Origin of the sequence: Bradyrhizobium sp. SZCCHNRI3043, assembly GCF_032377735.1 — a bacterium.
GTDB lineage: Bacteria > Pseudomonadota > Alphaproteobacteria > Rhizobiales > Xanthobacteraceae > Bradyrhizobium.
In genome coordinates, this window is sequence record NZ_JAUHID010000023.1 from 1 (window position 1) to 85,624 (window position 85,624).

An 85,624-nucleotide genomic window follows, 5' to 3' on the forward strand; every position below is an offset into this window, starting at 1 on the left:
GTTGACCGTTTCTTTCGAATGCCCATCGCAACCTCCTCATCGAGTGTTGCGACGACCAATTGAATCCACCGGATGTCTCGGCTGAACCTGTGGTACCTGCCGCCTGCATTTTTTTCCGCAGGCGGGCCATGGGTGCGGCCAGCGCCCGGCATTCCCCGTGCCCTCTGCATGTTTGCGAGGGACGAACTGATCACAGGCCTCGGGCACCAGGTGCCGCGAGAATGCGCCGCTATGTCGATCGCTGTTTGAGATGTAAATCGGAATGCGAGCAACGCGGCCGTAGGGTGGGCAAAGCAGCCGCCCGCAGGGCGGTCGCGTGCCCACCGCGCATCTGCATCGGTGGTGGGAATGGTGGGCACGGCGCGCGATGGCTCGGCGAAACAAGCAATCAGATGGGCGCGCCTTTGCCCACCCTACAGAGAGCCGGCCGTTAATCTCACCGCTGTCATCCCGGACAAGCCGGCCGACGCGAAGCGGCGGCGGGCGCAGATCCGGGATCCATACGCTGTGCAGCTGGTGGGGTGCGCGGAACGGGCCGCCTGCCCGTTTCGGAGATCACGCGGTATGGGTCCCGGCGTTCGCCGGGACGACAGTGTTGGTTGGGACTGTCGGCGGGGCAGATCGCCCGCCGGGGCTGTGAGCCGCGCCGCTGCAAGCGGCGTGACGTCAACGATGCCTTATGCCTCAGCCCTGAAGTGCGCCGCGGACGACGTCGATGATGCGGGCCTGGGTCGGCTCGTCGAGATAGGCGTGCATCGGCAGGCTGATGACGTCGCTGGAGAGCTGCTCGCTGACCGGCAGGCCGCCATCGGCGCTCGGGAAGATGCGGTAGGCGGTCTGCTGGTGCATCGACTTCGGATAGTAGATCGCGGTCGGGATGCCCTGCGCCTTCAGCGCCGCAGCGAAGGTGTCGCGATCGACGCCCTTGGGCAGGCGGATGGTGTATTGCGCCCAGACCGAGGTGCAGCCCTCGACGAGACGCGGCACCTTCACGACATCGGCCAGCGCGGCCGTGTAGCGCTCGGCCACCTTATTGCGCGCGACGATCTCGTCCTCGAAGATCCTGAGCTTCTCGATCAGGACCGCGGCCTGGATGGTGTCGAGCCGCGCGGTGAGGCCGAGGCGGACGTTGTCGTATTTGTCGCTGCCGCCGCCATGGGCGCGCACGCTGCGCAGGCGCTCCAGGAGGCCGGCATCGTCGGTGAGGATGGCACCGCCGTCGCCGAAGCAGCCGAGCGGCTTGGCCGGATAGAAGCTGGTGGCGGTCGCCAGCCCGAAGGTGCCGATGCGGCGGCCCTTGTAGCTGGCGCCAAAGCCCTGCGCGGCGTCGTCGAGCACGAACAGGCCTTCGTCCCCAGCGATCGCGGCGACCGCATCGTGGTCCGCGCTCTGTCCGAACAGATCGACCGGGATCACGGCCTTCGGCTTGAGACCGAGCCGTTTGGCGGTTGCGATGCCGCGGTGGAGCGAGGCCGGATCGATGTTGAAGGTGTCCTCCAGCACGTCGACGAACACCGGCGTGGCGCCGGTCAGCGCCACGGCTTCGCCGGTCGCGCAGAAGGTGAAAGACGGGCACAGCACGGCATCGCCCGGGCCGATGCCCTGGGCCATCAGCACCATCAGCAGCGCGTCGGTGCCGCTGGAGCAGCTCACCGCGTATTTGGCGCCGCAGAATTCAGCCAGCTCCTTCTCGAGCTGGATGATTTCGGGGCCGCCGAGAAACTGGCAATGCGCGAGCACGCGGGCGACGGCGTCGTCGAGCGACTTGCCGAGCCGCTGGCGCTGCGCGGCGGTGTCGATGAACGGAATGGGCTGATGACGCAGGTGCTGATTCATGAGCTCTGACAAAGGTTCGGATCGAGACGATGGGGTGAAGCGGAGGCGTGGCCGGCTAGCCGGCCACGGCGCGACGCTTGGTAGCAGCCGCCTCGGCGGGACGATGGCTCGAGGTCTCCAGGCACTGCGTGGCGATCGCCAGACTCGCGACGCCCTCGTCGCCGGTGACAGCCGGCGAGGTGCCGGAGCGGACCGCATGCAGGAAGGCGATCAGCTCGGCGCGCAGCGGCTCGTCATGGCCGACCGGGAGATGGCGCATCGAGTAGCTACCATCCGGCTTGAAGCCGAAGCACTCGGTGACCTGGCGCGTCAGCAGATCGCCCATGATGTACTTGCCCCGCGTCGCCACGGTGACGTTGCGCGCCTTGAACGGCGTCAGCCAGTTGGTGTTAATGTGGGCGAGCACGCCGGAGGCGGTGCGGAACTGCAGGAGCGCGATGTCCTCGCGCTCCGCCACCGCACTCGACAATTGCGGCTGCACCTCGATGATGTCGGACTCGGTGAACCAGCGGATGAGGTCGATGTCGTGCACGGCGAGATCGATGACGACGCCGACATTGGACATGCGCGGCGGGAACGGGCCGACGCGGGTGATCGCGATCGACAGGAGGTCCTCGCCGGCGATCGCCTTCTTGATCGCGGCCACCGCCGGATTGAAGCGCTCGACATGACCGATCATCAGGGTGACGCCGGCGCGATGCGCGGCCGAGACGATCTCCCTGCCCTCCTCCACCGTGGAGGCGATCGGCTTCTCGACCAGCAGATGCACCTTGCGGGCGATGCAGGCGAGCGCGAGCTCATGATGCAGGTGGGTCGGGGCGGCGACGGTCACCGCATCGACGCCCTCGGCGACGAGCTCATCGAGCGTCTCGAAGGTCGGGCAGTTCGCAAGCTCGGTGACGCGGTTGCGATGGGCGGGCAGCGGATCGACCACGCCGACCAAGTGCACATCAGGCAGTCCGGCGAGCACGCGGGCATGGTTGCTGCCCATCACGCCGGCTCCGATGACGCCGACTCGCAGCGCCTGCCTCAGCTCGGCCTTGTGGCCCGCCCCCTTGGAACTCATGTCATCGACCCCATCAATGTCCCCGGATTGCGACGTCACGGATTGGCCGTAACGGTTAACGAACTGCAAATCACCGGTCGAAGCTCTCCTAGCATGCCGGTTGAAGCGAGGCGAATGCGGAAACCTTTTTCAGGACACGATTTGATTCAGAAAGTTACATCGGGCGCGGACGAAAACCGCTGTCTTTTGAACGGCGTGTGCGATGCCCTTCACGTGTGGCAAGTGCCCTGTTCACGCGTCACGACAGGCCGCGGACAGAACGGTTGCGGCGCCTTCACGCCTGCGTGTTGGCCGCAGCCGGAGGTAACGCGGTGGATCCCGCCAGCGAAGGAGATCACGTCACATCGCCGGAGAACACCCATGACCCTCAGCCTCGCCTCGCTCCGCTACGCCTCATCCTTCGCCGTGCTGCTCGCCTCGCTTACCCCGTGGTCGCCGTCGGCTGCCGCCGTGGATCGGCCTGTCGTCATCGAGCTCTTCACCTCGCAGGGCTGCTCCTCCTGCCCGCCTGCAAATGCCTATCTGAACGAGCTGGTGCGGCAGCGCCGCGACGTGCTGCCGCTCGCCTTTCACGTCACCTATTGGGACCGGCTGGGCTGGAAGGACCCGTTCTCATTGCCGGCCGCCACCGATCGCCAGGCCCGCTACGGCAGCCGCTTCGGCGACGGCTCCTACACGCCGGAGATCGTCGTCGACGGGGTGACGGGTCATGTCGGCTCCAACAGGGCCGAGGTGGGAGCCGCGATCGATCGCGCCAGGGGCGCCAGCGCGACGGCGGCGCCGGTCAAGCTCGCACGCGATGGCGACAAGCTCGCGGTCGAGGTCGGCGGCGGTGAAGGACGTGGACGCGTCGTGCTGGTCGGCTTCGATCATCGGCATGAGACGGCGATCCGCCGCGGCGAGAATGACGGCCGCACGCTGGAGGAGCTGAACGTGGTGCGCTCGGTGCGCACGCTCGGCGATTGGAGCGGCACGGCGCTGCGCCTCACCGAGCCGATGCCGGAGGGCGAGGATGCGGCCGTGCTGCTCGAAAGCCCGGAGGGGCGCATCGTCGGTGCCGCGCGGCTATAGCTTCGACCGCCTGTCAGGCGGACGCGCAGGTGCGACGCCAGAACAGGCGGTAGCCCTCCTCCACCTTGCGCGTGTAGGTCTCGACATTGCCGGCGGCGGAGCGGGCAACCATCGCCGGCAGCTCCGCGCGCAGCTTCGCGAGAGCCGCAGGCTGCGCGGCCTGCTTCAGGGCGAGACCGATGTAGCCGTCGTCGTCCTCGGCCACGAAGTCGCCGAGCCCGACCGCCGTGTTGATGGCGGCTGCCGCGCGCGCTGCCGCGCCGTGGCCGAGCTTCGCGATCACGGGGACGCCGGCCTGCAGCGACTCCCAGGTGCTGACGCCGCCATTCTGCGGAAACGGATCGAGCGACATGTCGATGCCTGCGAACTGCGCGATGTGCTGATCGCGCGTCGACAGGCCGAGGCACGTGATGCGCTCCTGCGCGATGCCATGCGCGACGAAGCGGGCGACGAGGCCGTTGCGCAGCAAGGGTTCATCGAGCGCGCCGTTCTTGATGACGATCCGCGACTCCGGCAGCGCGCCCATCAGCCGCGACCAGAGCGCGAGCGCGGGCTCGGAGATCTTGTCGATCCGGTTGAAGACGCCGAAGGTGACGTGGCCGTTGCGCAGCATCGGCAGCGGCGTCGGCTGCCATCCCTGCAAGGGATCGGTGGTGATCACGGCCGGCAGGTCGTAGACCTGCTCGGCGAACAGATGACGTGCAGCTTCGGGCACGGTCACCGGATCGGCGAAGAAGTAGTCGATCGTGGGGAGGCCGGTGCCGGTGCCGCTGCCCCAGGCCGTGACCTGGACCGGCGCCGGCTTGCGCGCGAACACCGGCAGCCGGTTGCCGGCGGAATGGCCGGAGAGATCGACGAGGATATCGACCTGATCGGCCTCGATGCGATCGCTCAGCTCCTTATCGGACATCTGCCAGGCGTCGACCCAGAGGTCGGCGGCCGCGCGGCACTGGTCCGTCATCGTATCGCGCAACGGCGAGCAGGAGTAGCAGATCACCTTGAACGCGGCGTGGTCGTGATGACGCAGCACCGGCAGGAACACCAGCGCCGCCGAATGGCTGCGGAAATCGGACGAGACATAGCCGATCGTCAGGCGCCGCTCCGGATCACGATCCCGCACCGGCGGCGGACGGCGCGCGACCTGGCTGCCGATCCTGGTCCACCATTCGCGTCTCGCCGCCTGGTGTTGCGCGAAATCGGTGTCGGGCATGAAGTCGAGCAGGAAGATCCTGGCGGTGATCGCATCGCCATAGTCGGGCTTGAGCGCGAGCGCGCGCTCGAAGTGCTGCAGGGCCGTCGTGAGATCGCCCTGCTTGCAGAAGCATTCGCCGAGCCAGGTCCAGGCGACCTCGGACGCGGGATTGATCTCCAGCACCTTGCGGCAAGCGTCCATCGCCGGCGCGATGTTGTCCCTGATCACACTGAGCTGCGCGAAGCCGAGCAGCGCCACCTCCTGTCGCGGATCGAGCGCCAGCGCGGCCTCGAAATCGGGCATCGCCTTGTCGAAACGTCCGGCCTGCTGATGCAGCCGGCCGCGCTGTGCCAGCACTTGCGCGGCGTTCGGCTTGATGGCGAGGGCAGCGTCGAAGGCCGCCAGCGCCTCATCGGAATGGCGCAGGGCGATGCTCGCGAGCCCCTTGCCGAACATCGCCTCCATGTGGCGCGGGTTGAGCGACAACGCACGATCGAAGCTCTGGTTGGCCTCCGTGTTGCGACCGAGCGGAAGCAGCGCCATGCCGCGATTGCAATAGGCGTCGGCATAGTCCGGCTTGAGCGCGATCGCCCGGTCATGCGCGGCGATCGCCTCCTCCGGCCGCCCCAGGCGCATCAGCGTGTTGCCGAGACCCGTGAGCGCCACGAGCAGATTCGGCTTCAGCGCAATCGCCCGCTCCTGGCATTTGCGCGCGTCCTCGAAGCGTTTGCGGTTGAACAGCGCGAGGCCGAGATTGGAGAGCGCCTCGGCATGCCGCGGCTCGATCTCGACCGCCTTGGTCAGGGCCTGCTCGGCGAGATCGGGCTGGCCGCCGTCGAGCGCCGCAACGCCGAGCAGGTGCAACGCATCGAAATGATCGGGCAGCAGCGCCAGGATCTGTCCGCAGATCGCCTGCGCCTCGGCGTGACGGCCGGCACGATACGCCGCCACGGCGCGCGGCATGAGCTCGTCAGCCTGCTTGCGATGCTTCTTCTGCAGTCTCGCATTCTGGAAGGCGCGAGAGCCGACATTGCTTGCCAAGAGACTTGCCTCCACGGGTGTCGTGCAGATCGCGGGAACGCAGTGACATCACATGCGGCACCACCGGATGCCGCGACACAAAGACTAGCCGGCGCCGGCGCAATGGCGACGCCAGAACAGGCGGTATCCCTCCTCGACCTTGCGCGTGTAGGTCTCGACATTGCCCGCGGCCGAGCTTGCGACCATCGCCGGAAGCGCCGCCCGCAGCTTCGCCAGCTCAGCCGGCTCCGAGGCCCACTTCGCGGCGAGCGCGACATACCCGTCGTCGTCTTCGGCGACGAACTCGCCGAGCCCGACCGCCGTGACGATCGCCGCGGCGGCGCGCGACGCCGCGCTGCGTCCGAGCCTGGCGATGACCGGCACGCCGGCCTGCAGCGACTCCCAGGTGCTGACGCCGCCATTCTGCGGGAACGGATCGAGCGAGATGTCGACCTCGGCAAACTGCGCGATCTGCCGCTCGCGCGTCGACCAGCCGAGACAGACCACGCGCTCCGGCGCGACGCCTTGCGCGGCGAAGCGCGCCAGGAGCCGGTCGCGCAACAAGGGATCATCGAGCGAGCTGCTCTTGATCACGATGCGCGAGTCCGGCAGCTGCTGCATGATCCGTGTCCAGACGATCAGCGCAGGATCGGAGATCTTGTCCAACCGATTGAACACGCCGAAGCTCACAAAGCCATTGCGGAGCATCGGCAGCGGCGTCGGCGCGATGTCCGGCAGCGCTTCGGTGGTGATCACCGCCGGCAGGTCATGGATCTGCTCGGCGAACAGATGACGCACCGTCTCGGGCACTGTGACCGGATCGGCCAAGAAATAGTCGATCGTCGGCAGCCCCGTGCCGGTGCCGCTGCCCCAGGCCGTGACCTGGACCGGGGCGGGCTTGCGGGCAAACAGCGGCAGGCGATTGCCGGCGGAGTGGCCGGAGAGATCGACCAGGATATCGACGCCATCGGCCTCGATGCGGTCGGCGAGCTCGTCATCCGACATCTGCGCGGCGTCGACCCAGAGATCGGCGCAGGCACGGAATTGCGCCGTGACGGCATCCTGCACCGGCGAGCAGGCGTAGCAGGCGACTGCGAAATTCTGCGGGTCGCGATGCCTGAGCACCGGCAGGAATGTCAGCGCGGCCGAATGATTGCGGAAGTCGGAGGAGACGTAGCCGATCGTCAGACGCCGCTCCGGGTCGAGATCGCGCTTCGGCGCCGGTCGGCGCCGGATGTGGGCGCCGATCCGCTGCCACCATTCGCGCCGTGCCGCCTGCTGGAGCGCAAAGTCGGCCTCCGGCATGAACTCGAGCGTGAAGATCTTCGCGGTCATGGCCTCGGCAAAATCGGGCCTGATCTCAAGGGCGCGGTCGAAATGCTCGACGGCCGCAACGACCTCGCCCTGCTTGGCGTAGCAGACGCCGAGCCACAGCCAAGCCTCCTCGGAGCGCGGATTCCGCTCCAGCACCTTGCGGCAGGCATCGACGGATTGGGCGACGTCCTTGAAATGGCCGAGCTGGGCCTTGCCGAGCAGCGCCATCTCCAGCATCGGATCATGCGCCAGCGCCGCCTCGTAGTCCGCCTTCGCCTGGTCGAAACGGCCGGCCATCTGATGCAGCCGGCCGCGCTGCGCCAGCACCTGCGGCGCACCGGGCTTGACGGCAAGCGCGGCATCGAAGGCCGCGAGCGCCTCGGTGTGATGACGCAGGTTGATGCTCGCCAGCCCCTTGCCGAACATCGCCTCCATGTGGCGCGGATTGAGCGACAGTGCGCGATCGAAGCTCTGATTGGCCTCGGCGTTGCGACCGAGCGGAAGCAGCGCCATGCCGCGGTTGCAATAGGCGTCGGCATAGTCGGGCTTCAGCGCGATGGCCCGGTCATGCGCGGCGATCGCCTCGTCCGGCAGGCCGAGGCGCATCAGCGTGTTGCCGAGACCTGTCTGAGCAACCACGAGGGTCGGCTTGAGCGCAATCGCCCGCTCCTGGTATTTGCGCGCCTCCTCGAAGCGCTTGCGGTTGAACAGCGCGAGGCCGAGATTGGAGAGCGCCTCGGCGTGTCGCGGCTCGATCTCGACGGCCTTGGTGAGCGCCTGCGAAGCGAGATCAATTTGGCCACCGTCCAGCGCCGTCACGCCGAGCAGGTGCAGGGCATCGAAATGATCGGGCAGCAGCGCCAGGATCTGGCTGCAGATCGCCTGGGCTTCGGAACGGCGACCGCCGCGATAGGCGGCGACGGCCGCGGGCATCAGCGCATCGGCCTGCTTGCGATGCTTCTTCTGCAGCCTCGCATTCTGAAACGCGCGGGAACCGACATCGCTTGCCAAAGACGGCCTCCGAATAACGCGTGGAACTACATATCGGGCTTGTTCACGCGCGACCTTGCTTCAGGCCGCGACGGATGGGCCTCAGCCGCCAGTGGCGCAATAGCGGCGCCAGAACTGGCGATACCCCTCCTCGACCTTGCGCGTGTAGGTCTCGACGTTGCCGGCGGCCGAGTTGGCCACCCGCGTCGGCAGCTCCGCACGGAGCTGAGCGAGCTCGGCCGGCCGCGCCGCGTGTTTCAGGGCGATCGCAATGTACCCCTCGTCGTCCTCGGCCACCCAGTCGTCGAGCCCGATCGCCTTGACGATCGCGCCGCCGGCCCGCGACGCCGCGCTGCTGCCGAGCTTGGCGACCACGGGCACGCCGGCCTGCAGCGATTCCCAAGTGCTGACGCCACCATTCTGCGGGAACGGATCGAGCGAGATGTCGATGTTGGCGAACGCTGCGATGTGCTCGTGGCGCATCGAGGCGCCGAGACAGGTGAGGCGGCTCTCGTTGACGCCGTGCGCGGCGAAGCGGGCGATCAGCGTGTCGCGCAGGAATGCGTCCTCCAGCGCGCCGTTCTTGATGACGATGCGGGCGTCCGGCAACGCTTGGAGCAGCGCCGACCAGACCCTCAGCACCTCGTCGGAGATCTTGTCGACGCGGTTGAAGACACCAAACGTGACGTGGCCGTTGCGCAGCATCGGCAGCGGCGTCGCCTGCGCTCCCGGCAGCGGATCCGTCGTGATCAGCGCCGGGAGATCGTAGACCTGTTCGGCGAACAGCGGCCGCACCGCCGATGGCACCGTGACCGGATCGGCAAAGAAGTAGTCCATCGTAGGCAATCCGGTGCCGGTCGCGTTGCCCCACGCGGTGACCTGGATCGGCGCCGGCTTGCGGGCAAACACGGTGAGACGATTGCCGGCCGAGTGGCCGGAGAGATCGACCAGAATGTCGACCTGGTCGGCCTGGATGCGATCGGCCAACTCATCGTCGGACAATTGAGATCCGTCGACCCAGCCGTCGGCCGCGACCTTGCACTGTTCCGTCACGGAATCGACCAGCGGCGAGCACGAGTAGCAGATGACCTTGAATGCCGCGTGGTCGTGATGGCGCAGCACCGGAAGGAAGGTCAGCGCGGCCGAATGGCTGCGGAAGTCGGACGACACGTAACCGACCGTGATGCGGCGATCCGGATCGCGGTCGATGGCGGCAAGCTGGCGCTGCGGGATATGCGCGCCGATCCGCTCCCACCATTCGCGGCGGACAGCCTGATGCACGGCCACGTCGGCGCCGGGATAGAAATCGAGCGCGAAGATCTTCTTCATGATCGCATCCTCGAAATCCGGCTTGATCTCGAGGGCGCGGTCGAAGTGCTGGATGGCGCCGGCGGTATCGCCCTGCTTTGCGAGGCACGTGCCGAGCCAGATCAGCGCCACCTCCGACGCCGGATTCTGCTCCAGCACCCGCTTGCAGGCCACCATGGCCGGCGCGACCCGCTCGGTGAGCACGCAGACATGGGCCTTGCCGAGCAGCGCCGCCTCCAGCCCGAGGTCGGTCGCCAGCGCAGCATCGAAATCGGCCTCGGCCTCGGCGAACCGTCCCATCTGCACGTAGAGACGGCCACGCTGCGCGATGACCGCCGCCGTCCCCGGCTTCATGGCGAGCGCCGCGTTGAAGGCAGCGAGCGCCTGCTCGAGATGCCGCAGATTGACGCTGACCAGTCCCTTGCCGAACGTCGCCTGCATGTGCCGCGGCGCCAGCGCCAAGGCGCGGTCGAAACTCTGTTTGGCCTCTTCGTTGCGCAGCAGGAGCAGTTGCGCCATGCCGCGATTGCAATAAGCGTCGGCAAAGTCCGGCTTGAGGGCGATGGCGCGGTCATGCATCTCGATCGCCTGCGCGAACAGCTGCATGTTCATCAGGGTGTTGCCGAGGCTCGTCAGAGCCGTGGCGAAATTGGGCTTGAGCGCAACGGCGCGCTCCTGTACCGCGCGCGCCTCTTCGTAGCGCTTCATGCTGAACAGCACGAGGCCGAGATTGGCCAGGGCCTCGGCATTGCGCGGCTCCACCGCGACGGCGCGGGTCAGGGCCTGCTCGGCGAGGTCGAGCCGGCCGCTATCGAGCGCGGAGGCGCCGAGAAGGTGCAAGGCGTCGAAATGATCGGGCACGAGGGCCAGAGCCTGTCCGCAGATGGCCTGGGCATCGGCATGCCGGCCCGCCCGGTAGGCCTCGACGGCCTTCGGCAGCAGGCTATCGGCCTGCTTGCGATTCTTCTTCTGCAGGCGCGCATTCTGGAACGCGCGCGATCCGATCGTGCTTTGCAACGAAGCTCTCCGGCGGACGACGTCCGGGGCTGTCTAGCACGGCTCGCGTGATTCGAGGCGAGACCCGCCCTACTCGCGGCGGTAATCGTCCTCGATGCGGATGATGTCATCCTCGCCGAGATAGGACCCGGTCTGGACCTCGATCAGCTCCAGCAGGATCTTGCCCGGGTTCTCCAGCCGGTGCACCGCGCCCATCGGAATGTAGATCGATTCGTTCTCATGCACGGTCTTGACGGTCTCGTTCACGGTGACCCGCGCCGCGCCGCGCACCACGATCCAGTGCTCGGACCGGTGATAGTGCTTCTGCAGCGACAGGCGCTGGCCAGGCTTGACGATGATGCGCTTGACCTGATGACGCTCGCCATTGTCGACCGACTGATAGCTGCCCCAGGGCCGGTGCACCTTGATGTGCGCCTCGGTCACTTCGGGCGCCACGGTCTTGAGCTTGGCGACCAGCCGCTTCAAGCCGTTGGCATCGCGCTGGCGCGACACCAGCACGGCATCCTGCGCCGCCACCACGACCAGATCGTCGACGCCTTCGAGCGCGACCAGCGCCTTGTCGGTGACCACGTTGCAGTTGCGGGAATCCTCGAACACGGCGGTGCCGCGCGCGGCATTGCCCTGCCCGTCCTTGTCGGACAGTTCCCAGACCGCATGCCAGGAGCCGACGTCAGACCAGCCGCACGACACCGCCACCACGGCGGCACGTTCGGTCTTTTCCATCACGGCATAGTCGATCGAGATCGGCTTGGCCGCCGCGAAGGCATCGGAATCCAGGATGATGAAACCGAGGTCGCGGCCGGCCTTGGAGACAGCGTCGATCACCGTCTGCACGCTGCCCGCATCGAACTTGCGGTATTCATCGAGCAGGACCGACGCGCGGAACATGAAGTTGCCGCTGTTCCAGAGATAGCCCTCGCGGATGTAGCGCTCGGCGGTCGGCTGATCCGGCTTCTCGACGAATTTTGCGACGGCCCGCACTTCCCCGGATACCGATGCACCCGGGCTGATATAGCCATATTCGGTGGCCGCGCGCTCTGGATTGACGCCGAAGGTGACGATGCGGCCGGCCTCGGCGGCAGCGAGCCCCTGCCGGCACGCCGCGAGGAAGGCCGCGGTGTCGCGAACGACGTGATCGGCCGCGAGTGCCAGCACGACAGCGTCCTGATGGCGCGACTGGGCGAAGGCGGCTCCGGCTGCGATGGCCGGGCCTGAATCACGCCGCATCGGCTCCAGCAGGACGTCGGCCTCGATGCCGATCTCGGCCAGTTGCTCCAGCACCATGAAGCGATAGGCAAGGTTGGTGATGATGATCGGCCGTTCGAACAAATCGGCATCGGATACGCGCAGCAGCGTGTCCTGGAACGTGGAACGGGCGCCGAACAGCGGCAGGAACTGCTTTGGGCGAACCTCCCGTGATGCCGGCCACAGCCGGGTCCCAGCGCCGCCGCACATGATGAGAGGAATGATGCGTCCGGTCATGAATCAACCCGTTAAATTCGGTGATAGTCGCGGTACCATTTCGCAAAACGTCCGATGCCGTCGGCGATCGAGGTCGCCGGCCGGAAGCCGATGTCGCGTTCGAGGTCGCTGACATCAGCATAGGTCGCTTCGACGTCGCCGGGCTGCATCGGCAGCATCTCCCTGATGGCCGGCCGCCCGAACTCCTTCTCTAGTAGTACTATCACGTCCATCAGCTGTTCGGGATGATTGTTGCCGATATTGTAAATCCGCCATGGCGCCCGGCTGCTCGACGGATCGGGCCTGTTTCCATCCCAATCCGGGTTTCCCTGGGGCGGGCGGCCGATCAGGCGGACGATGGCCTGCACGATGTCGTCGACATAGGTAAAATCACGCCGCATCCGGCCTTGATTGAACAGCTTGACCGGCTGCCCGGCGAGGATGGCCTTGGCAAAGAGGAACATCGCCATGTCGGGACGGCCCCAGGGGCCGTAGACGGTGAAGAAGCGCAGCCCGGTGGCCGGCAGGCGGTAGAGATGACTGTAGGAATGCGCCATCAGCTCGTTCGCCTTCTTGCTTGCCGCATAGAGGCTGATCGGATGATCGACATTGTCCTTGACCGAGAACGGCAGCTTGGTGTTGGCGCCATAGACCGATGAGGACGATGCGAACAGCAGATGCTCGCAGTCATGATGGCGGCAACCCTCGAGGACGTTGATGAAGCCCTCGAGATTGGCATCGACATAGGCGTGCGGATTTTCCAGCGAGTAGCGCACGCCGGCCTGGGCCGCGAGATGCACCACGGCGGGAAAGCGATGCTGGGCAAACAGCGCCTTGATGCCGGCACGGTCGACGAGGTCGAGCTTGTGAAAGGTGAAGCCGGGCGCCGCCTTCAGAAGGTCGAGCCGCGCCTCCTTCAGCTTCGGATCGTAATAGGCGTTGATGTTGTCGATGCCGACCACCTGCCGTCCCTCGGCGAGCAGCCGCTGCGTCAGGTGAAATCCGATGAAGCCGGCGGCGCCGGTCACGAGGATGGGATGATCTGCCATGGTCGCTCCGTCAGGGTCGCCACAGTTCGATGGCGGCGGGTTTGCTCGCGCGGTCGAGCTTCATCTTGACGTCGAGCACGAGGCCGCTCTCCTCGCGCAGCAGGCCCTGCACAAGAGCCCAGCCTCCGGCGAGATACTGATCGTGCGACACGGCCAACACCACCGCGTCGGCTGGGCGCAGCGCCTCGATCGCCGTCAGGCCGATGCCATACTCCTCGTGCACCGCCGCTGCATCGGCGAGGGGATCGGCGATCTGCACCTCGACGCCGAACGACTGCAGTTCGCTGATGATGTCGATCACCCGCGAATTGCGGATGTCCGGCACATTCTCCTTGAACGTCATGCCGAGAATGGTGACGACGCCCCCCCGGCCCTTCCGCCGCAGCAATCCGCGAATGCATTCGCGCGCAATGCGCCGGCCCATCTCGTCGTTGATGCGGCGGCCCGCCAGGATGACCTCAGGATGGTAGCCCGCCTTCTCGGCGCGATAGGTGAGGTAATAGGGATCGACGCCGATGCAGTGACCGCCGACGAGGCCGGGCGTGAAGGGCAGGAAGTTCCACTTGGTGGCGGCGGCTGCGAGCACGTCGCCGGTATCGATCTCAAGCGCCTGGAAGATCAGCGACAGCTCGTTCATGAAGGCGATATTGAGATCGCGCTGGGTGTTCTCGATCACCTTCGCCGCCTCGGCGACCTTGATCGAGGGCGCACGATGAATGCCGGCCGTGACGACCGAGCCATAGACGGCCGCCACGATCTCGAGCGTCTGCGGGTTCTGTGCCGAGACGACCTTGGTGATGGTCTCGAAGCGATGCGTCTTGTCACCGGGATTGATGCGCTCCGGCGAATAGCCGACGTTGAAATCGGCCCCCGCCTTCAGGCCCGAGCAGCTCTCCAGCAACGGGACGCAGTCTTCCTCGACGGCGCCCGGGTAGACGGTCGACTCATAGACGACGATGTCGCCGTGCTTCAGAACGGCGCCAACGGCGCGCGTCGCGGCCAGCATGGCGCCCAGATCGGGCCGACGTGCGCTGTCGATCGGGGTCGGAACCGTGACGATGAAGAAATCGGCAGTCTCGATATCGGCCGGCTCGCTGGTGAAGCGCAGGCCCGGCCGCCGCAGATCGCCCGCATCGACCTCGCAGGTCCGATCCCTGGCGTCCTTCAGCTCTGCGACGCGGGCCGCATCGATATCGAACCCGATCGCCGGGCAGCCTGTCCGCGCGAACGCAGCCGCGACCGGCAGGCCGACATAGCCAAGGCCTATCACCGCAATCTTCCGGCCATGAGACATAAATTGATATTCCGGTCGTTTCGGAGGCCATTGACGCCACCCCTGCGACTGTTTAGCCACCGGGGCATCAGGACCGCAAGGGGCGGCTACGGCTCCCCTTACCCGGGGTCCGGCCCTGCCAGGACGGGCGTTGCGCGTATCGCACTCGGCTTGGACCGTTTCAACCAAGAGCGAAGCCAGCCTGGCATGCGTGCGTTTTTGATTCTTCTCCTCCGGATCGTGGTGTCGCTGGCTCTGCTGTATCTCGCTCTGCGCGGGATCAACTTTGCGGCGATCCGCGAGCGGCTCAGTCAGATCAACATCGGCTGGATCGGGCTGGCGGTGGCCATCACGCTGGTGCAGATCTTCATCGGCGCCCTGCGGTGGCGCGAGATCTCCGCGCTGTGCGGCGCGCCGCTGACGGACATGCAGGCGTTCCGCTACAACATGATCGGCGCCTTCTTCAATCAGACCCTGCCGTCTTCGATCGGCGGCGACGCCGTGCGGCTGTGGCTGATCGGGCGCACCGGCGCCGGCTGGCGCGCAGCCAGCTACTCGATCCTGACCGACCGCGCCGTCGGCTTCATCGCGCTGGCGCTGATCATCGTCGCGAGCCTGCCGTGGAGCTATGGCATGATCGCCGACCAGCACGGGCGCCTGGCCCTGGTGCTGGTCGACGCCGCCGCACTGGCGGCCGGCGTCGGCTTCCTCACCATCGGCCATCTGCCGGCGGCGTGGATGAAGGCGTGGTGGCCGACGCGCCACGTCTATGCCTGCTCGGTGATCGCGAACAGGGTAATCTTCGGCCGGAGCACGGCTGCGAAGATCGCCGTGTTGTCGCTGTCGATTCACGTGCTCGCCGTCGTCATCGCCTGGTGCGCGGTGCGCTCCATCGCGGCGCCAGCCGCATTCGAACAACTGTTCCTGCTGACCCCGCCGATCATGCTGATCACGATGCTGCCGATCTCGATCGCTGGTTGGGGCGTCCGCGAGGCGACGATGATGGTCGCATTCGGCTATGCCGGGCTTGCGCCGGCCGACGGCACCGTGGTCTCGATCCTGTTCGGCGCGGTCTACTTCATCGTCGGCGGCATGGGCGGCCTCGTGTGGATTCTCAGCGCAGAAAAGGGCGCAGGCCGCCTCGCCGTTCCCGCGACGGTCGAAGACTGACCTGGATCATGATGCGATTCCACGGAATCGCATCATGATCTCATCTCTTTGTTTGAGCATGATCTTTTCGGAAAACCGGTTTCCACTTTTCCGGATCATGCTCTAGGCGGCGCGCGCCCATTCGTCGTGCCAAGCCTGCGCCATCAGCACGTTCCAAAGCCAGTAGGAATGATTGTGGCGGCGGCTGAGATGCTCGTCGAACATGCGCGTCACTCGCACCGGATCGAACAGACCCTGCCGCCTCAGCCGCTCCGGCGACAGCAGGTCCGAGGCCCATGATTTCAACGGCCCACGCAGCCACGCGTCGAGGGGAATGCTGAAGCCCGTCTTCGGCCGATCGATCATCTCAGCCGGCACGTGGCGATACAGCACCTGTCGTACCAACCATTTGCCGCGACCGTCCCGCACCTTCATGCCGGAAGGAACCTTGGCTGAAAACTCGACGACGTCCTTGTCGAGGAACGGCACGCGCGTCTCCAACGCCACCGCCATCGCCGCGCGATCCACCTTCTGCAGGATGTCGTCGCTGAGATAGCTGAGGGAGTCTGCCAGGGTCATGCGGTCGAGCGGGTCGAGCTGTGCCGCAAGCTGCCGCATCTCGTTCCCTGCCCAACTTTCCTGCTCCATGCCGCCCACCACCGTCCCGGCCGGATCCTGATCGATCGAGCACAGCGCCCGGTAGAGACCATCAAAGCCGTCGGCGGCAATGACGCGGCCGAGCTTGGCCGCCTGATCGCCGGCATGCCGAACCTTCAATCGGGCCGGCAACACCGGCTGCAGCGCCCTGAGAACCGTATCGGCCGGCTCTGGGGCGATCGCACCGAGAACGGCACCAATCGCACGCCGCAGCGGCATCGGCACGCGACCAAGGCGCGCCTGCAGCGCGCCGCCCCAGACATGCCTGTTGTAGCCGCCGAACAGCTCGTCGCCCGCGTCACCTGACAATGCGACAGTCACATGCCGGCGCGCGAGCTGCGCGACCAGATGCGTCGGGATCTGCGAGGAGTCGGCGAACGGCTCGTCATAGATCCGCGGCAGCTTGGGCACCACGTCCATCGCGGTCCGCGCATCGACATAGAGCTCGGTGTGATCGGTGCCGAGATGCTGCGCGACGTTGCGCGCGTCCTCGGCCTCGTTGTAGCCGCCTTCGGCGAAGCCGATGCTGAAGGTGCGCACAGGCTGGCCCGCCTGCGCCTGCATCAGGGCGACAATCGTCGACGAATCGACGCCGCCGGACAGGAACGCGCCGAGCGGCACGTCCGACAAGCACTGTCGCTTCACGGCCACCGACAGCAGCTGCTCCAGCCGTTCGACCGCCTCGCCCTCGTCGGCAATGCGATCGTCCTGAGCGGCGGCGACACGATCGCGCAGCGACCAATAGGGTTGCGGCAGCGGCCAGCCGCCAGGAGCCGCATCCGCGGGGAAGCTCACGAACGACGCCGGGGGCAGCTTGCGTATGCCGGTCCAGATCGTGGCGGGCGCCGGCACGTAGGAATAGCGCATGAACGCCGTGAGCGCCGCTCGGTCGAGCGACGGCGCCCAGGAGGGATGCGCCGCCAGCGCCTTGAGCTCGGAGCCGAACACCAGATCAGAGTTGCTCCAGCCGTAGAACAGCGGCTTTTCGCCGAAGCGGTCGCGTGCCAGGATCAATTGCCGAGTCTCGGCGTCCCACAGCCCGAAGACGAACATGCCGATCAGGCGCTGAAGCGTCGGTCGAACGCCCCATCGGCTGATCGCGGCGAGCAGCGTTTCGGTATCGGAATGACCGCGCCAATTCCGCGCGTCGCCACCGGCCTCCAGCTCGGCACGGACATCGAGATGGTTGTAGATCTCGCCGTTGAAGGTGACGGTGTAGCGCCCGCAGGCACTGTGCATCGGCTGCGCCCCGGCCTCGGAGAGATCGAGGATCGCCAGACGGCGATGTCCGAAGGCGAGGCCCCTCGCAGCGCTGATCCAACTGCCGGACGCATCTGGCCCCCGATGCGCCAGCGCCGTCGTCATGCGATCAATGATTCCGGTCAGTTGGGCCTCGTCGGCTCCGCCGGGGCGAAGCAGGCCGGCTATGCCGCACATGGTGCCATCTCCGCCACCCCGTCCCCCATCTGCATGGCTCAGTGGCCCTCGACGGCGTCGCGCAGCAACTCCGTCTCATGATTGGCCAGGAAACCGAGGCTCGGACGGCTGGTGCCGTAGTAATAGGGCAGCCCCAGCGTACGCCTCCAGCGCGACAACAGTCCTGCGCCATCGTGATCGCCTTCGAATTCAGCCAACCGACCGTCGGCGATGGCCAGGACCTCATCGGCCGTGTGGCGGATGTCGTCCGCCGAGTTGGTCTCCGGATGCGCACCGCTCCGGCCCAGCACGGCCGCATCGAACACGCGCCAGCGCCAGGGCGACGTCGTCAGTTGATGCTGCGTCAGCACGGTGCCGTCTGCTAGCCTGACGGGCTTGAGGGCAAAACGGACGTTGCTGTTCCACAGCTGGGCGTCGGTCGTGATCGCATTCACGATCGCACAAGGAATTCCGAAACTGACAGCGACATTCGTCAACCCGGACGTCGTCCCAATGAATGCGTGGGCATGGCGAATCAGGTGGATGTCCATCAGCTCCGATCTGAATTCGCTCAGCGCGTAATCGATCGTGCGAGCCATCGGCGGAAGCCTCGGCGAGTTCGGACCACCGAGCTTGATGACCCATCCGCCATGGGTGGTGATCAGACGAATGGCGTCCAAAGACGTCTCGATCGGCGCATTGCGATGGGTCTGCCCTGTGCCCATGAACTCGAAATAGTGCGCAGCGTCCCGCGTGTGCAGGCACACATACCAGTCGTCGGGCTTCATGCCGTGGCTGGAACGGAACGCGTCGAAGCCAGCCGCTGCGGCGGCCGCACTCCGATCGTAGGCGTCACGCAGCGGATGCCCTCTTCCCTCGCGCTCCCATTGTTCGATGGCGATCGCACCGGCGTCCTGCCAAGGTACGACCCGCCCGTCCGGCAGCCTGAACGCGTTGAAATTCAACCCGTACCAGCGCTGCAAGGACAGCAGTTCTTCACCCAGTCGCTCCGATACGGTTTCACCGATCACCACGACCTTGCCGAAACTTTCAAACAGCTTGAAGAAGACCGCATTGGCGATGCTGTCGGGGCGGACGACGATCACGGCTTCGCCTGACCACCAGCCCAGCTCTCGCATGCGAAACAGGATGTCGAGCATGCCCAGATGGCCGATCTGCGTCGCCCATTCCTCAGGAACGAGCCGCAGCGCATCCAGGGTCACGCCGAGCCGGTCGAGCAGCCGCCTCAACTCATCAGAAAGCGGTGGCGGCGATGCCCGGAGTTCCTGCTGCACGTTCAAAGCCCGCTCGTACAAGCGAATTGCAATCTCGCCGCGACCGACATGCATCACGCGCTGGCCCGTGAAGTTGCACAGGTCGAACAGCCGGCCGCGAGCCCCGCAGAGGAAATCGAGGCTGTTCGGGAAGTAACGCGGTGAATTCCGAGCCGCGATGTTCTGGTGGGGACGGAAAAAATGCAGGCTGCTCCGACACGCCCAGAACATCGCATCGAGCGCCGCCGCTTCATCCCCTTCGATGAGGTCGACCATGGCCTTGTAGAAGGCGAGATCGACCATCGCCTCGAGCTGTTCGGGCTTCGCTCCTGCCGCGGCGTCGCGCGCCTCCGAAAACTCGCCCAGCTCGAACAAGGATCGAACCAGCGCGTATCTGGTCTCCGCGTCATCGGACGCCAAGGCATCGCGGCCGACCATGCCGGCGGCCTCGCGATAGGCACCGATGCTGCTCAGGGCTCGAAGCGAGGCAGCGGGGAAATGGCGGCTGAGAGCCGTCGAAAAACGAAACTCCGGCCGAGTTGCAAGATATGACGTCACATAGGGAAAATACGCCTGAGCCAGGCGCCGCCTGAGCGGAAGTCTCGCGGCGAAGGCGATCACCAGACCAAGGAACACCACGCGTCGCGGCAGCAGATTGAGGGTCGCCCCGACTATGACAAAGACCTGGTAGACAAACCGTCGGCGCCCGCCGCGCATCGGCCTTCGCTTTTGCAGTTTCATACGACCAAGTTCCACACAACCTTGAAATCCCCGATTCCGCGCGTTCGGATCAAGGCAGAGCTTGGACGACCGGCCGTTCAAGTCGCCTGCGCTGCGCGCCCGGGATCACTTCTCGGGATGAGGACAGCACGCTCGCCGGGTCGGATGCGAGATTCCCCCAAGGAGACATCGCCCCGCAAATGCCAACCAGGGATTGAACCGTTTGGATCGCACCTATAACAGAGGTGTCGGGAATTTTCCAAGCCGAACATGGGGATGAACGCGAGCAAACCTAAGAGGGAGGAGAATTCAGAAATTCCGGCATCCAACCGCACCTGGTCACATCGCCCCTGATGGCAGGGAGACGTCGACGTCTCGGACGAACCGGCATGGCGCCGGCGTCGCCTTTTGCTGAAATCCCGCACAATCATTTGCCGTCGGGAAATGCCCGTTTGAAGGCCGCCGTCTTGACGATCTCGCGAGCAAGATGGCTCGTAAAGACCTGAGCGCCCTGCCGATCCAAATGGCCGCCGCCGTCAATCGTCGTCAGGCCATCGAATGGCGGCGCGATCAGCTCGATGTTCAATTCTTTCGCCAGTTCCGCGGCCTGCTGGACGCAAGACTGGCTATGCGGGACCAATGTGAGCACGACCTGTCCGCCCACCTCATTGAGAAATCTCTTCGCATAGTCGACAATCGCGGGGGTCGTATGGCAGTCAGGATTGCGGGCCGACAGCATCGGCTTGTTGCCCAAGGCGACGTAGCCCGGATTGGCATCCAGCGCCATGTCACCATCAGTGATGTTGCGATAGAGGCCGGTGGGCGAGAAATAGCCATTCTGATACGCCGCAACCAAGTCCTCGATACGCCAGTGCAAATTGCGGCCGATCACCGTCAGGTACCCCCGCATTCGATTGCGCTGGACGGCGGCAATGGGCTGTTTCTGCGGACCAAGAGTGACGTTGAGATCGTTGCTGAAAAAGTGCACGAACTGATCGTCGGCATTGATGATCCACAGACGCGGACGGATTTTCCAACGTTGGATCACGAGCCGCGAGAACTCACCGCCGCGAATGCCCACGAAGGCCATGTTGTAGATCCCCAATCGACCGAGCACCGGCGATTGCGCGAGCGTCTGCCGGTCCACGGCATAGCTGACGAAGGACGGACCAAGAAAGACAATGTCAGCCCGCTTGGCGGCTTCGACCGATCCTCCGAGGTTGCTGTAGAAGATATCCTGGTCCTGGATCTGCGGAATGCTGCGGCCTCCGAAATCACGATACCAGTTGGTGTCGCCTTGGCGCGGAATCTGCAGCACTCCATCGCGCAACGTCCACACGTCGGACGAGAACAGCGACAAACCGAGCGAAAACGCGAACGCGGCCGCCAGGCCCACAATTCCGACTGCGATGAGATAGCGCCCGAATCCACCCGGTTCAGCTGACTTTTCCGGTGCAGACCGGCCGACTGTCGACATGACGCAATTCCCGCTCGATAGGTTGTCTCGGTGGGTGTCGTGGCAGCTGCTTTCGGCTTCGACAACGAGAGTCTAGACACGACGTCAGCCGGTGGAACAGAGGGTTTCCCGCTCCTCCCCAGTTTGCTTTGCGCGCGAGAGCGCAGACCTATCGGGATGTCATCTGCATGGCCCATAGAGGGTTTCCTCGCCGCTGCGATCATCGGCGAGAGTGATTGCGCGAAACCCCATCATGGCGTCGTCGGATTGGCGTCGTTGGTCAGATTTTCGAGCTGCCATAGCAGAAGAATCATTGATCGAAAAGGGCCCGCCCTTTTCGAGAGGCCGGCCGCACGTCGCTGCCGTCAGGAGGCGGCATCCCCCGAAATTCGCAGCGGGAGAGGTGCACCCAACTTGGCAGCGCCCTCAATCATTGATAAAGCAACGCAATATGCAGCAACATCAAGAAACTTGTTATGCTTTTCACGCAGTTTGAGTTTCTGTTCCTGTTCCTGCCGGTGACCCTGGTCGGCTATTTTCTGCTGGCTCGCTTTTTCGCCGCCCCCGTCGTGCGCCTCAGCTGGCTCACCGCGGCGTCGCTCACCTTCTACAGCTATTGGGACATTCACTTCGTCCCGATCATCCTGGTCTCCATCGTCTTCAATTATACGATGGGTCTGCTGATTGCCGGACAGACCGGAAAGCTCCGCACTGGCCTGTTTTCAGCTGCCATCACGCTCAACCTGGCTGCGCTCGCGTTCTACAAATACACGAATTTCGGCATCCAGATCCTCAATGCGATCACCGCGTCGAAACACCCCTCGCTCGCGATCGTTCTCCCGCTCGGCATTTCGTTTTTTACCTTCACCCAGATCGCCTACCTCGCCGACGTCTACGGGGGGTATTCCGATGAGCGAAGCTTCGTGAAATACGGCCTGTTCGTCACGTATTTCCCGCATCTGGTCGCCGGCCCGATCCTCCATCACCGCGAGATGATGCCGCAATTCGGCTCGGAGGAGAGCCGAAGGATTTCGCTCGAAAAAGTCGCGGTCGGCCTCACGATTCTGACCATTGGGCTATTCAAGAAGTCGTTCATCGCGGATGGGTTCGGCCTGATCGCGAATCCCGTGTTCCAGGCCGCCAATTCGAGCCACCTTCACCTGATCGACGCCTGGGGCGGCGCGCTCGCCTACTCGCTGCAGATCTACTTCGATTTCTCAGGCTACTCGGACATGGCGATCGGCATCTCGATCATGTTCGGGATCCGGCTGCCCTTCAACTTCGATTCCCCCTACAAGTCGCTGAGCATCGTCGAATTCTGGCGCCGTTGGCATATCTCGCTGTCGCGCTTCCTGCGCGACTATCTCTACATCCCGCTTGGCGGCAACCGCTACGGCGAGCACCGGAGAAACGCCAACCTCTTCGCCACCATGCTGCTCGGCGGTCTCTGGCACGGCGCCGGCTTCACCTTTATCATCTGGGGCGCCCTGCACGGGCTGTTTCTGATCGTCAATCATCGCTGGAGCAAATTCGTCGCGCAGCGACCGGCCCTCACCCGCCTGTCGGCGACCGCCTGGTATGCGGTGGCGGCTCTATTGTTGACACAGTTCGTCGTGGTTCTGGCATGGGTTTTCTTCCGGGCCGACAATCCGAATGCCGCGGTCAGGCTGATCAAGGGGATGCTCGCCCTGTCCAACCCGGAGAAGATCACGGCAACGAACCTCGTCGATCCGCGCGTCATGATCGCGATCCTGGCAGGCTATGTCGCCTGTTTCACCCTGCCCAACGTGAACACAATGTTCGAGCGTTGGAAGGTCGGGCTGGAAACCTACCACAACCCTCGTCCCTGGAGCATTCTGAACCTGAAGTGGCGACCGTCCTTGCCGTGGGCAATCGGAACTTCCATCGCGCTCGTGGCGGCAGTTCTGATGAACATCATTGCCGGAGACACCTCGCAGTTCCTCTACTTCCAATTCTGAACGAGCCGGGCGTGGCAAGCGACGGGCCTCGAGCCCTCGCCACCGACATTCTGGCTTAGTGAACGCAGAAGGGCCGTCGATCGCGCCGATCCTGCTGAGGAATCCGAATATGTTCTCGTCGAAGCTGTCCAGGCAGGCGGCGTGGCGCTGGCGCATCATCCGCTTGCGGCAACCACGCCAAGCTATTAGCCTGATTCTAGCGCAATCAACTCCCAGCACGACGCGGATTGCGAGCCAAACTCGCTAACTCCCGAAGCACAATCATCAAGGCGGGCTCGAACTTTGGCGCGGTATCTTGCGATCGTAGTGGCGCTGTTTGCTGTCGTTTTCCTGCCGCTGCTGGCTGTTTTCGAATGGGCCGGCTGGCGATTGGGCGCGACCGTTCCGCTCTCCATGATTGCAGCCCAGCAATCGCGCACAGAACGGCTGGTCTGGCTCGGCACCTTCAAGGACTATGCACCCTACAAGCTCGAACGAATCAAACAGGTCCGTCCTGAGGTTCTGCTGGTAGGAAGTTCGCGGTGCGGTCAGGCGCGCGAGCAGATGTTCCGCCCCTATGTGACCTACAATGCGTGCCTGACGGCTTGGCCTCTCACGCACGTTGTGGACTTTGTCGATCGCGCAACCACGGTGGCGAAGCCGCGCGTAGTCGTCGTAGCGCTGGACTACTTCCTGTTTGGCGATTTCCTCGCTGACGTCTGGCGGAAAGAACGCACGATGGACTTCGCCCAGGGCATCGATTCGCATCGGCGGAAGCTGCACGACGTCGCAGACTTCGTCACGCGGGCCCACGGCGACCTCGATGCAATCCGTTCGGCCATGATGACGCCGCAGCTCGAGCCTGTTGACAACAACAGGCTGATAGGAACAGAGGCGATCCGTGGCAAGTTCGGGTTCCGCAAGGATGGTTCCGTCATGGTCGCGCCACCCTACCGGAATGCAGCAGCCGAAACCTTGGCGCGCGGCGCTCAATACGTCACCTCCTCGTTTCCGGGCGCGCCCCATCTCAGCGAACGCGAATTTGGCGAGATCGAGCGGCTGTCTCGGCTGTCCCGCGAGCGCGGGTTCTCGGTGATTGCAGTCCAGTATCCGCTCCTGGAGAGCGCTGCCGCCTTTCTCGACACCGATGAGGCCTATTGGCCCTATTCCGGACTCTGGCGCGAGATCAGGAGTCCACAGACCGTCGAAAGATTTGCGCAGCTAGGCATTCAGTTCTTCGACATGAGCCGCACCGAGATATCGCGCGATGCCGGCAACTTCTTCGATCCCGCGCATCCTTCGGAACGGGGCATGCTCAAGACCTACCTCGCACTGCTGGACCGCCCCGAGTTCAGCAAGCTGTTTCCGCTGATCGACCGCAGCGCGTTGACGGCCGATCTTGAAAAAGGACAAGGTGAACAGTTCGACCTCTATCACTGAGACGTCCTGCGAGAGACTGGCGTCCCCGAGGCTTTTCCGCGTGGCCCGCCGACCAGCGCAACGCAGTCCGTCTCTCGCCGGAGCATTCTTGGATCCATCCTTCGCCTGATTCGTCTGCACAGCGCCGAGCATTGCCGTGAAGGACGATGAGCTCTCCGGAAGCCGCATTCCGACGCGACCACACAACCGCAAGCTAACAGGACTGTTTGTGCTGCTGCGCACACCTGATAAAGAGACCATTGGAAATGATCGGCCGCCGGCCCCTCCATCGCTCCGATCTCGGGGTCGCGCTTGTTTTTTTCGCAACGAAATCAATGTCGGGCATGAAAGATGCAGATCGGAACGGGATTCGCGGTGCAGATGTGCCGGGCGACAGCGACGCTTTGCATCGGAGTTCTTCGGCCGGCGAATGACACGCTGGCCGGATGTCCTACCTCAGCCCGATCGAGCCGGAGGTGAATTCCTTGGATCAGGTGATCGATATGAGTGAGATGGATCTGGCCTGCCAGACTGTTCGCGCCTCTTGTGACTCCGGGGAGACGATTGCGTTCGTGTCCGGCAACTTCAACGTCGTGCACCCCGGACATCTACGGCTCTTGAAGTTCGCCGCCGAGCAGGCCGACGTGCTGGTCGTGGGCGTCAATCCCGATTCGACGCCCGGCGTGACCCTGGCGCAGGACATGCGCCTCGAAAATGTGCGTTCCATCGCCTTTGTGCACCATGCCGTGCGCTTGGATACGTCGGCGTCCGACTTCATCGCGCATCTGAAGCCGACCGTCGTCGTCAAGGGCAAGGAGTTCGAGGATCGCGCCAATCCCGAGCAGGAGGCCGTGGACGTCTATGGCGGGCGGCTGATCTTCTCGTCCGGTGAGTTGCGCTTTGCGTCGCTGTCGCTGCTGGAACGCGACGCCAACATCGACATCTCCACGGTTCGCAAACCGCAGGAATTTCCCAAGCGCCACGGCTTCGAGATCACGAATCTGAAGGATCTGCTCCGCAAGCTCTCCGGCATGCGGGTCGCCGTCATCGGCGACCTGATCGTCGACGAATATGTCACCTGCGATGCGGTCGGCATGTCCCAGGAGGATCCGACCATCGTGGTGACGCCGCTGATGACCCGCACCTTCGTCGGCGGTGCCGGCGCGGTTGCGGCGCATGCCCATGGCCTCGGCGCGGACGTGAAGTTCTTCACGCTCGTCGGCGACGACGAGGCGGCGCGATTCGCGCGCAACACGCTGGAACAGCATGGCGTCAACTTCAACGCCTTCACCGACCAGAGCCGGCCGACCACGCGCAAACAGCGTTTTCGCGCGCTCAACAAGACGTTGCTGCGGGTCAACCATCTGCGCCAGCACGCCTCGGACGCCGACCTGCAGCGGCAAATGCTGACATCGGTCGAGCGTGCCTTGAAGACCTGCGATCTGCTGCTGTTCTCCTGCTTCAACTATGGCTGCCTGCCGCAGGATCTGGTCGACGCGATCGCGGATCGCGCCCGCGCACAGGGCGTGATGATGGCGGCCGACAGCCAGGTGTCCTCGCAGACCGGCGACGTCTCCCGCTTCAAGGGCATGACCCTGCTGACGCCGACCGAGCGCGAGGCGCGCGTCGCGCTGAACGACTTCATCTCGGGCCTCGCCGTGATCAGCGAGCGGCTGGTCGAGCGGGCCCGCACCAAGAATCTGGTGATCACGCTCGGCGCCGAAGGCGCGCTGATCAACACCTTGGCGGATGGCACCTTCACCTCGGACCGGCTGCCGGCGTTCAATCCGTCACCGAAGGACGTGTCCGGCGCCGGCGATAGCTTCTTCATGGCCTGCTCGATGGGCCTGCGCGCGGGCGCCGATATCTGGCGGGCCTCCTATCTCGGATCGCTGGCGGCCGCCCTCCAGGTCTCCCGCGTCGGCAACCTGCCGTTGACGACGGCGGAGCTGGTGCGGGAAATCGACGAGACCGGGTTCAGCCAGGAGTAGGATATCGTCATGCGTGCCCTCCTGCTCGCGGCGGGGATCGGAAGCCGGCTGCGCCCGCTGACCAATACGACGCCGAAATGCCTGGTGCGTGTGCACGACCGGCCATTGCTGGACTACTGGCTCGATCTCGTGTTCGAAGGCGGCATCGAGCGCGCGCTGCTCAACACACACTGGCTCGCCGAACAGGTGCGCGTGCACGTGGCGCAATCGCGCTGGCGGGACCGCATCGATCTCGTTCACGAAGATGAACTGCTCGGGACGGGCGGCACCGTGCTTGCCAACCGCGCCTGGTTCGGCGACCAGCCCTTCCTCGTGGCTCACGCCGACAATCTGACGGATTTCGACGTCGCGGGGCTGCTCTCCGCCCATCGCAACCGCCCTGATGGCTGCATCATGACGATGCTCGCGTTCCGCACCGATGATCCGAGCTCGTGTGGGATTCTCGAGCTGGACGATCAGCACAGGGTGATCGCCTTCCACGAGAAGGTCAAGAATCCGCCTGGGAACCTCGCCAATGGCGCGGTCTACGTGTTCGATCCTGCCGTCATCACCGACATCGCCGCGTTGGGAAAGCCGATCGTCGATCTCTCCACCGAAATCATCCCCAACTATCTCGGACGCATTTTGTGCGTGGAAACCAGCGGTTATCATCGGGATATCGGTACCCCGGAAAGCTTGCGCCGGGCCCATTTGGAGTTTAATCACGAACCGCGCCGTGGCGGGGACGTCTGACGGGCGGCTTGCGCCGCCGGGCTGGTCGCCTTCCCTAGCCAATTTGTATAAAGGTGCGCGCGACGCGCCAGCCGGCGACACGACAGGCGAGCCACGGGGATTGCTCAGATGAAGATATTCGTGACCGGAGCGTGCGGCTACAAGGGCAGCGTGCTCGTGCCGAAGCTCTTGAAGGCCGGCCACAAGGTGGTCGCGTTCGACATCATGTGGTTCGGCAATTTCCTCGAGCCGCATCCGGATCTCACTGTCGTCCAGGGCGACGTCCGCAATCCCGACGCGATCGACCTGACCGGGGTCGACGCCATCATCCATCTCTCCAGCGTTGCCAACGACCCCTGCGGCGATCTCGACCCCAAGCTGACCTGGGAGATCTCCTGCCTCGCCACGATGCAGCTCGCCGACCGCGCCTATCGCCACGGCATCAAGCGCTTCATCTACGCGTCCTCCGGCAGCGTCTACGGCGTGAAGGAAGAGGAGCAGGTCACCGAGGACCTCGAGCTGCTGCCGATCTCCGAGTACAACAAGACCAAGATGTGCGGCGAGCGCATCGTGCTGTCCTACAAGGACGACATGGTGGTGCAGATCGTCCGTCCCGCGACCGTGTGCGGCTACTCTCCGCGCCAGCGGCTCGACGTCTCCGTCAACATGCTGACGATGCAGGCGCTGATGAACGGCCGCATCACCGTGTTCGGCGGCGACCAGACCCGGCCGAACATCCACATCGACGACATCACCGACCTTTATCTCTTCCTGCTCGATCATCCTGAGCACACCGGGATCTATAATGCGGGCTTCGAGAACATCTCGATCCTCGACATCGCCAATCTGGTCACCAAGCACGTGCCGGCTGAGGTCATCGTGACGCCCTCGAACGACCCGCGCAGCTATCGCGTCAACTCCGATCGCCTGCTCGCGACCGGCTTCCGCCCGAAGAAGACGGTGGAGGACGCGATCAAGGAAATCATCGGCATGTACTCGCAGGGCCAGCTCAAGAACGACGATCGCTGGTACAATCTGAAATGGATGGAGAAGGAGGTCGTGAAATGAACGTCCTGGCCTTCAAGACCCCCGGCAGCCTGTTCGCCGACTACACCAGCCGCTTCAGCACCGTGCTGAAGGATTTCGACTGGAGCCCGGTCGAGAAGCTCGCCTATGATCTGCGCGACTGCTGGCAGACCGGCCGGCAGGTGTTCTTCTGCGGCAATGGCGGCAGCGGCGGCAACGCCAACCACCTCGCCAACGATTTCCTCTACGCGCTCTCGAAGACGCCGGGCTCGGGTCTGCGCGTGCACTCGCTGTCGTCGAACCCATCCGTGATCACCTGCCTCGCCAATGACGAAGGCTATGACCAGGTGTTCTCGCTGCAGCTCGCGGTGCTCGCGCGCAAGGGCGACGTGCTGATCACCTTCTCCGGCTCCGGCAACTCGCCGAACATCCTGAGGGCGCTGGAAGAAGGCAAGAAGATCGGCATGACCAGCTATGCCGTGCTGGGCTTTTCCGGCGGCAAGGCCAAGGCGCTCGCCGACGTGCCGATCCATTTCGCGGTCGACGACATGCAGATCGCCGAGGACGCGCAGATGGTGATCGGCCACATGATCATGCAGTGGCTGTACGCCCAGCGCGGCGACATCATCACGACGCGCGAGGTCTGACGGACAGGGACGATGGCTGCGAACGAAAAGTACCTGATCCTCGGCTCGAACTCCTTCTCGGGCGCAACCTTCGTCGACTTCCTGGCCGCGGCCGGTCACGACGTGATCGCGACCAGCCGCTCGGACGAGCCGCATGACGCCTTCCTGCCGTACAAATGGCAGAAGCGTCCCGGCAAGGTCCGCTTCCAGCGCGTCGATCTCAATCACGATCTTGATGCGCTCAAGGCGCTGCTGGCCTCGGAGCGGCCGACTCACGTCGTGAACTTCGCGGCCCAGAGCATGGTCGGCGAGAGCTGGCTGCATCCAGACCACTGGATGATGACCAACGTCGTCTCCGCGGTCCGGCTGCACGACATCCTGCGCAACTATGACGGCCTCGACCGCTACGTCCACGTCACGACGCCCGAGGTCTACGGCTCGACCGAGGGCTGGGTGCGCGAGGACGCAGCCTTCAACCCGTCGACGCCCTACGCCGTGTCGCGCGCGGCCGGCGACATGAGCCTGCGCACCTATTTCGCCAACTACCAGTTCCCCGTGGTCTTCACACGTGCGGCCAATGTGTACGGCCCGGGCCAGCAGCTCTACCGCATCGTGCCGCGCACCATCGTGGCGGCGATGACGGGGCAGAAGCTGCGGCTTGACGGCGGCGGCAAGTCGATCCGCGTCTTCATCCACATGACCGACGTGTCGGATGCGACGGTGAAGATCGGTCGCAGCGGCAAGCTCGGCGAGACCTATCACATCTCGGGCTACGAGCTGGTCTCGATCCGCACGCTGGTCGAGATGATCCTGGCCCGCCTCGGCAAGACCTTCGAGGACTGCGTCGAGATCGGCCCGGAGCGTCCCGGCAAGGACACTGCCTATACGCTCGACAGCTTCAAGCTGCGCACTGAGCTCGGCTGGCGCGACACCTACTCGCTGGAACAGGGCATCGACGACGTCATCGCCTGGGCGCGACGCTTCGAGGATGTCATGGCCAAGCTGCCGACCAAGTACGAACATAAACCCTGATCGATCCCTGCGCTTCCCGGAGAAGCGCGACTGGAGAGCACGATGAACGTTGCAGTCCGGAGCCCGGCGGCCAAGCCTGACGCCGCCGCCCTGAAGGCGCAGGCCGCAAGGCTGCGCGGCAAGATCATCGAGATGTCGCACAAGGCGCAGGCCGCGCATCTGGCCTCGTCGCTGTCCTGCGCCGATGCGATGACCGCAGCCTATTGGCATGTGCTGAACATCGACCCGAAGAATCCCACCGACCCGCTGCGCGACCGCTTCATCCTCTCCAAGGGTCATGCCGCCGCGGCGCTGTTCGCGACGCTGGCGATGAAGGGCTACTTCCCGATCGAGGAGCTCGACACCTACTGCCAGGACGGCGGCCGGCTCGCCGAGCATCCGCCGGCGAACCTTTTGCCCGGCGTCGAGGCGGCCACCGGCTCGCTCGGCCACGGCCTGCCGCTCGGCTGCGGCATGGCGCTCGCAGGGCGCATCAAGGGCGAGAACTACCGCGTGTTCGCCCTGCTCTCCGACGGCGAGAACAACGAGGGCTCGGTGTGGGAGGCGGCGATGTTCGCCGCCGCCCAGAAGCTCGAGAATGTCTGCGTCGTCGTCGACTACAACAAGTGGCAGGCGACCGCGCGCTCCAACGAAACCCTGATGCTGGCGCCGCTGCGCGACAAATGGGCCGCGTTCGGCTGGGACGCCCACGAGATCGACGGCCATGACATCGGCGCGCTGGCGGAAGCCATGCAGAACATCCCGAACGGCTCGGGCAAGCCGGTGGCGCTGATCGCCCACACCGTGAAGGGCAAGGGCGTGTCGTTCATGGAGGACGACAACAACTGGCACTATCGCGCCCCGACCGCTGAGGAAGTCGTCAAGTCGTTCAAGGAGCTCGGCCTGTCATGAGAAACGCGTTCGCTGACGAACTGACCAAGCTCGGCAACGAGGACAGCCGCGTCGTCATGCTCTCGGGCGACATCGGCAACCGCCTGTTCGACAAGTTCAAGGACAAGCACCCCAGCCGCTTCTTCAACTGCGGCGTCGCCGAGGCCAACATGATGGGCGTCGCCGCCGGCATGGCCATGAACGGCCTGCGCCCGGTCGCCTACACGATCACGCCGTTCGTGACGACGCGCTGCCTGGAGCAGATCCGCACCGACGTCTGCTATCACGAGGTCCCCGTGACCATCGTCGCGGTCGGCGCCGGCCTCGCCTATTCCGGCCTCGGCCCGACCCACCACGCCTGCGAGGACATCTCGTTCCTGCGCTCGATCCCGAACATGGTCGTGATCTGCCCGGGCGATGCCTTCGAGGTGCGCGGCGCCTTGCGCGCGGCCATGCAGCAGGACCGCCCAGTCTACATCCGCATGGGCAAGAAGGGTGAGCCGGTCGTTCACAAGGGCCCCATCACGGACTTCAAGATCGGCAAGGCGATCACGATCGAGGAAGGCTCCGACGTCTGCCTGCTCTCGACCGGCAACATGCTGCCGGAAGTCATTGAAGCCGCACATAGATTGAAGGAGAAGGGCATCTCCGCCGAGGTCGTCAGCTTCCACACCGTGAAGCCGCTGGATGAGGACAAGCTCAAGCAGGCCTTCAGCCGCTTCAAGCTGGTCGCGACCATCGAGGAGCATTCGCTGATCGGCGGCTTCGGCTCCGCCGTCTCCGAATGGCTCGCCGACACCGAGACGAAGCACCAGAAGTTCCTGCGCTTCGGCACGCCGGACGCCTTCTTCAAGAAATCAGGCGAACAGGAATACGCCCGCGAGGTGCTGGGACTGACCGGCCACCAGATCGCGGACAAGATCATCCACGCGTTGAGCTGAGACATCACATGAAGACCCAAGCTGCCCTCCTGGTCCAGACCGGCCAGCCGCTCGTCCTGGCCGAGATCGAGACGCCGGCCCTGAAGCCGGGGCAGGTCCTGGTCGAGATCGCCTATTCCGGCGCCTGCGGCACGCAGGTGATGGAGTGGCGCGGCGACAAGGGCGAGGACAAATGGGTGCCGCACTGCCTGGGCCATGAGGGCACCGGCACGGTGATCGAGGCCGGCAGCGCCGTCACCAAGGTCAAGGTCGGCGACAAGGTCGTGCTGTCCTGGATCAAGGGCACGGGCATCGAGGCCGGCGGCGCCGTCTACGACTGGGACGGCAAGAAGGTCAACGCCGGCGGCGTTACCACCTTCCAGCGCCATGCGGTCGTCAGCGAGAACCGCCTGACCCTGCTGCCGCCCGACCTGCCGATGGATGTCGCGGTGCTGCTCGGCTGCGCCGCGCCGACCGGCATGGGCGCGGTCTACAACGTGCTCAAGGTGCAGCCGGGCGACGCCGTCGCCGTGTTCGGCACCGGCGGCATCGGCCTCAACGCGCTGATGGCAGCGGCGCTCGCGGGCGCCATGCCGGTGATCGGCATCGATCCCAACCCGACCCGCCGCGCGCTGGCGCAGATCTACGGCGCGACCCACGTGATCGATGCCAGTGGCGACGTGCTGGCCGAGATCAAGAAGATCGTGCCGCAGGGCGTTGATCTCGCGGTCGAATCCTCCGGCATTCCGGCCGTGATGGAGCAGGCGATCAATTCGACGCGCCAGCAGGGCGGCCGTGCCGTCGTCATCGGCAATGCCAAGCATGGCGCGGCGCTGACGCTAAATCCGGGCGTCTTCAACCAGGGCAAGAGCCTGCTCGGCACCTGGGGCGGCGACAGCGTCCCGGATCGCGATTACGGGCGCTACGGCCGGCTGCTGAGCTCCGGCCGCTTCCCGGTGCGGGATCTCCTGTCGAAGCCCTACAGCCTCGCCCAGGCCGACCAGGCGCTGCAGGATCTCGCCGCCGGCAAGGTCGGCCGTCCGCTGATCGACATGTCGCTGCGTTAAGTCCAGGCCATGCGGATCGGGATCGACTTCGACAACACGATCGCCTGCTATGACGGCGTGTTTCATGCGACCGCGCTGGAGCGCGGCCTGATCCCGGCCGATCTCGGCCGCGACAAGAACAGCGTCCGCGACCATCTCAACGGCAGCGGGCGCAAGGACGACTTCACCGAGCTGCAGGGCTATGTCTACGGCGCCCGCATGGACCTGGTGTCGCCCTACCCCGGCTTCGCGGAGTTCGTCGATGCGGCCCGTGCCGCCGGCCATGACCTGTTCATCGTCAGCCATAAGACCCGGCACCCCATTCTCGGACCGAAGCACGACATGCATGCCGCAGCGCGCGGCTTCCTGACCGACCGCGGCCTGATGGGATCAGCGCCCGGCCAGATCGCGCCGGAGCGGGTGTTCTTCGAGCTGACCAAGGACGACAAGGTTGCCCGCGCCCACGCGCTGGCCTGCGAGCTGTTCGTCGACGACCTGCCGGAGATCCTGGCCATGGCCGGATTTCCGCAAGGCATGCGCAAGGTGCTGTTCGATCCGGAGGACCAGTTCGCGACCAAGGCCACGGGCTATGAGCGCCGCGCCTCCTGGGCCGAGATCGCGGCGGATGTCGTCCGTGACCGCGGCTGAGGCCAACGCCGACGCCGCCCTGCTGGCGCTCGCCCAGCGCCTCGCCGCGCAGGCCGGCAAGGCCAGCCCTACGGGACTGACGCGGCTGGCCGGCGGCCGCAACAACCAGGTCTTTCGCGTCGACACCGAGGCCGGTCCCCTCGTGCTCAAGCGTTACTTCACCGATGCCCGTGATACCCGCGACCGGCTCGGCGCTGAATGGAGCTTCATCAGCCATGCCTGGTCGCGCGGCGTTCGCGTCGTGCCGGAACCGCTGGCCTGCGACCGCGCCGAGCAGGCTGGCCTCTACAGCTTCGTCGAAGGACGCAAGCTGACGGCTGCCGAGCTGGCACCTGTTCATGTCGAGGCCGCGATCGATTTCGTGCTCGCGGTGAACGCCCCACCCCGCCCTGCGCTGGCGCCGGGCTCGGAAGCCTGCTTCTCGCTGGCCGAGCACATCGCGACCGTCGAGCGCCGTGTGGCGCGGCTGGCGACGCTCGATTCCGACGTACCGCATGTGGCCGAGGCCCGGCAATTCGTGGCGGCGCGGCTGCAGCCGGCCTGGGCCGACGTGAAGGCGACCATTCTGAGCGGCGCCGCGGCCGAAGGGCTCGGCCTGGAGGCCGCCATCCCCGCCGATCAGGTCTGCCTATCGCCGTCCGACTTCGGCTTCCACAACGCGCTGATCGACGACGCGGGCAAGCTGACCTTCCTCGATTTCGAATATGCCGGCCGCGACGATCCGGCCAAGCTGGCGTCGGACTTCTTCTGCCAGCCGGAGGTGCCGGTGCCGCTGGCCGTGCATGAGCATTTCACCGAGCGCCTGACGGAGGGCCTCGGGCTCGACGCGGCCAGCGTGGCGCGCTGCCGGCTGCTGCTCGATGCCTACCAGGTCAAGTGGACCTGCATCATCCTGAACGACTTCCTGCCGCTCGGCGCCATCAGGCGCGCCTTCGCCGACACCGGCGCCTGGGCGCAGCGCTGCGCCGCGCAGCTCGCCAAGGCCGAGGCGCAGCTCGGCCTGATCGGCGCCACATCCGACTAACCGACAATCCCACGCCCGGAGATCTTCATGGCCTATCGCGAGTTCGTCAGTCTCGTCCACAAATCGACCAAGCGCGACTATCTCGCGCGTGTCACCCAGCGCGACAAGGCCGATGTCGCGGAGATGGCGATCAAGTACGATTACGACTATTGGGACGGCAGCCGCGAGACCGGCTATGGCGGCTACAAATATGACGGCCGCTGGCGCAAGGTCGCCGACGCGATGATCGAGACGTACGGCATCAAGCCGGGCATGCGCGTGCTCGACGTCGGCTCCGGCAAGGGCTTCATTCTGCACGATTTCCGCGAGGCCATCCCGGATCTCGAGGTCGCCGGCATCGACATCTCGTCCTACGGCGTCGAGCACACGATGGAGAGCGTGAAGCCGTTCTGCCAGGTCGGCAGCGCAGCCAAGCTGCCCTATCCGGACAAGCATTTCGATCTGGTCATCTCGATCAACACGCTGCACAACCTCTACAACTACGATCTCGACGCCGCGCTGCGCGAGATGGAGCGCGTCAGCCGCGGCGCCAAATATCTCTGCGTCGAGGGCTACCGCAACGAGCGCGAGAAGGTGAATCTGATGTACTGGCAGCTCACCTGCCGCATCTTCCACACCCCCGAGGAATGGGCCTTCGAATTCAAGCGCTCCGGCTACACCGGCGACCACGAATTCATCTTCTTCGAATGAGTGCGAGCTGAGAGCGTCGACAGGCGCTCTCGCGACGCATTGGCGTCCGAGTGTTGCTGTAGATCGTCGCCCTCTCGATTGAGAGGGCGCGAGGAAGGCCGGGAGCCTGCCGCCCCCATGGCCCGCCTGCAGAAAGAAATGCAGGCGGCAGATACCACAGGTTCGGCTGGGACATCCCGGCCTTCCCCGCGCGATCGGTTTTAACGGTGTCCTTCGTGCTCTCCCTGGGGATCGGCGTTCTTGCCCCCATTTTGCGACAACGCGCCTTTGGCGCGTTGCGCAGACCTCAGCGTCGAGAGGCCAGGACCACACGACTTCGCCGTCCGTAACGCTTGCGCTCGTCGGGCGCAGCCGTCACGTCCATCGCAGCCCACCTCCACGTATCGTGACGACGCGTACGTCCCTCTGCATGAGGCGGGATGGCGAGAGAAAACCACGTTTTCTGGAAAAACGAAAGAAGAATATTTTTCGTCGCTTGACTGGACAAGGGTGATGCACCTGAAGATGCGAGCCAATTCGTCGTCGACGCGCACGTCGGAACCGGCTCGAACGCCGACGGCCCGGATTGCGGCTCTGTCGGCCTCCCCGGCTGAAGACCCACGCAAAACGAGTGCGGATCCCGCATGCCGCTTTTGCGATCTTTGCAAAATGTATCTATAGATTGGCAGCGAAACATCGCGAGCGGCAGGGAACGGGGCTGTCATGACGAAGTCGTTGAAGGTGGCGATCGCCGAAGGCCTGCCCCCCCAGACCCTGTTCAAGCTGCGCTCGATCAAGCGCGCGCTGATGGGGCAACCGCCTCCGGAACGGCCGCAGGCCGCTTTGGAGCCAAAGCCCGAACCCGAGCCTCAACCGGTCCCCGCGCCGGCCGCCGGAGCGGGGTCGGAGCCGCGGACGCGGCAGACCGAAGCCCTGGAACGGCTCGACGCCCACAAGATTAGCGCGCCGTACCTGTTCTTCGATATCGACGACGTCCTGATCCTGCCCGCCAAGGAGATCGCGCGCACGCTGACCTTGAGCGTGATGTATATCAACAGCGCCGATGTCAAAGGCGATATCGCCGAATTCGGCACCATGGGCGGCTTCACCGCGCGCACCCTGGCGAACGCGATGGTGTTCGACCCGCGCTATCAGCCGAACCAGCCGCTGCGCAAGCTGCGCCTGTTCGACAGCTTCGAGGGCCTGCCGGAAATCACGGCGCAGGTCGACCTCGAGTCGCAGCACGTGAAATCGGGCACCTGGTCGAAGGGCGGCTGCAGGATTCTCAGCGCCGCGGATCTGCGGACCATGGTCGAGGCCATCATTCCGCCCAGCCGGGTCGAGATCTATGAAGGCTGGTTCGCCGACACGGTGAAGCTGCTCCCGGACGACACGCGCTTTGCACTGATCCATTTCGACGGCGACCTCTACTCATCCACCATGGATGCTCTGGTGCCGTGCTTCGAACGCGGCTTCATCTCGAAGGGCGCCGTGCTCTGCTTCGACGACTGGAACTGCAACGAGGCCGACCCCGAGGCCGGCGAGCGCAAGGCCTGGGCCGACCTCGTCAGCCGCTTCAACATCGTCGCCAGCCATTCCGGCGACTACTCGATCCAGGGCACCAAGTTCATCATTCATTCCTATCTCGGAATGAAGCCGAGGGCTTGAGCAGCATGCGCTTCGCTTTCGTTGCGTCGCGGCCCCATGCGGTCAGAGGGTGAGTGCATGAGTTGTCCCTACACCACGCTGCCCGCGAGCAGCTTCTGGCGTCAGGCCGTTGCCGAGCGCAGCCCATCCGATCTCGATCCTCATCTGACCGCGCGGCTCCGCTTCGGTCCTGATCAGCGCGTCGCCTCGGCCGGCAGTTGCTTCGCGCAGCACATCTCGCGCGCCCTGAAGGAGCGCGGCTACAATTACTTTGTCACCGAGCCGGCGCCGCCGCATCTGACGCCCGAGCAGGAGGAACGCTTCGGCTATGGCGTGTTCTCCGCGCGCTACGGCAACGTCTACAGCACCCTGCAACTGCTGCAACTGCTGCAGCGGGCGTTCGGAGCTTTCCGGCCAGCCGATCAGTTCTGGACCGACAGCGACGGCTGGGTGTTCGATCTGCTGCGCCCCCGCATCACGCCGCGCGGCTACATCTCGATGGTCGAGGCCGAGGCCGATCTGAAGCAGCATTTGCAGGCGGTGCGGCGGCTCTTCGAAACCACCGACATCTTCATCTTCACGCTCGGTCTGACCGAGAGCTGGGTGTCCAAGCTCGACGGCACGGTGTATCCGACCTGTCCGGGGTGCGGCAGCGCTGGCGACTTCGACGATGCCAAATACGCGTTCCACAATCTCTCGGTCATGGAGACCACCGGCTATCTTGCCGAGGCGATCAACCTGATGTCGGCAGCCAATCCGCGCCTGCAGATCATCCTGACGGTCTCGCCGGTCCCGCTCGCGGCCACCATGGAGCCGCGCCACGTGCTGCAGGCCACGACCTATTCCAAGAGCGTGCTGCGCGTCGCCGCCGAGGAGATGGTCCGGCGCTTCGACAACGTGCATTACTTCGCGTCCTACGAGATCATCACCAATGCGAAGAACGCGGGGGCGTATTTCGCCGACGATGCGCGCTCGGTCACGTCCGAGGGCGTCGCGCGCGCGATGAAGCTGTTCTTCGCGCAGTTCACCGGCGAGGACGCTGGCGCAGAGGTGCGATCCGCACGTGATGACGAACGAATGCAACCGGCGGCTCCTCCGGCCGCGCCGCAGATCATCTGCGACGAGGACGAGTTCTACCGCGCACTGGCCGCGAGCCGTAACAACTGAGGACGAGCGGCGGCCGCGGCCGAGCCTGTGATGTGAGGGGGGACGTATCAGCGTGGACACCGAGCTCGAAGCGGTTCTGCCGGTCTATATCGTCGGCGACAGCCATTCCCTGCCGTATCGGAACATGGTGTTCCGGGAGCGGTGGACCGGCGCCTGGGTGATGGCCCGTACCAAGTACATCCCCGGCGCCACGGCGCGGGAGTTCTATGATCCAGCCACCGGCGAGTTTCATCCTGACTTCATCGCCTTCCTCGAATATGAAGGCCTGGTGCGCAACGGACGCGCGACGCATCTGTCGATGGACGAGGTCGATTTCGCCATTGCCAAGGCGGTCGGCCAGGCCGTGCGGCCGCCGCTGATCATGATCACCGTCGGCGAGATCGACGTTCGCGGTCCGCTCCTGCAACTCCTCAAGGACACCCACGACTTCGTTCCGCCGTTCGCCACCACGTTGCCTCTGCTCGACAAGCCGCTGGTGCCGTGGGATCTCATCGACGAGGCGATCGAGGCGCGGCTCAGGCCGTTCGTCGCCGGGCTCGATCAGCTGGTCAAGGCCGGCTTCAAGCGCGTCTACGTGCAGAGCGTCGTTCCCCCGACCCGGCAGGAAGCGCGCATCCGAGAGCTGCAGAACTACGACTGCCCTGTCTCCGTCCGGACCAAGCTGGTTCAGGCGTTCAACTGGAAGCTGGCGCAGAAGGTGCGTTCGGTGAACCTCTTCACGGTCGACCGCTGGCCCGACCTGACCGAGGGCGATCTGTTGCGTCCGGAGTTCGATTTCGACGGGGTGCATCTGCCGCCCAAGGGCGCCCGTCTCCTGCTCGAGTCGCTGATCGATCATGCGATCGACAGCCGCGGCCTCGTCGCCAATCATCCGCGATACGAACTCTATTATCGAATGGCGTGCGGCCTGGATCCGTTCCAGCCCACCAAGCCGAACGCAGCATGAGGACATCATGGCCTTGGGACCGATGATCAGCACTGCCAAGCAGCGGCTCAAGGGGGGCGTCAACCAGGCGCTCAGCGCTCTCGGCTACCGCCTGGTGCGGGCCGACACGTTCGACCGCCTGAACGGACATCCCAGTCCAGACGCAGCCCCCGCGGACAAGAACGGCACGGCGCAGCCGCGCCAGCTGACGCTGCTGCCGGCCGCGAACAGCGCGCCGCCGATGTGCACGGCCCATGCGCGGAAGTTCGATCCGCAGAAGACGCCGAGCCAGCTCGCCGACAAGATCGTCGCCTTCCAGCAGAACGGCGTCACGGTGATCAGCACGAATCCGGAAAAGGCGGCCATGTTCCGGGAAACCGAGAGCTTCGACCGCGACGTCAGCAACCGCCACTCGGCATGGGACTGGGCCGGCAACAGCGTCGCTCCCTACACGCAGGATCTGCAGACCGGGATGCCCTCGGCGGCGCTCGTCGACTATCTGCACGCGCTGTTCAGCGGCGGCGATTTCGATTCCTTCTTCCGCGGCGTGCTCGGCTGCCCCGCCAAGGTCGCCAATGTCCGGCTGGTACGCTCGAAGCCGCATTTGACCGAGGGCATCGGTCCCCAGCAATGGCACAGCGACGGCTGCCCGGCCGGCGTCATCCGCGGCGTGCTCTATCTCTGCGATGTCGACGAGCAGACCGGTCCGTTCCAGTATCGCGACGCGAATTACCGGGAGCACACGGTTCTGGGCAAGACTGGTGATCTGCTGGTGTTCGATGCGACCCGCCTCATGCATCGCGGCAGCCCGCCATCGCACAAGACACGCTCCGCGATCGATCTGGTGTTCATGCCGCGCATGCCCGACGAGGAGATGACAATCATGGTCGTCGGCATGAACCACTGGCCCGCCGACCCGTTCTTCGTCAAGCTGCCGAAGGAGCGGCCCGCCGACGCTCACGACGCATTGGCCGACGGACGCCGGGCTGCCAGCCTCTATTGACGCATGGCCGCCCGCTTGCACCATGGATGGAGGACGGCTAAGCCAGAAGGCAGCAGGTGGGCTTGCGCGCGACGCAGAAGGCGCGCACTCACCGCCGATATCGCCGTCACCGAGCGCGCGATCCCGTCTCGACGTGACGCCGCCTGTCGGGCGTTGCCAGGCGAACACCTCTCTTCGGCGCAGCGTCGCATCTGCGCCATCCCTCAAGGCCGTTTTGCGGTCATCGAACAGCGCCGCGTTGGAGAATTTGAATGCTGCAACCGTTGAAGAATGCGCTCGCCACCTCGCTGCCGCCGGACGCGCTGTATTGGATGCGCTCGGTCAAACGGGCGATCATGTTCGAGCCGCCGCTGCCCTGGCCCTACGGGAACGGCAGCAGCGCCACCGTACAGGACAGGCCTCCGGCCGTGGCAATCGCAGCCCCGTCCGCCGACACGGTCGATGACGGACGCATCATCCAGGACATCGCGCTGGAGAAATACAGCGCGCGGCAGCTTCCCTCGCCCGGCGCATATTACAGCTATGCCGACGTGCTGATCCTGCCGGCACAGGAGATCGCCAAGACGCTCACCCTGTGCGTCCAATACATCAACAGCGCCCATGTGAACGGCGACATCGCCGAGTTCGGCACGATGGGCGGCTTCAGCGCCCGCGCGATCGCCACGTCGATGGTGTTCGACCTGCAGCGCCAGCCGCTCGGCAAGAGCGCGTCCGGGGAAAACCCGTTCCGTATTCTGCGCCTGTTCGACAGCTTCGAGGGCCTTCCCGAGATCACCTCGCCGGTCGACCAGGTCGCGCCGCACGTCATTTCCGGCGCTTGGGCCAAGGGCGGCTGCAAGGTGCTGGCCGCGCCGCAGTTGCGCGCCCTGATCGGCAAGATCATTCCGCCGCATCGGTTTCAACTGTACGAGGGCTGGTTCGCCGACACCGTGAAGACGCTGCCGCCCGAGACGCGGTTTGCGATGATCCATTTCGACGGTGACCTCTACCAGTCGACCATGGATGCGCTCGTCCCTCTGTTCGAGCGCGGCATGATCTCGACCGGCGCCGTCATCTGCTTCGACGACTGGAACGCCAATCGTGCCATTCCGACCACGGGCGAACGGCAGGCCTGGAAGGAGCTGGTCGAGATGTTCGCGATCGAGGCCTCCAACGGCGGCGACTATTCGGTCGGCGGCACCCGCTTCATCATCCACGCCTATCGCGGCATCCCGGCTGATCCGGAGTAATGCGGCTCACGGCGACGGCCGCTGGGCCGGGCCAAGCAGGCTGTTGATGGTGTGGCGCGCCAGGAAGACGGCACCGGGCACCGTGAGGTGCCCGGGATCGAATGCCGTCAATTGCGAGCCGTCCGGACCGATCCGGCTGAGACAGCCTTCGTCGTTGCAGAACACGTCGCGCACGGAGATGTAATCGATGCCGAGCTCACGGGTCAGCTCGCGAAACAGCGCGTCGCGGCCGCGCGTCCATTCGTCGTTGGAGCGGAACAGGGTCCGCTCCGGCAACACCGTTCCGGTCTGCCGGTAGTAGTCGAGCACGTTGTGCGACAGGCCGACGCCCTGCCAGCTCGGCGGCGGTCCCATCAGCACGATCTTCGCAATGCCGTTGGCCCTGAGCAGCGCGACCGTGCGCGGCAGGTCCTCGCGCAGCACGGACTCGGCGTGGCCCCAGGTCGCGTCGAGGATGACGACGTCCGGCCGGAGACGGCCGATCCGCAACACGACGTCGTCGTTGATGCTCTTGCAGAACGGCCGGGCCTCCAAGGTGTAGCCGATCAGCGGTGGGCAGGCGGAGGCCGTATATTGCGCGACGTCATAGCCGCGCTCCGTCGACAGATGCAGCAGCCCCGGATAGAGCGCCGCGCCGTAGGAATCGCCCCAGATCAGCAGCAGCGGCCGGCGTCCCTGCCCGGCGCAGTCGGCGCCGAATGCGGAGGCAGGCTGCAGGAGCAGCAGGCAGCGGCCACGGCGCCAATGCGAATTGGTCTCGCTGCCCGACAGCATGAAGCCCCTGATCTCCGGCGCGAACCGGACCGGCAGGCCGCGCGTGCTCGTCGCCGCGACGCCGATCGGGATCATCGCCGCCATCACGGCCAGCAAAGACCACGCCCGCCACGCGACGGGCGCGGCTCCGAACCTGATCGGCAGCTCGATGAAGCGATAGGTGAGGAAGGCCAGCACGGCGCTCAGCCCGAGCACCGCGAGCAGGATCCACGCCGGAGCCGCCCCGCCGAACTGCAGCTTGGTGAAGGCGATCAGCGGAAAGTGCCAGAGATAGAGCGGGTAGCTGATCAGGCCGACGAACACCAGCGCGGGCCACGCCAACACCCGCTGAACCAGCGTGCCGCCGGCCGCAATCAGGGCCATGGTCGCCAGCACGGGGACGATGGTGCGAATGCCGGGCCATGGCGAGGCTGCGCTGAACGCGAGGAAGGCGACGGCGATGCCCGCCACACCAACAGCCGCTAGCATGCTGCTGGTGGTCGGACCGATCGGGCGATCGGCACGCTGCCGCAGCCACACCGCCAGGAGCGAGCCTGCCAGCAGCTCCCAGCCCCGCGTGGTCGGCGAATAGAATGCCCACGCCGCCTCCCTTGCAGGGGTCGACAGGCAGACCACCAGCGACCCGAGCCCGAGCGCGGCCACCATGGCCGCCTTCCGTGACGGCCATCGGGCGATCAGCACGAACATCGCGGGCCAGACGATGTAGTACTGCTCCTCGATGCCGAGCGACCACAGATGCAGCAGCGGAAGGCGCTCCGCACCGGGATCGAAATAGCCCACGATCTGCTCGTGCAGCATGAAGTTCTCGATGAAGGCGGCGGCGCCCTTGATGTTGGATCCGAGCGCTTCCATCTCGGCGACCGGGAATACGAACCAGGCGATCACGAACGTCGCCAGCACCACGGTGATGAGAGCCGGGAAGATCCGGAGGATGCGGCGGGCGTAGAAGGTCGCAAAACTGAAGCTCTTGTCCGCGCACTGCCGATCGATGATGCCCGTGATCAGATAGCCGGAGATCACGAAGAATACGTCGACGCCGGCAAAACCGCCGGGCAGCAGCCGCGGGAAGGTATGAAAGACGAGCACGGCGACGACGGCGACCGCGCGCAGGCCGTCGATGTCGGGACGATAGAGCAGCGCGTGCGCCCGGCTGATCGGCCGCTCATGGCGATCCGCTGCGGCCGCATGATCAAGGCTTTCGGTGATCGCCATTCTCACGCATTCCCTGAAACGCTCGCGTCTTTTCCAGAGCGCCGACGAGGTCGCGGGTGAAATCAGCCGCGCCCCTGGCGTCGAGATGGCCGCCGCCATCCCAGCTCGAATAGTCGGTCCGCGCCGGCAGCGCCGTCTCGACGCCGATCGCAGCCGCGATCTCACGAACCTGGGTCAGGCAGCCGTGAAAATTGGGAACGAGGGTCAGGACCACGGGCGCGCCCAGCGATTGCACGAGGTCGCGCGCATTGGCGATCACGTCGGGCGTGGTGTGACAATCGGGATCGCGCGTCATCTTCACGCCCGGATTGCCGTCGGCGAGAAAGCGCGGAAACGTGCTCATGTCGGCCGCGCCGGTGCGATCATCGCGATCGAAGCGCGGCAGCGGTCCGGACCGCGGACCGGCGAGCGCCTGACGCCATGGCCGCGTCACGTCCTCGAACCGCCAGCGCAGATTGCGCCGGATGATCTCGTAGGTCGCGCCGTAGCGACTGAGCTTCGTGCTCGGGATCGGACGGACGTCGGCGCCGAACGCGCGTGTGAGGTTGCGGTGGAAGAAGTTGCCGCCGCCTCCGCCATCGTCGGCGTTCACGATCCACAGCCGCGGGCGGATGTGATGCTTCAGCGCGATCTGCCGCGCGAATTCGCCGCTGGCAACGCCGACGAACGCCATGTTGTAGAACTTGAGGCCATAGGGGTGCTCGAGGCGCTCGCGCATGACGGTCTCGTCGACCGCAAACGACACCAGGGACGAGCCGAGGATGATGACGTCGGCCTGGCGGGCGTACTCGATCGAGCGGCCGATGCCATGGTAGAACAGATCCTGGTCCTGGATCTCGGTGACGCTGTCGCCGCCGAAATTGCGGTACCATGACCGATCCCCGGCCCTGCTGATCGCGCTGAAATGGTCGCCGCCCTGCGCAGCCAGCCACAGGCTGACACCACCCAGCATCGCCGCCGTCATCCCGAGCAGGCTGGCGAGATAGCGCCCTGCCCGGCCGAGGCCGTCGCCGGCCTCATGCCCGGCCCAACCGGTCTGCTCTGTCCGACGATCCATGGCGGCCCCGGGGCGGACGACGCGGCTATTTGTCGAAGCCAGGCAACGCCTCCAGCGCCTGTCTGGCAATGAAGACGGAGCCGGGATAGGTCAAATGGCCGCTGTCATACGCGGTCAGGTCGGATCCGTCCGCGCCGATCCGGGCGAGACATCCGTCGTCGTTGCACATCATGCGGCGCGCCGAGATGTATTGAATGCCCACGCGCTGCGCGTGCGCCTCCAGGAACTCGTCGAGCGCCCGCGTCCAGTTGTCGTTGGAGCGGAACTTGGTGCGCTCCGGCAGCAGCGAATGCGTCCGGAAATAATAGTCGAGCATGTTCGCGGGCAGGCTTTCGCCGAGCCAGGTCGCCGGCGGCCCGAGCAGGACGATCTTCGGAACATTGAGCTCCTTCAAGGCGGCAACCGTTCTATCCAGCCCATTGCGCAGGTCGTCCGGACCATAGCTCCAGGTCGAATAGAACAGGACCAGATCCGGCTTCAGCTCGGCGACCTTCTGGATGACGAAGTCGTTCGCGCCCTTGCAGAACCGCCGTTCCGGATGGACGAAACCGAGCAGCGGCGGACAGGCGGAGGCGGTGAATTCCGCGACCTCGAATCCCCGCTCGGCACCGAAATGAGCAAGTCCCGGATAGAGCGATGCCGCATAGGAGTCGCCCCAGACCAAAATGAGCGGATGGCGGCCGGTGCCCGCGCATTCCGGAGAGAATTCGGACGCGCTCTGATCCGGCTTCAGCAGGCATTTGTCGGCCCGCCAGAAGCGGGCAGTCTCGCTGCCGTCCAGCATGAAGCCGCGAAGCTCGGCGGGAATGCGCGCCGGCAGGCCATTGGTACGGTCGGCGACCACACCGACGATGCCCAGCGCGACCATGCCGCCGAGCAGTCCACCGACCTTGAGCGGCACCAGGCGTCGGCCGAAGCGGATCGGCCGCTCGATGAGGCGGTAGGTGGCCCAGGCCAGCACCATGCTGGCCACGATGATCGCGACCATGACCCACACCGGCACCGCATCGATGAACTGGATGCGCGCATAGGCCATCAGCGGGTAGTGCCAGAGATAGAGCGGATAGCTGATCAGGCCGACGAAGACGGCCGGTGTCGACGACAGTACATAGCGATGCACCAGCGTGCCGCTGGTCGCGATCAGGGCGGCTGCGCCCAGCACGGGCAGCAACGTGTGAACGCCCGGATGCGGGGTGAGGCGACCGTAGCGCCAGAACGCGACCACGATCGCGAGCAGCGCGGCCAGCGCGATGAGCTCGCGGACGTACGGGACGTCGATCAGCGGCTGCGGACGAGCCTCCGCACTGCGGCCATTGACCCAGAGCGCCAGTCCCGAGCCGACCAGCAATTCCCAAGCCCGCGTCACCGGCAGATAGAACGCATACTCTGGCGCGCGCGGCTGCACGATCAGGCACGCAACGAACGACGCCGCCGCCAGCGCAACCGTGATCGCGAGGCTCCTGCGCCGCCATGAGCCGATCAGCATCAGAAGCAGCGGCCAGACGATGTAGTATTGCTCCTCGATCGCCAGCGACCACAGATGCAGCAACGGCTTCTTCTCGGCGGCGAGGTCGAAATAGCCGACCTGCCCGAGCAGGACGAAGTTCTGGATGAAGACGGCACCGCCGGCGATGTTGGTGCCGAGCGACTTCAGCTCGCGCGGCGGCAGCACGAACCAGGCGATCAGGAAGGTGACCAGCACCACCGTGATCAGTGCCGGAAAGATGCGGCGAATCCGGCGGGCATAGAAATCGGCGATGCTGAACGTCTTCGACAGCATCTGCTTGTGGATGATCCCGGTGATCAGATAGCCGGAGATGACGAAGAAGATGTCGACGCCATAGAAGCCGCCGGGCACGGCCGTGGGAAACGCGTGGTAGAAGAGAACCGGCAGCACGGCCACGGCACGCAGGCCGTCGATGTCGGCGCGGTAGCCGAGCGGCGTGGCGCGGGCTTCTTCCAGGGACATGTTCGGTTGTGCAAAGTTCATCGGACCGGTTCGTTTCAGGAGCGATCGAGCAGCGACGCCGCATATTTGTCCAGGAAATAGCGGGACGGTCGCGAGTTGCCGAAGAATCCCTGGATGTTCACACATTTTTCCCAGGCATCGTCGACCGGCGGGATGACGGGCGGCGCCCCGGAGGACAGATCCAGCACCTCCCGGGTCGTCTCGAGGATTTCGTCGGCGGAGCTCTCGCCGACGGTGAGGCCGGCAGCCTTGACCGTCTCATAGGTCGGAAACGTCCAGCGCCAGGTCTCGGAGGTGACGTCGCTCAATGACAGCATGCGCCCCTCGCGCGTATGCACGGGCTTGAGCGAGAAGCGCGTGTCCTTCGACCACAGCAGGCCGACGGAGCTCAAGGCGTTCACCATGGCGGTCGGAATGCCGAAGCTGGTCGCGACATAGGCAAAGCCCGAGGTCGTGCCGATGAACATGCGCGCGCGGCGCATCAGGTGGATGTCCATCTCCGCCACCTGATCCTCGCTTCTCGCGTAGTCGACCACGCGCGGCATGTCCGGCAGCGGCGGCGCCTTGCGTCCGCCCATGCGGATCACCCAGCCGCCCTGCTGGGTGACGTAGCGGACGGTGTCGAGATAGTTACCGATGGTGGCACTGCGGATCGACTCGCCCGTGCCGAGGGTCTCGCCGCGCGCTTCGGCGTCGCGCATGTGCAGGCAGACGAACCAATCGCCGGGTGCAAGCCCCCATTTCCGACGCAGCGCCTGGTACAGCACCTCGGTCCTGTCGTCCGCCTGCATGCGCGCGTCATAGATGTCGCGCAACGGAAAACCCTTGCCTGCGCGCTCCCACTGCTGGAGAGCCATCGCGCCTGCATCGTTCCAATACATCGTCCGGCCGTCCTCGAACTGGAAGGCCTGATGCGAGTCACCGAGGAAGGGCGTCAGGCTGGCGAGCTCGTACCAAGCGCCGGGAGAAACATTCTCGCCCAGGGTGAGCGTTGGACAGATCTCGGAAAACAGCGACAGAAACGGCTTGTTGGCGATCCGATCCTTGTAGGCGAGCAGGAGCGGCTGTCCTTTCCACCAGCCCATGCTCCGCATCATCAGGTGCACGTTCAGATGACCATTGTGACCGATCAGCGCGCTCCAATCGGGTGAGAGCAATCTGACATCGCCGAGCTCGGCACCGATCCCATCGAGCACACGCTTCAGCTCGGCAGACGGCTTCGGAAGATGACGGCGAAGGCGACGTTGCGTGTCCAGACCGCGTCTGTAAACGAGAGGGACCTTATCTCCTTCACCGTTGTGGTAAGTCCTGAGCAGGAGTTCGCGATAAGCATAGAACAAGTAGATGTCGAGACAGACCCCGCGATCAGGCAGATGCGCGGGGAGGCTTTCCCAGTACTGCCCGGACTCATCCAGCTCTCGAAGGACACCCGTCGAATCGACGAGACCGAGTTCCTGCATCAGGCGCGCGATCACCTCGCGGTCGCGGAAGAAATAAGGAATGAATTGCTCGGCCGGAACGTCCCTCGGAACGTGATCGAACTCGACACGCCCGCGAAAAGCCCGTTCTTCATATTGAAAGTTGCGATGCTCCAACATCAGCCGGACGAAGGTCCGCATCGCTGGCGACCGCTCGGCAGCCTGCTGCCAGTCAAGATAATGGATCTGCGTCAGCATATCCATCGAGTATCCGTCACCGACGACGCCTGTTCCGTGCAAGGCGAGCTCGGCAATCGGGTGCTCGCCATCCCACTTCAACCGGCGGAACAACGGCAGCGCTTCTTTCCGGTACCCGGCGAGTAGAAGATAGAATGCCACCTCGTTCGGGTAGCGCTCCCAAACAGGGCTGTTGAAGATCCAGGGCAAGTGCCGTCCCAGGAAGGGACCGCAGAAAAAGACGAAGTGGCGGTCCAGGCCCGGATGCTGGAAGAAGTGGCGGAATTGTACCGTCAGCCAAAACCTCGCCCTGAACGGCAACACCGTGAATGCCAGATTGCGCAGAAAATGCCGACCCGGAAGCCGCGCGAGAAGGCGCAATAGAGGATAATGCCGTCCGAATGCACGTTCCGCGAGCGTCAGGTCGCGGACCGGAGAGCTGCCGACGGGCGGGCCCTCGGTCGAAATGGTGTCGAGCGGCAAACCGCACCTCCGGCGCAACCTCGGAAACAGCAGGCAACGATTACTGTGAAGGCCCCACCCGATCAACCCGAATCCGGCGGAAGGAGCCGCCGCGCCCGCCTTCGAGATCCGCCTTCGGGGACATAAGCCGCACGTTGTGCCTAGTGATGCCTGCATCGGAGACAGCGTGAATTCGCCTCCCTCGCTTGTGGCGAGACCGTCAGAATTGCGGCGCGCCCGGCTTCAATCGGGCGAAGCACTGCCGCCGGACTTGCCGACGCCCCAGGGGCTCCGGATCCGCTCTCGCGAGCCCAACAGCCATCCGAACGGCCCCGTCGGAGAGCTGCCATCGTCGTTGGCAGCGGTCCGTTCAAGTCCCCCTCTCCTGACAGACGGCGAGCGCTTGGACTGGCGGCCAACCGACTCGCGCTCTATGCTCCTGCCACGCCTGGGCGCAATCCCTGTCTGGTCTGGAAAGCTGGCAGGCCCGTTTCAATGCCGGGCGGTTGGGCTGCAGAAGCAGTGCGCCGGAGAAACCTTCGATATCGTCATGGGGCCTTGGAAATGTTCTTCGAGTCCGTTCACTCAGATCCAGCCGGGCATCCCGCGCCACGTCAACGCAGTCGGGTACAAGCGTTGAAGTCGAACCTCGCCGGACGTGCCGCGAGAGCGATCGGCTGGCTTCTGAATGCAGCCGGCCAGGAACGGGCGGAATCTTTGAAGGACCTGATCTTCGCCCTGTTGACCTTCAAACAGGCCTTCATGGTGGCGCTCGTCTTCCACCGCTATGCACACCGGAACGAGTTTGACCGGCAGTTTCGCTATTTCTGCGGTCCCGACATCGAAAAGGAGATGCAATGGGTGCTCGCCCGCGGCCACTCGGGTCAGTACGGCAACGAGCTGATCCTCTTCCTTCTGATGTGCGAGAAGGAGAAGCGCGTTCTGGAGCTGTTTCCCAGAATCGACTGGGACCGGGTCGATGACGAGTTCATGGAGGCGATCGGCAAACTGACGAAAAAGCTGACGTCCGGCTACTTCATGGAGCTGCTGGCGCAGGCCCACACCATCAATTGGACCGCACTTCGTCCGCAAGACCTGCGCCGGTTTGCCGAGCTGATCAAGATCATGCTGGAGCACCGGAACTTTCGTTTCGAGCAGACGTCCTTCGAAGGACGGCAATATGATGCGCGCCGAGACGGCGACCCCGAGTTGTTCGAAGCCCCGCTCGACCGCTACGTTCCCAACTTCTTCTGCGACAAGGAGCTGATCGAGACCCTCGTCACTCAGCTCGGTCTCCCCCGGCACGACGATATCCTCGCCGCACGCGAGGACCGCGGCCAATACTGGGAGCGCTTTCCCGCCGACCATCCGCAGCGCAAGGTGTTGTCGGAGATCAACCTGTTCTACGCCTATCGCCACCTTCTGCTGACGACATATCACAGCGGCGAGGGCTTCCATGTCCCGCAGGTCTACACCAAGCTGACGGAGACACAGAAGCGGTTGCGCCGTCATCTTCCCGCGCCAAGCCCCGAGCTCAAGGCCCTTCTCAAGAAGCTCGACACCGATCTGTCGGACGTCAGGCTGCTCTCTCCGGACTGGAGCGCGCTGATCGGGCATAACGGCCATCTCAACGTTCATCTGATGATGCGCGAGATGGAGTGGTGGCAGGGCCAGCCGCTGCTCCTGGCCTACAAGGACCGGATCGCCAACAAGCCGTTTCTGTCGCTGTTCTCCGAGATCTGTCCGACGCTCACCTTGGGCGAGAACGTCAGCGCCGGACTATGGCACGAACTCGCCAGCCTCACCCCGTTCATCGGGGATTCCCACCAGGCATTCCGCTTCGAGGACGGACGCGCGGTGTACTGGAACGATGCGGGCTCACTCGCGCTCAAGCAATGGGAAAGCCGGCAACGAAGCTTTCCGCTGCGCGACATCTACGACCGCCGACTGCTTGCCGACAACCGCGTCGAGCAGACGTACCAGGACTACCGGCGCAGGTGGGGCATGGCAGACGGCGACTGGTTCGTCTGCCTGCACGTGCGCGACGCCCAGACCCGGAATGATACCGAAGGCGTCGGTGAATCCATCCGCAACGCGTCGCTCGCGAGCTATCTCGATGCGGTCCGCCACATCACCGAATGCGGCGGATGGGTTGTCCGGATGGGCGGTCGCAAGGTGCCGCCGTTCCCGCAAATGGAACGGGTGGTGGACTATGCCCGCAGCGACGATGCGTTTCCGGAGATGGACATTCACTTGATGCGCCGTGCCCGCATGTTCATCGGCACGACCTCCGGCTTTGCCTATGTGGCAAGCAGCTTCGGCATCCCCACCGCGATGGTGAATGCCTTGAGCTCGATCGGCCTGCTGTGGTCGACGGACACCCGCTTTGCGCTCAAGCCCGTGCACACGGCGGACGGCCAGATGCTTTCGCTGAGCGAATGGACCTCGGAAGAGTATCGCTGGGCTTACCCGACCCATGAATCCATGGCGCGTGCCAAACTCGTCGTGAGCGAGAGCAGTTCCGACGAAATCCTGGAAGCCGTGCGCGAGGTGCTCGAAATCTCCGATCCCCGGCGGAAAGGACCCGCCCCCGGCGTGGACGGCAAATGGGAGCGTCACGTCCAGGTGCCGGGCTTCTTCGGCAGTTCGCGGCCGAGCCGGTATTTCCTCGAGAAATACGCTCAGGACCTGCTGAGAGAACCGTGAGGACAGCGCAACGCATCGAGCGATGCCGCCTGGACCAGGCGCGCACCTGAGGACGTCGGCCGCGAATAGTTGGGCCGTGCTGTCGGACTAGCGTTGTCGTGCCATGGCGGCCTCGGGGAGGCTCTTCCGCAGCGGAGCCGGTCCAGGCACCAAGAATGCACTTTCGTACTTCGCGAGATAGTGGGCACTGATCGTGCCGCCGCCGTAGTAGTGAGGCAGCAGAAGCTGCTCCCTCCAGAGCGACAAGAGTTGCTGCGAGGCGGTGTTGGCCGCATGCCCGCAAGCGAGATCGACGACCTCTTCGACGACCGCGAGGATTTCGTCTGACGTGTTGTTCAACGGCTGCGCTCCGTTGCGGCTGAGAACGCAGGCGTCGAACAAGCGCCAGCGCCAGGGGGGCGAGGTGAGCTGAGTCTGGGTCAGCATCCTTCCGTCGGCGAGACGCACCGGCTTCAGCGCAAACCGAACAGCGCTGTTCCACAATTGTGGATCCGTGGTGATGCAATTCACGAGGGCACTTGGAATGCCGAAGCTGATCGCGACATTCGTCAATCCTGAAGTCGTGCCAATGAAGGCTTTGGCATTCCGGATGAGGCAGATGTCCATCAGTTCGGATCTGAACCCGCTCTGAGCATAATCGATTGCACGGTCGAGCGGCGGAAGTCCGGGTGAATTTGGACCACCGAGCTTGATCACCCAGCCGCCCCTGCGGGTGACCGCGTGGATCGCATCGAGGTAGGTCTCGATCGGCGCATTGCGATGGGTCTGGCCGGTGCCGTCGACCTCGGAATAATGGGAACCGTCGCGGGTGTGCAGGCACACGTACCAGTCGTCCGGCTTCATGCCCCAGGATTCGCGCATCCGCCGATAGTCGTCCTGCAATTTCGGCGCCGCCTCGTAGATGCGGTCATACTCGTCGCGCAAGGGATGCCCGCGGCCATCCCGCTCCCACTGCAGAATGGCAAGCGCCCCGGCTTCCTGCCACGGCACCACGTCGCCGTTCGGCAGTCGAAACACATTGAAGTTCATGCCGTACCAACGCTGCAGCGACAGCAGCTCTTCGCCGAGCGCGTGAGAGATGGTTTCCCCGATCACGACGATATCGGCGAACCTTTCGAACAGCCGAAGAAACGCCCTGTTCGCCACGCAGTTCGGTCGCACGACGATCAGCGGTCTTCCCGACCACCACCCCAGGTCGCGCATTCGGAACAGGATGTCCAGCATCCCGAGGTGACCGATCTGGGTCGTCCATTCCTCGGGAAGGACCCGCAATTGCTCCAGTGGAATTCCCAACCTGCGCAACAGGTGGCTGGCCTCCGCTGATACGGCCGGCGCCGCCTTGCCGAGCAGCTCCGACTGCGCCGCAAGCGCTCTCGTGAACAGACCGATGCCGACATCGCCAGAGCCGACATGAGTCACGCGCTGGCCGGTGAAGTTGCACAGATCGAACAGCCTGCCCGCGGAGCCGCAGGTGAAATCGAGGGGGTTGGGATGATAGTTCCGCGCCGGCCGCGACGCCATGTTCTGGTGAGGACGCATGTAGTCGGGAATGCCACGGCATGCGTCCGACATGCATTCGACGGCGCGGGCCTCGTTGCCCACCATGATCTCAAGCATGCCCTTGAGAAAGGCGAGATGTATCTCCGATTCCGACCTTGCCCTCAGATCCAGCTGGGAGGCCAGCCGATAGGCCTTGTCGAACTCCCCGAGTTCGAAGAGCGCGCGAATCATCATGTTCGCCAGTTCCGGCGAGCGGGCTGCGAGTTGATCCTGGAGGACCAGATCATAGGCTTCCCAATCGGCCCCGATCCGAAGCAGCAGTTCCGCTGACAGCATTGGAAAGCACCGTCCGAGCAATCCCGAAAACCGCAGGTCCGGATCCTTCGCCAGCAGAGACGCGCAGTAGACCTGATAGGCTCTTTGCAGCAGGCGGCGATCGCGAAGGTCTCCGATCTCGAAGAAGGCGAGGATCAGGAAGGCCAGCCGCGGCGGCAGCAGGCTCAGCAGCTTGGCAGTCCCGACAATCAGGATGCGCGCCCATCGCTGCGGCCCCAGCAGAGACCGCTCTCCCCAACGGGCCGATTCGGCAGGCAGAGTCTCCAGTGCGTTGAACAGCCCAAGGAATCCGCGTCTGCGCACTTGGCTCTGCAGAACTAGCGGCTCCTTGAAGCGCTGCATCGGCTACCCCAAATCCGTCTTCGGCTCACGGCCAGGCCCCCGTTCTCGAACATCCAGACCGCCCTGCGGCAGACCAGGAGAAGGCTATGCCGTTTGTCGCCTGTCTCGAATTGGCTGTCGGCAATACACGCCGCATGCCTGTCGGGCTGTCAAGCCAACCCGCGACCAATGAGCGTGATGATCCCGTGAACCCACTCGGTGATCGGCAACAGCCCTGCCCTGTCGACAATCAGCAGAATTGTCGACCACAGAGCCAGCCGCTCGAGCACAAGCCGGCCGATCCCCAGCAAGATGAAGACGAAAGCCACAAATCCCGCAAGCAAGGCGTTGAGGAACCCTGCGCCGACTGCAAGAAGAACACAGAAGAGGACCGTGCTCACGCAGACGGTGCGCAAGATCGATCTTAAAACGAAAACCATATCCTTCACGCCGGCGCCCCCTCTTACCAACGTTAGATCTCATGCGGCGGAACAATAGCCGCCAAAGCCCCTGGTCATCATGTGTAGCATCTTCGCTGGAAGACTGCCCAGTCGCACAATCCCCGCTACTGTAGAACAAATATCTACTGGCGTTCTTGACACTGATTCGTCGGTTGAACCGAGAAGGAGTGATGCGAGCGCTCAAAGAGCAATAGTAACGCGAAACATCACAAATGACGCGAGTTCCAGGGTCTGTGCCAAGCCGAACATTTTACGTTGTCATGTTCCCGATTACACTGCTATGGAGGTTGCCTCCAGATGGCAACATCCATAGCAGCCGGCGCGCTGGACGCAGCGGCGAGCCTGAGCGTGTCCATTGATCGAGCGATCCAGCCGAGCCATGTCCACCGGACCACGATCCGGCTGCCGATTGTGCGGTCAGCCGATCTCCACGCAGGCGCTCCCGCTTGGTGAGCTCCCGGTCTGCAACCGGTTCGCGCGTGAGAACCATGTCCAGCTTCGGATAACCCTCGACATCGTCGCGTGCGACACGTGTCAGCTCGTCCAGCTCCGCGAGCCTCCACCGCCAGACGTGCTTGTTCCCGAGGTGCCATGGATCCGCTACCGGGAGCCGGAAGGCCATCTCGACGCCCTGGTCGGAGAACTGCTGTCGTTGAAGCCGCGGGCCTGCACCGCCCTCGGCACCGGTCCATTCGAGGGGCCCCTGCTGGGCAGATTGCAGGCCCGCGGGCTCACCGCGAGCGCCCTTGCGCTCGGTGCCGACGGCGCGGCGGGGCGCTATCCCTATCTGGAAACCTGGCAGGCCACCCTCCGTGCCGAACGGCTGGCTGCAGAAGCGGCGCAGCTTGGCACTTTCGACATTGTATCGTGCCGCTACATCCTCGAGCACACGCCGGAGCCGGTGCAGGCGCTGCAAGCACTCAAGATTCTGCTAAATCCCGATGGCCTGCTGCTGATCGAGGTCCCCGACAGCAGCAAGTTCCTCGCGGCGCGCGACTACTGCTTCCTGTGGGAGGAGCACAGCTGCTACTTCGTCGAGGACACGCTGCGGCGTCTGGCTGAGGTGAGCGGCTATCGCGTTCTGGCCCTGCTTCGCTATCCGGGCGCCCTGGAAGATGCCCTGGTCGCCGTCCTCACCCCGGCCGATAGTCCCGCCCCGCCGGTCGCGCCTCGCGGACCTTCCAGCCTGTTCCAGGCCTATCGTGACAATTTCGCCGCCACCCGCGCGCAACTGCGCAGCAAGCTGATGGCCCTGGCCGGTCCCGACCGCGACCGGATCGCGCTGTTCGGCATCGGCCATCACGCCATCATGTTCGTCAACGCCTTCGGCCTGGCCGACCTGATCGCGGTGGCCGTCGACGATGACGCCGACAAGGCGGGCTTTTTCCCCCCCGGTCTCCATACGCCTGTGGTAGGCTCGCAACGATTGCTGGATGACGAACGGATCAGGCTGTGCCTGTTCGCCGTGGCCCCCCATATCGAGGGCAAGGTGCGTGAAAAGCTTGCTCCGCTTGCCGCCAGGGGCGTGGAATTCCGCTCGATCTACGCCGCGCTCGACAATTCGATCATGAGGGATCACGCATGACGCTCGTCCAGAAATCCCCCGAGGTGTTCCTCGCCGAGGGCCCGATTGCGGCGGTCGGGCAGGCCGAGATCAGCACCCTGAAGGCCGCGGTGAAGGCCAGCCCGAAGCGGCGGGCCCGGATCAACGCCCATCCGGACGGCGATGACACCCTGCATGAAATGATCATCGCCATCGATTCCAGCTCCTACATCCGGCCGCATAAGCACCCGGGCAAGAGCGAGGCGTTCCACATCATCGAGGGCGAGGTCGATATCGTGGTGTTCGACGACGACGGCCGGATCGAGCGCGTCGTCGAATTGGGGCCGCCCGGCGGAGCGCGGCCGTTCTACTACCGGATGTCGAACGCGTTCTTCCATACGTTGATCATCCGCAGCGACCTGCTGATCGTGCACGAGATCACCAACGGCCCGTTCCGCCCCGGCGCCAGCGTGTTCGCCGACTTCGCGCCAGAGGACAGCGACACCGCCGGGGCCGAGGCCTATCAGGCCGATCTCGTCCGGCGTGTCGCCGCACGGCAGGACGCCGCCGCATGACCAGCCATGCCGTCGTGGTCGGCGGCACCCGCGGCCTCGGCCGCGTGGTCGTCGAACGCTTCCTGGCGCGCGGTTGCGCCGTCAGCGTCGTGTCGCGGCAGCGCCCGGCCGATTTTCCCGATCAGCCCGGCTTGAAGCATTTTTCCGCCGATCTCGAGCGCAGCGAGAGCTTTGCCGGGCTCTGGGGTGAGATCGCCGAGGCCAGCGGCCCGGTCCGCTACCTCGTCCTGAGCCAACGCTTTCGCGGCCAGGGCGATCCCTGGGCCGGGGAAATCCAGGTCGGCCTGACCGCCTCGCGCGACCTGATCGAGGGCTTTTCCGGCCATTTCGCTGATGATGGCGACCGCGCCATCGGCGTGGTCAGCTCGGTCTATGCCGAATTCGTCGGCAGTTCGCAGCCGGTCGGCTACCACGTCGTGAAGGGCGGCCTCAATGCGATGGTCCGGCATTACGCCGCGACGCTCGGCCGGCGCGGCATCCGCGTGAACGCGATCATGCCGCTGACCTATCTGAAGCGCGAATCGCGCATCTTCTATGAGCAGAACGAGAAGCTGATGGAGACCTACCGGAAGCTGGTCCCGCTGGGCCGGCTCGGGACGGCCGAGGAATGCGCCGACGCCCTCGACTTCCTCTGCAGCCCGCGCGCTTCGTTCATCAACGGGCAGAGCCTGTTCCTGGATGGCGGAGTGTCCACAGTCTGGCAAGAAGAGGTCGCCAAGAGCTTCGCGGGCCTGTAAAACCCGCCGCAAACTCCTCTCCGGCCGACCATCCCGCCTGCGGGATCGCCAACCCAGGATCGACACCTCATGCAGCACGTCAAGCACAAGACCGATTGCCGCCTGTGCGGCTCGACCTCGCTCGATCACGTGCTACCGATCAGGCCTTCGGCGATCGGCGACGCGTTCGTGACGGCGGACCGGCTGAGCGAGACCCAGGACCTCTACCCGCTCGACTGCTATCTCTGCCTCGACTGCGGCCATCTGCAGAATCTCGACGTCGTCGATCCCGACATCCTGTTTCGCGACTACACCTACCGCACCTCGGTCTCGCTCGGCCTCGTCGAACACTTCAAGCGCTATGCGCAATCGGTGGTGTCCTCGCTCGCCATCCCCAAGGGCAGCCTGGTCGCCGAGATGGGCAGCAATGACGGCTCGCTGCTCAAGGCGTTCAAGAACGAGGGCATGCGCGTGCAGGGCATCGACCCCGCCCGCGACATCGCGGCGACCGCCACCAAGGAAGGCGTGCCGACGATCCCGGATTTCTTCACCAGCGCGCTGGCGGCCCGCATCAAGTCGGAGCAGGGCGAAGCCAAGCTGTTCTGCGCCAACAACGTGTTTGCGCATATCGACAACATGTCCGACGTCGTGAAGGGCATCCGCCTCTTGCTCGCCGACGACGGCGCCTTCGTTTTCGAGGTCTCCTACATCGTCGACATGATCGACAACATGGTGTTCGACACCATCTACCACGAGCACGTCTCGCATCACGCGCTGATCCCGCTCGAGACCTTCCTGAACCGGCACGACATGACGCTGTTCCATGTCGAGAGGACAGGCACCAAGGGCGGCTCGATCCGCGCCTTTGCGCAGCCGAAATCGACCGGCAAGCGACTGCGCTCGGCGGAGCTGTCGAAACTGATCGCCGAGGAGGAGCGGCGCGGCGTCACCAAGCCGCAGATCTACCGGGACTGGTTCGTCGCCATCGAAAACTGCAAGCGCCGGGTGCTCGCCCCCCTCGACGAGGCCATCGCCGCGGGCAAGCTGGTCGCGGCCTACGGCGCCTCGACCACCACCACCACCCTGCTCTACCATTTCGAGCTGGAAAGCCGGATCAAGTTCATCGTCGACGACAACCAGCTCAAGCACGGCCGCTTCAGCCCGGGCGCCCACATCCCGGTGCTGCCCTCCAGCGAGCTCGCGACGCGAAAGCCCGACATCGTCGTCATCCTCGCCTGGATCTATGCGGACCCGATCCTGAAGCGCAACCAAGCCTACCTGGACGCAGGCGGCCGATTCCTGGTGCCGCTGCCGGAGCCGCGGATCGTCGGCGCCGCGGGCTCGGTCGCGATCTGAGCCGCGGCGGCGGCCTGAGCTGACCGGTTGACAGTGCCCTCGTAACATGGTCCAGCAAGCCCCGGCGATTGGCCGCCGGCGTGGCGGGGGTCCAACCGCATTCGGCTGGTAAGACAAACACTTACGGCTCACGCGAGGTACAAGGATGACCACCCTGACCGATGGACAGGTCGAGCGGTTCGTGGTTGCGGATCGGCGTCGCATCTCCTGGGCGCGCTGCCGCGAGGACATCGCACCTTTCATCACCCGTCACGTCACCTGGCGCGCGCTCGCTGCCGGTGACATCCGATCGAAATACCGCCGTACCATGCTGGGCCCGTGGTGGATCACGGCCACCAACGCGATCACCGCCCTGATCATGGGCACGGTGGCCGGCCGCTTCCTCGGCGCCGACATGAAGACCTACCTGCCCCACTTCATGGTCAGCATGACCATCTGGAGCTTCATCTCGTCCTCGCTCAGCGAAGCCTGTTACACGATGATCAATGCAGGCGGCATGATCAAGGCCGTCGACATGCCGATTCTGATCCATGTCATGCGTATGGTTCAGCGCAATCTGATCATCTTCCTGCACAACATCGCGGTGATCCCGTTCATCTGGCTCGTCTATCCATGGTCGATCGGATTCGGAATGGTCCTGGCCATCCTCGGCCTGATGATCGTCTACGTCTTCGTCGTCAGCGCCTCGGTGATCGTCTCAATGATCTGCGTGCGCTATCGCGACGTGCCGCCGGTCATGGCGGCGGTGCTGCAGCTCTTGTTCTTCGTCTCTCCGATCATCTGGGAACCGTCGAGCATCCGCGGCGGCGAGTTCATCGTCACGCTCAATCCGATCGCCTATCTGTTGGCGGTCACGCGCGGTCCGCTGATGGGCGACGTTCCCGGCCTTGCGACCTGGGCCGGTGCCATTGGATCGGTCGCGGTCCTGACCGCCGCCATGATCTATATCTACACGCGCTATCGGTCGCGCGTCGTGTATTGGGCCTGATATCATGGCCAGGACCTCTGGATCCGCCTCGAATGACTCTCATTGAAGCCAAGCAAATCGGTATCGAATTTCCGGTCGCGCCGCCGAACGCACGATCATTCCGGCATCTGGCCATCAAGGCGGCCTCACGCGTCGGCGGCCGGGTCTCGAAGAGCGATGGCTCGTTCCAGTTCGTCCAGGCGCTCGACGACATCAGCTTCACCCTGAAGCAGGGCGACCGGCTCGGCCTGATCGGCCACAACGGCGCCGGCAAGACCACGCTGATCCGCGTGCTCGCCGGCATCTACGAGCCCACGCGCGGCTCGTTGCGGGTCGTCGGACGGAACGTTCCGATGTTCGACATCGGTCTCGGCATGGACGAAGAGGCGTCGGGGTATGAGAACATCAGGACTCGCGGCCTGATCCTGGGGCTCTCGCCCGAGGAGATCGAGCAGCGCGTGCCGGAGATCGCCGAATTCGCCGAGCTCGGCGACTATCTGGAGCTGCCGATCCGGACCTATTCCTCAGGTATGCTGCTGCGTCTGGTGTTCTCGATCGCAGCCTCGATTCACGGCGACATCATCCTGATGGACGAGTGGATCGCGGTCGGTGACGCGCAGTTCCGCAAGAAGACCCACGGCCGGCTGCAGGACATCACGATGCGCTCGGGAATCGTCGTGCTCGCCACCCATGATCATGGCCTGCTTCGCGACACCTGCAATCTCGGGCTCTATCTCGATGGCGGCCGCGTGCGGGCCTTCGGCGCCCTGGACGACGTTCTCAAAGAGCTGCCCAAGGTTTGAGCGGCCGGGCTCGACAGCATGCGGCAGGAAGCTCGCTGAACCATGACCACGACGACCGCCCGCGCCGCCTCCCCGACCGTCACGCTGGTCGTCCCGAACTTCAACCACGCCCACTACCTGCCCGAGTCGCTCGGCAGCATCGCGAACCAAACCCGAGCCCCAGACCGCGTCATCATCATCGACGACTGCTCGACGGATGACAGCATCGCGGTCATTTCACGCTTCGTAGCGGACCGGCCGAGCTGGCGGCTGATCCGCCACGACGCCAACCAGGGCGTCGTGCGCGGCCAGAACGAGGCGCTGGCGATCGCGGACACCGAATGGATCGGATTTCTCGGCGCCGACGATGCGCTGCATCCGGCCTATCTCGAAAAGGCGATGGCGCAGGCGGCCAACCATCCCGAAGCCGGCCTGGTCTTCGCCTGCTGCGAGATCATCGGCCCTCAGGGGCCGTCCGCAAGACGGATGCTGCGGCCGATGATGCTGCCTGCGTCGTCATCGGCGATGCTGGCGCCCGCGGACGTCCGCCGAATCCTGCGGCAGGGCGACAACTACTTCTCCGGCACGACCTCGCTCTATCGCCGCACGGCCTTGCAGGCGCTCGGCGGGTTCGACGTCAAGCTCGGCTCGTTCTCCGATGCCTTTCTCGCCCGGCGGCTGGCCTTGACCTATGGCTGCTACTTCGTCGCCGAGGCGCTCGGCTACTGGCGCATCCACGGCCAGAACTATTCGACGGCGACGGCAACCGATCCGGCCTCGCTCAACGCCAAGCTCGCGGAGATCGGCGCGCTGATTGCGCAAAGCAGGCTGTTCCCAAAGGGCTATGAGGATGTGTTCGCCCGGCGCAATCGCTTCGGCGCAGCGCGGATGGTACTGGGCGGCGATACAGCAGCGTCGGCCAAGGCAGCGCGCGTATCCGCCTTGCTCGACGGCAATGCGCTCGATACGCACCTGCTTGGGCTGATGTTGAGCCTCGGCTCAAGCGGCCGCCTGGCTGCGCTGGCCTGGATCACCTTGCGGACGCGGCCGATGTCGCTGTCTCGCCTGCTCGCCCAGACCGCCACACGACGGGCGATCTTGTCCGCTACGCCCGGCTATCGCGCGTCATGACGGTCCGCGCCCCCCTCGGCTCTCTCCGGCATCGCCTCGGCGCGCGGAAGGCGATGGCGGCGCCAATGCGCGCCATGCCAACGGAGCAACCATCGCCGCAGGCGCCGCGAAGCCGCTGGTCGCCGCGGACGTGGCTGACGGCATCGGCGTTCCGTCTCTATGCGTTCCTGAGCGCGCGGCGCCGGCAATTGCTGCCGCTGACCACCCGCGCCGCCGACATCGTCGACAGCAGGCTGGTCGTTGCGCCGGCCGGCGCGAGATTGCTGCGGCTGATGAACAAGCAGCTCGAACGAGGCACGTTCATCGGCCCGGTTCTGGCGCTGACGACCTCGACCACGCTGGCCGCGGCGGCGCAGGTTCATCTCGCCGCGAGCCGCAAGCCGAGCGCGCTGCGTGCCGTGCGGATCTTGAACCTGATCTTCCGCAGCAACGTGCGCGCGCGGGCCGGTGTGGGCGCGCAGGCCTATTTCACCACCCTGGCGCTGTGCAGCGCCTATGACCGGATCGTGCGTGAGGTGCCACGGCCCGAGACGATCGACAGCTTCGCCATCAATTTCGCGGTCGGCGTCGCTCACATGTATCGCGGCAATCTTCCGGTCGCGGCGCATTTCCTGACTGCGGCTGCGGCTTCGGGCGACGGCAACGCGTTGCGCAAGCTCGGTGCGGTCCATGCCCTGGCGGGCGACCACGTCCAGGCCGCCGCGTGCTTCAAGGCGTCGGTTGCACGCGATCCTCGCTCGGTGATGGCGCACCAGAACTATGCCGGCGGCTATGATCCATCGACCTACACGCCGAGCGCCTGGGAGCTGGAGCATGCCGGCGAGCTCCTGATCTACGACAATCTGATCCAGCTCGGCGAGAACTTCTATCACCAGGGCCGTTACGAGGACACGTTCCGCTGCTATCAGGCCGCGCTCGACCATCAGGACGCCTTGGCGGCCAAATGGTCGATTCCCGACGCGCTGATCCAGCGCATCGCCTCCACCAGCAACATCTTCGATCCCGCGCTTCCGGTCCGGCTGCTCGGCTACGAATGGGTGACGCTGATCGGCCACATCGGTTTCATCGACTGCCATTTGCGCATGGCCGCGCTCGGCATGCTGCCGCGCGCCAACTACGTGCTGCTTGCCCCGCCAAGCAAGGTGGTCAACCAGCCGTTCCTCAGGCTGTTCGCGCCGCATGTCACGATCGTCGAAGACCCCGCTCTCGTCGACGATCTGCTGCCGTATCAGCGTTTGGTCGGCGACCAGTTCATCGCCGTCCGGGGCAAGGACGGCCTGGCCGAGCCATGGGCCCACGCGGCGTCGCGCGCGCAGGTCGCCTGGGCCGAACAGCGGCGGCTGCCGATCGTGAAGGTCCCATCGGAGCTGATGGAAACCGGGGCTACCAGGCTGCGCGCCGCGGGTGTCACCGCCGACTGGTTCGTCGCGATGCACATCCGCGAGGGCGGCTATCACGGCGACGGGCCCGGCACCACGCGGCAGCATCGCTCCGCCAATGTCGGCGACTACCTCGACGCCATCGCCGCGATCACCGCACGCGGCGGCGCCGTGGTCAGGCTCGGCGATCGCAGCATGACGCCGCTGCGCGGCATGGCCGGCGTGTTCGACTACGCGCACAGCGACATCAAATCGGCGGACATGGACCTCTATCTCTGCGCCGCCGCTCGTCTGTTCGTCGGCACGACATCGGGCCTGACCACGGCCGTGCAGGCACTGGGAACGCCGATGCTGCTGGTCAACTGCATCTCCAACGACTGCCAGTTCTGGCATGAGCACACCGACTTCACCGTGCGCCCGGTCTACGACCGCCGTACGCGGCGCTATCTGTCGCTACGTGAGACCTATCGTCAGCCCTTGCAGGCGCTGCTGATCGACACAGCCGTGCTGGCGCGTCACGGTCTCGATATCCATCCGAATTCCGCGCAGGACATCACCGCAGCGGTTCGCTACAAGCTCGACTGCCTGGACGAACCAGGCCGGTCGTTGCGCGCAGGAGGGCCCCTGCTCGATCGCTATCGCGCCGCACTCAGCGGCAATCCCTATAACTTTGGTGCTGCATTACCAGTGCCGGATTTTCTCGATCGGCTTCCGGAATTGCTGGGATGAACGCGCGACCGAAGCCCGTTCGATCGACGCCCACATCAGTCGCCACCCGTCGTTTTCCGCGCTCTCGCAACGCCCATTAACCTTCGGGCAAGACGATCGGCCTGATAGGTAACGTCGGCACGGTCGCGAATCGCCTCGCGCGAGACTCGGCATTTGCGATCCGTGCTCCGTCGATCCGAACGGCAGGGACTGAGGCAATGCCAGCGTTGTTACAGGGCTCCCCTAACACCGACCCGATCGACGAGGGGGTCGGCCCTCCTCCGTCCAACCCCGTCGAGCTTCCCGAAGAAGCCGTCGAATCCCTGCTCGCGCAAGGCGATTTCGCGGGTATCGGCGCCGTCACCGCGGTGAGCGCCGGCGGACTGACGATCAACCTGCTGTTCGACACGGCGGCGATGAATGCGCCTGCGAGCTTTCGCGCCGGCATTCAGCAGGCCGCCGCGATCCTCACCTCGATGATCTCGGATCGCATCACCGTCAATATCAAGATCGACTATAGCGGCGTCGGCGGCGGCGCGGCGGCCGGTCCTGACGGCGGTCAGTGGATGAGCTACTCCTCCGTCAGGTCCAACCTGATCAACTATGCCAGCCCAGGCGATACCACCTTCAATGCCTTGCCGGCGGGATCCAGCATCCAGGGACAGTCCTACGTCGCGGTGTGGAATTCGCAGCTGAAGCTGTGGGGCGGCCTCGGTGCCAACGATGCGACCACCGACGACGGCAGCGCGACCTTCGCGACCGACATCAACTCAAACCTGCTGGTCGGCGTGGCGCTGCACGAATTGACGCACGCGTTCGGCCGCGTGCCCTACGGGCCGCAGCCGGACGTGTTCGATCTGTTCCGCTTCTCCAGCCCGGGCGTCCGGCTGATGACCGGCGGCGCGACGGCGGGGACCGCCTATTTCTCCCTCGATGGCGGCTATACGAAGCTCGCGGATTACGGCCAGTCCTCGGACCCCAGCGACTTCCTGAACAGCGGCGTGCAGGGCGGCAACGATCCGTTCAACGAATTCTACACCTACAGCACGCTGCAGACGTTGACGGCCGTGGATCTCAAGCAGATGGACGCGCTCGGCTTCCATCTCGTTTCCGCAACGCCGGTGACGATCGAGGCGCTGGGATCGACCAGCCTGGTCCAGCTCGGACTGAGCTACTTCCTCAATCCGGTCGGCGGCGGCACCGGACCGCAGATCAAGTTCGGCGGCAGCGTCGTCCAGCCCGGACAATTGGGCGGCTGGACCCCGATCGCCGGCGAGACCAGCGGCAGCGGCTATCAAGTCGCCTGGAAGATGTCGGGTGCGGATCTCTACACGGTGTGGAATGTCGACAGCAGCGGCAACTACACCGGCAACGCCATCGGCGGCGTCTCGGGAGGCACGGCCGCATTCGAGGCGTTCGAGATGTCCTTCCATGAGGACTTGAACGGCGACGGCATGATCGGCATTCCGACGACCGTCATCGAGGCCGTCGGATCGACCAGTCTCGTCCAGGCCGGCAACGGCTATTTCCTCAATCCCGTCGGTGGTGGTACGGGCCCGCAAGTGAAGTTCGGCGGCGCCAATCTGGTGGTCGGTCAGCTCGGCGGCTGGACGCCGATCGCCGCCGACGTCGTGGGCAGTGGCTATCAGATCGCCTGGAAGATGGCCGGCGCCGACCTCTATACGGTTTGGAACACCGACAGCAGCGGCGCCTACACGAGCAATGCGATCGGTGCGGTCAGCGGGACCGACAGCGGCCTGGAAGCGCTCGAGACCAACCTCCACCAGGATCTGAACGGCGACGGCACGATCGGCATTCCGACCACCGTCATCGAAGCGCTGGGATCGACCAGCCTCGTGCAGTCCGGGTCCAGCTACTATCTGAACCCGGTCGGCGGCGGCACAGGTCCGCAGGTCAAGTTCGGCGGCTCTGTTCTCGTGGTCGGTCAGCTCGGCGGCTGGATGCCGATTGCGGCGGACCCCGTCGGTGGCGGCTATCAGATCGCCTGGAAGATGACCGGCGCGGACCTCTACACGGTCTGGAACACCGACAGCAGTGGCGCCTATACGAGCAACGCGATCGGCGCCGTCAATGGCACCAACAGCGGGCTGGAAGCGTTGGAGACGAACCTCCATCAGGATCTGAACGGAGATGGCACGATCGGCATCCCCTCGGCCGTGATCGAATCCCTGGGGTCGACGAGCCTGGTGCAATCCGGTTCGACCTACTTCCTCAATCCGGTCGGTGGCGGCACCGGGCCACAGATCGTGTTCGGCGGCAGCGTCGTCACCGCGGGTCAGCTCGGCGGCTGGAACCCGATCGGCGCGGAGAGCTCCGTCGGCGGCTACCTCGTGGCCTGGAAGATGGCGGGCGTCGATCTCTACACGGTCTGGAATACCGACAGCGGCGGCGCTTACGTCAGCAATGCAATCGGCGCCGTTCCGGGCGGCTCGGCAGCGCTGGAGACGCTGGAGACCAGCTTTCATCAGGATCTGAACGGCGACGGCACCATCGGTGTGCCCGCTCACGTCGCGGCGAGCACGCAAGCCGTGACGCTGGCCGGTGGCCCTGACGTGGTCCTGACGGTGCCCGGCAGCTTCGGCGGCTATCTGATCGGGTTCGGCAGCAGCGGCGATCAGATCGACCTCAACAGCATCTCCTACAACTCGCTGCGGGCGCAATTCGATGACAGCAGCGGGCTGCTGTCGCTCAGCGACGGCGCGAGCAGCACCTCCCTGCATTTCCTCGGACCGCTGTCGCAGGACAGTTTCCGTTTCACCGAAGACGGCCAGGGCGGCACGATGATCGCCGCGACCGCGGGTCCGGCGAGCGGCCCCCTTCCGCAAGCCGTCTCCTTGGCAGGACATGACAGCTTCGTCTTCGCCGAGCATTTCGGTCAGGTCAGCATCGCCGACTTCCATCTGGGCAGCGACACGCTCGTCGTCAGCCACAACCTGTTCGCAAGTCAGGCGACGCTGTTGGCGTCGATTCACGACGATGCGGCCGGCAACGCCGTGATCACCGATGCCGCGCAGGACACGATCACCGTCCAGCACGTCACGACGGCGGACCTGCTGACCCATTTGTCCAGCTTCCACCTGGTCTGATCGGCACGCCAGCAGTCTTCGGGGCGGGCTGACGGGAGCAATCCGACGCAACGCCCTCTCCGATCTCTGCCTCTGTCCGGAGTGGCCCCCTGCGAAGGCTAGCTTGAACCCGCGGCAATAGCCGTCCTCCTGAACACAATCAATGGTTGAATTCGATCGGACAGATCGAACAATGGCGTATGGTCGGAGCCGCCATTCTTCGGTACAATTTTATACAAGATCGAGGGGCATCATTGCACGATGCTTCAATTCCATTTCACCTGTCGGCCTCGAGGACAGGATCACCATCGTTGCATGCATGCTTTACGAATCTGGCCGCACCGAAGACATCCCTGACCGTTGGCGTGAAGCTGCCGAGTCCCTCATTTTCGATCCTGCTGCTGGCCGTTATGAGTTGCATGTGCAGCAGCCTGCCGCGGACGTCGCGGACGAACCCAAGCCGGCCTCCACCATCGAGCAGACGCAGCACGGCCCGGCCGAGCAGATCGATCTCACGGCCCCAGCGCCGACCGCCGATGCTCCGAGCGAGACGCCCGGCATCCTCGCGCAAGGCGACGCCGGGGCAACGGTGGTCGCACAGTTCTTCGACGTGAGCGCGCGGGCCCAAACGTCGGCTCAGGAGGCGGCAGAGCCAACGGCTTGGACGGTGGCCGCCGGCTCGACCTGGCAAGTCACCCAGGAGACGTCCGTCGATCCGACCACACCGATTGCCGGCAACGTCTCCATCGAACCGGCGCATGCCGGGCAGAGCATCAACTCGAGCGGAGTCGTCCTCTCGATCAGCGTCGAGATGTGGTCAAGCGCCAGCACATCGCTGCAGACATGGTCGCTGAGCGGCCCCGGAAAGGTTGCGACAGCGCACGCCGGACCGAGCGGCGAGCCCGCGCCGTCGCTTCAGGACGCGGTGACGGAAGCCATCGCGTCGGCCGCGAATGGACAGGGTGCGACCAGCGCCCAGGTCGTGCAGGCGCTCGGCGGAAATTCCACCGGCGTGACGGGAGCCGGTCTCAAGATCGGTGTCCTCTCCAGCAGCTTCGACAATCTCGGCGGCGCGACGGCTGACGAAGCCAGCGGAGCCTTGCCCTCCGCTTCCAAGATCCAGATCTTGAAGGACATGCCCTCCGGGGGCAGTGACGAAGGCCGTGCGATGATGCAGATCATCCACGACATCGCGCCCGATGCGAGCCTTGCGTTCTATACGGCGTTCCAGAGCGAGCAGGATTTCGCCAACGGCATCATCGCGCTTGCCAATGCCGGCTGCAAGGTCATCGTCGATGATGTGAGCTACTCCGACGAGCCGTTCTTCCAGAACGGCATTGTCGCCCAGGCCATTCAGACCGTTCAGGCCATGGGCGTGACCTATGTGACGTCGGCCGGCAACAATGGAAGCTCGGCCTATCAGACGTCCTGGACATCGATCTCCGGCAGCATCGGAGGAATGTACTACGATGGCAATGCGCTGAGCTTCGGCGGCAACATCGCGCAAACCATCACCGTGACCGCGGGCGCCAACCTGCTCGTGCAATGGGACCAGGCTTGGGGTCAAGCCGCGTCGCATCTCTCGGTCAACGTGTACCAGAATGGACAATACCTCGGACACGTTCCCAACAGTTATCAGAATCCGTGGATCGGCCTGCATTTCTCGGTGTCCGGCACCTATCAGATCGTCATTGCGGACGTTTCGGGTCCCACGCCATCGACGATCAAGGAGATCCTGGCTGGCAACGGTGTCCCCGTGTCCATCACCGGCGCCAATGTCGGAACGGTTTTCGGTCACGCGATGACACCGGGGGTGATCACCGTCGGAGCGGTCAATAGCGCCAATACGCCGGCCTTTGGCTATACCCCGGTCTCGGAAAGCTTTTCGTCATCGGGAGCCGGAACCGAGATCCTGTTTGCCAACGACGGCACACGCCTCGCAACGCCGCTTCAGCTCAGCCCTGTCGTGGTCTCCGGCATCGACAACATCGCAACGACAGTCTCGGGTTTCACCGCCTTTTACGGCACGTCTGCAGCCGCCCCCAGCGTTGCTGCGATCGCGGCCTTGATCCTGACGGCCAATTCGATGCTGAGCTACGCCGACGTCTCGGAGATCCTGCAGCAGACCGCCATACCGATGAGCAACCAGGCGGTGGCGGGCGCGGGCCTGGCCCAGATCAATCCTGCCGTCGGTGCGGCGCCCTATTTCGCCAACACCATCGTCGAGGCGCTCGGATCCGTCAGCCTCGCCCAGTACGGCGTGATCTACGATCTCAACACCATCGGGACCAGCATTTCGGTGGCGCTGCGGTTCAACGGCGCCAATGTGGTCGTTCACCAGCTCAGCAACTGGATGCCGATCGGCGTCGAAGCCAATGGAGGCGGCGGCTACGAAGTCGCCTGGAAATTCCAGGGTCAGGATCTCTACACCGTCTGGAACGTGGACAGCAGCGGCAACTACAACGGCAACGCGATCGGCGCCGTCTCCGGAAGCTCGTCCGCTTTCGAAACGTTCGAGACGTCGTTCAATCAGGATTTGAACGGCGACGGCACGATCGGCGTCGTCACCACGGTCATCGAGACCGTGGGGACCACCAGCCTCGTACAGTCCGGCAACGGCTATTTCCTCAATCCGGTCGCAGGCGGGACAGGTCCGCAGATCAGTTTCAACGGCAGCACTGTCAGCCCCGGACAGCTCGGCGGGTGGACACCGATCGCTGCGGAGGCCGTCGGCAGCGGCTATCAGATCGCCTGGAAGATGGCCGGCAGCGACCTCTACACGGTCTGGAACGTCGACAGCAGCGGCAACTACACCGGCAATGCCATTGGCGCAGTCAATGGGACCAGCAGCGCGCTCGAGGCGCTGGAGCTGAACTTTCACCAGGACCTGAACGGCGACGGCATGATCGGCATTCCGAGCACGGTCATCGAGGCCGCGGGATCGACAAGCCTGGTGCTGGCCGGGTCGAGCTATTTCCTCAATCCCGTCGGCGGCGGCACCGGCCCGCAGATCATGTTCGGCGGCAGCATCGTGACCGTCGGTCAGCTCGGCGGCTGGGCGCCGATCGCCGCGGAGACGTCCGGCAGCGGCTATGAGATCGCCTGGAAAATGGCGGGCGCCGATCTCTACACCGTCTGGAACACCGACAGCAGCGGCAACTATACCGGCAACGTCATCGGCGCGGTTGCGGGAAGCTCCGCATCCCTGGAAGCGCTGGAGCCCAGCTTCCACCAGGATCTGAACGGCGACGGCACCATCGGCGCCCCGAGCGTGACGCCGGGCGGCAGCGTGATCGAAGCGCTAGGGTCGACCAGCCTGTCGCTGTCGGGCACGACCTACCTGATGGCGCCGGTGTCGGGAGGTACCGCAACGCAGGTCATGTTCGGCGGCAGCGTCATCGTTGCCGGCCAGCTCAGCGGCTGGGCGGCGATCGCTGCGGAGGCCTCGGGCAGCGGCTATCAGGTCGCCTGGAAGATGAACGGTGCCGACCTCTACACGGTCTGGAACACCGATAGCAGCGGCAACTACACCGGCAATGCCATCGGCGCCGTTTCCGGCAGCTCGTCGTCCCTTGAAGCCCTCGAGAGCAGCTTCCATCAGGACCTGAATGGCGACGGCACTATCGGGATCCCGACCATCAGCTCGCTGACGGCGAGCGCACAGGCGGCCACGACGTCGGGCGCTGTCGATCTGGTCCTCGCCGCGCCATCCTTCAGCGGCAATCTCATTGGATTCGGCGGCACGGCCGCTCAGATCGATCTCAAGAGCATCGCATTCACGTCGCTTCAGATGCATTTCGACGAAACCAGCGGAATGCTGTCGCTGAGCGATGGGGCGAACAGCGCCTCGCTGCATTTCGTCGGCCCGCTGTCGCAGGACAACTTCCACTTCGCCACTGACGGCCAGGATGGCACTTTGATCTCCGGCACTTTGATCTCGGGCGTGGCAGCCTCAGCAGGCGGCACGGCATCCCAATCGGTGTCGCTGCAGGGTCACGACACCTTCGTGTTCGCCGAGCACTTCGGTCAGGTGAGCATTGCCGACTTCGCGGTCGGCACCGACAAGATCGCGTTCAGCCAGAGCATCTTCGCAGACCCGTCCGCATTGCAGGCCGCCATCCACGACGACGCCGCGGGCAACGCCGTCATCACCGATGCGGTACTGGACACCATCACGATTCAGCACGTGTCGACGGCCGAGCTGCTGTCTCACCTGTCGAGCTTCCATCTGGTCTGAGGACCGGCGGCATTCGAGGCGTCGTCTCCGCCGTTCGGGGTCGAAGGGTGCCCGGCAGGTGGTTTTCCGCCCGTCACAGGACAGATAACGGCTCGCGCGAGGCTCGCTCTTGGCCTATACGGCGCTTCGACCGCCCGAGACCGTGAGTTTGATGTCCCCGCCCCGCTTCCCTTCGCCGCGCCGCCTGCTCTACGTGGCCAACGAGGACTACGCCTTCCTGATGCACCGCCTGCCGATGGCGCGCGCAGCGCGCGAGGCCGGCTACGAGGTGCATGTCGCGACCAACGTCAATGCCGGCGCCGCCGCGATCGCCGCCGAGCGCTTCATGCTGCATCCGATCCCATTCCAGCGCGGCGGGCTGTCGCCGTCATCAGCCCTGCCCACGATCCGCGCGATCCGCGCCGTCGAGGCCGCGATCAGCCCCGACGTGGTGCATCATTCCGGATTGCAATCGAGCGTGCTCGGATCGCTCGCCGCGCTGGGACGCACCACTCCGGTCGTCAATGCCATGACCGGCCTCGGCTATGTGTTCACGTCGGCGAGCTGGCGCTCGCGTCTGCTCAAGCAGGGCCTGCTGTGGCTGCTGCCGCGGCTGATGAACCGGGTACCGAGCTGCGTGCTGGTGCAGAATCCGGATGATCGCGACGCGCTTCAAGCCATGGGCGTCCGGGACGACAAGATCACGCTGATCCCAGGCTCGGGCGTCGACACCGATCGCTTCCAGCCGCTGCCGGAGCCGGACGGACCGATCACCTTCGGCTTCGCAGGAAGGCTGCTGACCGACAAGGGCGTCCGCGCCCTGGTCGCTGCGCACCGCATGCTGCGCCAGCAGGGCCGCGACGTCCAGTTGCTGATCGCCGGCTCGCCTGATCCGGCCAATCCTGCCTCGGTCTCGGCCGAGGAGGTCGAGGCCTGGCGGAAGGAACCGGGCATCACCCTGCTCGGCCAGATCAAGGACATCACCGAGCTCTGGCGCCGCTGCCACGTCGCCGTGCTGCCGTCGCATCGCGAAGGACTTCCGGTCAGCCTGCTGGAGGCCGCCGCCTGCGCCCGGCCGCTGATCTCCACCAATGCACCCGGCTGCCGCGAGATCGCGATCCACGGCCAGACCGGCCTCTCCGTGCCGGTCGAGGACGCGCCCGCGCTGGCGCAGGCAATGGCGCAGCTGGCGACCTCGCCCGAGCTGCGCGCCCGCTATGGCGCGGCGGCCCGTCAACTGGTCGAGGACAAGCTCTCGGCTAGGATCATCGGCCGCTCGGTGGTCGCGCTCTATGACCGCCTCACCTCGGCGCCGGACGCGCGCGGATGATCGTCCATCCAGCCGCAATTCTCGTCACCATTGCCGTGCTCGCGGCCGCAATGTGCGGTGTGCTGATCGTGCTGCTGCGCCCGGTGCTGCAGCGCTACGCGCTGGCGCGGCCCAACGCGCGCTCCTCACACAAGATCCCGACGCCCCAGGGTGCCGGCATTGCCGTCGTCGGCGCAACGCTCGTGGTCGGCGGCGCCTTTGCATCCGTGACGGGCTTTGCACCGCTGCTCATGCTGTTCATCGCGGCACCGATGCTGGCGCTGGTCGGCCTGGTCGACGACATCAGGCCGATTCCCGTGCTGCCGCGGTTCGTCCTGCAGGGGCTTGCCGTCGGCCTGGTGGTCTTCACCGCGCCGGACGATCTCAGACTCTTTCAGATCCCGCTGGCGATCGAGCGCACGCTGCTGCTGGTCGCCGGCCTCTGGTTCGTCAACCTCGTCAACTTCATGGACGGGCTCGACCTGATGACCGTGGCCGAGGCCGTGCCGATCACGGCGACTCTCGCCCTGTTCGGCGTGTCCGGATTGCTGCCGTGGCCGGCAACGGCGATCGCCGCCGCACTTAGCGGCGCCATGCTGGGCTTCGCGCCATTCAACCGTCCCGTGGCGAAGGTCTTTCTTGGCGACGTCGGCAGCCTGCCGATCGGGCTGCTGCTCGGCTGGGGCCTGCTCCATCTTGCCTGGCAGGGCTACGTCGCGGCGGCGCTGCTGCTGCCGCTCTATTATCTGATCGATGCCACCTTCACCCTGTTGCGGCGGATGGCACGGCGCGAGTCATTCTGGGCGGCGCACCGCACGCATTTCTATCAACAGGCCACCGATAACGGCTTCACCGTCTCGCGCGTCGTCAGCGAGGTGTTCATCCTCAATGTCGTGCTTGCGACGCTCGCAGCCATCTCGGTCGCGCAGCGTTCCATGACGGCCGACGCCATCCTGCTCGTCTTCGGTCTCGGCGCCGTCACCTGGGTGCTGAGCCGCTTCTCGCGGCGGCGCCATTGAAGACTCAGGCCGCGCTCGAGCCGAATTCCGGCACCGCATCCTTCAGCACCGACTTGATCGTCACCGGATCATTGCGCGCGATCGCCTGATCGAGCGCCGCGATCCAGGCCTTCAGCGTCTGCATCGGAGGCTCGTTCGGGGTGGCCGCCATGACGCCGGCGACGCCGATCTCGACCGGCGGCTCCTCGCTCGCAAACAGGATCTCGTTCAGGCGCTCGCCGGGCCGGATGCCCGTGAACACGATCTCGACGTCGTAGCCGGGCTGCAGGCCGGACAGGCGAATCATGCGCTCGGCCAGATCGACGATGCGGACGGGCTGGCCCATGTTCAACACATAGACCGAGACATCCGGGCGCTGCGGCGCCAGCGCATGCGAGGCCGCCGTGATCACGAGATCGCAGGCCTCGCGGATGGTCATGAAGTAGCGCACCATGTCCGGGTGCGTCACCGTGACGGGGCCGCCCGCCTCGATCTGCGCCTTGAACTTCGGCACCACCGAGCCGTTGGACGCCAGCACGTTGCCGAATCGCACCGAGATCAGCCGCATCGGCGGCCGTCCCGTCGGCCGGTCGGCGAGCTGGCGATCGAGCGCCTGGCAGTACATTTCGGCGAAGCGCTTGGTGAGGCCGAGCATCGACACCGGCTCGATCGCCTTGTCGGTGGAGATCATCACCATGGCCTCGGCGCCTGAGGCCACCGCGGCATCGGCCACGTTGATCGAGCCGAAGATGTTGGTCTTGACGCCCTCGCTCCAGTCGCGCTCGAGGATCGGCACGTGTTTCAGCGCCGCCGCGTGGAAGACCAGATCCGGCTTGAACTCGCCGATCAGCGCGAACACCCGGTCGCGATCGCGGATGTCGGCGATGCGCCCCTCGACGGCGACGTTCGCCTCGGAATCGGCCGCGAGCGCCTCGGTGATCGCATAGAGCGCCGGCTCGGAATTCTCCAGAATGAGCAGCCGCGCCGCCCCGAACGCAACCACGCGCTGACAGATCTCGGCGCCGATCGAGCCGCCGCCGCCGGTCACCACGACGGTTTTGCCACGCACCAGCGCTTCCAGCCGGCCGTAATCGATCTTCTCGCTCGGCCGCAGCAAGAGGTCCTCGACCGCGACCGGCGCGAGCCTTGGCGCATCGCCACTCTCCAGCGACGGCAGGCGGCTCACGATCAGGCGCAACCGGCGCGCCCGCATCAGGAAGGTCTCCGGATGGCAGTCCGGATCGAACGCGGTCGGCATCATCAGGGCGCGCGCGATCGGCCGATCGCGACGGGCAAAGTCGGCGGCGACGTCCTCGACATCATCGATCCCGCCCAGCACCGGCACGCCGCGGATCAATTGGCCGCGGTCGGCGGTCGACGGCGAGAGAATGCCGATCGGCCAGATGCGCTTGACCGCGCCGCTCTCGATGCCGCGCAGCACGACCTCGGCGTCGGCCGCTCGGCCGATCAGGAGCGCAGGGGCCGCGTCCTCGGACCGAGCGTGCCGTCGCACCCGCGTGTAGCGGAAGTAGCGATAGGCGAAACGCAGCGCGCTCAGCGCAAAGATCTCCAGGAACCAATAGAGAATGATCGTGAGCTTGCCGAAGAAGAAGGTGCCGCGGACGTTCGGCGCGACGATGATGTAGTCGAGCACCAGCAGCGCCAGCGTCAGCACGGTCGCGACGCGGACGATGTTCAGCGCGTCCGGCAGCGAGATGAACCGCCACTTCGTCGTCAGAAGGTTCGAGAAGTAGAAGACGACGAAGCTGAAGGCGATGAAGTACGGCAGGATCTGCAAGAGCAGCGGCACCCGCTCCCAGAAGGTGCTGGCGCCTTCGAAGCGGATATAGAACGCCGCGAACAGCGCGACGACGCTGACCAGGAGGTCATGCGCGGCGATCAGCAAGTTTCGGGAGGTGAGTTGCGAGAGGCGCGTCATGCTGTGACGGGCTCCGCATCGGGCTTTATCCTCGATCGCAGCACCATGCCGCCGGCCACGCCGACGCCGATGACATACATCCACCCCTCGTGGAAATCGAAGATGTGGGAGTTGAAGAGCGAGGTGAAGATGTTCTGCACGACCACGAGAAGTCCGATCCAGGGCACCAGCCCGTCACCGCGGAACAGCAGGAGGTGCACGGCCCACATCGCGTAGAGAATGACGATCCCGAACGCTCCCCATTGGACCGCGACGTAGAGCGTCTGATTGTGCGGATTGCCGACGACCTGACTTGAGGAGAGGTCGCGCGACCCGCTCGCGGCCAGCTCGAACAAGTGACGCGTCGAGCCCGAGCCGTGTCCGATCAGCGGCGCGTCGGCCAGGAACCGCAACGACTTGCGCCAGAATTCGAGCCGCTCGCCGATCGACGTGACGGCGCGATCGTTCCTGTAGTCCTGATATTGGCTCGTGAACGTCGCCACCTTGCCCTGCAATTGCGGGGACACGGTCCATGCAGCGAGACCCAGCGCAAGGGCACCGGCCGCGATCAGCAGGTTGGCGCGCCATTTCAAGTGGATCAGCCCGAACACCGCAAGCAGGATCGGGATCGTCACCAGCGCGGTGCGCGAGACAACGATGAAAATCATGTTGGCGAGGAACGCGATCATGATCGCGGTGAGCAGGCCGGCCGGAAGGAAGCGGCGGGCGCGCAGCAACTGGGCGATCGGATAGGCCAGCGCCACGGCGCAGAGCGAGAACTCCTGGCCCTGGTCGATGTAGTTCTTCACGAAGATGCCGCGATCGGCATTGGCCTTGAGCGCGAGCGCAGGATTGAACGCGACCGCGGTCGACACCACGACCATCAGCACGCAGGAGGCGAGAAACGCGGCGAAGACCCACAGCCCGCGCTCCGACCGCTGGAAATGGTAGAGCAGCGCGGGCAGCACCAGAAGCTTCGCCGCCGGTCCCACCGCGTAGAGCCGTGCGCCCCACGCCACGTCCGACCACAGCGTTCCGATCAGCGCCAACAGGAAGAGCGCGATCGGCGCCAGCGAGATCGGCCGCTTCAGGACCTGCAGCAGACGCTCGACGTCGAGAAACGGCAGCATCGTGATCAGCATGACCACGCCCAGGATCGACACCAGCGACGTCGACCACGGCAGCGACGCCGCCAGCAGAATCGCCACGACATCGACCGTCGTCCGCCACGCCGCCGGATCGCGCCAGCGGCGCGCCAGCAGCGCTGGGCCGGGATGACCTGCGAGCGCGCTCATTGCGCCTCGCTCCGGGCGCGATCGACCAGCGCGGTCGTGCTGTGCCCTTTCAGGATGTCGACCAGAATCACCTCGCCGCCGGCGGCTTCGACGACCTCGTGCCCTACCACCTGTTCGCGCGTATAGTCGCCGCCCTTGACTAGCACGCTTGGCCGGACCAGCTCGATCAAGCGGAGCGGCGTGTCCTCCGCGAAGATGGCGACGACATCAACCGCCTCGAGCGCGGCCAGGACCTCGGCGCGCGCGCGCTCGTCCTGAACGGGGCGGCTCTCGCCCTTCAGCCGCCTGACCGAGGCATCGCTGTTCAGCCCGACCACGAGACGGTCGCAGGCGGCGCGCGCCGCGGTCAGCACCTTGACGTGGCCGGGATGCAGAATGTCGAAGCAGCCATTGGTAAAGCCGACGCGCAGGCCCTCTCCCCGCCACCCCTCGACACGGGCGGCGAGTTCGTCATCGCTCTCGATGATCTTTTCCTCAGCGGCACGATAGGCATGCGGCAGGATCTTTCGGCGCAGTTCGGCCGATGTCACGCTGGCGGTGCCGTGCTTGCTGACGGCCACCGCCGCAGCGGCGCTCGCCATCCGCAACGCATCCGCCCAGGCGGCGCCGGCCGCGAGCGTCGCGGCAAGCACGGCAACAACCGTGTCGCCGGCGCCGGAGACGTCGCGTACCTTCACGGGATAGGCCGGCACGTGAATCGGATCGCCCTCGCGCGGTACCAGCGTCATGCCGCGCTCGCTCTGCGTCACCAGAATTGCCTCGCAGTCGGCGAGATAGATCGCATCCTGCGCGGCTGCGGCGATCTCGTGCCCGGTTTCGGCCCGGCTGCGGGTCGCTTCCGAAAACTCCTTGCGGTTCGGCGTCAGCACGCTCGCGCCGCAATAGATCGCGAGATTTGCGCTCTTGGGATCGACGATCACGCGCTTGCCGGCCTTGCGGGTCGCGTCGATCACGTTGCGCAGGACGCGCGCGGTGAGCACGCCCTTGGCGTAGTCCGACAGCAGCACGATGTCGGCCCGCGCAATCAGCGGCAGGATGGCCTCGATCAGCTTCTGCTCGACCTCGCCGATCGCCGGTGAGGCGCGCTCCCAGTCGGCGCGCAGCATGTGGGTGGAGAAATGCTCGGAGACGAAACGCACCTTGCGCGTCGTCGGCCGCGAGGGATCGCGCACAAGCACGCTCTCGATGCCGCCCTCCTTGGCGAGCTCGGCCTCCAGCTGGTCGCCGGCCGCATCCTGCCCGACGAGGCCGACGAAGATGCAGCGGGCGCCGAGCGCGGCGATGTTGCGCGCGACGTTGCCGGCGCCGCCGATGTTGATCTCGCTGCGCTGAACCGCGATGACAGGCGCCGGCGCTTCGGGGGAAATCCGCGACACCTCGCCATAGACGAACTCATCCAGCATGAGGTCGCCGATGCACAGCACCGTCTGGCGGGCGATCGCTTGCGAGAGATCGTCAAAGTCGAACATCAGCGGCAGTCTCGGTGAGTGGTCAGAACCAGATCGTCTAGCGGAAGCGGTCGGTAGAATCGAGATAGTCTCGGACATAGCCAGCGACCGCGTCCTCGAGCGACGTGAAGCCGCCGTTGTAGCCGGCGGCCAACAGCCGGTCGACCTTGCTCTGGGTGAAATACTGGTAGCTGCCGCGAATCGCTTCGGGCATGTCGATGTACTCGATCCGGGGCGTCGCACCGAGCGTGGCATAGGCCGCCAGCATCATGTCCTTGAAGCTGCGCGCCTGTCCCGTGCCGACGTTGAACAGGCCCGAGACGGAGGGAGAGGCCAACAGCCACAGCATCACGCGGACGACGTCGTCGACGTAGATGAAGTCGCGGCGCTGGTCGCCATCGGCGATGCCTTCACGGTGCGACTTGAACAGTTGCAGGGTGTGCCCGGCCTTGATGTCGTCGAAGCGGCGGGTCAGCACGCTCATCATCGATCCCTTGTGGTATTCGTTGGGACCGAACACGTTGAAGAACTTCAGCCCGGCATATTGTGGCGGCAACCTTTCGCCGCGCTCGGCGCGCGCAGCGACCGCCATGTCGAACAGATGCTTGCTCCAGCCATAGAGATTCATCGGCCGCAACGTCTTCAGCGCCGCGAGCGACGGATCATCCACGAAGCCCTGCGCGCCGTCGCCATAGGTCGCCGCCGACGAGGCGTAGATGAACGGCGTGGAACTTTCGGTGCACCAGTCGAGCAGGCGCAGCGAACTCCGGAAATTTTGCTCCATCACGAGGTCGCCGTCGGTGACCGTCGTGGCGGAAATGGCTCCCATGTGCAGGACGGCGTCAAGCCGACGGCCCCTTAGCCATTCGCCCAGATCGGATGGCGGCACGACGTCCGCCAGCTGCCGCTTGGCGAGGTTGCGCCACTTGCCCTCGCTGCCGAGCGTGTCGCAGACGACGACATCCGTGCGTCCCGCGTCGTTCAACGCTGCAACCAGATTCGATCCGATAAACCCGGCGCCGCCGGTCACCAGCAACATTCAGCAACCCGTCCTGATCCCGAAAACCCCGCCCTCGCGTAGCGCATGCGACGGCAAAGTGTAAGCGCTTTGGTGTCGGCTCGCTCGGGCCACTTTACCTGCGGCGGCCGAGCGGCTACCAGCGCGCCAAAGCCAGGCAGACAAAGAATGAATTCGAATTCGACCAAGGTCGAGGTGGACGCGGCGGACACCAGCCCGATCCTGATCATTCCCTATATGTGGATCGGCGATTTCGTGCGCGGCCACACCGTCGTGCGGGTGCTCAAGGAGCGCTGGCCGAACCGGCCGGTCGACCTGCTGGTGACCTCGCTGTGCGCGCCGCTGGTGAATTACATGCCCGGGGTCCGCTCTGGCATCGTCTGGGATCTGCCGCGCAGCCGGCTGGCGCTCGGCCGGCAATGGCAGCTCGCCGCGATGTTGCGCGAACGTCGCTATCGGACCGCCCTGGTGATGCCGCGAACCTGGAAATCGGCGCTGGCACCGGCGCTGGCCGGCATCCCCGAGCGGGTGGGCTTCGTCGGCGAGGTCCGCTTCGGCCTGCTCAACCGCTGGCGCTGGGGCGAGAAGGCGCTGCCCCGCTTCATCGACAAGAATGCCGCGCTGGCGCTGCCCGACGGGGCGCCGCTGCCGCCGGAATGGCCGGTCCCACAGCTGCGGGTACCGCCGGAGGACGTCGCGCGCTGGCGCGAGGCCAATGACCTGGGAAACAGCCCGGCCGTGGCGCTGGCACCGGGGTCGGTGGGGGCCGCCAAGCGCTGGCCCTATTACGGCGAGGCGGCCCGGCTGTTGCGCAATGCCGGCCTCGACGTCTGGGTGGTCGGCGGCCCCGGCGAGAAGGCGCTGGCCGCCGAGATCGTCGCCGCCGGCGGACCGGCCGTCCGCGACCTCACTGGAACCGACTTGCGCAACGGTATCCTGGCCATGGCCGCGGCCGGCGTCGCCATCTCCAATGATTCGGGGCTCATGCACATCGCCGCGGCGCTGGGGACGCCGACCATGGGTATCTTCGGTCCGACCAGCCCCTACCACTGGGCGCCGCTGAACGGTCTTGCGGCGACGGTCCAGACCAGGACACAGGTCCCCTGCCAGCCCTGCCACCGCCCGGTCTGCCGGATGAACGACCACCGCTGCATGCGCGACATTCCGGCAACCGATGTTGCCACCATCGCCCAGCGGATCCTTGCTGACGCGGCCATACCGGTCGTGCACTAGCTTGCGAAGCGACACCGCGCCCCATACACCGGCCCTGACGTAACCCGAGCCGCCACGTGACCCGCGCCCCCGACCCGATCGCCAACCATCTCGCCCGCTCCCGCGCCGCCATGGAGCGCGCCGCCGACGATGCCGCGATGCTCGCCAGCGCCCGACGGATCGCGGCGAGGATCATCGCGGCGCTGCGCGGCGGCCACAAGCTGCTCATCGTCGGCAATGGCGGAAGCGCGGCGGACGCCCAGCACATCGCGGCCGAGATCGTCGGCCGCTACAAGCAGGAGCGGCCGGCCTATGCCGCCATCGCGCTGACCACCGACACCTCGGCGCTGACCGCGATCGGCAACGACTACGGCTTCGATCATGTCTTCGCCCGTCAGGTCGAAGCGCTCGGTACACCGGGCGACGTGCTGCTGGCGATCTCGACCTCCGGCCGCTCGCCGAGCATCCTCAATGCGCTGCGCAAGGCGCGCGAGCGCGGGCTGGTCACGGTCGGCTTCACCGGCGCCAAAGGCCTCGCGATGGGCGAATCGTGCGACGAGATGCTGGTGGCGCCGAGCGACGACACGCCGCTGATCCAGCAGATCCACCTCGCGACGGCCCACGGTATCTGCGAGGTGATCGAAGCGGCGCTGATGCAGGACGAGGGCTAGATGACGACTGCTCAGCTCAAGCCGGCGGCGTTTCTCGACCGCGACGGCGTCATCAATCACGACGACAACTACATCGGCTCGCGCGAGCGCATCCGTTGGATGCCGAATGTCGCCCACGCGATCCGGCGCCTCAATGACTCCGGCTATCACGTCTTCCTGTTCACCAACCAGTCCGGGGTTGCCCGCGGTCTGTTCAGCGAAGACGACGTCATGGGTCTGCACGACTGGATGCGGGCGGAGCTCGCGGCGCAGGGGGCTGTGATCGACGACATCCGCTATTGCCCCTACCACACCGAAGGCTCGGTCGAGCGCTATCTGCGCGAGCATCCCTGGCGCAAGCCGGCGCCCGGCATGATCCTCGACCTGATGCAGCACTGGCCCATCAGGCGCGAGGGCAGCTTCGTGATCGGCGACCGCACCTCGGACATCGCGGCCGCCGAGGCGGCCGGCCTGCCCGGCTTCCTGTTCGCCGGCGGCGATCTCGATGCGTTCGTCGCCGACATCATCGCTCAGACCAGTCGCCGATAAACGGCGGCGATCTTGTCGGCCTCGGCCTCGAGGCTGAATTTCTCCACCACGCGCTGCCGCGCCCGCGCGCCCATCGCCTGTGCGGCATCCGGATCCTGCATCAATGGCTCGAGCGCTGTGACCAGCGCATCGACGTCGCCGGGCGGGACCAGCACGCCTGTGACCCCATGCTCGACCACGATCTCCGCCGCCCCGGCGCGCGCCGCGACCAGCGCCGCACCGACGGCCATCGCCTCGATCAGCGTGAGACCAAAGCCTTCGTTGCGCGAGGTGAAGGCGTAGATCGTGAGACGCTGGTACCAGCGCTGCACGTCGGCGATGTCGAGCTCGCCGGTGATGACGATGCGCTGCTCCAGGCCCGCGGCGGCGATCTGCTTCTTCAGCTCGCTCGCGAACGGCATCTGCTCGGGCGTCACGGCGCCGACCAGCACGGCGGAAAAATCCGGAAAACGCGGCAGCAGCCGGCACATCGCGGCGACGAATACATCGCTGCCCTTCTGCGCACGGACGCGGCCGAAGCAACCGATGGCATGTTTTCCCGGCAGTCCGCTCTCGGCGAAGGCCGCGGCGCGATCCGCTGGCGGCGTATAGATCTCGGTGTCGACGCCATGCGTCACCACCGTCGCGTCGCGCTTCAGATAGGACGCCGAGATGTCGCTGGTGGCGATGATCGCGTCCATGCGGCGGATCAGCCAACGCGTGATCCAGCTGTGATGGCGCTGCGCGGCCGAGGTGAACACCAGCTTGAACGGCCAGCCGAGCGCACGCATGATCACGCCGACGATCATCTCGTTGTTGCGGCGCGCGTGCCAGATCAGCGGCCGCCGCCGACCCCACAGCTTGAAGAGACCGCTCGCACCGATCCGCGCAATCCCATCCGGCGCGTATGAACCGAGCCAGGCAGCGCGCTCGCGCTGCGCCAGCTTCGGCGCCACCATCCGATTGGTCGCCGTCACGCCGGAATAGCGCCGGTGCAGGTTGGGCACGATCACGTCGAGATCGGCGGCAGAAACACGCTCGGCTTGCACCACTCACTCCAATTGCAGCGGTTCCCTATACGCAACATTAAGCATCGCCGCCAGTTCGCTATGCACGCAAGAGGTCCTTCACTTCGCCGGCGTTAGTTTGCCGGAAAACAAACAGGGATCGCGTCAAACAATGACCGTGCTCGTGACCGGCGGCGCCGGCTATATCGGCAGCCACATGGTGCTGGCGCTGGCGGAAGCCGGCGAAAGCGTCGTGGTGATCGACAACCTCTCGACCGGCTTTTCGGCATTCGTCCCGGACGGCGTGCCGCTGTTCATCGGCGATGCCGGCGATGAAAATCTCGTGGATGGCGTCATCAGCCAGCACGGCGTCGACAGCATCATCCATTTGGCGGGCTCGGTCGTGGTGCCGGAATCGGTGCGCGATCCGCTGCTGTACTACCGCAACAACACGATGACCACGCGCAGCCTGTTGAATGCGGCGGTCAAGCGCGGCGTCAGCCGCTTCGTGTTCTCCTCGACCGCGGCCGTCTACGGCAATCCGGACGAGGTGCCGGTGCCCGAGAGCGCGCCGACCCGTCCGACCTCGCCCTACGGCACTTCGAAGCTGATGGCCGAGATCATCCTGCACGACGTCGCCTCGGCCTATGACCTCAACTACGTGGTGCTGCGCTACTTCAACGTCGCCGGCGCCGATCCATTCGGGCGCAGCGGGCTTGCCACCGTCGGCGCGACGCATCTGATGAAGATCGCGATGGAGGTCGCGACCGGCCAGCGCGCCAAGATCGACGTCTTCGGCACCGACTATCCGACCCCCGACGGCACCTGCATCCGCGATTTCATCCATGTCTGCGATCTCGTCCAGGTGCACCGCGCCGCGCTGGCCTATTTGCGCACCGGCGGCGGCTCGGTCACGCTGAATTGTGGGTACGGCCGCGGCTATTCCGTGCTCGAGACCATCGAGGCCGTCCGGCGCGTCTCCGGCCGCGCCATTCCCGTCCAATACGCGCCGCGCCGCCCCGGCGACATCATGAGCATGGTCGCCGACACCAGCCGTTTGAAGGCGCTGCTCGACTGGACCCCGACCTATGACGATCTGGAAACAATCGCCGCCCACGCCCTGACCTGGGAGGAGAAACTGTTCCTGGAACGCCACAGCGGCACGCTGCAGCGGGCCTCGGCCTAGAATCAATGACTTAGCCGGACGCCGGGGGGCTTGAAAAAGCCGCCCCGAGCGGGCAAGCACTGCTGTCCGCCCGGCGATTTGTCCCGGCGGCCAGGGACCAGAATGGCCGAATTTCCGAAGAAGATCACCGACGATCCCTATGGCGCCGCGATCCTGATCCGCCGCCTCGTGATGGAACAGGGCATCCTCTACTGGCGCCGCTATCTCACTGCTTTCGCGCTGATGGCGGTCTCGGCCGGCGCCAGCGCCGGCGCCGCCTACATCCTCGGCCAGGTCATCAACAAGGCCTATGTCGACAAGAGCATCCCCGGCATCGCGGTGCTCTCCGGCGTCACCGTGCTGCTCTTGTTCGTCAAGGGCGTCTCGACCTACGGCTACGCCGTCATCCTGTCGAAAATCTCCAACGCCATCCTCGCCAACAACCAGCGCCAGCTGTTCGCCAAGCTGATGAGCGAGAGCATCAGCTTCTTCTCCGAGCGGCATTCGTCGGAGTTCCTGGCCCGCCTCACCGCCGGCGCCAAGTCGATCACCGACGTCCTGACCATGCTGATCAACGCGATCGGCCGCGACCTGCTGCTGCTCATCAGCATGATCGCCGTGATGGTCGCGCAGGACCCCTGGATGTCGCTGCTCGGCCTGGTCGTCGTGCCGCCGGCCATGCTGGTGTTGCGCAAGCTGGTGAAGCGCATCAAGGGCCTCGCGCACAGCCAGTTCACCGGCAATGCCGACATCCTCGAGACGATGCAGGAATCGCTGCAGGGCATCCGCACCGTGAAAGCGTTCACGCTCGAGGACGCGATGCGCGCCCGCATCGACGAGAACATCGCGGTGGTCGAGCGCAACGCCAACAAGATGGCCCGCGTCTCCAACCGCTCCAACCCGCTGATGGAGATGCTGGGCGGCTTCGCGGTCGCCGGCTGTTTGATGTATGGCGGCTATGCCGTGGTCGCGCTCAACGCCACGCCCGGCCAGTTCTTCTCCTTCATGACCGCCTTCCTGATGGCGACCGAGCCGGCCAAGCGGCTGGCGCGGCTCAACATCGATCTCAACAGCCAGCTCGTCGGCGCGCGCATGCTGCTCGAAGTGGTCGACAGCCCCGCCAGCGAGCAGCCTGATGACGACAAGCCGGCGCTGAAGCTGACGCAGGCCAGGATCGAGCTGCGCGACGTCAGCTTCGCCTATCGCGACAACGAGCCGGTGCTCAACCGCATGAGTTTCGTCGCCGAGCCCGGCAAGGTCACCGCGCTGGTCGGCCCGTCCGGCGGCGGCAAGTCGACGGTGCTGGCGCTGCTGTTGCGCTTCTACGAGGCGACCTCGGGCGACATCCTGATCGACGGCCAGTCGATCTCGAACGTGTCGCGCCGCTCCCTGCGCGAGCAGACCGCCTATGTCGGCCAGGACGTCTACCTGTTCCGCGACTCGATCCGCGCCAACATCGCCTTCGGCAAGCCGGGCGCGACCGAGGCCGAGATCATCGAGGCGGCGAAGGCCGCCTGCGCGCACGACTTCATCATGAGCTTCCCGCTCGGCTACGACACCCCGGTCGGCGAGCACGGCACCCAGCTCTCCGGCGGCCAGCGCCAGCGCATCGCGGTGGCGCGTGCGCTGATCCGCAACGCGCCGATCATCCTGCTCGACGAGGCCACCGCGGCACTGGACTCCGAGTCGGAGCGGCAGGTGCAGGAGGCGATCGAGCATCTCTGCCAGAATCGCACCACCCTCGTCATCGCGCATCGCCTGCACACCATCATGAACGCCGACGCCATCCTGGTGGTCGAGGCCGGCGACATCGTCGAGCGCGGCCGGCATGACGATCTGTTGCGCCGTGGCGGCCGCTATGCTTCGTTCTTCCGCCTGCAACAGCGCGACATGGGGCCGAACGTCATCCCCATGACCGCCACCTCCTGACCCGCCCATTTCACCGCACCCGAGATCGTTTCATGAGCGCCTCCACCGTCATTCCGGCCCTGCCGCAGCCCTCTCTTCCCGTCGTGGGCGAAGCCGGCGTTTTTCCCGTTCGCCGCATCTGGTGCGTCGGCCGCAACTATCTCGAGCACATCCGCGAGATGGGCAATGACGAGCGCGATCCGCCGTTCTTCTTCGCCAAGCATGCCGACATGCTGGAGCCGGACGGCGCCGTGATCCCCTACCCGCCGCTCACCAAGGACATGCATCACGAGGTCGAGCTGGTGGTCGCGCTGAAGAGCGGAGGCCTCAACATCCCCACCGACAAGGCGCTCGACCACGTCTACGGCTACGCCGTCGGCATCGACCTCACCCGCCGCGACCTGCAGCTCGCCTCCCGCAAGATGCAGCGCCCCTGGGAGGTCGGCAAATCGTTCGACCATTCCGCGCCCTGCTCCGCGATCCAGCCCGCGTCCAAGATCGGCCACCCGTCGACGGGCAAGATCTGGCTGTCGGTCAACGGCACCGGGCGCCAGACGGGCGACCTCTCCGAGCTGATCTGGAACGTGCCGGAGATCATCTGGAAGCTCTCCCAGCAGGTCGAGCTCGCCGCCGGCGACATCATCATGACCGGCACGCCCGCGGGCGTCGCCGCGATCGTCCCCGGCGACAAGATCGAATGCGGCGTCGACGGCGTCGGCACGCTGAAGGTGTCGATTGGGCCAGCGGCGGCGTAAGCCGACGCGCCCACGGTCCTCGCAACACTTCCAAAAAGCCGCGCTCTGCGCGGCTTTTTTCGGTCTGGCGCCCGATCGCAGCCAAGCACCGGGTTCACCCTCCCCTGGAGGGGGAGGGTGAGACCTGCTTTGCGACATCATCTGATCCACAATCTCAAACAGCGTTCAGGCTGAGACGAGCATCCACGCTCTCGCGACGCATTCCGCGCCCGAGTGATGCTCCAATTCCCGCCCTCTCCAAGTGGAGGGCGCAGGGAAGGCCGGGCGCTGGCCGATCGGGATAGGGGGGAGTCTCGCGACTCCACCCCTCCCACACCACCG

The 85,624-nt window shown here is 65.3% G+C and carries 61 protein-coding genes; 39 read left to right on the forward strand and 22 right to left on the reverse strand.

Annotation, left to right across the window (positions count from 1 at the left end; genetic code table 11):
- Positions 1-684: 684 nt before the first annotated feature.
- Positions 685-1,836: a DegT/DnrJ/EryC1/StrS family aminotransferase gene (locus tag QX124_RS28560; RefSeq protein WP_315798924.1), complete on the reverse strand. Its 1,152-nt coding sequence runs from the start codon at positions 1,834-1,836 to the stop codon at positions 685-687.
- Between the two features lie 55 nt (positions 1,837-1,891).
- A complete protein-coding gene (locus QX124_RS28565; RefSeq protein WP_315773368.1) occupies positions 1,892-2,902 on the reverse strand; it encodes a Gfo/Idh/MocA family oxidoreductase in 1,011 nt (336 codons plus the stop codon).
- A 360-nt stretch (positions 2,903-3,262) separates the two neighbouring features.
- Between QX124_RS28565 and QX124_RS28570 the strand changes: the two genes are divergently transcribed.
- The gene (locus QX124_RS28570; RefSeq protein WP_315738882.1) at positions 3,263-3,973 is read left to right on the forward strand and encodes a DUF1223 domain-containing protein; all 711 of its coding nucleotides are present in this window, start codon (positions 3,263-3,265) and stop codon (positions 3,971-3,973) included.
- Positions 3,974-3,986: 13 nt separating this feature from the next.
- Here QX124_RS28570 and QX124_RS28575 read toward each other — a convergent pair whose 3' ends face one another.
- The 6 genes from QX124_RS28575 to QX124_RS28600 all read right to left on the reverse strand — a co-directional run bounded on the left by QX124_RS28575 (position 3,987) and on the right by QX124_RS28600 (position 14,618).
- Positions 3,987-6,206, reverse strand: coding sequence for a tetratricopeptide repeat protein (locus QX124_RS28575; protein WP_315798925.1), 2,220 nt, complete (start codon positions 6,204-6,206; stop codon positions 3,987-3,989).
- Positions 6,207-6,290: 84 nt separating this feature from the next.
- On the reverse strand, positions 6,291-8,510 hold the full coding sequence (locus tag QX124_RS28580; RefSeq protein WP_315798926.1) for a tetratricopeptide repeat protein: 2,220 nt from the start codon (positions 8,508-8,510) through the stop codon (positions 6,291-6,293).
- An 81-nt stretch (positions 8,511-8,591) separates the two neighbouring features.
- Positions 8,592-10,814, reverse strand: a complete 2,223-nt coding sequence (locus tag QX124_RS28585) for a tetratricopeptide repeat protein (protein WP_315798927.1) — start codon at positions 10,812-10,814, stop codon at positions 8,592-8,594.
- A 69-nt stretch (positions 10,815-10,883) separates the two neighbouring features.
- Positions 10,884-12,296, reverse strand: a complete 1,413-nt coding sequence (locus tag QX124_RS28590; protein ID WP_315782699.1) for a mannose-1-phosphate guanylyltransferase/mannose-6-phosphate isomerase — start codon at positions 12,294-12,296, stop codon at positions 10,884-10,886.
- Between the two features lie 11 nt (positions 12,297-12,307).
- Entirely contained in the window at positions 12,308-13,324 is a 1,017-nt protein-coding gene (locus QX124_RS28595) for an NAD-dependent epimerase (protein ID WP_315798928.1), read from the reverse strand.
- Positions 13,325-13,334: 10 nt separating this feature from the next.
- Positions 13,335-14,618 carry a nucleotide sugar dehydrogenase gene (locus QX124_RS28600; RefSeq protein ID WP_315798929.1) on the reverse strand — a complete coding sequence of 428 codons (1,284 nt, stop codon included), beginning with the start codon at positions 14,616-14,618 and terminating at the stop codon, positions 13,335-13,337.
- Between the two features lie 186 nt (positions 14,619-14,804).
- Here QX124_RS28600 and QX124_RS28605 point away from each other — a divergent pair, with 186 nt between their 5' ends.
- Positions 14,805-15,767 carry a lysylphosphatidylglycerol synthase transmembrane domain-containing protein gene (locus QX124_RS28605; RefSeq protein WP_315798930.1) on the forward strand — a complete coding sequence of 321 codons (963 nt, stop codon included), beginning with the start codon at positions 14,805-14,807 and terminating at the stop codon, positions 15,765-15,767.
- Between the two features lie 102 nt (positions 15,768-15,869).
- Here QX124_RS28605 and asnB read toward each other — a convergent pair whose 3' ends face one another.
- From asnB to QX124_RS28620, 3 genes are all read right to left on the reverse strand, one after another.
- Positions 15,870-17,840 carry an asparagine synthase (glutamine-hydrolyzing) gene (asnB, locus tag QX124_RS28610; protein ID WP_315798931.1) on the reverse strand — a complete coding sequence of 657 codons (1,971 nt, stop codon included), beginning with the start codon at positions 17,838-17,840 and terminating at the stop codon, positions 15,870-15,872.
- 38 nt (positions 17,841-17,878) lie between these two features.
- Positions 17,879-19,834 carry a TIGR04372 family glycosyltransferase gene (locus tag QX124_RS28615; RefSeq protein WP_315798932.1) on the reverse strand — a complete coding sequence of 652 codons (1,956 nt, stop codon included), beginning with the start codon at positions 19,832-19,834 and terminating at the stop codon, positions 17,879-17,881.
- Between the two features lie 406 nt (positions 19,835-20,240).
- Positions 20,241-21,290, reverse strand: a complete 1,050-nt coding sequence (locus tag QX124_RS28620) for a hypothetical protein (RefSeq protein ID WP_315777126.1) — start codon at positions 21,288-21,290, stop codon at positions 20,241-20,243.
- A gap of 455 nt (positions 21,291-21,745) precedes the next feature.
- On the opposite strand from QX124_RS28620, the gene QX124_RS28625 reads away from it, so the two are divergent.
- From QX124_RS28625 to QX124_RS28710, 18 genes are all read left to right on the forward strand, one after another.
- Entirely contained in the window at positions 21,746-23,248 is a 1,503-nt protein-coding gene (locus tag QX124_RS28625; protein WP_315738893.1) for an MBOAT family protein, read from the forward strand.
- 306 nt (positions 23,249-23,554) lie between these two features.
- Positions 23,555-24,667, forward strand: a complete 1,113-nt coding sequence (locus tag QX124_RS28630) for a hypothetical protein (RefSeq protein ID WP_315798933.1) — start codon at positions 23,555-23,557, stop codon at positions 24,665-24,667.
- 482 nt (positions 24,668-25,149) lie between these two features.
- Entirely contained in the window at positions 25,150-26,637 is a 1,488-nt protein-coding gene (locus QX124_RS28635) for a PfkB family carbohydrate kinase (RefSeq protein WP_409997764.1), read from the forward strand.
- A gap of 9 nt (positions 26,638-26,646) precedes the next feature.
- Positions 26,647-27,369, forward strand: coding sequence for a nucleotidyltransferase family protein (locus QX124_RS28640; protein ID WP_315798934.1), 723 nt, complete (start codon positions 26,647-26,649; stop codon positions 27,367-27,369).
- A 108-nt stretch (positions 27,370-27,477) separates the two neighbouring features.
- Positions 27,478-28,416 carry an SDR family oxidoreductase gene (locus QX124_RS28645; protein ID WP_315738896.1) on the forward strand — a complete coding sequence of 313 codons (939 nt, stop codon included), beginning with the start codon at positions 27,478-27,480 and terminating at the stop codon, positions 28,414-28,416.
- The gene (locus QX124_RS28650) at positions 28,413-29,021 is read left to right on the forward strand and encodes an SIS domain-containing protein (protein WP_315798935.1); all 609 of its coding nucleotides are present in this window, start codon (positions 28,413-28,415) and stop codon (positions 29,019-29,021) included. The genes QX124_RS28645 and QX124_RS28650 overlap by 4 nt, the downstream gene beginning before the upstream one ends.
- Before the next feature lie 12 nt (positions 29,022-29,033).
- The gene (locus QX124_RS28655) at positions 29,034-30,032 is read left to right on the forward strand and encodes an NAD-dependent epimerase/dehydratase family protein (protein ID WP_315798936.1); all 999 of its coding nucleotides are present in this window, start codon (positions 29,034-29,036) and stop codon (positions 30,030-30,032) included.
- Between the two features lie 42 nt (positions 30,033-30,074).
- The gene (locus QX124_RS28660) at positions 30,075-30,923 is read left to right on the forward strand and encodes a transketolase (protein ID WP_315777122.1); all 849 of its coding nucleotides are present in this window, start codon (positions 30,075-30,077) and stop codon (positions 30,921-30,923) included.
- A complete protein-coding gene (locus tag QX124_RS28665; RefSeq protein WP_315738900.1) occupies positions 30,920-31,843 on the forward strand; it encodes a transketolase family protein in 924 nt (307 codons plus the stop codon). Before QX124_RS28660 ends, QX124_RS28665 begins: the two co-directional genes overlap by 4 nt.
- Before the next feature lie 8 nt (positions 31,844-31,851).
- The gene (locus QX124_RS28670; RefSeq protein ID WP_315753230.1) at positions 31,852-32,889 is read left to right on the forward strand and encodes a zinc-binding dehydrogenase; all 1,038 of its coding nucleotides are present in this window, start codon (positions 31,852-31,854) and stop codon (positions 32,887-32,889) included.
- Between the two features lie 9 nt (positions 32,890-32,898).
- Positions 32,899-33,516, forward strand: a complete 618-nt coding sequence (locus QX124_RS28675) for a hypothetical protein (RefSeq protein ID WP_315798937.1) — start codon at positions 32,899-32,901, stop codon at positions 33,514-33,516.
- Positions 33,494-34,540, forward strand: coding sequence for an aminoglycoside phosphotransferase family protein (locus QX124_RS28680; RefSeq protein ID WP_315798938.1), 1,047 nt, complete (start codon positions 33,494-33,496; stop codon positions 34,538-34,540). Before QX124_RS28675 ends, QX124_RS28680 begins: the two co-directional genes overlap by 23 nt.
- A 27-nt stretch (positions 34,541-34,567) precedes the next feature.
- Positions 34,568-35,230, forward strand: a complete 663-nt coding sequence (locus tag QX124_RS28685; protein ID WP_315798939.1) for a class I SAM-dependent methyltransferase — start codon at positions 34,568-34,570, stop codon at positions 35,228-35,230.
- Positions 35,231-35,932: 702 nt separating this feature from the next.
- Positions 35,933-36,877 carry a TylF/MycF/NovP-related O-methyltransferase gene (locus QX124_RS28690; RefSeq protein WP_315738906.1) on the forward strand — a complete coding sequence of 315 codons (945 nt, stop codon included), beginning with the start codon at positions 35,933-35,935 and terminating at the stop codon, positions 36,875-36,877.
- 57 nt (positions 36,878-36,934) lie between these two features.
- Positions 36,935-38,023, forward strand: coding sequence for a GSCFA domain-containing protein (locus tag QX124_RS28695; RefSeq protein WP_315798940.1), 1,089 nt, complete (start codon positions 36,935-36,937; stop codon positions 38,021-38,023).
- 52 nt (positions 38,024-38,075) lie between these two features.
- Positions 38,076-38,969 (forward strand): hypothetical protein, encoded by an 894-nt coding sequence (locus QX124_RS28700; RefSeq protein ID WP_315798941.1) that lies wholly within the window; start codon positions 38,076-38,078, stop codon positions 38,967-38,969.
- A 7-nt stretch (positions 38,970-38,976) separates the two neighbouring features.
- Complete coding sequence (locus QX124_RS28705) at positions 38,977-39,951, forward strand: hypothetical protein (RefSeq protein WP_315798942.1); 975 nt, start codon at positions 38,977-38,979, stop codon at positions 39,949-39,951.
- Positions 39,952-40,202: 251 nt separating this feature from the next.
- Positions 40,203-41,180 carry a TylF/MycF/NovP-related O-methyltransferase gene (locus QX124_RS28710; RefSeq protein ID WP_315798943.1) on the forward strand — a complete coding sequence of 326 codons (978 nt, stop codon included), beginning with the start codon at positions 40,203-40,205 and terminating at the stop codon, positions 41,178-41,180.
- A gap of 6 nt (positions 41,181-41,186) precedes the next feature.
- Here QX124_RS28710 and QX124_RS28715 read toward each other — a convergent pair whose 3' ends face one another.
- Genes QX124_RS28715 through QX124_RS28730 form a run of 4 tightly spaced genes read right to left on the reverse strand, consistent with a single transcriptional unit; the run spans position 41,187 to position 48,330 of the window.
- On the reverse strand, positions 41,187-43,166 hold the full coding sequence (locus tag QX124_RS28715; protein ID WP_315798944.1) for an acyltransferase family protein: 1,980 nt from the start codon (positions 43,164-43,166) through the stop codon (positions 41,187-41,189).
- A complete protein-coding gene (locus QX124_RS28720) occupies positions 43,144-44,223 on the reverse strand; it encodes a hypothetical protein (RefSeq protein ID WP_315798945.1) in 1,080 nt (359 codons plus the stop codon). Before QX124_RS28720 ends, QX124_RS28715 begins: the two co-directional genes overlap by 23 nt.
- Positions 44,224-44,248: 25 nt before the next feature.
- Positions 44,249-46,213 (reverse strand): acyltransferase family protein, encoded by a 1,965-nt coding sequence (locus QX124_RS28725; RefSeq protein ID WP_315798946.1) that lies wholly within the window; start codon positions 46,211-46,213, stop codon positions 44,249-44,251.
- 14 nt (positions 46,214-46,227) lie between these two features.
- Positions 46,228-48,330: a TIGR04372 family glycosyltransferase gene (locus tag QX124_RS28730; RefSeq protein WP_315798947.1), complete on the reverse strand. Its 2,103-nt coding sequence runs from the start codon at positions 48,328-48,330 to the stop codon at positions 46,228-46,230.
- Between the two features lie 696 nt (positions 48,331-49,026).
- Here QX124_RS28730 and QX124_RS28735 point away from each other — a divergent pair.
- Positions 49,027-51,015 carry a TIGR04372 family glycosyltransferase gene (locus tag QX124_RS28735; protein ID WP_315798948.1) on the forward strand — a complete coding sequence of 663 codons (1,989 nt, stop codon included), beginning with the start codon at positions 49,027-49,029 and terminating at the stop codon, positions 51,013-51,015.
- Between the two features lie 87 nt (positions 51,016-51,102).
- Here QX124_RS28735 and QX124_RS28740 read toward each other — a convergent pair whose 3' ends face one another.
- Positions 51,103-53,193 carry a TIGR04372 family glycosyltransferase gene (locus QX124_RS28740; protein ID WP_315798949.1) on the reverse strand — a complete coding sequence of 697 codons (2,091 nt, stop codon included), beginning with the start codon at positions 53,191-53,193 and terminating at the stop codon, positions 51,103-51,105.
- Positions 53,194-53,342: 149 nt separating this feature from the next.
- Positions 53,343-53,612: a hypothetical protein gene (locus tag QX124_RS28745; protein WP_315777190.1), complete on the reverse strand. Its 270-nt coding sequence runs from the start codon at positions 53,610-53,612 to the stop codon at positions 53,343-53,345.
- 400 nt (positions 53,613-54,012) lie between these two features.
- Between QX124_RS28745 and QX124_RS28750 the strand changes: the two genes are divergently transcribed.
- The 12 genes from QX124_RS28750 to QX124_RS28805 all read left to right on the forward strand — a co-directional run bounded on the left by QX124_RS28750 (position 54,013) and on the right by QX124_RS28805 (position 72,420).
- Complete coding sequence (locus QX124_RS28750; RefSeq protein WP_315798950.1) at positions 54,013-55,218, forward strand: class I SAM-dependent methyltransferase; 1,206 nt, start codon at positions 54,013-54,015, stop codon at positions 55,216-55,218.
- Positions 55,215-55,751, forward strand: coding sequence for a WbuC family cupin fold metalloprotein (locus QX124_RS28755; protein ID WP_315782731.1), 537 nt, complete (start codon positions 55,215-55,217; stop codon positions 55,749-55,751). The genes QX124_RS28750 and QX124_RS28755 overlap by 4 nt, the downstream gene beginning before the upstream one ends.
- Complete coding sequence (locus tag QX124_RS28760; RefSeq protein WP_315782733.1) at positions 55,748-56,488, forward strand: SDR family oxidoreductase; 741 nt, start codon at positions 55,748-55,750, stop codon at positions 56,486-56,488. The genes QX124_RS28755 and QX124_RS28760 overlap by 4 nt, the downstream gene beginning before the upstream one ends.
- A 69-nt stretch (positions 56,489-56,557) precedes the next feature.
- On the forward strand, positions 56,558-57,823 hold the full coding sequence (locus QX124_RS28765; RefSeq protein ID WP_315798951.1) for a class I SAM-dependent methyltransferase: 1,266 nt from the start codon (positions 56,558-56,560) through the stop codon (positions 57,821-57,823).
- 145 nt (positions 57,824-57,968) lie between these two features.
- On the forward strand, positions 57,969-58,811 hold the full coding sequence (locus QX124_RS28770; protein WP_315738922.1) for an ABC transporter permease: 843 nt from the start codon (positions 57,969-57,971) through the stop codon (positions 58,809-58,811).
- A gap of 32 nt (positions 58,812-58,843) precedes the next feature.
- Positions 58,844-59,593, forward strand: a complete 750-nt coding sequence (locus QX124_RS28775) for an ABC transporter ATP-binding protein (RefSeq protein ID WP_315738923.1) — start codon at positions 58,844-58,846, stop codon at positions 59,591-59,593.
- A gap of 42 nt (positions 59,594-59,635) precedes the next feature.
- Positions 59,636-60,703: a glycosyltransferase family A protein gene (locus QX124_RS28780; RefSeq protein ID WP_315773378.1), complete on the forward strand. Its 1,068-nt coding sequence runs from the start codon at positions 59,636-59,638 to the stop codon at positions 60,701-60,703.
- Entirely contained in the window at positions 60,700-62,811 is a 2,112-nt protein-coding gene (locus QX124_RS28785) for a TIGR04372 family glycosyltransferase (RefSeq protein ID WP_315798952.1), read from the forward strand. The genes QX124_RS28780 and QX124_RS28785 overlap by 4 nt, the downstream gene beginning before the upstream one ends.
- Positions 62,812-63,008: 197 nt before the next feature.
- Positions 63,009-65,897, forward strand: a complete 2,889-nt coding sequence (locus QX124_RS28790; protein ID WP_315798953.1) for an NF038122 family metalloprotease — start codon at positions 63,009-63,011, stop codon at positions 65,895-65,897.
- 298 nt (positions 65,898-66,195) lie between these two features.
- Positions 66,196-70,113, forward strand: a complete 3,918-nt coding sequence (locus QX124_RS28795; RefSeq protein ID WP_409997765.1) for a S8 family serine peptidase — start codon at positions 66,196-66,198, stop codon at positions 70,111-70,113.
- A 151-nt stretch (positions 70,114-70,264) separates the two neighbouring features.
- The gene (locus tag QX124_RS28800; RefSeq protein WP_315798955.1) at positions 70,265-71,422 is read left to right on the forward strand and encodes a glycosyltransferase family 4 protein; all 1,158 of its coding nucleotides are present in this window, start codon (positions 70,265-70,267) and stop codon (positions 71,420-71,422) included.
- Entirely contained in the window at positions 71,419-72,420 is a 1,002-nt protein-coding gene (locus QX124_RS28805) for a glycosyl transferase (RefSeq protein WP_315798956.1), read from the forward strand. Before QX124_RS28800 ends, QX124_RS28805 begins: the two co-directional genes overlap by 4 nt.
- 4 nt (positions 72,421-72,424) lie before the next feature.
- Here QX124_RS28805 and QX124_RS28810 read toward each other — a convergent pair whose 3' ends face one another.
- Genes QX124_RS28810 through rfaD form a run of 4 tightly spaced genes read right to left on the reverse strand, consistent with a single transcriptional unit; the run spans position 72,425 to position 78,099 of the window.
- The gene (locus tag QX124_RS28810) at positions 72,425-74,338 is read right to left on the reverse strand and encodes a nucleoside-diphosphate sugar epimerase/dehydratase (RefSeq protein WP_315798957.1); all 1,914 of its coding nucleotides are present in this window, start codon (positions 74,336-74,338) and stop codon (positions 72,425-72,427) included.
- The gene (locus QX124_RS28815) at positions 74,335-75,612 is read right to left on the reverse strand and encodes an O-antigen ligase family protein (RefSeq protein ID WP_315798958.1); all 1,278 of its coding nucleotides are present in this window, start codon (positions 75,610-75,612) and stop codon (positions 74,335-74,337) included. Before QX124_RS28815 ends, QX124_RS28810 begins: the two co-directional genes overlap by 4 nt.
- The gene (gene rfaE1 / locus QX124_RS28820) at positions 75,609-77,081 is read right to left on the reverse strand and encodes a D-glycero-beta-D-manno-heptose-7-phosphate kinase (RefSeq protein ID WP_315798959.1); all 1,473 of its coding nucleotides are present in this window, start codon (positions 77,079-77,081) and stop codon (positions 75,609-75,611) included. Before rfaE1 ends, QX124_RS28815 begins: the two co-directional genes overlap by 4 nt.
- Positions 77,082-77,118: 37 nt before the next feature.
- Positions 77,119-78,099, reverse strand: a complete 981-nt coding sequence (rfaD, locus tag QX124_RS28825; protein WP_315798960.1) for an ADP-glyceromanno-heptose 6-epimerase — start codon at positions 78,097-78,099, stop codon at positions 77,119-77,121.
- A 147-nt stretch (positions 78,100-78,246) separates the two neighbouring features.
- Between rfaD and waaF the strand changes: the two genes are divergently transcribed.
- The 3 genes from waaF to QX124_RS28840 all read left to right on the forward strand — a co-directional run bounded on the left by waaF (position 78,247) and on the right by QX124_RS28840 (position 80,489).
- The gene (gene waaF / locus QX124_RS28830; RefSeq protein ID WP_315798961.1) at positions 78,247-79,311 is read left to right on the forward strand and encodes a lipopolysaccharide heptosyltransferase II; all 1,065 of its coding nucleotides are present in this window, start codon (positions 78,247-78,249) and stop codon (positions 79,309-79,311) included.
- A gap of 110 nt (positions 79,312-79,421) precedes the next feature.
- Positions 79,422-79,961: a D-sedoheptulose 7-phosphate isomerase gene (locus tag QX124_RS28835; RefSeq protein WP_409997766.1), complete on the forward strand. Its 540-nt coding sequence runs from the start codon at positions 79,422-79,424 to the stop codon at positions 79,959-79,961.
- Complete coding sequence (locus tag QX124_RS28840) at positions 79,962-80,489, forward strand: HAD family hydrolase (protein ID WP_315759124.1); 528 nt, start codon at positions 79,962-79,964, stop codon at positions 80,487-80,489. It abuts the gene before it with no gap.
- Here the strand turns inward: QX124_RS28840 and QX124_RS28845 are convergent.
- Positions 80,471-81,517, reverse strand: a complete 1,047-nt coding sequence (locus tag QX124_RS28845; protein ID WP_315798963.1) for a glycosyltransferase family 4 protein — start codon at positions 81,515-81,517, stop codon at positions 80,471-80,473. The two genes, QX124_RS28840 and QX124_RS28845, sit on opposite strands and share 19 nt — an antisense overlap.
- Before the next feature lie 130 nt (positions 81,518-81,647).
- Here QX124_RS28845 and galE point away from each other — a divergent pair, with 130 nt between their 5' ends.
- The 3 genes from galE to QX124_RS28860 all read left to right on the forward strand — a co-directional run bounded on the left by galE (position 81,648) and on the right by QX124_RS28860 (position 85,303).
- Entirely contained in the window at positions 81,648-82,661 is a 1,014-nt protein-coding gene (gene galE / locus QX124_RS28850; RefSeq protein ID WP_315738944.1) for a UDP-glucose 4-epimerase GalE, read from the forward strand.
- A 102-nt stretch (positions 82,662-82,763) separates the two neighbouring features.
- Positions 82,764-84,569 carry an ABC transporter ATP-binding protein gene (locus QX124_RS28855; RefSeq protein WP_315798964.1) on the forward strand — a complete coding sequence of 602 codons (1,806 nt, stop codon included), beginning with the start codon at positions 82,764-82,766 and terminating at the stop codon, positions 84,567-84,569.
- 32 nt (positions 84,570-84,601) lie between these two features.
- Positions 84,602-85,303: a fumarylacetoacetate hydrolase family protein gene (locus QX124_RS28860; RefSeq protein WP_315798965.1), complete on the forward strand. Its 702-nt coding sequence runs from the start codon at positions 84,602-84,604 to the stop codon at positions 85,301-85,303.
- Positions 85,304-85,624: the final 321 nt, after the last annotated feature.

Coding starts and splice junctions, on each gene's coding strand:
- QX124_RS28560 (WP_315798924.1), bottom strand. CDS start 1,836: ATGAATCAGCACCTGCGTCATCAGCCCATTCCGTTCATCGACACCGCC.
- QX124_RS28565 (WP_315773368.1), bottom strand. CDS start 2,902: ATGAGTTCCAAGGGGGCGGGCCACAAGGCCGAGCTGAGGCAGGCGCTG.
- QX124_RS28570 (WP_315738882.1), top strand. CDS start 3,263: ATGACCCTCAGCCTCGCCTCGCTCCGCTACGCCTCATCCTTCGCCGTG.
- QX124_RS28590 (WP_315782699.1), bottom strand. CDS start 12,296: ATGACCGGACGCATCATTCCTCTCATCATGTGCGGCGGCGCTGGGACC.
- QX124_RS28595 (WP_315798928.1), bottom strand. CDS start 13,324: ATGGCAGATCATCCCATCCTCGTGACCGGCGCCGCCGGCTTCATCGGA.
- QX124_RS28600 (WP_315798929.1), bottom strand. CDS start 14,618: ATGTCTCATGGCCGGAAGATTGCGGTGATAGGCCTTGGCTATGTCGGC.
- QX124_RS28605 (WP_315798930.1), top strand. CDS start 14,805: ATGCGTGCGTTTTTGATTCTTCTCCTCCGGATCGTGGTGTCGCTGGCT.
- asnB (WP_315798931.1), bottom strand. CDS start 17,840: ATGTGCGGCATAGCCGGCCTGCTTCGCCCCGGCGGAGCCGACGAGGCC.
- QX124_RS28615 (WP_315798932.1), bottom strand. CDS start 19,834: ATGAAACTGCAAAAGCGAAGGCCGATGCGCGGCGGGCGCCGACGGTTT.
- QX124_RS28620 (WP_315777126.1), bottom strand. CDS start 21,290: ATGTCGACAGTCGGCCGGTCTGCACCGGAAAAGTCAGCTGAACCGGGT.
- QX124_RS28625 (WP_315738893.1), top strand. CDS start 21,746: ATGCTTTTCACGCAGTTTGAGTTTCTGTTCCTGTTCCTGCCGGTGACC.
- QX124_RS28635 (WP_409997764.1), top strand. CDS start 25,150: ATGAGTGAGATGGATCTGGCCTGCCAGACTGTTCGCGCCTCTTGTGAC.
- QX124_RS28640 (WP_315798934.1), top strand. CDS start 26,647: ATGCGTGCCCTCCTGCTCGCGGCGGGGATCGGAAGCCGGCTGCGCCCG.
- QX124_RS28645 (WP_315738896.1), top strand. CDS start 27,478: ATGAAGATATTCGTGACCGGAGCGTGCGGCTACAAGGGCAGCGTGCTC.
- QX124_RS28650 (WP_315798935.1), top strand. CDS start 28,413: ATGAACGTCCTGGCCTTCAAGACCCCCGGCAGCCTGTTCGCCGACTAC.
- QX124_RS28655 (WP_315798936.1), top strand. CDS start 29,034: ATGGCTGCGAACGAAAAGTACCTGATCCTCGGCTCGAACTCCTTCTCG.
- QX124_RS28660 (WP_315777122.1), top strand. CDS start 30,075: ATGAACGTTGCAGTCCGGAGCCCGGCGGCCAAGCCTGACGCCGCCGCC.
- QX124_RS28665 (WP_315738900.1), top strand. CDS start 30,920: ATGAGAAACGCGTTCGCTGACGAACTGACCAAGCTCGGCAACGAGGAC.
- QX124_RS28670 (WP_315753230.1), top strand. CDS start 31,852: ATGAAGACCCAAGCTGCCCTCCTGGTCCAGACCGGCCAGCCGCTCGTC.
- QX124_RS28675 (WP_315798937.1), top strand. CDS start 32,899: ATGCGGATCGGGATCGACTTCGACAACACGATCGCCTGCTATGACGGC.
- QX124_RS28680 (WP_315798938.1), top strand. CDS start 33,494: ATGTCGTCCGTGACCGCGGCTGAGGCCAACGCCGACGCCGCCCTGCTG.
- QX124_RS28685 (WP_315798939.1), top strand. CDS start 34,568: ATGGCCTATCGCGAGTTCGTCAGTCTCGTCCACAAATCGACCAAGCGC.
- QX124_RS28690 (WP_315738906.1), top strand. CDS start 35,933: ATGACGAAGTCGTTGAAGGTGGCGATCGCCGAAGGCCTGCCCCCCCAG.
- QX124_RS28695 (WP_315798940.1), top strand. CDS start 36,935: ATGAGTTGTCCCTACACCACGCTGCCCGCGAGCAGCTTCTGGCGTCAG.
- QX124_RS28705 (WP_315798942.1), top strand. CDS start 38,977: ATGGCCTTGGGACCGATGATCAGCACTGCCAAGCAGCGGCTCAAGGGG.
- QX124_RS28710 (WP_315798943.1), top strand. CDS start 40,203: ATGCTGCAACCGTTGAAGAATGCGCTCGCCACCTCGCTGCCGCCGGAC.
- QX124_RS28715 (WP_315798944.1), bottom strand. CDS start 43,166: ATGGCGATCACCGAAAGCCTTGATCATGCGGCCGCAGCGGATCGCCAT.
- QX124_RS28720 (WP_315798945.1), bottom strand. CDS start 44,223: ATGGATCGTCGGACAGAGCAGACCGGTTGGGCCGGGCATGAGGCCGGC.
- QX124_RS28725 (WP_315798946.1), bottom strand. CDS start 46,213: ATGAACTTTGCACAACCGAACATGTCCCTGGAAGAAGCCCGCGCCACG.
- QX124_RS28740 (WP_315798949.1), bottom strand. CDS start 53,193: ATGCAGCGCTTCAAGGAGCCGCTAGTTCTGCAGAGCCAAGTGCGCAGA.
- QX124_RS28745 (WP_315777190.1), bottom strand. CDS start 53,612: ATGGTTTTCGTTTTAAGATCGATCTTGCGCACCGTCTGCGTGAGCACG.
- QX124_RS28750 (WP_315798950.1), top strand. CDS start 54,013: ATGTCCACCGGACCACGATCCGGCTGCCGATTGTGCGGTCAGCCGATC.
- QX124_RS28755 (WP_315782731.1), top strand. CDS start 55,215: ATGACGCTCGTCCAGAAATCCCCCGAGGTGTTCCTCGCCGAGGGCCCG.
- QX124_RS28760 (WP_315782733.1), top strand. CDS start 55,748: ATGACCAGCCATGCCGTCGTGGTCGGCGGCACCCGCGGCCTCGGCCGC.
- QX124_RS28765 (WP_315798951.1), top strand. CDS start 56,558: ATGCAGCACGTCAAGCACAAGACCGATTGCCGCCTGTGCGGCTCGACC.
- QX124_RS28770 (WP_315738922.1), top strand. CDS start 57,969: ATGACCACCCTGACCGATGGACAGGTCGAGCGGTTCGTGGTTGCGGAT.
- QX124_RS28775 (WP_315738923.1), top strand. CDS start 58,844: ATGACTCTCATTGAAGCCAAGCAAATCGGTATCGAATTTCCGGTCGCG.
- QX124_RS28780 (WP_315773378.1), top strand. CDS start 59,636: ATGACCACGACGACCGCCCGCGCCGCCTCCCCGACCGTCACGCTGGTC.
- QX124_RS28785 (WP_315798952.1), top strand. CDS start 60,700: ATGACGGTCCGCGCCCCCCTCGGCTCTCTCCGGCATCGCCTCGGCGCG.
- QX124_RS28790 (WP_315798953.1), top strand. CDS start 63,009: ATGCCAGCGTTGTTACAGGGCTCCCCTAACACCGACCCGATCGACGAG.
- QX124_RS28795 (WP_409997765.1), top strand. CDS start 66,196: ATGCTTTACGAATCTGGCCGCACCGAAGACATCCCTGACCGTTGGCGT.
- QX124_RS28800 (WP_315798955.1), top strand. CDS start 70,265: ATGTCCCCGCCCCGCTTCCCTTCGCCGCGCCGCCTGCTCTACGTGGCC.
- QX124_RS28805 (WP_315798956.1), top strand. CDS start 71,419: ATGATCGTCCATCCAGCCGCAATTCTCGTCACCATTGCCGTGCTCGCG.
- QX124_RS28810 (WP_315798957.1), bottom strand. CDS start 74,338: ATGACGCGCCTCTCGCAACTCACCTCCCGAAACTTGCTGATCGCCGCG.
- QX124_RS28815 (WP_315798958.1), bottom strand. CDS start 75,612: ATGAGCGCGCTCGCAGGTCATCCCGGCCCAGCGCTGCTGGCGCGCCGC.
- rfaE1 (WP_315798959.1), bottom strand. CDS start 77,081: ATGTTCGACTTTGACGATCTCTCGCAAGCGATCGCCCGCCAGACGGTG.
- rfaD (WP_315798960.1), bottom strand. CDS start 78,099: ATGTTGCTGGTGACCGGCGGCGCCGGGTTTATCGGATCGAATCTGGTT.
- waaF (WP_315798961.1), top strand. CDS start 78,247: ATGAATTCGAATTCGACCAAGGTCGAGGTGGACGCGGCGGACACCAGC.
- QX124_RS28835 (WP_409997766.1), top strand. CDS start 79,422: ATGGAGCGCGCCGCCGACGATGCCGCGATGCTCGCCAGCGCCCGACGG.
- QX124_RS28840 (WP_315759124.1), top strand. CDS start 79,962: ATGACGACTGCTCAGCTCAAGCCGGCGGCGTTTCTCGACCGCGACGGC.
- galE (WP_315738944.1), top strand. CDS start 81,648: ATGACCGTGCTCGTGACCGGCGGCGCCGGCTATATCGGCAGCCACATG.
- QX124_RS28855 (WP_315798964.1), top strand. CDS start 82,764: ATGGCCGAATTTCCGAAGAAGATCACCGACGATCCCTATGGCGCCGCG.
- QX124_RS28860 (WP_315798965.1), top strand. CDS start 84,602: ATGAGCGCCTCCACCGTCATTCCGGCCCTGCCGCAGCCCTCTCTTCCC.